The following is a 114,935-nucleotide window of genomic DNA, read 5'->3' as shown; positions in this document are numbered from 1 at the left end:
TCGTGCAGTTTGCGGCGGATCTCCACCGAGAACACGACGTGTTGGCCGTCGGCAAAGCCGAACGACACCATGGCGTGGGCGATGGCCGGCCGGCCCCAATACGACAGCGCCAGGTCCACCGCGTCCAGGCGCGACAGGTCGTAGGAGCGGGTTTCCCAGCGTACGTCGTAGTCGCTGCGGGTGCGCCAGTCGAAGTTGCGCACGTTGCGCAGGGTGACGATGTCGCCCTCGACCGACCCCTCGGTCTGGCGCGCCACCTCCGGCATCCACTGGCGCTCGTTCGACGCGCGCACGCCCAGGCGCCACCACGCCAGCAGGGCCAGCAGCAGCGCGGCGTACAGCCAGGCGGGCAGGGACTTTCCCATTATCAGTCCGGTCAGCGCCGCGGCCGCGAGCGCCAGCCAGGCTGCCGGCAGGATGGCGCGCGCGCGGCCGGCGAACGGCGACTGGAACCAGAGGGCGGCCGCGCCCCAGGCGGCGCTGACCAGTATGCCCAGCCCGATCGCTATCTGCAGGATCATGGCGTCTTCATGCGCAAGGCGGGGTGTGGACGCCCGTCATTGCGCTCCTTGCGAGGATTCGGCCTGCTCCGCGTTGCGGGCATGCGCGTTGCGGTCCTGCTTGCGCCAGCCAGCGCGCATGCGGGCGATCTGGCTCAGGGCGTGCTGCGACATCTTCCACCAGCCGAACGGACGCGGGTCGGCCAGCATGCTCAGCGCGCGGGCATAGTCCAGCGTCAGGCCCGGGGTCCAGGCCATGGTCAACGCGCGCTTGCGGATCTGCGCCGCCACCCACAACTCCGGCGTCAGCAGCAGGCGCAGCAGCACGCGCCATCCGGCGCCGGGGCCGTGCAGGCGGCCGACTACGCCGTCCAGCGCCGCCTCCAGGGCGTTGGACACGGAGCTGGAGCAGTTGCGGTACGTCAGGTTGTAGGTCGTGGTCTTGCGGTATTCGTCCCAGAACGTCTGCAGCTTGGCCGCGTCGTAATTGCGGATGCGCACCCGCATCGTCGACGGCGTCCAGGCCTTGGATTCGGTGGCGTAGTCAGGCTGGAACACGCCGGGAACGTTGTTTTCCGCCGTGGCGCGCAGCAGCGTGCCGAATTGTTCGGGGGAGTGGTCGATCTCCTGGGCCGGATACAGGCTGATGTACACGCCTTCCGGCGATTCCAGCGCCGCGTGGCCGGTGGACACGACGCCATTGATGTCGACGGCGGCGATGTAGCGGTTCACCACGGGATAGTTGCGCGTTTCGTTCTTGGCCGAGCCCGACGGCGTCCAGACGTGGACGGTCAAGGCGCGCTCGGATTCCAGAGGCGGGCCGTCGAATACCGTTTGCGCCGGGCTCTCGGCACGTGTGGGCATGAAGTCCGGATGAGGGTTGACGTCCAGTGCCGGGTTGGAGTCCAGGTTGCGGACCCGGCGCGCCAGGGACAGGAGCCGCAGGCCGGAGAACGCCAGGAACAGCCCGAGGCAGTACGGCACCGTGCCGACGTAGTGGGTGGGGTAGGGCTGGAAAAAGAAAATGGCCAGCAGTATTTCCACCACGCCCGAGGCGAACACGTAGCGCCAGCGTTCGTAGCGCACCACATAGGCGGCCATGCACTGGATCAGCCCGTCCACCAGGAACATCAGTCCGAACAGCATGGACAGCACGAAGTGCCCGTGATGGTCGCCGACCAGGACCAGCATGCCGGCGGTCAGCACGATGGCGCCCTTGGCATAGCGCAGCACCCGCTGGCCACCCACCCCCGACTTGGCGATCATCAGCGTGGCCAGGCCCTCGATGACCAACAGGGCGGCGAAGAAATTCAGCGGGAAATACACCGCGTTGTCGAGCGCATCGATGAAAAGCGTAACGCCTATGAGCAGGAGCAGGCCGCCGATGACGTACAAGGCGCGGGCACGTTTGCGCAGGTACTCTACGCCCAGCAGCAATAAGACAAGATTACCCATTGTTCCGAGCGCTCCTTTTTCATAATGGGGGGGCTGCTGAACACATTAACAAATTTTTCCCGCGTGGCGGGATTTCAGCAGGCGTCGCGAGGGCCAGGCCATGGGCCTGACCCTGGCCCTTCAGAATCGATATCGCACGTCCAGTGTGCCTGAGCTCTGGCGGTTGCCGCCGCCGTACTGCCCGCCGTAGCTGACTGCCACCGTGGTGCGTTTGCTGACCTCGATGCCCACGCCCAACTCGATCACAGCCGCATCGCGCGCGATCGGCGCGCCGGTGACGGTGAACGCGTCGCTGCCTTGGACAAAGGACAGGGTGCTGGCGGGATTGCGTTCGCCAAAGGCATGGCGCCAGCCCAGCGTGCCATGCACCTGGCCGCGGGCGCCGGCGCTTTCAAAAGTGCTTAGCGCATGCAGGCCCAGTGTCGTGGTCGTTACAGTGTTGCGGCCGCTCTCGCCGCGCAGCGCTGCGTCGCCGCCGGATTCCGAGAAGCCGCGCGTGCGCAGGTCGCTGTAGTTCGCGCCGACGAAGGGCTCTAGGGTGATGCGGTCGTTCAGCGGCACGGCGTAGCCGAGCTCGCCGAAGAATTGCCCGGTGCTGGCGCCGTAGCTGGCCTTGAGCGTCTGGTCCAGGCCGGCCCCGGCCGTATTGCGCTGGGTATCCAGGTCGTGCCAGGTGTAGGCCGCGCCCAGGCTCAGGTTGATCTTGCCAGCGCCCGCCTCGAAGGCCTTGCCGCCGTAGACGGTGAGGCTGTAGCTGTCGGCTTGCGTGTTGGAAGCACGGTCGCTGGTCCGACTGCGGCCGCTGTTGTAGCCCAGGGCGCCGCCCAGGCGCCAGCCGCCGCCGACGGCCTGGTCGCCGCCGATGGTGATGCCGGTGTCGGACTGGGTGGTCTTGGCCGCGTTGCCGTCGCCGTCCAGTGTGGTCCAGGTGCCGTAGACCTGCGTCCACAGGGGTTGCGCCGCAGGGCGGGGCAGGGAGGCTGCATCGCCGAGGCCCAACTGCGCCGTCGGCGCGCCTGGCATCCAGCCAGCGTTGAGATTGCTGCGCAGGCGCGTCAGCGGCGCCTGGATGAAGGCGCTGGCCGTGCTTTGCAGGCCTGACATTGCGCTGGCGTGGGACTCGCCAGACAGGGCATTGAAGGCTGCGGGGGGCGCGCCGTTGGGCAGGTTCAGCACATGCAGGCGCAGCGCGCTGCCGCCAGGCAGGCTTTGCAGCGCCCGGGCGACGGCGCGCTGGTTGCCGGTGACCGCGGCGTCGGCGAACTCGATGGGGCGCGTGCCGCCGTCCACGGGAGGCGTGCCACCATCCACAGGAGGCGTGCCGCCGTTCACGGGAGGCGTGCCGCCGTCCACGGGAGGCGTGCCGCCGTCCACGGGAGGCGTGCCGCCATCCACGGGAGGCGTGCCGCCATCCACGGGAGGCGTGCCACCGTCCACGGGAGGCGTCCCACCGTCCACAGGAGGCGTGCCGCCGTTATCCGGAACCTGCTTCAGGCTCACCACCAGATTGACCTTGTTCGCGTCGTAGTTCAGCGACGGGGAGAGGAATGCGAAGTTGCTGGAGACGGCATCAAAACGGCCTTGCACGCCATGGTCCGCAGTCAGGATGGCGTACGTGGTCGAAGGCGCGTAATTGCCGTTCTCGGCAAGCTGCACGACGGAGCCGGCCAGTCTGGCGGTGCCGGCCACATGCACGCTGCTGTGCAGGCCGCCGGCGGTGGTGGCGACGCGGTAGGCGGCGCCCGGCTTGAAATTCAGGTCGCCCAGCAGATTCAGCCGGCCATGGGGGGAGGCGGCATTGCCCGGCGCCAGCGTGGCGCCAGCGCCGATGGTCACCTCATTCAGCGTGCCGCTGCCGGCCAGCGTCGTGCCGGCGCCGGCGTGGAGCTGGCCGCCCAGCTTGCCGTCCACCTGCAGCGTGCCGGCAGACAGTTGCGCGGCGCCAGCGTAGGCGCTGCTGTCGCCCGTCAGGACCAGTGAACCCGCGCCCGCCTTGGCCATCGCGCCGCTGCCGGAAAGCGCGCCGGCATAGCGGATATCGTCCGCGCGGTTGAAGACCAGGCTGCCATTGTTGACGATGTTGCCCGCCACGGCGCCCGAGGTTCCGCCATCGCCCACTTGCAGCGTGCCGGACTCGATGGTCGTGGCGCCCGTGAGCGTGTTCTGGCCAGTCAACACCAGCGTGCCCGTGCCGGCGTGGCGCAGTTCGCCCGCGCCGCTCAGATCGCCGGCAAAAACCAAGCGGTCGCTGCGCTTGAACGCGAGGGTGGCGCCGGCCTCGACGGACCCGTTGCCGGCGATGCTGCCCGAGACGGCGCCATCGCCGATCTGCAGCGTGCCCGCCTGGACCGTCGTGCCGCCCAGATAGGAGTTGTTTCCGGTGAGAACAAGCGTGCCGGCGCCGAGCTTGGCCAGCTTGCCGTTGCCAGACAACGCTTGCGCGACGGTGTAGGTGTTGGCGGCGTCGGCGATGTCAAAGCCGCCGCCTGCCGCGCCCAGGTTGATATTGCGGGCGGTGCCTTGGAAGCCCGTGCCGGTGACACGCAGCGTGCCGCCCTGGAAGTCCAGTCCGGCCGTCGCCGCGCCGAGGTTGGCGTCGCTGGACACCGACAGGGAGCCCCTGCTGATGCGGGTGGTCTGGGTATGGGTATTGGCGCCGTTCAGCACCAGCGTGCCCAGCCCGGTCTTGTCGATGCCGGCGCCCGTGAGGACGTTGTCGATGGTGGCGGTCCAGGCCCGGGACGCCAGGCTGCCATCGCCCACGCGCAATTCGCCCGCCGCGCCTGGCGTGGTTCCGGTCAATGCCAGGGAGTCGCCGTTCAGACGGTAGCCGTCGCTGGCGAACTGGATGCCTTTGGCCTCGACCGGTCCGGTTGCCGTGTCCACGGTCACCGTGCCTGCGGCGCCACCGAAGATGGCGAATGCATCAGCGGGCTGGCGAGCTGACGTCATCGTGCCGACGGCATCGGTCCAATTGGCATCGGTGCGCGACCAGACTCCGGAGCCGCCGCCCAGCTGGGTGGCGCCAGCCTGCCGGTTGGCGTTCCAGAAGTTGAGTTCGAGGTTGGCGCTATTGATCAGATTGATCTGCTTGGCTCCGGCCAGGTATTGGATCCCCAGGCCCGTGGCGGGCAGGATGCCGCCATTTCCCAGGGCCAGATTCCCGGTGTAGTCGAACAGCCGGTACAGGCCGACGCCGAATCCGCCGGCATCGCTGGCCTCGAGTTGCACGCGGTTCAACGTCAGGTCGCCGTTGACCGTCACGCTATGGCCCGCGCCGGGAGCGGAACCCGTGCCTGGCGCGCCGAAACTGAAGGCAGCCACGCTGCCCTGCTGCATGACGAGGTTGCCGTTGATGGTGAATGTGCCGCCGGGGTTGCCGGGAGCCAGGCGGCCGTTTGCCGCGATCGATACATTGCCGTTGACGCTGCCGAAGCCGCCCACCGAGGCGCCGCCTGCCACGTTGACATTGCTGGCGAGGCTGGCCGTCGACTTCGAGGCGTCCCCGCCGATACGCAGCGCCCCGTTTTGCACCAGCGTGGGGCCGCGGTAGGTATTGACGCCGTTCAGCGTCAGCGTGCCGGTTCCGGCCTTGTTGATTCCTCCCGTGCCGCCAGCCACGCCCGCATAGGTGCCGCCGCCGACGGTCAGCGTACTGGCGCCGAGTTCCATCCTGCCGCCGTTGCCGCCAAGGGTGCCAATACTCAGGGAGCCGGCGGCAGACAGATCGAACGTGCCGCCGGTATAGATCCAGATGGCCGAGTTCGTCGGCAGGGCGCCCGCCCCGACGGCCAGCGTGCCGCCGTTGATGATGACTTCGCCCGTGAAAGTGTTGCTGCCGGTCAGCGTCTGCGTCCCGGTGCCCAACTTGATGAGTGCGCCCGAGCCCGATATGACGCCGCCGAATATATTGTTGGTGCTGCCGTTCAGGGACAGCGCATTCGTGCCCAGCATGACGCTGCCGTCGAGTCCGCTCAACGCGGCGATGGTCTGACCGGAGGCCGTCCTCAGGTCCAGCGTTGCGCCGGATTGCAGCGATACCTGGCTGGCAGGCAGGCGGCCAGACATGGCCAGCGCGAGCGTGCCGGCGGAAATGGCGGTGGCGCCGGCGTAGGTGTGGGCGCCGGTCAGCGTCAAGGTGCCTGCGCCTTCCTTGGTGAGGGAGCCGCCGCCAGAAAGGTTGCCCGCATAGGTGGCGCTGGTGGCCTGGGTGAATACCAGCGCGCCATCGACGGCGATGTCGCCTTGCAGGCTCTGGGCATTGCCTCGCAGCTCCGCTTCCTGGCCCACGGTGGTGCCGCCGGCGTAGTTGTTGGTCCCGCTCAGGATGACGGGGGCGGTACCGTTCAGCGTCAGGTGTCCCCCGCCGGACAGTCCGCCTGCAAGTGTGATCGCGTTGGCGCCCTGCATCGTCAGGCCCTGGGGCCCGAGCACAAAGTCGTTGCCCAGGGTCATGCCGATGCCGGCGGCCAGGGAGCCTCCGTTTGCGTTTACCTGGCCCGGGCCAAGCACGTTGCTATTGGCGAGTGTGACCAGGCCGCCGTTCAGCTCGACGTTTCCGCCATGGGCCAGCGCCGTCCCCGTCAACGTCCAGGTGCCGCTGTTGACGCGCAGGTTCTGGAAGTTGATGTATGTGTCGCCGGAAATCGTGGTGCTCGGTCCGCCCGTGCCGGTGCCCGTACCGTTCGTCGGCAGGACATTCTGCAGCACCAGCGTATTGCCGGCGCCCAGGCCGCCGTTGACCGTGCCAGGCGGCGCGAATTTCAGGCTGGGCATGCCGAGGACGGTCAGATCCGCCGTGGCGTAGCCTTGGCCCCGACTCACCGAGGATCCCGACACCGCGGTAAAGGTATTGTTGCCGCCCTGGCCCAACCATACGCTGCCGTCGATGGTCCCGGCATTGACGAAGCTGTGGCCCGTGCCGGGCGTACCCGAGGCCTCGAAAGCCACGCGGCCGGTGATCGTGCCCGTGCTTTCATTGACGAAGTCCACGTTGCCGCCGCCGTAAACGGCGACCACGGGGATATCCTCGGCCTGGATCGATATGCCCGGGATCGTTTGGCTGCGGATCGTGCCCGCATTGCTCAGATGGCTGGTTCCTCCGGTTCCATTCTGCACGGCTATCGCCATGGCGCTGAGATTTGGCAGGACGTTGTCAGCCCCCGTGGTTCCGCCTATCCATCCCCTATTGGTGAGCCTGAAGGTGTGGGCGGTAGCATTGCCCGCCGCAACCCCGCCCGACAGGGTCTGGGGCCTGCCGAGCAGATTGGCGTCGATCCTGCCGTCGTTGATCAAGGTCGCGTTGCTGCCGGTCAGGCTTAGCGCCGCGCCTCCACCAGCGGGCAGGACGCCGAGCGTCGCGGAGCTGTCCAAAATGACCTGGAGGTTGTTTGTAGCGTTGGCATAGCCAGGTTGCGCGGGATCGGCATTCCCCGAGCACGTCACAACCATACCCGCCTGTGTGCACGCGGCCTGGAGGGCGGTGCTCAGCGACGACAGGGCAATCCCCAGCGCCATGCACAGCACCGGGCGGAACGCGCGTGCCGCTACGGCTCTGCCGGCCTGCGAACCGCCGCCGCGCGACTGCGACGCCAATTCCGATGCCGCCTGCCAGACGCGCAATTTACGGTTCCACACCAGCCGGTAAACGTGGTTCAAGCCTTGCTCCTGTACGGGACGGACGCGCGCGTTTCAGCTGCGAATCCGCCGCGTCATCGCAAATGCATCAAAACGAAAGCCGTCGCACAAATCGTTACGGCGAAAAGATAGGCCGAAGTTTAGGCGTCCAGCCTGCGGGCTGGTATCCCTGAATCTTGGTATTTGGGGGGTAAAAGCGCAGGGTCCGAAGCACGACGAGCTGCTGTGAAGGCGCGGGTTCGCGCTGCGACAGCCTCGAACGCGGCAGGGACATCCGGCGTCTGCCAGACCGTCCCCGCCGCGCGTTCCCGTCAGGGCGTCGCCGGCCTGATGTTCTGGTTATGCCGGAACAGATTGTGCGGGTCGTAGCGGGTCTTCACCTGGACCAGCCGGTCGAAGTTCGGCCCGTAGGCGGCGCCCAGACGTTCGGGCTCATCCTGCGTCAGGAAGTTCACGTACACCCCCTCCTGCGCATAGGGCTCGGTGGTGCGGAACAGCGTCCGGGCCCACGCGACGCAGCGCTCGTCCTCTTCCGGGAAGTCCCAGCGTCCGTGCACGTTCATGGCGAATTGCGCCGAGCGGTGCGGATAGGCCGTGGCGGACACCGGCACCCCACCGGCCACGCCGCCGATGTAGCCCAGGAAGATCTCGCATTGCGGCGACGGCAGGTTTTCCACCGCCGCGACGATGGCGTCGATCAGCCCGTCCTCCAGGCCGCCCAGATTGTGCGACTTCCAGTAGTTGCGGGCTCCGGGCGTCAGCAAGGGATCGAAGGCCTTTTGCCAGGCGGTATACGGCATGGGTCCCAGATGTTCGCCATAAGGCTTGCCCAGCTTGCGCACGACCTCGACGGCAGCAGGTCCCTTGGCCGGATCGCCCGAATAGCACACGGCGAAGGCGACCATGGGCTTGCCATGCACCGCTTGCGGCAGGAAGGGCAGCGGGGGCGCCAGCCGCAGCACGGCCCAAACCGTCAGTTCCATGGGCATGGCAGCCAGCGCGTCGCGGTACTTCGACAGCGCTTCCTTGCCCTGTTCCAGCGGCAGCACCACCAGGCCGCCATAAACCTCGGGGCCAACGGGATGCAGCTGGAATTCGAACATGGTGACCACGCCGAAATTGCCGCCGCCGCCCCGGATCGCCCAGAACAGGTCCGGGTTGTCCTGTTCGCTGGCGTGCAGCAGTTTGCCGTCCGCGGTGACGACGTCGGCCGAGAGCAGGTTGTCGATGCTCATGCCGAACCTGCGGGTCAGCCAGCCGAAGCCGCCGCCCAGCGTCAGCCCGGCCACGCCAGTGGTGGAATTGACGCCCAGCGGCGTCGCCAGGCCAAAAGCCTGGGCCTCATGGTCGAAATCGGCCAGGGTGGCGCCGGGCTCGACATAGGCCCGGGCGCGCAGGGGATCGACGCGCACCGACTTCATCAGCGACAAGTCGATCATCATGCCGTCGTCGCACACGGCGGTGCCTGCGATGTTGTGGCCGCCGCCGCGCACGGACAGGACCAGACCGTTGTCGCGCGCGAAATCCACGGCGCGTCGCACGTCGGCCGCGCCCGCGCAGCGGAAGATCACCGCCGGCCGGCGGTCGATCATCGCATTCCATATTTTTCGGGCGTCTTCGTAGCCGGCGTCTCCCGGGCTCAAGACCTGGCCTCGGGCAGAGGCTTTCAGATCGTCCAGGGCGCTATCGGAAAGTTTGCTCATCACACACCTCCTTGAAGGTGCAGCTTCGTGAACAACCTCTGAAACAGGGGCCTGCGGAGCAGGCCCTGGCCGCCTATGGATTCGGGCGCGGCATGGGATACGCCTCCTGCGTGAGGGGGCCATGACCCGGGGAGGGGCGGCGCGCCGCGCCGGGAGCCGGTCGGCCTGCTCCCATTTTGCGCGCCGTGGCGTGCGTATCTGGAGAGCTTACTCCTCGCTGGTCCATTCCACCTGCACGCCGAGGCTGCGCAGGTTCTCGACGAAGCGCGGATGGGCGCGGCGGATCGGCGTGGCGTTGCGGATCTCCGAACGACCGTCGATGCTGCTGGCGATCATGAAGAGCGCGATGGCGACGCGGATGATGTAGGGGCTTTCAACCACCGCGGGCGTCAACGGCCGGCCGCCGAAGGTGATCAATCGGTGCGGATCCGACGAGAACACGTGCGCGCCGAACTTGGACAGTTCGCCGGTCCAGCCCAGCGCGCCGTCGTAGACCTTGTTCCAGAACATGGCGTTGCCCTCGGCGCACACGCCCAGCGCGATGAAGATGGGCAGCAGGTCCACCGGGAAATAGGGCCACGGCGCCGCCTCGACCTTGGTCAGCACATTGCTGGTGAAAGGCGTCTGCACTTTCAGCGGCCCGGAACGCAGCGCGCGCGACCAGCCGTTCTCGTGCACGATCTGCACCCCGAACTTGGCGAAGGTGCGGTCGATCAGGGGGAAGTTTTCCGGCGTGCTGTTGCGCACCACCACGTCGCCGCCCGTGATCGCGCCCAGCGCGAGAAAGGTGGTGATTTCGTGGAAGTCTTCCTCGAAGGTGAATTCGCCGCCGCCCAGGCGGGCGCCGCCGCGCACCGTCAGGCGCGACGTGCCGATGCCGTCGATGTCCGCGCCCATCATCGCCATGAAGCGGCAGAACTCCTGCACGTGCGGCTCGGAGGCTGCATTCGTCAGGGTCGATTCGCCTTGAGCGGCGGCCGCGCACAGCACGAAGTTCTCGGTGGTCGTCACCGAGGCGTAGTCCAGCCAATGATGGGTCGGCTTCAAGGGGCCGCTGCTGCGCACCAGCAGCGAGCCGCTGGCGCGTTCCACCTCGCCGCCGAAGGAGCGGAAGATGTCCACGTGCGGATCGATCTCGCGCACGCCCAAGGTGCAGCCCTTGACGTTGTCTTCCAGCCGCGCCACGCCAAAGCGCGCCAGCAGCGGCGGCACCAGCATGATGGACGAGCGCATTTCCTCGGGCAGCCGGTGGCTGGCGGCATCGAAGGCAGTGTCGCGGTGGTGCAGGTCCAGGGTGCGGGTGGACTCGTCCAGCCGCACGTCGCTGCCCAGGGTGCGGAAGATGTCCAGGATCTTGCGCACGTCCGTGATGTCGGGCACGCCGTGCAGCCGCAGCGGCTGGTCGGTCAGCAAGGTGGCGCACAGCACCGGCAGCACCGCGTTCTTGTTGGCCGAAGGGATGACGCGGCCGCGCAAAGGGGTGCCGCCGTGGACGATGAGGTTGGACATGGAGCGAATAGGGCGAGAAGAAAGAGGAAGTGCGGAGCCAGTTGGGCTCCCGGTAATTTCACACTGTAAGGGGGCGCGGCGCCGGTGTCATGCCGGCCTGGCGGCGCCGGGGCCGGGATTCCTGCGGATCAGGACCCAGCCGCCTATGGTCAGCGCCAGGCCAGTCACCAGATAAGGCAGGCCGAAAATCAGTGCCCAGAAAAACAGCGCCGTATAGGCGTCGTTGGCGGCCTGCTTGCCGCCGGTGGCCGGATTGAAGATGCCGGGTTCCATGCCGAGCAGGCCGGCCAGCAGGGTCAGCAGGAGGATCAGGCCAAGCACCGCGCAGCCCCAGCCGAGCAGGCGGCGGAAATTGGGAATGCGCACGAGCGCCGCGACGAGCGCCACACCGGTCAGCAGCGACACGACGCTGGTCGCGATCAGCATCCGGTCCAGCGCTGCCGCATAGGCAAGCCCCGTCGCGTCCGCCAGTCCGAACATGCGCAGCATGACCGGACCGAGGACGCCATGACTGGCCCAGGCGACGAGCGCGCCGAATGCGATGCTGGCGAGCCACTTGGTCAGGGCAGAGGGCATGCGGGAGTCCTGTTCATAATGCGGTGCAGCGAGAATACTGCGGATTGCGACTGACGATTGAGACGGGCGGTAACCGCCGTCCGGGCGGAGCTACCGCGCCTGGGCCCGGCGTCGCATTCTTTCCTGATGCAGCAGCCTGACCTGCTCGGCGAATTCCGGCACCGGCCCCTCCACCGCAAGGCCATCGACGACCTCGGCGATGGCCAGCGGGCGCACCTTCGATGTCGGGGCGACGCCCCATTCCTGCAGCCATTGCCGGTACTGGGTGGACGAGCAGGCATAGACGATCCTGCCCAGACCCACCCATCCATGCGCCGAGGCGCACATGGAACAGTGTTCGCCGGAGGTATAGACGGTGCAGGCGGCGCGCTCGGCGGCAGGCACATTATTGGCGGCCCAGCGGGCAATCGCGAATTCCGGATGGCGCGTGCGGTCGCCGCTGGACGCATGGTTATGGTCTTCGAACAGGACCTCGCCGCTGGGCGACACGAGTACCGAGCCGAAGGGCTCGTCGCCCGCATCCAGCGCCTGTTTCGCCAGCTCGACGCATCGCGCCAAGTGTTGCTTGTCCGTTTCGGTGATCATGCGAGCCTCCTCGTATATGCCGCGTGGCGGGGGCCGGCGGGTTGTGGATGGGGAGGCCGCCGGCATGCAGCCGCAAGCATAGCCTTCTTGCCGCTCGGCTTAGTAATACACGTCCACGTAGTCGGTCAGCCCGCCGCAGGCTTCCATCTGCTGCAGGCGCCAGTACTTGCGCTTGCCGGTGGCGCGGAACTCGAATTCGCCGTTGCGTTCGCAGCGCCGGCCCTTGTCCGGCGCGTCCAGGATCAGGATCGTGCCGCGGAAGACGAAGCGGTCGCTGGCGATCGAGACGATATCGCCCTTGATCTTCAGCGTGCCCTCGTGGTTGGCCTGCGTGCCCTCGATGCGGACCAGGTCGTTTTCATCCGTCGCGGTCAACTTGCCGCGCTGCGCGGACCAGAGCCACTGCAGCGTGATGCCGCTGTTGTTCATCAGGCGCTCGTAGGCGGCCTGGTTCTGGATGTCGGTCTTCTGCGCCGAACCCGAGGGGGCGCCCGCGGCAGGGGCCGCGGCGGGCGCCGCAGCGGGAGCGCCTTGATGCGCCTTGATCGGAGGCACCGCCATGACCGGCGTGGCTGCCGCAAAGGCCAGGCCTGCCGCCAGCAGCAGGCTGGACATCCGCTTTTTTCCCTGGGCGATGGGGCTGTCGCTCTCGAGGTTCTTGTGCATGGTTCTCGTCAAATAGGGGTAGGAGGGCGCGGCTGCCCGGCTTGGCCAGCCTGACGGGGACACCGCCGCGGGTGGGCCTGGGCCGAGGGTCGGCGGGCGCATAAATTAGCACGGCCATCGGACCCCGATAATTGCTGTTGTTTGAGCTTGTGTATCCATTCGTTATTTAAATTGCCAATGGATACGGCGCACCGCCGTGCCAGTCCATGCCGTCCCGCCGCCCGCCCGCTCACCGCTTGGCGTCGGCTGCGCTCTGCGCCCGGAACGCGGCTTCGCCCGCATCCGAGATCTCGACCCATTTCTTGTCAGGCGGCGCGTCTGCCACATAGCTGTCGTGCCAGTTCCACCACTTGTAGGTCGGCGTCTGCGGATAGCCCTCGGGCGAATCCTCCCAGACTTCCTGCCGGCCCAGCGGCGTGATGTCCAGATAGTTCCAGGTGCCGCCCATCTGCTCGTCGCCGCGGTTGTTGAGAAAGTAGGTGCGGAAGATGCGGTCGCCGTCGCGGTAGAACACATTGGTGCCATGCCACTCGTCCACGCCGAAGTCGCCATCGAAGCTGTCGGTCAGCGTGTACCAGGGCATCTTCCAGTCCATCTGCGCCTTCAGCCGCGCGATGTCTGCCTGCGGCGCCCGGGACGCGAAGACCAGCGTGGTGTCGCGGGCGTTCAGATGCGCCAGATGGGCGACCTGGTCGGCCACCATGGAGCAGCCGCGGCAGGCATGTTCAGGCCAGCCGTACACGCCCGGCTCGAAGAAGGCGCGGTAGACGATCAATTGGCGGCGGCCATCGAACAGGTCGGACAGAGTGAGAGTGCCGGATGGCCCCTCGAACGCATAGGTCTTGGCCACTGCGGTCCAGGGCATGCGCCGGCGTTCGGCGGCCAGGGCGTCGCGGGCGCGGGTCTGCGCCTTTTCCTTTACCAGCAGTTGCTGGCGGGCGGCTTCCCATTCCTGGGGCGAGACGACCGGGGGCATGCGCATGCGGGTGTCTTTGGTGGTTGCGGTCATGGTGTCGATACCTCCTTATCGCGGGCCGGCGCCCTGGCGCAAAGGTTTGCGCGCAGCCTGGCTGCTCGGCGGCCTGGAAACAGTCTGGCATCGCCGGGCGGGAAGGGGGGAGTAACAAATCCGGCGCAATTCCGCCGGCGGCCCGGCTCAGAAGCTCACCGCCAGGCCCACCGAGAAGCCGGACACATTGGTGCCGAACACATAACGGCCCACCAGCCGGGTGCGGGTGATGATCACGTCATAAGCGCTGGAATCCAGCTCCAGGCCAGCGCCCACGGAGGTCAGCCGGTCGAATCCCAGGATGCCGCGTTGGTCGCCCAGGAACTCCGAGTGCGTCAGCTCCAGCACATAGCGCAGCGGCCGCTGCAGCATCACGAATCCCGTGGGGGCGCGGTAGCGCGCCCACAGATTGGCCGATTGCGCCGTGGCATGCCCCTCGACGGCCGCCGAGCTGCTGAAGCTTTGCAGGCGCATGTCGGAATAGCGCAGCTCCACATCGACTTCATAGCCGGGGCGGTAATGCTCGTAGTCCAGCATCAGCGAACCGCCCAGGCCATAGGCGTTGAGCGAACCCCGGTCCAGGAAGCTGATGTCCTTGCCTGTTTGACGCCCCACGTACCAACTGGCCGCTCGCAGGTCGCTGGTGACGTTGCCCAGCGCGAAATTGAAGATGGGCCGCAGCTTCAGTTCGTCGGTCAGCTTGAAGTCCCAGCCTATGCCGCCGGTGGCGGAAAAACTGTTCCATTTGGTGGGGATGGATCGAGATTCCGCTCCCTGCGTGGCGATGAAAGTTGGGTCGTAGCGGCTCGCGGCGAGCACGCCTTCCAGATAGATGGGTACCGATTTGGATATGGTGTCGCCGCCGCCCAGCTGCGTCATGGCGAATTCGGTGGACCCCGAGACCGATCCGCTGCCCCCGCCTATGTTCAGGGAACTGGTCGTGATGTCGGGCACGATGGAGAACGACATGATGGCGAGTACCCCGTTGGCGCGTTTCTGCAGGTCGTCCTGGCTCAGGCGCAAGCCCTGTTGGGCCATGGCCGGCGGCGTGGCCCCGCAGGCCAGCAGGGCAAGCAGCCAACCTGTGCGTCGTTTGGCCATCTTCACGGGCATGGGCATGTCATCTCCGGAGTGAACGCGAGCCAGTCTTGCGGCGCCGGGAAATCTATTGGGCGGCGGGCGGGTCGACCATGGCTTGGCGCTGCGCAGCCAGGAGCGCGTCGCTCTGGTCGATCCGGATGGTTCCTATCCGCGGGAACTCGAAATCCACGATGATGTAGATCGCTGCTGTCATGACCACGGCATAAACCAGCTGGTGCAGCATGCTGTCGCGTTGCGTGACAGCCAGCTTTGATCCGATCAGGCAGGCGCACACCAGGGCCAGAAAGACCAGGAAGGCGTAGGTCGCTATGGGCGGATGGACCTTCTGCGCCACGGTCTGCGCGCTGGATACGTCGAACATGTCGTTGACAGCGCCTATGTACGACGTCGCAAACGGCGGCACGGCATTGCGCGCGGCGCTCATGGACGTGGTCCAGATTTCCTTTTGCAGCGTCCCGACCCGCGCCGCGATGGCATCGCGTTGGTCCAGGTCGGGAACGTGGCGGTAGTAGTCGATGCGCGCATCTACGTAGCGCCGGAACTGGTCGCGCAGCTTCGGCTGGTCCTGGGCATTGAGCATATCGATGCGCAGCCAGGCCGTGCCGATGGAGTTGACCTCCAGGACAAGCAGATTGCGGCGCTCGGCCATGCGCTGGGCCGCCCCCGAAAACGTGAAGGCCACCAACAGGCCCAGCAGCGCGAACACGGAGGCCTCGATGGCCGCGGCGCCGGCGCTCTTGTCGTCGGCGCCATGGCCCAGGCGCTTGCCGATGCGCATCGCGACCAACAGCAGTACGAAGAACAGGACCGCAAGACCCGCCAGCAGTAGGGAGTAGTTCATATGGTCACCAGGTGTTCAGTTACGGTTGGTCGGGTAGGGCGGCGCAGCCGGGGCCTTGTCGTGCCACAGCGTGACGCGATTGCGCCCCGTCTGCTTGGACTCGTACAGGGCCTCGTCCGCCCGCTGTATCACTTCGGAAGCAGAATCGCCGTCTTGCGGCCAGAGCGCGATGCCGATGGACACCGTGACGCGGCCCACGCCATCAGGCATGAGGCGCCGGGCCACGGCCGCGCGCAGACGCTCGGCAACCTCGCCCGCCAGGGAGGCCGCGCCGGTGGGCAAGAGCGCAATGAATTCTTCCCCGCCCACCCTGAAAGCCCGATCCTGGTCGCGCAGGCCGGCGCGGATCACCTCGGCCAGCGCGATCAGCACCTTGTCGCCCGTCATGTGGCCGAAGGCGTCGTTGATACGCTTGAAGTGGTCCAGGTCCATGGCGATGACCGCGACGGGCGTGCCGTTCGCGGCGTAAGCGTCCAGCACTTCGGTCATGGCCCGGCGGTTCAGCAGTCCGGTCATCGGATCCGTCAGCGCCTGGGTGTTCAGACGGCCCACTTCGTCCTGATGCTGGTCCAGCGTCAGTTGGACCGCGTCGCGCAAGGTGTCGGCCTCGGCGTACCAGGCATTGAGCCGCCCGAGGTCCACGCCTGCGGATTTCCCCGCAGTCATGGCGCGGGTCAAACGCGATAGCGGCGATGCAATGGCATAGGCCAGCCCGCATACCAGCAGCAGTGTCAACACAATGGCGGGAATCGCGGCGCGCAAAGCGTCGCCGAGCAATTCGCGCAGCGGCGACAGCACCTGATCCAGCGAGCGTTGCGCCACCACCGCCCAATTGCCTTTGGCCAAGGGTGCGTAGCCGGTCAATACCGCGCCGCCTTTCGCATTCGAGAGCAGGGCGGCGCCGTCCCGTCGGGCGGGTTCCATGCTGGCCAGATCGAATACCCCGGCGCCTGCTTGCTTGCGGTACAACACCGCGCCGGTGCCGCTGACCAGGAACACGGACATGCCGGCGATATCGTCGCGTTCGCCGATGATCCGGTCCATGCCGCTGCCGGCGTCCAGCTTGATGACGATGGCCAGATGGGCCAGCGGCGCGCCAGCGGGGCCTGCCACGGGTTCGGCCACGGTAAGCACTGCAGCCTGCGTACTGGATAGCGTCGTCACCCAGGCGCTCGGGCCGGAGGGACCCACGCCCAGATCGGCAAGGCTCAGGATCTTCGCATCGGCGAGCTGGCCGCTGGGCGAGCGGGCAACGATGCGGCCGGCGGTGTCGGCCAGCATGACCGCGTGCAGCGAGTCGATCTGGCCGGCCAGGCGCCGCAGTTCATTCTGCAGCGCTTGCGGCTTGTCCATCGAAGCGGGGAGTTGGCTTGCGGCATTGCGCGCCTGGCGGTGCAGCGCGGCAATGTAGACGTCGATGACCTCGGCCAGCTTTTGGGCGCGCGCGTGGTTGGCGGCCAAGGCATTCCCGATGATCTGCGCCTTTTGTACCTGGTAGCTGGAGTACATGGCGGTGGAAAAACCGACGGCAACGCTCAGCACGGCCAGTGCGACCAGAACCGCGTGCAATCCAAGCTTGCGCCTGCCTGTGGGGTTTGCCCTGGGGCTCATCGAGACTCCATGCAGTATTCCATGCGTAGGGGGGTATCGACCGCGTCTAGTTTGACAAAGATAAATGGCGCGGGCGCTGCCCGCAATGCGAAACGTGATTAATTGCAATCCGCGATTGATTTAAGGGAAAAAATGTGTAGGCTTTGTTCGTTAAAGCCAACACAGCGCCGCGTGATGCCGTTCACGCCTGTAATTCCTGTTACTGCCGCCGCTTCGGCCGTCACGCCCTGCCGCTTTTTTGCACGTGTGATCTTGCCTTTTGCATTCGCCTGACTTCGTTGTTTGCCGGACCGCCATTTCGGGCGGTTTGTCCTCTACCCGTCTGGAGAAAGTGACTATGCAGCTGCTTCACCGCGCGACGCTCTTCCATATCCAACAGGACCGGGCACCCAGGCGCCGCGTTGCGGCGCCCTCTGTATTGACCGCGCTGGCTATCGCGCTGGCGGCGCCGGCCTGGTCGGCCGAAGGACCCAAACCCGCCGAAGCGTCCACCAAGGCCGCCAACGCCGCCTTGTTGAAGGAACTGCCGTTCGCCGACAAGACAGCCTTCGAATTGGCGCACAAAGGCTTCATCGCCCCGCTGCCGGCCGGCATGATCAAAGGCGCCGAGGGCAACCCGGTATGGGACTCGGACAAATACGGCTTCATCAAGGAAGGGTCGGATGCACCCGACACCGTCAATCCCAGTCTTTGGCGGCAAGCCCAGCTGATCAATATTTCAGGCCTGTTTCAAGTCGCCGACGGGATCTACCAGGTGCGCAATCTGGACCTGTCGAACATGACCATCGTCGAGGGCAAGGAAGGCCTGACGATCATGGATCCGTTGATCTCCACCGAAACGGCCAAGGCCGCACTGGACCTCTACTATCAGCATCGCCCCAAGAAGCCCGTCGTGGCCGTGATCTACACCCACAGCCACGTGGACCACTATGGCGGCGTGCGCGGCGTGGTGGACGAGGCCGACGTGAAGGCGGGCAAGGTCAAGATCTATGCCCCGCTAGGATTCCTGGAGCATGCCGTGGCCGAAAACGTGATGGCCGGCACCGCCATGAGCCGCCGCGCCAGCTACATGTACGGCAACCTGCTGCCGCCCAGCGCGACCGGCCAGGTGGGCGCGGGCCTGGGCACGACGACCTCGGCGGGCACGGTCACCCTGATTCCGCCCACCGACATTATCGAGAAGACCGGCGAAAAGCGCACCATCGACGGTCTGACTTACGAGTTCCTGTACGCGCCCGGCAGCGAAGCGCCGGCCGAGATGCTGTACTACATCCGGGAAAAGAAGGCGCTCAACACCGCGGAGGACTCCACCCACACGCTGCACAATACCTACTCCCTGCGCGGCGCCAAGATCCGCGATCCGCTGGCCTGGTCGAAGTATTTGAACGAAGCCCTGAACTTGTGGGGCGACGACGTCGAAGTGATGTACGCCATGCATCACTGGCCGGTCTGGAACAACAAGGACGTGCGCGAACAGCTGAGCCTGCAGCGCGACATGTACCGCTACATCAACGACGAGACCTTGCGCCTGGCCAACATGGGCTACAACAAGGAAGAGATCGCCGAACAGGTCAAGCTGCCCAAGTCCATCGCCACCAAGTTCTCGAACCGGGGCTATTACGGTTCGGTCAATCACAACGTCCGCGCGACCTACGTGCTTTACCTGGGCTGGTTCAATGGCAATCCCGCCACCTTGCACACCCTGCCCATCGAAGAGGGCGCCAAGCGCTACGTCGACATGATGGGTGGCGTGGACGCGGTGGTGAAGAAGGCGCGTGAGTACTATGCCAAGGGCGACTACCGTTGGGTGGCCGAGGTCGTCAACTATGCAGTGTTCGCGGATCCGAAGAACCAGGAGGCGCGCAGCCTGCAGGCCGACGCGCTGGAACAGCTGGGCTATCAGGCCGAAAGCGGCCCGTGGCGCAACTTCTACCTGACCGGCGCCAAGGAGCTGCGCGAAGGCGTGCAAAAGCTGCCAGTGCCGGACACGGCCAGCCCGGATACCGTGCGCGCCATGACGCTGGACATGCTGTTCGACTACTTCGCGGTGCGCCTGAACCGGGAAAAGACCGAGGGCAAGCATGTGGTGCTGAACGTGGATTTCACCGACACCAAGCAGCAGTACATGCTGGAAATGGCCAACAGCGTGCTGAACCATTCCGAAGGCAAGCAGGCCAAGGAGCCCAGCGCCAGCGTGTCGCTGACCCGCGATACGCTCAACAACATCATGCTGAAGCAGACCACGCTGAAGGATGCGATGGCCAAGGGGGATGTGAAAGTCACGGGCGATCAGGCCAAGCTGGCGGAAGTCTTCGGCGCGCTGGATGACTTCCCGTTCTGGTTCAATATCGTGACGCCGTAGGGCTGAAAGCGAGAGGCCGATCCTGGCCTCTCGCCGCATGCGTCGAAGCTCCACGCAGCCGCTGCGTGCGCGGGACTATCGGCAGGAGGATAAATATGGCTAGCAAAAACACCATTTGTCTGTGGTACGACCGGGACGCGCTCGAAGCCGCGCAGTTCTATGCCCGGACCTTTCCAGACAGTGCCGTAGGCAAAGTCTTGCGCGCCCCGGGAGACTATCCCTCCGGCAAACAAGGCGATGTGCTGACGGTGGAGTTCACCGTGGCGGGGATTCCTTGCGTGGGCCTGAACGGCGGCCCGGCCTTCAAGCACAGCGAGGCCTTTTCCTTCCAGATTGCGACCGAAGACCAGGCTGAAACCGACCGTCTCTGGAACGCCATCATCGGCAACGGCGGTCAGGCCAGCGATTGCGGCTGGTGCAGGGACAAGTGGGGCCTGTCCTGGCAGATCACGCCGCGCATGCTGATAGAAGCGATCTCGGACCCCGATGCCGCCGTCGCCAAGCGCGCCTTCGACGCGATGATGACGATGGGCAAGATCGACATCGCGACCATCGAGGCAGCGCAGCGGGGCTAGGAGGGCGGACTCATCCCTTTGGCTGATTCCGGCGGGAACGGCGCGATCTATCATGAAGGCGCCGCGCGCGGACCGGCCATCAGCAAGGCCTGTTCCCAGGTTTGGCGGCGTTTGCCGTATCTTCCTCGGGGAGCTTTCCTATGGCCACGCTCGCGGTTCGCCTTGTGGCGGCCATCGTGCTTGCGGGCATCGGCGTCTCGGCGCAGGCAGGGCCTGGGCAGGCCATGGAAGCTACCGGCTCGTCCCGTTCCTCGTCTTCCTCGCGCAACAACACCGGCGCTGCCATCGACGCGGCGCAACGGGCGTTGAGCGACTATCTGCGCGATTCCAGCCAGCAGGACGACGCGCTGCTCGACCAGGGCGCGCAGGACCGGTTGCGGCAACAGTATGAGGACGCGCAGCGTGCGGCCTCCCAGGCCCTCGCGAAGCAGCGGGAGGCCGACTACCTGCGCAACCGCGACCGGATCAAGGAGCGTTACAGCACCGATCCCGCCCTGAATCCCTGGGGCAACACTCCCGCCAGCCGCGACAAGCCGCGCAATGCGCCCGCCGGCGCGCCAGATCCATCGGTGTCAGCCAAGGCCGCGGCCAAGGATCCCGGGCTTGATTATGCCGGCCAGGCCTGCGAGTACTTCACCCGGCCCTCGGACGCCGCGCATCTGAACTATTACAGCGAAGGCTCGACCGTCGTCTACGGCGGGCGGGTCTATCAGTGCCGGGACGGGCGCTGGGCGTACCGCTATCCCGACTCGGTATTGAACGCGCGTGACCGCACCCGGCTGTCGGCCACCCAACAGGAGAAGTGACATGCCATTGTTCGCGTCGGTCATGACGGCCGTGCTGGCGTCTTCGACCCTGGGGGCGCCGCTGGGTTTGGGAACGGCAAGCAGCGAGGCCTTGTACAAAGCGTATTCCAGCGCCCTGGATGAGGGCTTTCAGGCCATGGGGCCCAGCATGAAGCGCGCGCTGGCGACGTATTGCCAAGATGGGCAGTCTGTCGATGGCTACTGTTTTTGGGTGGCGCAAGGGGCCATCATAGGTAGCCATCTCAGCGGCAATTACGAGGATGTGCTGCGCTACGGCGATCGTTACGCCGCCGCGAGGCTGGCCGACCTGCGGTCCAGGCGTGAACCCGCTGGCGCCTGCCTGCCTACATACGTGAGCACGGTGAAACCGGGCACGACGAGCACCTTGATCTCGTGGAGTTCCCCTGTGCCGTCGCTGATCTACCTTGCGCAAGCCCGCCTCAAGCGGCCCGCGACGGGCTCGTATTATCAGGCGTTCTATTGCGCGCGCCGCGCGAAGAATGAGCTGCTGGACGCCTATGACCCCGAGCATTCCAGCGTGCCGGCGAGCGAAGCGGAAGCGCGCGTGGCCCGCAAGTTCGAGGCGGAAATCCTGCGGCCGATGCGCGCGGAGAGCGAGCGGCTGCAAGCTGAACTCACCCGGACGATCCAGTCCGACAGCACGGCGCTCAGCCGCAATTTTCTACAGAATGCGGTGCTGTACGGAAACGCCTATGCCGCGTGCAGCCGGGCCCGCTTCCCGGCCAATCTCTGCGGCTACCTGAGCGCGGACCGCATCGAGGTGGAGTTTTACGAATCCAAGATTTGAGCTTGCGGGTCGACCCGGCCCTCAGCCCCCGGCCGGCAGCACCCGGATCCCCGTGCGCTTGACGAATTCCTCGTAGCTGATGGGCGGCCCGGCCTTGGTGCTGGCGGCGTTCGCCTGCCAGTGCACCCACGAGCGTCCCGAAGTCGCGTCGTACACGACTTTGTAGATGTAAGCGGGCACGGCGACTCCCGAACCGATGGTCTTGGGCTTGTCGGCATAGACCGGCCCCGTGAAGACGTACACGTCGCCCGCGGCGCGCATCACGTATTTGCGCGTGTCCTGCTCGATGCTGCTCCAGGCGCCGCCATTGTGCGTCTGGTCCTGCGGCACCATATTGGCCAGCGAGAAACTCTGCGCCATGGCTTCGGGGCTGGACATGTCGCCGGCCGGCGCCATGTGGCCGCGCGAATAGCCGGAACCGCGGTAGTCGTCCAGTTCGGCCCGTTCGGCGCGCGGCAAGCGCGCCTCGGCATAGAACTTGTCGGTCCGGCGCTGCCCTTGGGCCTGGGTCAGCATCTGGCGGTTCAGGCGTTCGGCCACGAACACCGGCGTCTTGGTCTGCCCGTCATGCAGGATGGCGAAGGCGGAAAAGCACACCTCGCGCAGCTTCTGGCCGCCCGGCACTTCGGGCGGGCGTGAATGCGGAAAGAACTGCCGGCATTCCGCAAACATTGTTTGAACTGGCGCCCCGGTCCGCGCCGCGGTCGGTACTGCCGCAGGCGTCGCGTGTTCGCGCTGCTGCGGCCAGCCCAGGCGCGTGATGACGTCCTGCACGGGCGCCGGAATCCGCCACTGCGGATTCAGCATATAAGTGGCGGCGCCGAAACTCGCCAGGGACGAGAACAGCAGGGCCTTCAGGAACCGGGGGAAACGGCCGCTGGACCGGGAACCGGCGCGGGCCTTGGATCTGCTGGGGGAACTTCTCTTCTTGGAAGCGGGTGTCTTCGCGCGCGTCATTACTACCTGTGAGCTACTGCCCGATTGCGGTTGGCAACCGGCACCGCCACGGATTGTAGATGAGTGGCAAATTTGCCACTGAGCGCGATTGTTTCTTCATGCGAGGCAGTGGTGTCGCGCTACCGCTACATATAAAGAAACCGCTCCGTGCAAGGGGTTACGCTATGTTTCAACGACATATTTCCCACGTAGAATTTCTGCTGGCCCCGCGATGCGGCGGCGCGATATCCAAGCATTCAAGATGTACGTTGATCTCCTCACCCTTTACTTCATCATCATCGGAACGCTGCTCGCCAGTGCAGGCCTGACGTTCTGGGAGCATCGGACCCATCCCAACCGCAGCGGATCATTGCGTATCCTGGCCGCGGGCTTCGCCACGCTTGCCCTGGGCTGTACCGTTGTGCTGTTTCGCGCGAAACTGCCCAGCCCGCTGGGCTCGGCGGTCGCCAATCTCATCGTCCTCAGCGGCTATCTGCTGATCATGAACGGCGCGGCTTCGCTCAGCGGCCGGCGCTATCGCGCCGCTTCCATCGGGCTGCTGATTGTCATGGCCCTGATCTGGCTGGCGGCCGGCGCCCAGCGGGAAGATCTGGTCTGGAAGTACGTCAGCGCATTCCCGATCGCGCTGGTCAGCGGCATGACGGCTTGGGAGCTGCTGCGCTGCCAGTCGCTCAGGTCGTTGACGCCGCTGCGCATCGCGACGGCGGCGGTTAGCATCCACGCGCTGGTCTACGCCGCTCGGGCTTTCATCTTGCCCTGGTGGGTGGCCGAGCATGGTCCCGGCATACACCTGACCGCCAGCACGCTCACCATGTACGAAGGCGTGCTGTATTCGATCGTGCTGCCGATGACGCTACTCAAGCTGATCCGCGAAGAAACCCATGGCCAGCTGCTGCGCGAATCGCAGACCGACTACCTGACCCGCCTGGGCAACCGCCGGTGGTTCTTCGAACAGGGCGCGCGCATCATCGAGGGCGGGGCAGGGCGTGGGCCTGTTGCGGTCCTGGCGTTCGACCTGGACCAATTCAAGGCGATCAACGACAGGCATGGCCACCAGGCCGGTGACCAGGTACTGAAGTTTTTCGCGGAATCGGCCCGTTGCGTGCTCGGCCCCGACGTGCTGCTCGCCCGCATCGGCGGCGAAGAATTCGCCGCGCTGCTGTCCGGTCAGGACGCCCGGCGCGCCACCGTGCTGGGCGCGGCCGTGGCGCAGCACTTTGCCGGCACGGTGTCGAGGCGGGAGGACGGCGCCGGCATCCCGGCCACGGTCAGCGTCGGGCTGGCGCAGTTCGATGACAAGGTTCCGCCCCTGGCCGATGCGCTGGCTGCGGCGGACCGGGCCTTGTATCAGGCCAAGGCGCTGGGCGGCAATCGGGTGGAATTGGCGTTTGCGGCGGCGGGTTCGGTGAACTGCTGAGGACGCCCGGCCGCGGCGCGAGTCAGCCTTTTTTGCGCCTGGCCCGCGGCCTGGGCGCCACGCCCATGCGCGGATCGCGCGCCAGCGCCAGCCGCGCCATTGCCGCGGCAATCGTCTCGAAGTCCTCGTCGGTCTGGGGCAGGTATAGCCATTTTCCCAGCACCGGGTGCGGCCGCAGGGCCGGAAATTCCGTCAACAGCGCCTCCTGGCGTTCCTGCGAGGTGCACACCAGCAGCCCGCTCCAGGGATCGTCGCGGTCGGCGGCCACCAGGTACAGCAGGCCATCCAGGTACGCGGCGTCGCAGCCGAACATCTTGCGGCGCATATAACCGGCGTCGCGTTCCAGAGGCTCGAGGATCCAGAGCAGGGAATTGAGGCGGACGGTCCGTTGCTTCGGGGGCGGGGCGAATGGGTCTGATCGGTTGCGCATGGAATGACGCCAGGCGGGATGCGGTTGCGGCGGGTGCCTAAGAATAATGGTAATAATGGCGCCAGATCAAAGTTTCCACTGCGAGGGGATAGCGTGCATTGCTCTAGATGCGGAGCCGCCCATAAGGGCAAGAACAGCGTGTGCGGCGAATGCGCAAGAGTGCTGGGCAATATGCGCAGCAAGGACATCTTCGCATCGGACGCGGGCAGTTTTACGGCGGCCGAGACGCCGTCAGCTACGGCGAGTCCGCAGCCCGCCGCCAATCTGCCAGCCGCTGCGGCTTCTCGCGGCAGCTGGGCTGAAGCATTCCAGCGCTACAGCATCGTGCCCCTGCGGCTGCGCGGCAAACCCGTCAAGGCGGCCTGGCTGTTGACAGGCGGCGCGGCAGGCTTGGCGATCACCGCCCTGGGCGTCTACGCCTGGGGGATGTCGGCGTGGTGGTTCATCCTGATTTTCCTGAGTTTCATTAGCCTGGACACTGGCGGTGATCTGAAGCGTAGGCGCTATTCGCGGTTTTTCATGATGTGCAACCTGGAGGCGAATCGCGCTGGCGAGGTTTTCTATACGGAAATCGGCGGGCAGTGTCCCGTATGCGACGGGGAATTGAAGCTCAGGGAGATCGGCCCGAAGCGCCACAAGAAGACGACGGCGGTGTGCAGCGTCAATGGCGATCACCGCTGGCGGTTCGATCCCAGCGTGCTCGGCGATCTTTGACGCTTGCGGCAGGCGCAACCCGTCGGCCGTTGTCCGGGCGGCGGGGCCGGTTCCGCCGCGCTGCCTATAATGGCTCCGATCCCCGCTTCGACGGCAGTCTTGCCGTGCTTCATGTCCTCTTTGCCTTTACGCGTGCTGTCGGTCATCCCGCCGATGACGCAGCTCAATACCCCGTATCCGTCCACCGCCTACCTGACCGGCTTTCTGCGGTCGCGCGGCGTGACCTCGTTCCAGGAAGACCTGGCGCTGGCCCTGGTGCTGCGCCTGCTGTCGGCCGACGGCCTGCGCGCCGTGGCGGAACGCGTCGCCGCCTTGCCGGCGAACAAGCGCAGCCCCGCGGTCCAGGCCTTCGTGGAACAGGAGGCGCGTTACCTGGCGACCATCGCGCCCGTGATCGCCTTCCTGCAGGGCCGCGATTCGACGCTGGCGCACCGCATCGTCGGCCGCAATTTCCTGCCCGAGGGGCCGCGCTTCAGTTCGCTGGACGTGTACCTGGACGAAGAGGGCGGCGATCCGCTGGGCTGGGCTTTCGGCGCGCTGGGCCTGCATGACCGCGCCAAGCACCTGGCGACCCTGTATCTGAACGACCTGGCCGACGTGCTGCGGGACGCGGTGGACTCGCGCTTCGAGTTCGTGCGCTACGCCGAATCGCTGGCGGGCAGCCAGCCCACGTTCGACCCCTTGGCCCAGGCGCTGGCGGCCGCGCCGACGCTGGTGGACGACATGCTGCGCAGCCTGACCGCGGAGGCGCTGGCCCGCCACACGCCCACGATGGTGCTGCTGTCCGTGCCGTTCCCGGGCGCCGTTTACGCCGCCTTCCGCATCGCCCAGACCATCAAGGCGCATGATCCTTCCATCATCACCGTGCTGGGCGGCGGCTTCGTCAACACCGAATTGCGCGAGCTGAAGGATCCGCGGGTCTTCGACTATTTCGACTATGTGACCCTGGACGCGGGCGAACGCCCCTTGCTGTCGCTGCTGGAGCACGTGCAGGGCAAGCGTTCGCGCCAGCGCTTGGTGCGCACCTTCCTGCGGGAGGCCGACACGGGCGCGGTGCGCTATGTGAACATGGTCGAGCCCGACATCGCCTTCGCCGAAGTGGGCACGCCGACCTGGGACGGCCTGCCGCTGGACCGCTACCTGTCGCTGCTGGACATGCTGAATCCCATGAACCGGCTATGGAGCGACGGGCGCTGGAACAAGCTGACGGTGGCGCATGGCTGTTATTGGAAGAAATGCAGCTTCTGCGACGTCAGCCTGGACTATATCGGCCGCTACGAAGGCGCGTCCGCCGAGGTGCTGGCGGACCGCATCGAGGCTATCGTGCGCGAAACCGGGCAGACCGGTTTCCATTTCGTCGACGAGGCCGCGCCGCCCAAGTCGCTCAAGGCGCTGGCGACCGAACTGATTGCCCGCAACACCGGCATCTCGTGGTGGGGCAACATCCGCTTCGAAAAGACCTTCAGCCCCGAACTCTGCGAACTGCTGGCGGATAGCGGCTGCATCGCCGTATCGGGCGGCCTGGAGGTCGCCTCGGACCGCCTGCTGAACCTGATGAAGAAAGGCGTCTCGGTGGAGCAAGTGGCGCGGGTCACGCGCGCCTTCACCGACGCCGGCATCCTGGTGCACGCCTACCTGATGTACGGCTTTCCCACGCAGACCGTGCAGGACACCGTGGACGCGCTGGAATACGTGCGGCAGCTGTTCGACAACGGCTGCATCCAGAGCGGTTTTTTCCACCGCTTTGCCTGTACGGTGCATTCGCCGGTGGGCAAGAACCCCGAGGAATACGGCGTCACTCTGAAGCCCTTGCCGCCGGTCACTTTCGCCAAGAACGACGTCGGCTTCCATGACCCCACGGGCGTGGACCACGACGCTCTCGGCAAGGCATTGAAAAAGGCCATCTACAACTACATGCACGGCATCGGACTGGACGAGGACGTGCGCAGCTGGTTCCCGTTCAACGTGCCGAAGACCACGGTGGCTAAGCACCGGATCAGCCGGGCGTTGAGCCAGCGGGGCTAGGGCCGGCGCGGCGGGCGGACAGTCGCACCCGCGCGCGGGGCAGCCGCCGCGCTAGCGCAGCAGTACGTCCTCGTAGAACGCGCCGATGGGTCGCTGCGCATCGCGCACCTGAATCTCCAGCACCCAGATGCCGTCGGCGGGCACGAAGTCCGCCTGCGCCAGCAGGTGCTTGCCGTACAGCGCATGCGGGAAGTCGGATACCCGGTGTCCGGGAATTTCCCGCACCAGCTCGCAGCCCAGCTCGCGCGCATATTCTGAGGCCCGGTCGTAGAGGGCAGCGCCCGTCAGGCCTTCCAGCCACGCCAGGCGGGCGCGCCTGAACACCTCGCGCGCGGCCTCGGCGCAGCGCTGGCGGTCGGCGTCCGCGCCCAGCACGAAGGTGTCGCCGTAGTCGCCTTCATGACCGTCCCACACGGGCCCGATGTCCAGCACAAAGATGTCGTGCTCCTGCAGCTTGCGGTCGTAGTCGGTGGGCTGGACGGGCGGCGATTGCGTGTCCGGGCCGAAGCGCACATAGGTCGGATGCCAGTTGTTGGACGCGCCCATCTGGCGCAGGTGGCCGTCCGCCACGGCGATGGCCTCGCGCGTGGTCATGCCGGGCTGCATCAGCGCGGCGATTTCTTCCACCGCCTGCATGGAACGCCGGCGCGCGTCCAGGATGCCGGCCAGCGTGTAGCGCGGGCTGATGCGCTCCCAGGGATGCGCTTCAGGCTGTGGCGCGATGCCGGCCGCGCCGCCGGCCGCCGGGTGGAAGGCTTCGGCGCGATACCGGTCTGCGGGCAGGCCGGCCGCCAGCAGCCGTTCACGGGCCGCGCTCACCATCGCCGGATTGCCACAGGCGTAAACCAGGCTGCGGGACCAGTCATGGCCGGCCGCCACGGCTGCGTCCTGCACGTGCCGGCCGGCATGGCGATGCTGCGCGTCATCGGCCGCATCGGCATCCTGGCCGTCCTGGGCCTTGGACAGCACCGCATGCCACTGGAACCCGTTGCCTTTGCCCTGCAAGGCGTTCAGCATCTGGCCGGCATAGCAATCGTCCGGCGTCCGCCCGCCCCAGTAGAGCGTCACCGTCTTCAGCGCGCGGCTTTGCAGCGCGGCCATGAGGATGGGCGCCACGCCCGCGTAGCCCGTGCCGGTGGCCAGCAGCACCAGGTGATCCATGCCTTCAGGTTCATCGGCGGGCCAGGTGCAGTCACCTTGGGCTGCCTCCAGGATCAGCGTGTCGCCGGGCTGGAGCCCGGGCAGGACGCCGTTGGTGAAGGCGCCGCCAGGCATGCGGCGGATGTGGAATTCCAGCCGGGCTGGCCCGGCCGCGCCGGGCGCGTTCGCGATCGAGAAGTTGCGGCGGGCGCCGCCCTCCAGGACTATCCGGGCATGCTGGCCGGGCAGGTAGCCGTAGTCCTCCCCGTCCTGCAGTTCGACGATCAGTTGAGTCACGTCCGGGGCCAGCGGCAGGCGCGACACCACGCTGGCGCGGCGCGGCGGCAGGGGCTGCTCGGGGGCGCTCCAGTGGGGGAACCGCAGCGTCAGGTCGCTGGCCGCGCGGCACTGGCACATCAGCAGTTCGTCGCTGGCGGTCTGGTAGCTGCCGTCCGTGGGTGGGGCGATGCGTTCGTAGCTGCCGTCCACGATTACGGCGCGGCACGAGCCGCAGGCCCCGCGCTGACAGGAGAAGGGTACGGGTATGTCCTGGGCCAGCGCCGCTTCCAGAATCGAGGTCTTGCCGTCCGTGACGAAGGGGCCGGTCTCCAGGCTGATGGTGTGGCAGGGCGCAGAGGTGGTCATGGCTGGTTCCAGGAAAATTGCCCCATATGAGGCTCAGGCAGCCAATCTACCGATAGAATGGCTACATGAAATAGAGCCATTTCCTTCAATATGAGCAAGCCACTTTCCGCCAGGCCTGGTGCGAAGCGCCAGGAAGCCAGCCTGGACCTGCCGATGGATGCCGCGCGCCCAGGGGAATCCAAGCAGACCTGGGTCTACCGCGAGATCCGCGAACGCATCTTGAAGGGCGCGTTGCCCTCCGGCGCGCGTCTGCCGTCCACGCGCAGCCTGGCCGGACGCTGGCATATTGCGCGCTCCACGGTCGAGGCCGCCTACGACCAACTGCGCAGCGAAGGCTATACCGCGGGCACGGTCGGCTCGGGCACCTATGTGGCGGCGGTGATTCCGGACAATTTCTTTCGCGAGGGGCTGCCGGGCGAGCAGGCCGCGACGCGCAAGGCGCGCGCGCCGCTGACCGCAGCGCAAGCGAGGGCGGCGCCACCCGCGCCAGTACCCAACGCGACTCAATCCGCGCCAGCACCCAACGCGGCGCCACCCGAGCCAGCCGCCGACGCGGCCCGGCCCGCGTCGCACATGGCCACGCTCTTCGCGCCGCCGCAGCCCAATTCCATGTTCTTTTCCCGCAGCGCCGACGCCGCGCTCTTTCCCATGGAACGCTGGCGCAAGGGGCTGATGGCTAGCGCCCGGCGCGTCACGCCGGCCCAGCTTGCCAATGACGAGCCGCAAGGCTGGCGCCCGTTGCGCGAGCAGATCGCCCGCTACCTGGGCGCGGCCCGCGGCATCAGTTGCGACCCGGATCAGGTCATCGTCCTGAGCGGCATCCGGGACGGCCTGGATCTCTGTGGCCATCTGCTGCTACGGCCGCAGGACCGGGTGCTGATCGAGGATCCCGGCTACCTCAACGCCGAGCCCATCTTCGGCCAGTACACGCGGCACATCGTGCCGCTGGCGATCGACGCGGAAGGCTTTCCCGTGGAGCAAGCCAAGCTTCAGCGCGGCGTGAAGCTCGTTCACGTCACCCCGGCGCACCAGTCTCCCACCGGTTCGACCATGTCCGTGTCGCGCCGCCTGGAACTGTTGGACTGGGCCGCGCAGAGCGACTGCTGGATCGTCGAAGACGACTACGACAGCGAATTCAGCTATGACGGCGCGCCGCTGGCCGCCTTGAAAAGTCTGGACACGGCCGACCGCGTCATTCATTGCGGCAGTTTCAACAAGACCCTGTTCAATGCGCTGCGCATCGGCTACGCCGTGGTGCCCAGGGAACTGGCGCCCGCTTTCGTGCAGGCGCGGCGCCGGGCAGGGCGCTCGCCCAGCATCATCGAACAGATGACGCTGGCGGCGTTCCTGCAGGACGGCAGTTTCGCGCGCCACGTGCGCAAGGCGCGCGGCGTGTACGCGCGCAGGCGCGACGCCGCGTTGCGCGCATTGCGGCAGGCGGTGGGCAGCGACGAACTGCGCATCAGCGGCGAGCACGCCGGCTTTCATCTGCTGTGGTGGCTGCCGCCCGGCTGGGACATGGCGCAGGCCGTGGCGGCGGCGCGGACGGCGGGCGTGGGCATGCAGCCGGTCGCGGATTTCTGCCGCAAGGTGGACTTGCCGCCGGGCGTGGTGGTGGGCTATAGCGCCGTGGAAGAAGAGGCCCTGCTGAAGCTGGGTACGCTGCTGCGGCAAGCGGCGGCGAGTCAGGGGCCATTGCAGGATCCGGCCCTGCTGCGGCGCCTGTTGCGGGTCAAGGACCGCATGGACGCCGCCTCGCACGAGGCCTGGCCGGTGGAACGCCTGGCCGAGGTCAGCGGCATTTCCAAGGCGCACTTCGCGCATTCCTTCAAACGCGCCTTCGGCCTGCCGCCGCATCGCTACCTGCTGACGCGACGCATCGAGCAAAGCGTGGCCCTGCTGCGGGACACGGAGCAGAGCGTCACGGAAATCGCCTACGCCACGGGCTGGGAAAGCCTCGGCACCTACAGCCGCATCTTCCGCGACGTCACGGGGCTGAGTCCCAGCGCCATGCGCGCGCAGGCGCGGACCGACATGCAGCCGCTGGACCGGATGCCCGCCTGCGTCGTGAAGGCCGCGCAGCGCCCCGATCTCAATATCGCTGTTTTGGAGAAGCGGCGCCGCGAGGCCGACGGTAAATTTCCGCCATCAACCCAGGAGGTCTTATGAACTTAGGCATCAATGTGGCGGGCGTGTACGTGGACGATCAGGACGCGGCGCTGGCGTTCTACGTCGACAAGCTCGGATTCCGCGTCCATACGGACGTGCGCAACGGACCGTACCGGTGGCTGACGGTGCAGCATCCGGATCAGCCCTCGTTTCAGCTGGGCTTGTTCGCGCCCGGTCCGCCCATCCACGACGAGGCCACCGCGCAGACCTTGCGCGCCATGGTCGCCAAAGGCGCGATGCCGCCTCTGGTGCTGCATGTGGCCGACTGCCGGGAAAGCTATGCCCGGCTGCAGGCGCAGGGCGTCGAATTCACGCAGGAACCCATCGAACGCTACGGCAGCGTGGACGCGGGCTTCCGCGATCCGGCAGGCAATGGCTGGAAGATGATCCAGGCGCCACGGGGCGCGGCATGACATCCGGCCCCGGGCGATAAAGGCATGATCAGTAGGTGATCCGCACCGAGGCAGCGCTGCGCTCGGCCCGCGTGCGGGAGACGGCTTCGATGTTGTTGCCGTCCGGATCCAGCACGAATGCCGCGTAGTAGCCGGGATGGTAGGCAAGACGCTCGCCCGGCGGGCCGTTATCCCGGCCGCCGTGCGCCATCGCCGCCCGGTAGAAGGCATCCACCATGGCCTGGTCTTCCGCCTGGAAGGCCAGGTGTATGCGGCCGGTCAGTTCGCCCTGTACCTCGGCGCTGCCGGGCGCGGAGATGAACAGCTCGTCCGCCCAGAAGTTCTTGTCGTCGGAGCCGCCGATGGGAATCTTCAGCGCATTGCAGACCGCGGTATAGAACGCCTTGCTGGCGGACAGGTCGCGCACGACCAGCCCGATGTGATCGATCAAGCGGCCCTTATGTCGTTCTTTCTGCGCCATGAATCGCTCCTGGCTATCGAGTGGGGGGAGAATCAGCGGTGTCAGACTACGCTTGCCGGGTTCCTGTTTCAAGCTGCCGCGCAGCCGTCTTGGATGCCGCGCTCACTCCTTGCCGGCCATGGCCCGCATGGGTTGGCAGGTCAGCTCCTTCTCTTCCTCTCCGAATTCCGCCATGTCCTTGCGCGCCTTGGTGTAGGCGCGCAGATACTCCGCGTCGAACACCAGGGACGACACGCCGGACTCGCGGGCGGAGGACTGCTGCCGTTTCTTCAGTATCTCCAGCAGTTCGGGGGTCAGCACCTTGCAATACTCCATGATGGCGTGGATCTGGGCCAGCGAGGTGGCCCGCTCCAGGTTCTGCTGCGCCGAGGCGGTTGCGGCGGGCAGCGCCAGGACGGCAGCCGCGGCCCAGGCGGCCGGATTGAGGAGGGGATGGGGCATTGCGGGGCAGTTCCGTTCGTATTGCGAAAGACCGCATTTAACACGATCTGCGACCGGGCTTCCGCCGACGCCTTGGTAAATGCAGCTGTCGGTCTACAATTCCCCCCGCTCCATCCGGGGGCTCAGGCTGTCCGTACGTGTAGTGTCGATAAGGGTCTACCCATGCGTCTGAACCAGTGCCAGAACTTCCACGACTTTCGCCGCATGGCCCGCCAGCGGCTGCCGGGCCCCATCTTCAATTACATCGACGGCGCCGCCGACGATGAAACCACCTACCGACGCAACACCGCGGCCTTCGAATCCTGCGACCTGCTGCCTGACGTGCTGCGCGGCGTGTCCGACGTGGACATGTCGGTGACCGTCATGGGCCAGAAATTGGCGCTGCCGGTCTATTGCTCGCCGACAGCCTTGCAGCGCCTGTTCCATCACGATGGCGAACGCGCCGTGGCCGCCGCCGCGGGCAAGTTCGGCACCATGTTCGGCGTGTCCTCGCTGGGCACCGTCAGCCTGGAAGAAGCCCGCAAGATCAGCGGCGGCCCCCAGGTCTACCAGTTCTACTTCCACAAGGACCGCGGCCTGAACCGCGAGATGATGGCCCGCGCCAAGGAGGCCGGCGTGCAGGTCATGATGCTGACCGTGGACAGCATCACCGGCGGCAACCGCGAACGCGACAAGCGCACGGGCTTCGCCATTCCGTTCAGGCTGAACCTTGCCGGCATCGCGCAGTTCGCGGCCAAGCCGGCGTGGGCGCTCAACTACCTTACCCATGAACGCTTCCGGCTGCCGCAACTGGACACCCACGTCGACATGGGCGGGGGCGCCATGTCCATCAGCCGCTATTTCACCGACATGCTGGACCCGGCCATGACCTGGGACGACGTCGCCGCCATGGTGCAGGAATGGGGCGGACAGTTCTGCCTGAAAGGCGTGATGTCGGTGGAAGACGCCAGGCGCGCGGCCGACATCGGCTGCACCGGCATCGTGCTGTCCAACCACGGCGGCCGCCAATTGGACGGCTCGCGCAGCGCCTTCGACCAGCTCGCCGAGATCGTCGATGCGGTCGGCGACCGCATCGACGTGATGATGGACGGCGGCGTGCAGCGTGGCACCCACGTGCTCAAGGCGCTGGCGCTGGGCGCCAAGGCAGTGGGCCTGGGCCGCTACTATTTGTTCCCGCTGGCGGCTGCGGGTCGGCCGGGGGTGGAGCGCGCGCTGGAACTGATGCGGGTCGAGATCGAGCGCGCGATGAAGCTGATGGGATGCCGGACCGTCGCGGAATTGCAGCGGCGGCATTTGCGGTTCCGCTGATCGATAGCGCCAGACGGATCGGGCCGGGCGGCCCGATCCGCGGGCTTGCGCGTCAGAAGGCGATCTTCACGCCGAGCTTGCCGTTGAAGCTCTGCCCGTCGCCCCGCAGGCTGATCTCCGAGCCCACGCTGCCGTACACCGAGACGTTGCGCTTGACGCCCACGTCCGCGCCCAGATTCAGTTGCACCGACGTGCCCTTCATGTCTGCACGGAACGGCACATAGCCATTCTGAGAAGAGAATTCCGTGGTCGGGTTGGTCAGGAACTCATTGACCAGGCTGGCGCGCAGCCAGGTGGTAGCGACCCGCTTGCCGTCCGGTCCCGGATCCAGCTCCACGGTGCGCGCCAGGCGCACGCCCAGGCGGCCCCTCAGGCTGTCGACGTCGTTGAAGCGGATCTTGGCGGCGCCGTCGTTGGCGTCGTTGAGATTGACGTTCTGGAAAACCAGTTGCGCCTGGGGTTCAATGACCCACTCGTCGTTCAGGCGGAACGGATAGCCGCTTTCCAAAGAGGTCGCGAAGCCGAAGCCGCGCGTGTCCAGGTTATAGCCGGCCGGGGAACGGCCGTTGTCGACGTCGTAGCGCGTGCCTTGGATCACGGCATCGACGTACCAGCCTTCCTTGCCGATATGCGTCCAGTAGCCGCCCAGCGTCACGCCATTCATGGCCGCCTGGCCGGCGGAGCGGCCGTCGAGGTGGTCGACGTCGGCCGTGGCGCGTCCGAAGGCGACGTAGGCGCCTGCGTGGTCCATGCTGCCGTTGGCGTTGGCGCGGCGGTAGAGATCCACGCCGGATTGCAGGCCATAGATCTTGTAGTCGTAGTCCGGGCCTCTGGAGCCCAGGATGCCCGAGTTGCTGCCGTTGCGTTCGCCGGTCACGCCGATGACGCGGCCCCAGGCCAGGGAATTGCCGCCGGCCGGGGTGGAGGGCAGGGCGTAGCGCGCCTCGCCGATGCGCTCATGCAGCGAGTCCAGGAAGGTCGCGCCGTAGCGCAAGGCCAGCTCCGGCGTCGCCACGGCGGTGGAGACTTCAGGCCGGTAGTTGGGCGGCGCGGGCGGAACGGGCGCGGGCGGATTGGGCGGAATCGGCGGCACGGGCGGATTCGGCGGCACGGGCGGATTCGGCGGCACCGGGGGCTCCGGGTCCTTGCAGGCGGGATTGCTGGGCGCGGCGGCGCAGTCCACCGTCGAACGCAGGTACCAGTTCTGTAGCCCGCTGCCATCCACGCTGGAGCGTTGCAGCGTATAGGCGTAGGGGCCCGCGGCAACATAGCCGCCGGCATTGCCCAGCGTGAACGCGCTGGCGGCAGTCGTGCCGCCATTGACGGCATCGACCAGCAGGATGCCATTGCCGGTGGTCACTGCGCCCGCGCCGCCGGCATTGGCGACGATCAGCGACGACGAGCCGGAAGCGGTCCCGCCATTGATCACGAGCCGGTCCGACGGCGAACCGTCGCCGCCCAACAAGGTGTTCATGGCGATCCTGCCGCCCTGGCCGACGTAGTTCGGAGTCGTCAGCGTGGTGCCGGGCGCAGTGCCGCTGCCCATGTTGATGAGTCCGGCGTTGGTCACGCCGGCCGTGGTCTGGCTGTAGCCATTGAGATCGAGCGTGCCAGCCGCCGTCACGTTCACGGCCGAGTTCGGGCTGAGCGTGGAGACCGCGCCGGCGCGCAGCACGCCGTTATTGATGTTGGTCGGGCCGCCATAGGTGTTCTGGGCCGTCAGGATCGTGGTGCCGCTGCCGTTCTGATTGACCGTGCCGCTGCCGGAGATCAGGCCCGCGAACGTCACACTGTCGGAACGGTTGAAGCTCAGTGCGCCGTTGTTGGCGACATTGCCCAGGATGCCGCCGGAGGTGCCGCCATTGCCTAGCTGCAGCGTGCCTGCCGAAATCGTGGTGCCGCCCGTGTAGGTGTTGTCGGCCGTCAGAATCGTGGTGCCGGCGCCGATCTGGTTGACCGTGCCGCTCCCGGAGATCAGGCCCGGGAATGTCTGGACGTCGGAGCGCTTGAACGTCAGCGCGCCATTGTTCGCCACATCGCCCAGGATGGCTCCAGAGGTGCCGCCGTCGCCCAACTGCAGCGTGCCTGCTGAAATCGTGGTGCCGCCCGTGTAGGTGTTGTCTGCTGTCAGTATCGTGGTGCCCGAGCCGATCTGGTTGACCACGCCGCTGCCAGAAATCAGGCCAGGGAAGGTCTGGACATCGGACCGGTTGAAATTCAACGCGCCATGGTTCGTCACGTCGCCCAGGATGGCGCCCGTAGTACCGCCATTGCCCAGCTGCAGCGTGCCCGCAGAAATCGTGGTACCGCCGGTGTAGGTGTTGTTGGCCGTTAGGATCGTGGTGCCGGCGCCGATCTGGTTGACCGTGCCGCTACCGGAGATCAGGCCCGGGAATGTCTGGACGTCGGAACGATTGAACGCAAGCGTCCCGTTGTTCGCCACATCGCCCACAATGGCGCCAGAGGTGCCGCCGTCGCCCAGTTGCAGGGTGCCTGCGGCGATTGTCGTCCCGCCCGTGTAGCTGTTGTTGCCCGTCAACACGGTGGTGCCGGTGCCGATCTGGTTGACCGCGCCGCTGCCGGAGATCTGGCCGGCAAGCGTCATGGTGTCGGAGCGGTTGAAGGCCAGCAAGCCGTCGTTCGCCACATTGCCCAGGATGGACCCCGAAGTGCCGCCATTGCCTAGCTGCAACGCGCCCGCCGAAATCGTGGTGCCGCCGGCATAGGTGTTGTCTGCGGTCAGGATCGTGGTCCCGGCGCCGATCTGGTTGACCACGCCGCTGCCGGAGATCTGGCCCGCGAAGGTTTGGACATCGGAGCGGTTGAAGGTCAGCGCGCCGTTGTCGATCACATTGCCCAGGATGGCACCCGACGTGCCGCCACTGCCCAACTGCAGCGTGCCCACCGAAATCGTGGTGCCGCCGGTATAGGTGTTGTCTGCGGTCAGGATCGTGGTGCCGGCGCCGATCTGGTTGACCACGCCGCTGCCGGATACCTGGCCGGCGAAGGTCACTACATCGGATCGATTGAAGGTCAGCGCGCCGTTGTCGAGCACGTTGCCCACGATGGCGCCCGTGGCGCCGCCATTGCCCAGCTGCAGCGTGCCCGCGGAAATCGTGGTGCCGCCGGTGTAGGTATTGTTCGCCGTCAGGATCGTGGTGCCTGTACCGATCTGGTTGACTGCGCCGCCGCCCGATACCAGGCCCGTGAACGTGACGCTATCGGAGCGGTTGAAGGCCAGCATGCCGTTGTTGGCTACGTCGCCGACGATTGCCCCCGAGGTGCCGCCATTGCCCAGTTGCAGCGTGCCCGCCGAAATCGTGGTGCCGCCCGTGTACGTGTTGTTGCCCGTCAGCACCGTGGTGCCGGCGCCGATCTGGCTGACCGAGCCGCTGCCGGAAATCTGGCCGCCGAGCGCAAGGGTATTGGAGCGGTTGAATACCAGCGCCCCGTTGTTGACCACGTTGCCGACGATGGCGCCGGTGGCGCCGCCATTGCCCAATTGCAAAGTGCCCGCCGAGATGGCGGTGCCGCCGGTATAGGTATTGTTGGCCGTCAGTATCGTGGCGCCCGTGCCGTTCTGATTGACCACGCCGCTGCCCGAGACCAGGCCCGCGAAGGTGACGCTATCGCTGCGGTTGAAGGTCAAGGCCCCGTTGTTGCTCACGTTGCCCACGATGGCGCCGCTGGTGCCGCCATTGCCCAACTGCAGCGTGCCGCCGGCTATCGTGGTGCCGCCCGTGTAGTTGTTGTTGGCGGTCAGGATCGTGGTGCCGCTGTAGGTGCTGAGCTTGCCCGCGCCCGTGATGCCGGGGACAAACAGATAGCCACTGGTATTGGTGTGGTTGAACACCAGCCCGCCGGTGGCACCCAGCGTCAGATTGGGGCTGGGACCCGTCAACGTCAGCGTCCCGGGGGCCGCTGCGGCGGATAGCGCGGCCGCGCCGATATTGATGACGCCCTGCGAGCCGGCCGCCACGCCTGCGCGCGCACTGGCTGCGCTGACGGTGGCGTTGTTCGAAATGGTCAACGCGCCGGAGCCGGAATTGCCCACGGTGAGGACGCCGGAGTTGGTCCAAGAGGAGCCGGTGCCGTCGACCGTGACCGCGCCCGTCGAATTCGCGCCGGCGCCGATGGTGCCATTCGTGCTGGCAACCGCGCCGCCATTGGTGACGTTGACCCGGCCGTTGCCGGAAAAGCCCACAGTAAGTTCGGCGCTGCTGTTCCACTGCGTTCCCGCGCCGCTGATCGTCACCAGACCCACGCTGCCCGAGTCATAGCCGACGTAGGCCAGCCCATTGCTCACGACCGCGCTGTCGCTGATCTGCAACGTGCCGTTGCCGGTCTGGCCGACGCGCATGAAACCGGTGCTGTTCAGCTGCGATCCCAAGCCGCTGACCGTCACGGTGCCGGTGCCGCCAGCCGCCACGCCCACATAGGTGTTGGTGGTGCTTCTTACAATGCCGCCATTCGAAACGCCCAGCGTGCCCGTGCCCGAGAATCCCACGGACAGGCCCGAACTGTTGGTCCATTGCGCCCCGGCGCCGCTCACGGTTACATGGCCGGTGCTGCCGACCTGCCGGCCAACAAAGCCGGAGCCGTTGGACACCACGCCGGTCGCGCCGATCTGCAATGTCCCGGTACTGGTGTTGCCTACCGTCAGGGAGCTGGCGCCCAGGTTCCAGGGCGAGCTCTGCGACCCCGGAACGGTGACCACCGAACCGCCATCGATGGTCTGGGAATAGGCGGGGAAAGCGCCCAACGCGATCAGGAATGCGCTGGAAAGCTTGAATGACAAGCGGACGTCAATTGGTGACAAGGGCTGCATCTTCTCTACTCACTTAATCAAAAGAAATTCAGTGAAGTGATCGTCTGCGCGTAATGCCTGCCAATTGAAGTTGCCGGCGGGTCTAATCCCGGGCAAGGGCAGGCATTTAGCATAAGCCTGTTTATTGCTGTGGTTACAACAATAAAAAGGGGCGGATGCTGGAGGCGCAGCGATGTCTAGGCTCCCGCTTTTTCAAACGGGAGCCTTGGGTGTGCGTGGAAGAGCCGGGCGATCAGGGAACCGAAGCGGTTCCGATCAGAGGCTGAATAGGGACGGTGTCCAGGCCAAGGCGCGCGCGCAAGGCGGAGCGATGGCAGGTCTGGCCGGGGAGGAGGGGGGACGTACAGGCAACGCGCATGACAGATAGAACCGACAAAAAATGCCTAGCCTCAGTAGTTCTGTTCCATGGCAGAGCTGCTTGGACCTCCGGATTCAGCACATGGTCTGGAAATGCACGAACGAGGGTTTTGCAAAGGAGGTCAGGTTCAGATTAGTGCTGGAAAATCCGGGCGCGATTGATGTAAATCAATGGCAGTGCGCGGCGCGTGCTTAATCGGCTGTCCATGCGCAGAACATTGTCGTGTTGCCGCAACCGGCAGCAATAGTGTTGCGGACGCGACGCGGATAAGCAGCGTCGCGTCCGGTATCAAGTCCCGCTCAGGCTCCGGCTCTGCGCAGGAGGCAGGCTTGCGTGCACTGGTTCAGCAAGGGATCGCCGGCTTCCATCAGTATTGGTTCGACAGGCTGACGCACGCGCGGCAGCAGCCGCGCCAACAGCATTTCGCAATCGCGCCGCAGATAGCTTTGCTCGCCCGTCAGCTTGCCGATGGCGCGCGCCAATGCAGAGTCCCGCGCCAGTACCAGCAGCGCCAGACGGTTGCTGGCGGTGTCGCGCAGCAGCCAGACGCCGGTGGCAGTGCGCAGCAGCGGGTCCAGCGTGTCGGCCAGTTTGCGCAGATCGGACTCGTTCAAGCCGTGCGCCTGAAAGCGCGGCGCGGCGTCGCCGGCCTGGGTCTGGCGTTCCAGCAGGTCCGCTTCCAAGCGCCAGGCTCGCGCCTGCTCCAGGTCGCCGCGCCGCAGCGCCGCCGCCGTCAGTTGGCGCAGGCAGGGCAGGCGCTGCGGGCCGGGCTCGTTGGCGGCCTGCGTCCACAACACTTCCGCCGCTGCTTCCAGGCGCGAGGCCTCGGTAGGGGCCATGCGGGCCCTGCGCAGCTGCAGCGCAGCCAGTTGGCAAAGCGTAGGCACGTGGCCGGGGTGTGCGTGCAGGTTCTGTTCCAGCAGGACGGCGGCGCTGTCCGCATCGCCTGTGAGCATGTCGGCGTACCAGGCCATGCTGGCCCGTTCGTCGGCCGACAGCGCGCGCAAGCGTTGCTTGCGCATCAGGTCATGATGGCCGGCGATGGCTTCGTCGCGTTCGTTCCGCAGCTCGCGGGCAGTCTGCTCGATGGCGTCGCGTTGCGATGCGTCCAGGGTCTGGGCCAGCGGCAGGCGTTGGTCGCCGAGCCATTCTTCAGCTGCGGTGGGTGAGGCGCGGCGCCAGGGCAGTGGGTTGGTACTTGCTGGCGCCGCTCGCGTGGCTGGGGTTTGTATTGCGTTTTGGCGCGAAGGTCCGGTATCTCGCTGTTCCGGCGATGCCGTGGTGTGCAGCGGGTCCAGGGCATGCAGCGCGGCCAGACGGTCAGATAGGGAAGGGTGAGTGTCGTCGCCAGTGGTCGGACGGCACAGCGCCTGATCGAGCCAGGCCTGCGCCTCGGCTTCGTCTCGCGGAAAGGCCAGTTCGGCATGTCCGGCCAGCCGCGCATGGGGAGAGGGCGGCTGAGCGTCGACGGCTTGCGCGTAGGCGGCCGGCCAATACTCGCGCAACGCCCGGGCTTGCAGGGACACCGCTACCAGCGCATTTGCAGCCGCAGCCGCGCCGCAGGCTTGTGCCGATTGCGCATCGGCCTCGTACTCGCATTCCCGGGCAAAACCCAGGCTGGCCGCCAGAAAGCGCGGCACATGCCAATTCATGAAGAGCCGCAGCGGCCCCGTCGACAGTCCCTTGCGCCGCTCCAGCTGCCGCGCCGCCTCTTGCCATTGCAGCCGCGCGAAATATACCCGGCTGGCGTAGCGCCCATGGCTACCGGCGATGTGCGCGCACTCATGCGCCAGGATGGCGCGGCAAGCATCGGCCGACAGCATCTCCAGCAGCGGCTGCCCCAGCCACAGCACGTTGCGCGTGCGGCCCAGCAGCTGCCGGTGCTGCCGGATGCTGGCGTTGAACTCGCTGTTCAGATAGACCGCGTCCAGCGCCGGCGCGCCCAGGCGCGCGCGCACCTGCTCGATCTCGCGGAACAGCGCGGGGGCGTCTTCGGCCCGCAGGCGGATCCCATCCTCCGCGGCTGGCGGCCGCGCCGCGAATGGCAGCCGCAGCATTGCCCAGCCCGCGAAAGGCAGCGGCAGGGCGAGAGCTCCTGCTGCAACGCCCAGCACACCCGGCAGCGCCGCATACAGCCATGCGGGCGCGGTGCATAGCGCCACGCCCGCACTTACCAGCGCAGCATCGCCCAGCAGCAGCCGGGCCGACAGCTTCAATCCCGACAGCCCGCGGCGCGCCATGTGCTTACTGTGCGGCCGGCGTGGGCGGCAGGTCTTCGGCCGAAACGCCGCCGCGGCCCAGATAGGCGCCGAACACCGTGCCTATGGTCTTGACCAAGCTGTGCGAGTTCAACACCTGCGCCTGGATTTCTTCAATGTCCTCGTCGTCCGGCTGCAGGCGGCAGGCGTGCTGGGCCCATTCGATCGCGGCAAAGCGGTTCTTCTTGGCGCCGCGGCCATGCGTGTAGGCCAGCGCGATCTCGGCGCTGGCGCGGCCGGCGCGCCAGTCGTCGTCTTCCTCGACCAACGGACGCAGATAAGCGCGCACGCCTTCCTGCTGTTCCTGTCCGGTGCCATGGTCGCGCAGCAGCACGCCGATGCGCAGGCGCGCCAGCGCTTCCGCGCGCGGCTCCTCGCGGGCGCCTTGCAGCAGCCCCAGCACCTTGTCCAGGTTCTCGCGGCGCGAGAGGTCCATCCCGCCGTCGAAGATATTGCGATGGGCCATGTTGTACATGGCCAGCGGCGAGCCGTCGTCCACTGCGCGCTGCAGCCACTGGTCGCGCACGGCGTCGTCCAGGTAGCTGTCGGGCGTGTTGTCGCGGAAGCCGCGGTGGATGTCATACATGCTGCTGGCCGCGTCCGGCACGCGCCGGTCCGCCAATTGGCGCGTCAGGAAATAGCCTTGCTCATGGTCGCCGCCGTCCCACAACATCGCGGCCGCCGCCAGCACGTTGAAATCGTCGTCCATCTGGTCTGCCGCCAGCTCCGCCGCGCGGTCCAGCAACTGCTGCGCCCGCACCGGATCCTGCGCAAAGCCCCAGCGGCCGAACTGATGCGCCACCGCCGTCAGCGCCTGCGCCGTGGCCACCTGGTCCCAGCCGCACATGCGTTCCAGCACGCGCTTGAACGCGCCATCCTCGTCCGGCTGATGATGGATGATGCTTACGTGCGCGAAGCTGCGGAACGGCCCGTCCACCTGCGCAAAGTACTCGTTCGGCCCAAACGCCGCCACGCTTTGGCCATGGAGCGCGCGGGCGCGCGCCTGGTCCTGTAGAGAATAGCTGGCGAATTGCGCGTAATAGCCCAGCGCCATGCCACGCTCCGTCGGCCGCAGCTCGCGCGCCAGGAACGACTCGAAAATGCGGCGGTACTCTTCCACGGCCTCGACGTCGTCCGGCTCCGGATAGCTGTCCAGCGAGTCATGAATGCCGATCCAGCGGATCGCATTGCGCTGCGATTCCGTCAGCGCCGCGCACAGCGGGCCGCCCGCCATGCCGTCGATGTCCTCATAGCTGCCGCCCCAACGCGGCTGCAGGTATTGCGCGTAAGCCGTCAGCGCGCCCAGATGCCCGGGCCGCAGCTCCAGGGCGCGCAGCAGCCAATAATCCTTGGCCTGCTCCATTTCATGCTCGGCGCGCGGCGCCAGCCAAGCCGGCAAGGCTTGCGGCGCCTGCGCGAGACGCGGCACGCCCACTGACGCCAGATGCGCCAGCGCAGCATCCATCAGGCCTTCTTCCTCGATATCGTCATGCGTCAAGGTCTCGGGCGGATTGCCCGCGTACAGCGCGCGCAGCCAGTATGGTTCCTTGAAATGCGCGGCCAGCTGCATCATCGTCACGCAGGCCGCAATCGGGCGCGTGGAAAGCGCCATCGCCCGCAGCAAGGCAGCGGCGGAGCTTTCGCAAGCTAGCGCCGCGCCCAGCCAGCGGTCCTGGGTCACGCTGTCCGCCCAGCCATAACCGCGTATGTCCGCCGCGCGGCCGTAGCAGAAATTACCCATCACCAACTGCGCGTGATACGAATCCGGGCAGGCGGCGATCCAGGCTTGCAGAAAATCCGAGGCGTCCTGGTACGGCACCGTCGAATAGTCGAACAGGGTGCCGGAATTGGCCGCCTCGAAATAGGGCGCGCCAGGGTCTTCCGTATTTGCCCAGTCTTGCTGTTCCAGGTCGGCGTAATAGGCGTCGAGCTGCGCGTAGGCGCGGGATTGAACCAGGGCGCGGACGTCGCGGCGGATGGCGGTGAGGGATCGCAAGGAGGCACCTGAGGGGGATGAACGGGAATCTGCCCGCGGGCGGGGCGGGGCAAATGATGCCTTACTTGGAAGTCAGGCCAAGGAATAAAAGCGATAAAAAATAAATAAATATGTCTAAATGTGTTTTTTTGCGATGTCTCCGCCGCACTATTGCCCTTGGTCGGCCGGAGCATGGCCAGATTCGATGATCTTGGCCATGCCGTATTCCCCCGTGCGATCAGCGTCGCCGCACGGGGAGCGGCGGTCAATGAGGCTTGATAGCGACTTTCAGCACGCCATCGCGCTGGTTGGCGAACAGCTCGTATGCCGCGACGATGTCATCCAGCTTGTACTGGTGGGTGACGAGCAGACCCAGATCCACACGGCCCGATTCGATCACATTCATCAGGCGGCGCATGCGTTCCTTGCCGCCCGGGCACAGCGCGGTGTTGATCTGGTGATCGCCCAGGCCCGCGGCAAACGCATCCATGGGAATGCGCAGGTCGGAGGAATACACCCCCAGGCTGGACAGCGTGCCGCCCGGTTTGAGGATGCGCAGGGCTGATTCGAACGTGCCCTGGGTGCCCAGCGCCTCGATCGACGAATCCACGCCGCGCCCGCCCGTGAGCTTCAATATCTCGGCCACGACGTCGCAGTTCTTGAAGTTCAGCGTCACGTCCGCGCCCATCTTGCGGGCGATGTCCAGGCGGTGGTCGTTGCCGTCGATGGCAATGATGGTGGTGGCGCCGCGCAACTTGGCGCCCGCCGTGGCGCATAAGCCGATAGGTCCTTGCGCGAACACGGCCACCGTGTCGCCGATCTTGATGTTGGCGTTCTCCGCGCCCTTGAATCCCGTGGACATGATGTCCGGGCACATCAGCACCTGTTCGTCCGTCAGCCCGTCCGGAATGGGCGCCAGGTTGGCCTGCGCGTCCGGAACCAGCACGTACTCGGCCTGCGTGCCGTCGATCATATTGCCGAAGCGCCAGCCCGCCGTGGCCTTGTAGCCGTGGCAGCCGCAGCGCCCGCTGGGAATCAGATAAGCGCCATCCTGGCTCGGGAATCCATCCTGGCTGGGATACGAGGTGAAGCTCGGGCAGATGGCGCCGGCGATGACGCGCTGGCCCTCCTGGTACCCGATCACGGCGCTACCCAGCTTCTCGATCACGCCCACCGGTTCGTGCCCCACGGTGAGACCCTGGGCGACGGGGTACTCACCTTTTAAGATGTGCACGTCAGTGCCGCAGATGGTGGTGGTGGTGATGCGGATCAGCGCGTCGTTGGGACCGACGTCCGGGATGGGCTTGTCGGTCAGCTCGATCCGGCCAGGCGCGACGAAGATTGCAGCTTTCATGAGAGCGGGCATCAGAGTCTCCTTGGGGCGGTAGGTGATTCCTCAGGCTAAACCGGAGCGGTCCGCAGGCCAACTGTAGTGCCGCAATCAATTGATGTGGGTCAAGACAAGTCGGCAGGCGGAAAGCGCGGCGATGGCGCGCTCTTCGCAAATGCTGGCAATCCTCAATGACACAAGCGTCGCAAGGTATCATGCCCAGGTTTTCACGGATCGACCTCCTACATGGTCAGAAGGCTTTTCAATGAAAAAAGGCATTCCGCTGGTATTGCTGTCGTCCATGCTGCTGACGGCTTGCGGCCCCGACAAAATCATCGCCGATCTGCCTTCGCCTGACGGGAAGTATCACGTTGAGGTCCGCAAATGCCCGCAGCGCGGGTCGCTGACCTGGGACGAGCAGACCCAGGTTTCCGTGGTTGAAGCGGGCGTGTCGGAAAAGTGCAATGCGTTCATCGTGGCCCTAACGCAGTTTCGATCGTATACGCCTGACGAACAACTGCAACTTGAATGGATTTCCGATACGGAACTCAGGGCCTGGCATCCTGCGTTCGAGCCGAAGAATGGCCCCTGGGCCCGGACGTTCAAACAGAACTCGCCCGTTCAGGTGACATTCGCGCCCAAGCAGTAATAGGCCGCCAGTTATCCACGCGTTGCCAGGGCGATGTCGTAAACGTGATAATTTGTTGCGCCGTCGGCGCAGTTGTTACCGCTTGAATCGACGGCTTCGAGGGCATGCGGAAAATCCGCGGCTTATGGCCGGGGATAGCTGATTTTTTTGCCATCCGCGCAATGGCATCTATGGTTGAATACGCTCCGTTTGCGCGCGGCTGCGCCAGCCGCGCGACTCATACTCCACGGAGCTTTGTCCAGTATGCGTTTCAGAGTTTTGACCATGGGGTTGCTGATGGCGGGCGCCAGCGTTGCGCAGGCCGCCACGGTGCCGGAAGTCTTCAACGGAAAAATGCTGGGCAAGAGCCAGGCGCATTTCGAAACGATAGCCGGCTCGCCGCAGGAATCCTACGGCGACGATCGCGTGTTCGACGTGCAGGGTTGCCTGATCACAGCAACGATCAAGTCGGACAAGGTATCGGCGCTGAGCATGGAGCCTTCCGAAACCTGCCAGCCCGACCTCGCCAGTTTCATTGGCGAGTATGCGCCCAAGCCTGGGCAGAAAATCATCCCCGCCGCCTTCGACTCGGGCCTGACGTACACGGCCGATTGCCTGACGGACTGCGGCAATGCCGCCGACCCTTGGGTCTACGCAAGCTGGACCGCGCCGCGTGCGGCGGGCGGCATGGAAGTCATGCTGGGCTTCGTGCAGGCCGGAGGCGACGCGCTGGACGCAGCCGATAAATGGGCCACGCAGATGGAAAAGGCGGAAGGCAAGGATTACCTGCTCAACAACAAATTCAATTGCGATGCCCGCTACAACAATGTGGCGGCGGCCGCTTTCAAGAACGTGACCGCGACCAGCGTCAAGATCGGGTTTGATCTGCCGAAGGAACCTTGCCGCTAGGTCGCGCTGCGAACTGCTGTCTTTGTAATCCACGGCCATGCCAGGCCGATCCCAGGGGAAAACAATAAATGAAGAAGCTAGTCTTGACGGTTCTTGCGACTCAACTGCTTGCCGGGTGCGCGGGTTCCCCGATAAGCAACATGATCAACAATGAACGCCAGGAAACCCGGGCTGACATGATGCAATCGTGGGTCGGCGAGAGCGAAGAAAAACTGGTTTCCAAATGGGGGCCGCCCACCAACAGCTATACCTTGTCCAGCGGCGGCAAGATCATTTCGTACGAATACGTCCGTGGCATCATCAACAACACCATCTACCGATGCACGGAGAAATTCAGGATTGACGATGGCAGTGTCACCAAGTGGGGCCTGAGCTCCGGCTGCGACACGAGGATCAATGGCGGGGACCTGATATCGAAGGATATCCCCATTCCGCAGCCGACTTTGTGATGACGGGCGCGGCTTATGGCCGGGCTGCAATGGGCTGAGACTGAGCGTGAATATCGAGAACATCAAAGGCCGGCTGGCCTTTCTGCAGGAAGCCGAAAAACTCAAAAGCGTGCTGCGTAGCGGATTCACGTCCACCGGCCGTCCCGAAAGTACGGCCGAACACAGCTGGCGCCTGTGCCTGATGGCCATGGCATTCGAGGACGAACTGGCCGGCCTGGACATGCTCAAAGTCCTGAAGCTGTGCGTGCTGCACGATCTGGGCGAGGCCATCCATGGCGACGTTCCGGCCATCGAGAAACACCAGCATCCGGACAAGAGCGAGCAGGAGAAAGCCGACCTTTTGCTTCTGACCCGATCCCTGGACGAGAAACAGCGAGCCGGCATCATGGCGCTTTGGCAGGAATACGAGGATGGCGCCACGCCGGAGGCCAAGGCTGTCAAGGCCCTGGATAAGCTGGAAACCATCCTCCAGCACACGCAGGGCCAGAATCCGCCGGATTTTGATTATGGGTTCAACCTGACCTATGGCCAGAAGCACACCGACGCGGATCCCTTGTTTGCATTGGTGCGCAGCGTCCTGGATGAGAAAACGCGCGAGCGCATGGATCCGGAAACCTGAGAAGTCAGCGACCCGGCGGCTAACTACGTCGCGGTCTCGCGTGAAGCCGCAGGCCGTTCATGCGTGCCAAACCAGACGCCGGAAAGCACCAGGATAAATGCTCCCGTCAGGCGCCAGGTCAGCGGATACGAGGCACTCAGCAACTCGATCAATACCGCCGTGATCGGCGCCAGCGCCTGAAACGACATCACCCGGCTCGCCTCCAATCGGCTCAACGCCCACAGCAGGCAGAAATAGCCCACCGCACTGGAAAGCCCGATGAAGACCACATTCGCCCATTGAAAGCCCGACAGGCTGGGCAATAGCGGTGCGCCTCGCATCAGGCAGACGCCCGCCAGGAACAAAACGGAGACAAACATCGCCACCACGCTGATATACATCGACGGATAACGCTGCAGGTAGGGACGATATAAAAGACTGCAAGCCGCGCCGATGAACGTCGCGCCCAGCAAGGCGGCCCAAGCCCAGCCATTGGAAGCGCCGCCAACCGCAGCAGCAGTGGGCTGCAGCAACAGCGCAATCCCCGAGACCGCCACGACCGCACCTGTCAAGCGGGCCCAACTGAAGCGTTCGCGTCCCGTGGCGATCGCGAGGCACAGGGTCACCAGCGGCAGCGTGGAAAACACCAGGGCGCAAGTGGCAGCGGGTAGTCGGGCCAACGCATAGTTCAACAGCAGTATGAGCATCGCGAATTGCAGAATGCCCAGGCCCGCGACGGCACAGAAATCCTTGGCCGTAAACCGCACCGACCATCGCCGCAGCATGGGCGCGGCAAGCACGACCGCTCCTATGGCATAACGCAGGAAGGCCAGCGTCTCCGGCGAGACGTCGTTCGACACCGCGCGAGTGGACACCATCGCGGCCCCCACCAATGCGCCTGTGACGGCGGCAGCGGCAACAGCGTGGGCGCGTTCACTCATCTGAGCCGCGCCTGTCCGCAAACACGGATTTCATCTGACGGCAGGGATGCATGGCGTTGCCTACAGATCCCGCGCCCAATACTGCCCCACCAGATCCTTGCCGAAGCTGTGGTGCTGTTCTTCCTCGACCAGCTCGAAGCCTGCCTTCTCATAGATCCGGCGCGCGTCCGTCAGCACGCTATTGGTCCACAGCACCATGCGCTTGTAGCCCGCCTGCCGCGCAAACCGCAGGCATTCGTCCACCAGCCTGTGGCCTATGCCCAGCCCGCGCGCGGAACCGTCCACGTACAACAGGCGCAGCTTTGCTGTCGTCTCGTCCTGCCGCACCACGAAGACCGAGCCCACCATCTTCCCGTCCTTCTCCGCGATCCAGCAGCGCTCGCTATCGCGGTCGAACTCCCGAATGAACTTCGCCACGATCTCGGCCACTAGCGCCTCGTACTCCGAGTTCCAGCCGAACTCCTGCGCATAGACCATGGCCTGGTTCGCCACCACCAGCCCCATGTCGCCCGGCCGCGGATCGCGCAGCACATAGGGCAGGGGGGCTTTATCGCCGAGCAGGTTCTGGATCTCGTTCATGGCATTAACCAGCTGCACTTGCGCCGGCTCCGATAGCTGTTTGAGGATGGCGATGATCTCGTTGCGCGACGCTTCATTGAGCGGCGCGAACGCCGCCCGGCCGGCTTCTGTCAGTTCCAGCAGACCCACGCGGGCGTCCGCGGCCGAGCGCGTTTTGGCGATCAAGCCCTTCTTCTCGAAGCCCGAGATCACCCGGCTGACATATCCCGCGTCCAGATTCAGTTCCCGGCACAGGTCCGAGGTGCTGAGTGCGGGGCGGTGGGCCAGCTCGTAGAGAATGCGGACTTCGGTCAGCGAGAACTCGCTGGCCAGCAGGTGTTCGTGCAGGACGCCGATCTGGCGGGTGTAGAAACGGTTGAAATAGCGGACCGCTTCGGCGCGGTCGTGGAGCGATTGCTCTGTCATGGGGAGAATCCAAATACTTGCCTGAAGCATATTATTGTTTGCTTTAGGCAAGTATTGGAAGATCTTTTTCTGATCCGCGGCGAACGGTCCGATAGGCCGGCGCTATCTGGCGCGCGGCTTGGCGCCTGCCTGGATCAGCGCTGCCGGAACTGCTTCCGATAGGCGGCAGGCGACACCGAGAACGCCGCCGTGAAATGCTGTCGCAGCGACACCGTCGACCCGAACCCCGTCGCCTCGGCCACCCGGTCCACCGACAATCCGCCCGTTTCCAGCAGCCGCTGCGCTGCGGCCAGCCTGTGGTTCAGCACCCATTGCGTCACCGTCGTGCCCGTCTTCAGCTTGAAGCGCCGCGTGAAATTGCGGCGGCTCAGGCCGGCGTGCTCGGCCAGGCGGTCCAGCCCCAGCGGCTCCTGCAAGTGCTCGATGGCCCATTCCATGGCCACGCTTATCGGGTCGCCGCCGTCCTCGCGCGTGAGCGGCCGTTCGATGTACTGCGCCTGCCCGCCATCGCGATGCGGCGCCATCACCATGCGGCGGGCCACCCGGTTCGCCAGCTCCGCGCCATGGTCGCAGCGCAGCAGGTGCAGGCAGCAATCGATGGCAGCGGCAGTGCCGGCCGAGGTCAGGATATCGCCGTCGTCCACGTACAAAGCCTTGCGGTCGAGCCGGATCTGCGGATACTTGCGGGCGAAGTCGTCGCTCCATACCCAGTGCGTCGAAGCCGGTCGGCCGTCCAGCAGACCGGCCTCGGCCAACACAAAGGCGCCCAGGCACAGGCCGATGACCCGCGCGCCGCGCGCATGCGCGTCGCGCAAGGCTTGCAGCATGGTCTCGGGCGGGCGCTCGTCCGGATCGCGCCAGGCTGGCACGATCACCGTGTCGGCCTCGGCCAGAGCCGAATAGTCGTGCGGCACGTGGATATCGAAACCCGACATGGTCGCGACCGGCCCGATTGCTTCGCCGCAGACCAGCAGGCGATAGCGCGGCGCGCCCAGCCGGGCCAGGTCGTCGCCGAACACCATGCAGGGCACGGACAGGTGGAAGGAACTGATGCCCGCGAAGGCGACGACGGCGATGGTGTGCATGGCGCTTGAGGTAAAAAATGCGGATTTGGCCCGATCCTATCATTTATTGGTATTCGGGCCACTTTCCGGTGCTGGGCCGATGGCGGATCCTTGATGCTGTTCGCCCTCATGCGTGAACTGCACACTAAACGCCTACAGATCAAGGACCTACGATGAACCACCCGACTATCCGCGCCATCGCCGGCGCCACCGCCCCGCAGTCCATCGACCCGGCCAGCACCGCCTTGCTGGTGATCGACTTTCAGAACGAATACTTCAGTGGCCGGCTGCCCATTCCTGAAGGCGCTGCGGCCCTGCGCAATGCTGCCCAGCTCGTCGCCCATGCCGATCGGCACGGCATCCCCGTCTTCCACATCCAGCACGCCACCCCGGCTGGCAGTTCCGTCTTCGCTGACGGTAGCGCCGGCGTTGAATTCCATCCCGATCTGAGCCCCGCGCCGGGCCATACGGTACTGCGCAAGTCCACCGTCAGCGTGTTTCCCAGCACCGACATCGACCAGCGCCTCAAGGCAGCAGGCGTGCACACGCTGCTGATCACGGGGCTGATGACCCACGCATGCGTTGCAGGCGCGGCCCGCGACGCGGTGCCGCTGGGCTACCAGGTGATCGTGGCGGCTGATGCCTGCGCCACGCGCGACCTGGATACTGGCGCGGGGCAACAGTCCGCGCTGCCGCATGCAATGCTCCATCGCGCCGCGCTGGCGAGCATCGATGACACCTTCGGGGACATCATGACGACGAAGCAGGTGCTGGAACTGCCGCTGGCTTGATAACGGGAAGGGGTTGGGCGTGAGCCGACCTGATGCGCGCTCGTGGGCGTTTTGCTTTTGAGCGCGCCTACGGTCGCGTGGCGTCGGTCTGCTTCATCTCGGCTGAAATTGCAGGCCGGTTCCGCTTTTGATCAGCGCCGCCTGCGCACCCCGGTCCCGGCCGCTTTGACCACGCGCACCAACGCCGCATCCACCTCATCGGAACTCATGATCCGGGTGAATTCGAAATGCATGCCATCCAAACGGCCTCTATAAAAGCCGCCCCAATAAGCGCCGAACTCCTGCGCCACCGGAACCAGCCGGTAGACACAGCCGATCTCGTCCGGTGTCGCCGGGAAGGCATTCAACTTGTTCGCGCTGTAATTGATATCGAACGCGGTTGCCCAGCAATGGTTGCTCAACTCATGCGTGCTGCCGCGCTTGTAGCGCCGGCTGAAAGTGCCTTCGAAGGATTTCACATCCGGCAACAGGCCGGCTTTTTCCCAGGCGCTCCATAGCGCAGTCAGCTGATACGTCAGCTCCTTATGAAACGGCACCTTGGGCTGCCCGCCAGCAATGCCCTTCAATTGCGGCAGGGCCACCGACTGCAAGTGCTTCGCCTCCCACCCGTTGGTAATGATCAGGCGTTCCTTATTGCCTGGTTCGCCCGCCGGCTTGGCTTCGATGCGGCCGAACACGTCGTGCATCTGTTCCTGGCTGAGCGGGCTTTTGGTTTGCGCGGCGATTTCGGGATAGGAATAGCCCCAAAGCTTGGCCGCCAGGCGAGCATCGAAATCGTCCGTGGTGTCGAAGGCCAGGCCGCAACCCAAGGTCATGTTCCCCACGATCCCATCGACAGTGAGGATGCTCGCGTTCGCCTTCTTGTTGAACGCGACCTGGAAACTGCGGGTTCCCTTTTCGCTTTCCCCATCGAACTGCTTTGCCCCATGCGCGAAGTTGTGGTCCTTCAGGAACTGATTCCAGCGCTCGACCAGCAGTCCTGAATCACCCGGGTTGAATCTAGGCATGATTGTCTCCAGTGTTTTTGGTGCGTCGTCTATGCGCAGGGGCGGAGTGTCATTGCGTTGCAGGGGCGTTCAACAACCAACCGAAGACTGGATCGGCTTGCGTCAAGGGCGTCGCAGTATCGGCCGAAGACGGGGCAGCTGCCGGTGTGGATGGGGCGACCGGAGCCCCCGTCTTTACACACGACTCGATATCCAGGAGGGCCAGCTTTACCTCCTTGGCGAGTAGTTCAGCCGCCTGATAATTTTGAATGGCGACGCCTGCGACCTTCTTGCCTGAACCCTGTAGGGGTGTGCTCTGCATCTTGTAGTAACTGTTGTACGCCGCCAGTACCGCCGCAGCATCGATGGGGGCCGGCGTCAGCGTATTGAGATTTTGGCGCAGCTGCGATTGAATCTCCATCGACGCAAAATTCATGGAACGTACCAGCATGGGCAGCTTGTCGAGCGCGTCGACCAACGACGGTGGGGCGCTGTTCTGCAAGACGTACGTCACCGTGACCACACAGCCCGCCTTCTTCGCCGCCGCATCGAAAAAGCCGCGCTGAGCCTCCAGGTGATACCGAGCGCCTAATTGACTTGCACCCGCGGCAATGCCGGCGCCAGCGGCCGTGGTGGCCACGTTTCCAATCAAGCCGCCCGTGACGCCGACGACCACGCCTGCCAGCGTCCAATCGCTTTGTTCATATAGTCCACGTTGCGCCTGATCCGCGCGGGCTTGGTATTTCTTCCGTTCTTCTATAAGGCGTCTGCCGCCGTCGGTGACGGTGGCGAAGGGCTCACGGGCCTCAGGAGTGAATATCGGATAGGCGCCTGGGGGGCGGGCGGCGCAGGCGGTCAATAGAACCAGTACCAGGGCAGATGGCATTCCTCGGCGCACGAACGCCATTCCGTGCAATCGCGGAGCAAGAGGGGTATTGCGCGTCCGGTGCCTGAGCATATAAATGGGTGTCGATAACTGGACCGAGCGTTTCTGACGAATGCTGGTAGCCAGCGTAGCAACGAGGCGTCGACGCGCCTAGCCAGCCAAAAGCATGATGCCCAAGGCACAGTGAACCCATTCAGGCGCGTTGCAGAGACGGGTTTCAACGCCGGTCAAGTGGTGTCAGTTTGAGGCTGCTCTTGCCTCGGAAATGTGGAAGCCGCCCACGCTTCCCCTGCCGCCATCACCACTGCCGAAACTGCTTCCGATAGGCGGCAGGGCAGCGCCGGCATCGAATTCCATCCCGACCTGCGTCCCGCGCCGCCAAACGCTCCCTGACGCGCCGTCCGCTACGCGCCGGCCTGACTCTCCGCTTCGCCGATCCGGAATACCTGCGACAGATCCCAGTCCCCCATCCCACGCTGCGCGGCATCCTGCAGCAGCCGGCGAACTTCCGGCAGCACGCGTTGGATTGTGGCGCTCGCTTCGGCGAGTTCGGCAATCGCGTCGAGATCCTTGAGCAAGACGCGCACCGTGCCGGTGGCATGCTCGGGCGGGGTCACCATGCGCGGCCACAACGTTTGCAGCAGCACGGAATCGGCCCAACCGCCTTGCAGGGCCGACGGCAGGGCGGCGGTATCGATGCCGCTGCGCTTGGCTAGCACGAAGGCTTCGGCCAGGCCGGCGAGCGTGGTCGCGACGATGGCTTGATTGGCGAGCTTGGTGGTCTGGCCTGCGCCGACGTCGCCCATGCGCGTGACGCGTGAGGCGTACGCGCGCAGCAAGGGCGTCACGGCTTCGATCGTGTCCGCCGGTCCGCCCGCCATGATGGCCAGTTTGCCGTTCGCCGCGCCCTCCGTGCCGCCCGAGACTGGAGCGTCAATCCACACGCCGCCGGTTGCTGCCGTCCAGCGCTGGGCCAGGGCGCGGGTGAGTGCGGGCGACAAGGTCGAATGGTCAATGAGAGAAGAGGGCGGCGTGGCGGCGTGCGCCAGGCCGTGTTCGCCGAACACCACGTCCTCCACGGCTTTGCCGTCGCCCAGGCAAAGCAGGGCGATGTCCACGCTTGCTCCCAGCGCCTGGGGTGTGGCTTTTGCCACGGCTCCGGCAGCCGCAAGGGAGCTGAGCTTCGCGTTGGAGCGGTTCCAGACGGCGACCTCGTGCCCGGCGGCCAATAGGCGCCGGGTCATGGGTTCACCCATGCGGCCGATGCCGCAAAAGCCGACGCGCGGCGTTCTCGTCATTTTTGGCCTCCGTGGGCAGGCGCTTCCCCGATATGAGCTTCGTACGGCCACGTCACGGCCCCGGAATGGGTCACGGCGCCCAGCTTGGCCGGACGCACCAGCGCTTCATACTTCTCAAGCACGCCGCCCAGCCGGCCGCGCGCGAACGGCTGGCTGGCCTTCGCCCGCTCCGCGAGTTCCTCGTCAGAGAGTTCGACGTTCAGGCTCCCCTTGACCGCGTCGATGTGTATGCGGTCGCCGTCGCGCAGCAGGCGTATCGGACCGCCCGCCGCCGCTTCGGGGCCGACATAGCCGATGCACATGCCGCGCGTGGCGCCCGAGAATCGGCCATCGGTCAGCAGCGCGACCTTTTCACCCATGCCTTGCCCATAGATCGCCGCCGTGACGCTCAGCATTTCGCGCATGCCCGGGCCGCCCTTGGGTCCTTCGTTGCGTATCACGAGGACGTCGCCTTCCCGATAGGCGCTGGCCGCGACCACCGCCATGCAGTCCTCTTCCGTCTCGAACACCCGCGCCGTGCCCGAGAACACCAGCTGCTTGAGGCCGGCGGTCTTCAGCGCGGCGCCGTCCGGGGCCAGATTGCCGCGCAGGACCACCAGCCCCGCGTTGGGCGAGAGCGGTTCGTCATGCGGCTTGACCACGCGGCCGTCGGGACCGGGGAAGGCGCGCAGCGCCGTTTCCAGCGTTTCGCCGCTTTGCGTGAGCGTGTCGCCGTGTATATGTCCGCCCGCGAGCAGGGCGTTGAGTACCGCCGGCACGCCGCCGACATGATGCAGGTCCACGGCCAGATAGCGTCCGCCTGGCTGCATGTCGCCGATGAGCGGCGTGCGCGCCAGCACTTCCGACACGTCATCGAGCGTGAACGTAATGCCTGCCTCGTGGGCGATGGCCGGGATGTGCAGCATGGCGTTGGTCGACCCCCCGGTGGCGGCGACGGCCGCGCAGGCGTTCTCCAAGCTCTTGCGGGTAACCAGGTCGCGCGGCAGCGGCCCGCCATTGCGCAGTGCGCGCATGACGTTTTCACCGGCGCGGCGGGCAATCGCGATGCGTTCGCTGTAGACGGCCGGCACCATCGCCGAGCCCAGCGGGGCCAGCCCCAGCACTTCGGCAACCATCGCCATGGTGTTTGCCGTGAATTGCCCTGGGCAGGAACCGGCGGTCGGCGTGCAACGTTTTTCTATGCCGCGCAGCGTTTCGGCCGACATATCGCCGCGCTGCGCCGCGCCCACGGCCTCGATGGCCGTCAGGATCGTGGCCTGCGAGCCGTCCGGGGCCACGCCCGGCAACATCGCGCCGCCGAACAGGAACACGCCGGGGACGTTCACGCGCACCATGCCCATCAGGATGCCGGGCAGGGTCTTGTCGCAACCGGCCACGCCGACCAGCGCGTCGTAGCAGTGGGCGCGCACGAACAGTTCGACGCTGTCGGCAATGGTCTCGCGCGACACCAGCGAGAAGCGCATGCCCGAGTGATTCATCGATGTTCCATCGGAGACCGAGATCGCCGAGCCGCGTATCGGCACGCCACCGCCCGCCGCGATCCCGAGCCGGACGTTGTCCGAGATCTGATTCAGCGACATGGAACAGGGCGTGTTCTCACCAAAGGTGTCGACGATGGCGACGAACGGCTTGTCGATGGCCTCGTCGTCCAGGCCCGTGGCGCGCAGGAAGGCACGGTGCGGCGCGCGCGTCACGCCCTCGGTGACCGTGCGGGAGCGGTGTTTGTGCAGATCTTTCATGGATGGAATTCCTAGTATCAGTATTGGAGGAGGCTCAGGTGTTGAGCATCAAGCCGTTTTCCAGGGCCAGCACCTGGCCGGTCATCGCCGGCGCGCGGGCGGCGATGAACCAGGCCAGCTCCGCGACTTCCGACGGCTGCGACACCCGCTTGAGCGGCGCGTTCTCGCGCATGCCGTCGACCACGCGGGCGTAGGCCTCGTCGCCGAGCACGCGCCGCAGCAGACCGTCGTCGACCATGCCCGGGGCGATGGCATTCACGCGGACCTGCGGGGCGAGATTGCGCGCGAGCGACAGCGTCAGCGAATTGACCGCGCCCTTCGAGGCCGCATAGGCGATGGACGATCCCGTGCCATTCAGGGACGCCAGCGAAGAAATATTGATGACGCAGCCCGACGCCGCGCCTGCCGGACGCTCGCGCAACAGGGGAGCCGCGGCGCGCGTCACCTGGAACATGCCGATGAGGTTGACGCGATAGACGCGTTCGAACTCGCTGGCGTCGACCGCTTCCAGATCGCCGTGCGGAATCACACGGGTCGTGCCCGCGCTGTTCACGACCGCGTCCAGCCGTCCCCACCGTGCCGCGACGGCATCGACCATGCGGCGGCAAGCGGCGTCGTCGCCCACGTCGGCATCCACGATAAGGGTCTGGGCGCCAGCGTCGCTGCACTGCGCGGCCACCGCCTCGGCCGCCGCGCGGGTGCCTTGGTCGAAATTGTTGATGGCCACCGCCCAGCCTTCACGCGCGAAATGCAGGGCCGTGGCGGCCCCGATGCCGCTGGCCGCGCCGGTCACCAGACAGACGGGCACGCTCATGCCTGACCCCGCTTCGTGCGCAGCGACATGGCGATGAAGGCCCCGCCGACCAGCGCGCAGGCCAACAGAATCATGCCGGGCAGCAGCTGTCCCGTGGTGTCCTTGAGAAAGCCGATGACATAGGGACTCACGAAGCCGGCCAGGTTGCCGACGGAATTGATCAGCGCGATGGCCGCCGCGGCGCCCGCGCCGCTCAACATCGCCGTGGGGATGCCCCAGAAGACCGGCGCGATCGAGTTGATGCCGATGGCGGCGACGATGAGGGCGGCCATCGACCACCACAGATGTTCGGCAAGCAGCACCGAAACCAGCATGCCGACGGCGCCCAGCACACAGCACACGGCAACGTGGATACGGCGTTCGTTCGTGCGGTCCGCATGGCGCGCGATGAGTATCATCGCCACCGCGCTGACCAGCGAAGGCACCGCCGACAGCAGGCCGATACTGCCCAGGTTGGCCACGCCCGCGGCCCGTATCATCGTCGGCAGCCAGAACACCAGGCCATAGTTGCCCATGGCGATACAGAAATAGAGCAGGCCGAGCAGCCACACTTTGCGGTCGCCGAACACCTGCCGCACGCTATGGCGGGCCCGGGTGCTGTCGTCGGCGGCAAGATCCTGCGCCAGCAGGCGCTTCTCGTCCGCGTTCAGCCACTTCACCGTCTCGATCCGGTCCTGCAGCATGAAGAAGGCGGCAATCCCGACCAGCAGCGACCCGATACCTTCGACCAGGAACAGCCACTGCCAACCGGCCAGGTCATGCAGGCCGCCGAACCGCTCCATGATCCAGCCGGACAGCGGGCCGCCGATGGCGCCCGACACCGGGATGGCCACCATGAACAAGGCGATGATCTGCGAGCGGCGGCTAGACGGGAACCAGGTCGACAGGTACAGCACGATGCCCGGGAAGAAGCCGGCTTCCGCCACCCCCAGCAGGAAACGCAGCAGATAGAACGACAGCGGTCCTTGCGCGAACATCGTCAGCGACGAAATGATCGACCACGTGACCATGATGCGCGCGATCCAGATGCGCGCGCCCACGCGATGCAGGATCAGATTGCTGGGCACCTCGAAGATGAAGTAGCCCAGAAAGAAAATGCCGGCCCCCAAGCCGTAGACCGTTTCCGACATCGACAGATCGGCCAGCATTTGCAGCTTGGCGAAGCTCACGTTCACGCGGTCGATGTACGCGACGATGAACGACAGGAACAGGAACGGCATGATGCGCCAGGCCAGCTTGCGGTACAGCGCGTCTAGCTGCGCAGGATTCCGCGCGGCCTGCGAGCCGGCATAGGCCGGCGCGCCGCCGGAAAGGGACGTGCTCATGGGTGTTGTCTCCGTGGGTGTGTGCCATGGGGCACATCGAGTTATTCGGCAGTCTGCGAGTTCGGTTATGCGATGTGGCATCGACGTGGAATCAATCATTGTTCCCGGTTGATCGTCGATGCTTCACGAAAGGCCTGCGCTACAGTGCTGTCCGTTCGAAGGGTACGGGCTGCTCGCATTCGGCGGCAAATCACACTTTCCGCATTCGGCATTACCATTTAGTTATGATTGGCGGCTTACGCCATTACCCGATGGCGACCGATACCCCCGTCTTTCCATTCACGACATGTCCGCCAGCACGCCGTCCGACAACTCGATAGAACGTTTCTTCCGCAGCGGCCTGAAGCTTGGGCATCTGCGCATCCTGGTGGCGCTGGGCGAGCTTCGTCAGGTGACGCGGGTGGCCGCGGCGTTCCACGTCACGCAGCCCGCCATTTCCAAGCAGATCGCGGAGATCGAGGAGGCGCTGGCCACGCCGGTCGTGCGCCGCGTGGGCAACGCCATTGAATTGACGCGCATAGGCCGCGTGCTGGTCGAACGCGGGCGCGAGATCCTGCGCCAGATCGAACTGGCGCGGCGCGACGTCAAGGCGCTGGCCTCTGGCACGGCGGGCCACGTCAGATTCGGCGCCGTGGTGACGATCCCCCAACCCCTGATCGCGCATGCCGTCGAACTGTTCACGCGGCGCGCGCCAAACGCCTCGTTCTCGTTCGTCGAAGCCACGCTCGATCGCCTGCTCAAGATGATGGACGAAGGCAACCTCGACCTGGCCCTGGGCCGCAACCGCGTGACCGGATATCTGCCGGTGATGCGCCACGAGTCACTGCATCACGAGCCGTTCGTGTTCGTGGTGGGTACGCGCCACCCATTGGGCGGCCCCGACACCCCCGTGGCCTGGGGCGACCTGCAGGACGTGCGCTGGATCACGCCGATGCAGGGTTCGCCCGCTTTTGCGACCATGGTTGAGATCCTGGCCGAACATGGCGTGACCCTGTTGCGCCCGACCATCGAATCCAGTTCCTTGGCGCTGAACCTGTCCTTGCTGCGCGACGGGGGCTACGTCTCGATCCTGCCGCTGTCGCTCGCGCGCCGCTACGTGCAGCGCGGAACGATGCGGATGCTGCCGCTGCCGCCGCTGGGCCCCTTGGGCGAGGCCATCCTGTACTGGCGCGAAGACACTACGACATCCACCACGCAGCTATTCGCCGAGTGTTTGCGGGAGTCGTCGGCGGAATTGATCGATCCCGCCGGCGCCTAGCGGACAGTCATCTTATTTCGGCCCGGACCCGGCCCGCTCCACATAGATCGGGCTGGAGTAGATGAAGAAGCCGTCCTCGGTCGTGATGCGCAGGTACACCGCATTGTCGGAGCCTGTGTGCAGCGGCACGCGCACCCGGGCCTGCATCCGTTGCACCGGGTTCTCGTCTGGCAGGCGATAGACCTGAAGCCGGCGCCGGATGCCGCCGTTTTCGACGACGACCGGCTCCAGTCCGATCTGGTCGACGGGGATCTCGGTACGCACGACCGGCGTGTCGATTTTCAGCACGCCGGCGCGCGGATTGCTCAGCCGCACGTCGATGCCGCTGTAGCCGCCGGTGGTCAGCGAGCGCCAGCTCAGCATGTCGGGGCGGGGTTGTGCCAGGGTCTTGTCCAGGTTCCAGAAATTGATCGGTAGCGGATCCACGAAGGTGTTGCCCTCGAGGGTCGCGCTACCGTCCCAGACCGTCTGGCGGCCGCGCCCGCGGTACTCGGACCCTTCCCAGACAACGCGTATCCGGCTGCCTAGCGCGGCCTCGTCGTAGGGGTACAGCGTCTGCACCACGTCCATGCGGTTGCGGACTTCCACGCGCTCGATGGCGCCATGGGTCAGCACCTCGAAGGACAGCTCCAGCGAGTCGCCGTCGTACGACAGGATGGCGCCCATATCGGCCTGCGTGACGGGCTCGCGCGTGACCGGGGCGCCCAGCTTGGGATCATCGGAATAGCGCTGCGCCGGCCTGTCGAAATGCGCCTGCACGTCCAGGTAGGCGCGGCATCCGGTGGTGGCGTAGTGGCGGCGCTGGCGCAGGCACTCGGCGATCGACTGGCGGGTCAGCTGGTCGGCAATCAGACAGCTCAGGCCGCCATACGCGCCAAACATCGATGCGCCAGGATGGCTTGCCCCATGTCGGCCTTTGTGTCCATCGCTGTTGGCCAGGATGCCCACGCGGTAGCCCAGCCGGAAGGCATCCTCCAGCAGCCATTCGAAGGTACCCCAGTCGGAGTGGATCTCGATGGACCGCTCCAGCCGCGCGTCATGGGACCGCGTAATGTCGGCGTAGCGTCCGCCTATGTGCGCGAACACCACCACATCCTCATCCTTCAGCGCGTCAAACAGCGCATCGGCATCGTTGGCGTCCAGCGCCAGGTCCGACAGGTCGTCGATCAGCGCGTGCGAGGACCGATGGATGGGGCGGCCTTCCTTCAGGTACAGCACGTTGCGGTCGCCGCCCAGGCCGGTGTTGCCCGACCATTCATAGCCGGGAAAGATGATGAACGATCCATCCTGGTTGTATTGCGCGGTCAGCTTATTCAACTGTTCCCAGAACGGCGTGGTGATCTGGAAGTCATTGCCCTGGTGGCTCATGACGTCCAGAAAGGCGCGGTCGCGCGCGAACAGGATCAGGTCCTCGGCGGAATTGGTGCCTATGGTTTCCTCAGACTGCCCGTGCAGGTCGGCCCAATAGTGCCCGCGTGTGCCGCCGCCAGCCGCGACGATGCGGCAGGGCGTGCTTTGCGCCATGGGCACGCCATCGCGCAGCACCTCGATGCGCAGCTCGCCGGGCGCTTCGGCCACCAATCCTTCAAGCTTCGACGAGAGCTCGCCCTCGCGCATAGTGAACGTGGCAGGCAGGCCGCGCAGCGGCAGGCTGCTGCGCAGGGTGAACTCGCCGGCTACCTGATCGCTGGGGTTGCCCCATTTGTCTTCGCCCTTGAAACCCAGGCCGAAGGGCACGCCCGCCACCGCCTGGCTGGGCAGGATGGCCTTGTAGGCCACCGGCGGCCCGGCCACCACGGCGATGGTGGGCGAGTGCTGGAGCTCGGTGTAGTTATAGGTGGCAAAGGCGTCCACCAGCACCTTGAATTCGAACGTAGGCTCGCTGAACGTCTGCACCCGCATGCCGGGCGAGCCCTGCCGCGTATCGCCGAAGCGCACCACGATGCGATCGCCTTCCTCCAGGTAGCCGCGCACCACCCGGATGAATAGCGTCTTGTCCCAGGGCCGGATATTGCGCTTGCCGTCGTACTCGACCTGCAGCACCGCGCCGTTGGAAGCCTCTACCGTGGTGTAGTTCCAGCCGTCCGGCTGATCGAACTGCGGCTTGCCCATGTCGCTGGCGAAGCGGTGCACGATCTTGATCGATCCGGTGTCGTCGATGCCGAAATAGCCCGCGGTGTACGTCAGCGTGAACGACGCGAAGCTGCCCGCTTCGAAGCGGCCGGTAGGTTCGACGATGGCCGATCCCATGCGGTCGGCGGCGTAGGAAGAGTGGGGCATTGCGGTTCCTGGCGGGTTAGGGAAATCCCATCTTAGGGACCGCACATCCATATAGCTATAGTATGCAAACTATTCCATCATGACGTCGCTACATGACCGAGCCGATCGAATCCGTCTCCCTGCGCCAACTGCGCGCGCTGGTCGCTATCGGTGAAACGGCCAGCTTCACGGCCGCCGGCGAACGCCTGGGCCTGTCGCAACCTTCCGTCAGCCACTTGATCCGCCGACTGGAGACCGAAGTCGGTCAGCCGCTGGTGGTGCGTGGCCGCGAGGTCTCCTTGACGCGCGACGGCCAGGCCATGGTCGACGCAGCGCGGCGCGCCATCCTGGCCATCGACAGCTCCATCCAGGAATGCCGCGAACACTCCGACCTGAAGCGCGGCAAAGTCATGGTCGCCGTGGGCCACGTCAGCGCGGCCACCTTGTTGCCGCACATCCTGATGGAGTTCCGCCAGCGCCACCCCCAACTGGACCTGATCGTGGTCGATTGCATGGTGCAGCAGATCCGCACGCGCCTGCTCTCGCACGAGGCCGATGTCGGCCTGGGCGCGGTCATGCAGGACGACGACTCCCGCATCATGGTGGAACAGCTTTCGGACAGCGGCGTCGCGCTCTTCGCGCGCATGGATCATCCCCTGGCCAGACTGGACGAGGTCGACGCCAAGGTGCTGGCCGAATTGCCCTGCATCCAGCTGAATCCCGAAGCGCCCGCCTGGCTCAACATCAGCCGCCGCTTGATCGCCGCGAACATCTATCCGCGCGTCGAACAGCGCGTCGTCCTGCTGTCCACGGCCATCGGCCTGATACAGGCCGGCATGGGCGTGGCCATGCTGCCGCAGATCGCGCGCGGGCAGATGCCCGCCGGCATCAAGGGCATCGCCTTGCGCAACCCGGCGCTGGAATGGCCGATCTCCATCGCGCGCCTGGCCAACTACCCCTTGTCTCCCGCGGCCCAGGCCTTCGTCGCCGTAGTCCGCTCGGTCTCCCAACGCCTGCGCCGCGACGCCGCCATGCCGTGATGGCATGACGCTATAGCACCCCGCCTATTTTTCGGGGTTGCCTGCTCCGATACGCTGCTTGGCATCATGCAAGCCCGCATGGTTTCCATTGCTCGCGCCAGCGCGGAGGCATCATGAAAACACTACAAGGGGTTCTACTGGGGGCTGTACTGGCCTGTGCGTCGCTTGCCGTGACGCCCGCCGAGGCGGCGCCGTTTCCGGATCGTCCCATCACGCTGGTCGTGCCGCTGGCGGCGGGCAGCACGGCCGATATCCTGGCGCGGTCCATCCAGCCCGGCCTGAGCCAGCAACTGGGGCAAACGGTCGTCGTCGAAAACAAGCCCGGCGGCGGCGGCCAGATCGCCATGAGCTACGTGGCCAAGGCCTCGCCCGACGGCTATACGCTGGTGCTGGGCTCCAACAATACCTGGGCCATCAACCTGGGACTGTTCTCGAAGCTGTCGTACGACCCGACCAAGGACTTCGTGCCGGTAGCCTATCTGGCGGGCGGCTCCAACGTGCTGGTCGTGCCGTCCGACAGCCCGTACCGCTCCGTGCCCGAACTGGTCTCGGCCTTGAAAGCCCAACCGGGAAAACTGATGTACTCGTCTGGCGGCAACGGCACCACGCACCACCTCTCGGCCGAACTGCTGCTGTCGATCACCGGCACCCAGGCCGCGCACATTCCCTACCGTGGCGCCCCGCAAGGCGTGGCCGCCGTCATGGCGCATGAGGTCGCCTTCGCGTTCTACAACACGCCCAGCGTGTCCGGCCTGGTCAAGGAAGGCAAGCTGCGCGCGCTGGCGGTCACCGGCGAGGCCCGATCCCCCTTGCTGCCAGACGTGCCGACCATGATGGAAGAGGGCGTGCAGGGCTACGTGATCACCGTCGACCTCGGCCTGATGGCCCCCGCCGGCACGCCGCCGGACGTCGTGGCGAAACTCAACGCTGCGGCGCGCAAAGTCATGGACAGCGCCGAACAGCGCCAGCGGTTGCAGGCCTTGGGGTATGAAATCTTCCACGACGGGCCGCCCAGCGGATTGGCGGCATTTATCCAGGCCGATATCGCCAGATGGGTGCCGCTGGTGCAGAGGTCGGGGGCGAAAGTGGATTAAGTGTTCGCGTTGCCTGATTCCTCTGCCTGGGGAAATGCGCGGGGCGCCAGCTTACAATTCGCCGGCCCCAACCACCTCAGCAGAGCGAGTCCCGCCCATGTCCGAACACCACCAGTTTCTGTGCCCCCGCGACATGCATTTGCCGCCGCCTGATTGGCGGGCGCTGGAAACCAAACTGCTGGAAGGCGGATACGTGATGGAACCGCGTGGCGACGGCGTTCCGTATCGCGCGCTGTTGAACCTGAGCTTCGATCTGGCCAGCCTGAACGAAGGGTCGTACCAATATCAGGAAGGCCTGCGCACCACGGGTGACGTGATCGCCATGTACGTGGGGGCGGGGTATCTGCCGGCGGATATGCCGATACGCCACAACGACACTGTGGAAGAGGCTCTGGCGCTGCTGGCTGAGCACGGCATTACGCCGGGCGATCGGTATGCGGATAACGAGAGCAGCGACTGGAATAGTCCGCAGTACTGCCTGGGGCCGGCGGCTCGTGCCTATCTGACTGACGATACGCGGGCTTCCTATGATGCCGACCCCAAGAATTTTCCGTTGATGCTGCTGGCCTATGACTGCCCTGAGCCGCATGTGGCGGTGGGGGAGAATCTGTCCGAGCCTAGTTTGCCGGGGTCAGATGAATTGCTGGAATCCATGCCGCCGTTTGACTCGCATGTCGATTTTATTGGGGCGGCTTACGAGGATCCGGCTGCGCAATGGCATTGTGCGGAGAATGGGCTCGATTACCGGATACTGGAGCTGGATTGGCAGTACAGCATGGCGATGGGGTTTCGGATGGTTCGGACGGAATGGCTGGATGAGGGTAGCGCCGGGGGGCTGGCCAGGCTGATCAAGGGGCTGACCGGGCAGGTTATGGTTTGCAGCCATCGGCATTTGTGAATGGGGGGTAGGGGATAGGCGCGGGGTTGTTATTCCCTTGTTCTTGCGAGATGTAAACCTACGGTGCCGATGAGGTGTCGCTACGGCTGTTCCAGCGGCCACACCTCAATGACCCCGTACGCGACGGCACAGGGCGTTTGCGACACCATCGCTATAGCTTCGGCCAAGTGGGCGGCTTCGATGATGGCGAAGCCGGCCACTGGCAAGGGTGATTTCATGAATGGGCCGTTTGTCGTTTCAACCCGTGCGGCTTCGTGGTTGCGAACTTGTACTGGTGTGCCTGCAATGCCCATCAAAACGCCGTCTGCCTGCAAGTTTGCATCGTGCGCATGCGCTGCGTTTCGGATGGCCGCGGGCGTACGATCGTAGCCCTCTTGATCGCCATATCCGATGGTCACGAATTTTGGCATGGGGTGTCTCCTTTAAAAAAGGTGTGTGACTACCGTTTGATGTGTTGAAATTCTAGTTTGGCACAATTCCTAATAGAAACTCCTTTCATGCTGACCCGTATACCTACTAAAAATCGCGTACGCAGACTCAACGCTCGCCAGCGAAAAAAACGTCGTCTAGGCGAGTTCCGGGAGCTTTGCTTCGACGTAAAAATCACATTCAAGGAACCGCTTGCTGCGCCCAGCTACGATGCATGGTGGGAAGCAGTCATTGACCTAGTTGAATCACGTCAACTATTGATCTGTGGTCTTGGTGGTAGGCTGCCCCTACGCGAAACGGACGGTATTGTGGTTGCGGCGGGGCGTGGTTCCCCGTCTGAAGAGGATCGAAAGGCTCTCCTTGTCGGATTGCAAGCGCTGCCAGAGGTTGCTGGCATTGAGTTGGGCGACTTTTCCGATGCTTGGTATGTCGAATAAAAGGGGCTCATAGGGAACCAGACAGAAATCTTGAGAGGAAAACCGGAAAAAGTGTCGGACTAGGATTTCGAAATAGGAATTGCAGTCTGACACCATTTCTACGCACGTATGCCGCAAGCTACACGGATACGAATACCCAAAATTAGGTATTTCGGCCCCACACTTTTTTTTGGAAGATGAGCGAACCCTAAGTATGCGTCGGAATGCTTGTGCCAACCTGCCGGTTGCGCCAATTCAGAATTCGAGCTGTTAGTCCAGAGGTCGACATTGACGGCCTCCTACTCCACGCGACCGTACGAGGTTACGGAGGCAATCTTCTGAAGACGGCGCGCGGCCCACCGAAGGCGCCGGCGACTGTTCGATTTCATGTTCCCGCTGGTCCAGCGCTGTCATGCATCGTCAGCCCGCAACTTCTCGCTCGAGCAGGCATCGCGAAGATTCTGGGAAGGTATCTCGCTACTCGGACGCAATCCCGCTGATATCGCCGAGCCGGTTGTTGACGGCAAGGCTATATCTCGAGTGATAGCACTCACGAAACACTCCCGCGTCGCGGGCTTGGAGAAAATCCTCATGGACGATCCTAGGCGCAATAAGTTCGATTATTCTCAGTGCAGTTGTCCGTTAGACGTGGCCCTTAATGGCGAGTGGTATCTCGATGTTCAGTTGAACTGGGCTCGATGTACTAGTAGACCTCGCGTGAACCTGATCTGTGGAATCCGGGCCGTCGTAGCCAATCCTACCGCTGGTATAGCATCGTTGCGTGCGATCTTTGCGCGCATCATGGCTCGGGCCGCCCCAAGTCGCTCATGTTCGAGGGCCGTAGTGATGCACTACGCGCCGCAGTGGCATAGGCAGTACCCTTTTCACACCTGCGGTCGCCCCGTGTTTCCCGGCTGCGATGTAAATCTCGTCAGCGATTGATCCTCGTCACTTTTCCGCCTGCAAGATGGCGACAAACAAAGTTGTGATGTGACCACGCGGAGGAAGAGATGACCTACAGGCCTGCTGTTTGGGAGCGAATCTGCGTTGCGGCTGCCGCTTTCATCATCATTGCGCTGGTTGCTCTGCTTGCGTTTAGAAATCAGCACATTAACGACCCCAACATGGTAGTGATGCTGCGAACTCTGTTGAGTTTGGCAGTGGCAACGCTGGGCGCAACAGTGCCAGGCTTTCTAAATATAAGTTTCAACGCAGCCGGCTTGGCCGTGAGGGCGGGCGGTGCGCTCGCGCTGTTCGTCCTTACGTACGTCTATACACCAAAGGTTGTTGATCGGCCACCAGTGCCGTCTGCTCGTGTGAACTTTTACGGTGAGAATCTCCCTTCTGAGCTCGACGTTTCGAAAAAAGAAGGATTCACAGACGTGTCGATGCGAGAAGGTCATGTCATGACGTACCGATCATCGGCAGAACACGGTGCGCTCAACGTCAAGCCATACCTGAGATACCTCACTGATCAAAGCAACGGAGGACCAATCCTCCCTCTATGGATTCAAGGATTTTTCTTTCCTGTGCCAATACTTGGTGTGGTCGTCAACAATCCCACCAGCGCCCCTATCGCGGTGTCGAGCATTGAGCTGGCAATAGAGCACCGAGCTTCACGAGCGGACTCTTGGTTGCTAGTGTCCCAACCAAGGTGGAATAGGAAAGCACCAGGGCTCGTAACGATCGATTTCCACGACTTCGGTTGGAACAACTTCGCAAACGCCGTTGTCTCTTATGATGTTGTGCCGATCCCCGAGTCACATCCTGGGTTAGATCCTAAATTCACATCGGTTCATTCCGCGGATGCGTTGCTCAGCGTGCCGGGCATCTACTGGGATCGCCCTTATCCTTATACAGGCTCAGCGAACAGCTACGAAAACAACGATGTTGTCGGTGCGTCAGTCAAATTTCCCCTTGCGGAAAAGGCAATCGAAGATGTGAGAGGGGGGCAAAGTACGGCGGTTATCTTTGGGCAGTTGGTGACAACTGACTCAGCTGGGCAACGAAAGTCGTACCGCTTCGCGACACGATTGTTTCTGTCCTGGCCTGCAGGACCAGGCAGGATAAATCCGAGTTACAAGTACACGGTAGAAATCGAACCAGATGGCCCTCCCATCGTTGTGCCTATAGGAGTCGCGCATGAAGTTGATTCGGGAAAACAAGACTATTTCTTGATAGGAGTCTTTACTGTGAAGCCCGCTGACGTACGAATGAGAGTCCGCGTTGCGTTGTCCAGCGGTGAAGTCGTGGACGCCGGAATGGTGAACTTGCAAACGTTCTTCCCTAAGCACTACGGCCTAGGTGGAGAACCGGAAAGGTACGGCAAGTCGTTTATTCGAGTACCGAAGGAGGATGCTCCTTCCACGACAGGGCATTGAATTTTCAGTAGTCGTGACAACTAAAGGTGGCAGACTAAAATTTCGGTCCTTATGTTGTAGTCTCGCACCCTATTTTGTTTTGGGGCTGGAAAAAAGATACCGTCTTGCCCGTCAAGAGATTAGGCGTAATTCAGCGTTGGCCATAAGGGAGGGGCTTCGCATGTACGAGCCGAAAGGGCAATCGCTGCTATCCACAAGACGTTTCGTGTTCCGGATGCTGTGGCATCTTTTCTGGGCGATGGCGATGGCGATGGCGGTCGCGGGCCTGGTTGCCTGCGTGGGCATCGTCGCGCACCTGTGGTTTGAGGATATCAGTTGGCATGACGCCATGCTCAACCCCGCGCTCATCACCGGCGGTATCTGGCCATTCATCGCGCCTGCCTCAATGGGCGGGAAGATATTCTTCTCGTTGTATAGCCTGTTGGTCGGGCTATTGTTTGTGGGCACCCTAAGCCTGATTCTCGCTCCCGTGGCGTATCGCTTGATTCATAAGTTTCATTTGGATGGGGATTGAGGGGGGGAATCGTCTCGGACTGAGATTACGTCAGCTGATACATCCTTGGGGGAATCGCGGAACACTGTAGTTGAAAACTCTAACTCTAATTGCAAATACGGTTGAATTGCGTTTCGTGGATACTGGATCAAAGCCCCTGTTTACCTTTAGCCCCTTTTTTTTGAACGTTGGCTTGTTGCCTCGACTTGATGATGAGGACTCTTCATTCTAAAGTTCCTATCGATGTAGTCTGGAGCAAATGCTCTGGTATGTGGTGAATGGTACAAATAACTGATGGGCATATCTGCGAGGTAATCTCCTCGGTCTCGTGATCTAGGCCGGAAAGTTAATGTTCGGATTCCGATGGTCTGTTAAATTTTAATCATGCCGAATGTATTCTAATATCTCTGTTGGGCGAGATCGTCGGTGACTAGTTTATCGAATGTTGAAATTTGGTATGCGATGCCGTTTTTTCGATGCTGCAAAGGTATTGATTTATTGGATTTCGATTGCTGGCGCATGGGTTGTATAGTTGGGGCGGTTTGGTTTTTTTGCGATTTTTCATAATTAAATATTAAAATTTTTGTACTGACTCCAAAAGTCGCTCGCTATCAAAAGGGGGGTAGGCGGCGGCGCAACGCCGCTACAGCGCGGATGTCATTGAACTATCGTCCTGACTGAGTTCACGGCTCAGGTTAGATATTCAATCGATTGGATTTCCAAGAAAGGCTTATCCATGTGCGTCAATAGTAGATTCTTCTACCGGACTATAGCCGTCTTCGTGATTGCTCTCTCGACGGCGTGCTCACTTATTGGCGGCTATAGCGCAAAGTCGCATGAGCAGGTAACTTCGCTCAAAGCGTCGCACTTGAAATTCATCGATACTTTTACCGAGGGCAATGATAGGACGTGGGAGGTAAAGAAGTTTGTAGAGGAATCAGATCGGGTTGACCTGAAATTTCGGGAGGCGTTGGAGTTCTCCAAGAGTCTGGACGATGATATGCGCACGGCGAATCTGCAAGTATTGAGGGTGATCTTCGAAGAGGACGAAACTTACCTTAGAGGTAAGGGAAGATTGCTTACCCAAATTGAGGCTAGTACCCTTGCCACGACTTCAGCCTACGGCTACGACCGTGCGATTAAAGGGGAGTGCGTACGCCCAGGCAATGCCTGTAAATAGCAATTTATTGACAGGAGAGGGTCGTGGATATTCAGGAACTGCTGGACAGCGTCAAGAACAAGTCGCTTGAGGCAATAATAGAAGAGTTCAAGGACCTGCTGGAAACGGCGAAGAAGGAGAAGTCGGAATTCATCAAAACCTCCGCTGAGCAGGTGGTGCAAGCGCTTATCTATCGCGCCGAAGGAAAGTTGGCGGCCAACGATGTGCTGACGTTATTGAAGAAGCAAAAACAGATCGCACAGATCGAGGCCAACAATGCACGGATACAACTACTGTCGCGTATTCAAAAGGTTTCCTATCGAATCCTAGACATCGCAATTGACGTGCTGGTTAAGGTGATTGTGCCAGTCCCGTAATTGGATTGTAAGAAAAGGCGATGCTGGGGTGTCTTGAGCATTTTTTAAGGACTAATGCAAAATGACGATTCAATCTCCGGCCATCTTGCAGCCTAGCCATGACGCGGATCTAAGTGGGATAGCCTTGTGCCTATCAGGAGGCGGCCTGCGTGCAACGTTGTTTCATCTGGGACTTATTAAGACGCTGCGTCAGGTCCGCCTCGACGGGAAGATGGCGCTCGCATCGGTGCGGGAGATCTATGCCGTCTCTGGTGGCAGCATCCTCGCCGGACATTTTCTTGCGAATTACGCGCGCTATATTGATGAGGATCCTGACGTCTTCGTGGAAGTGGAAAAGGAACTGCTTGCCTTTGCCAATCGCGATCTGAGAAATCGCATCCTGCGACGATGGCCCTTCCGGATATTTGGAGAGAATCCGCGCGGGCGCTTGCTGCAAGCGGAGTATCACCGTTTCCTTAACAAGAAAACGATTGGGCAAAGCTATGCCGAATCGGAAGGATTGCCGACTTTCCATTTCTTGGCGACCAGCTTCACAAACGGTGCTCTTTGCTCCTTTTCCCGCACCTTATTTGAGCAAGTGGACCGTAACGCCGGTAACAGCACAATTTCAACGGCGGCGGATGGCCTTCCGCTGGCATTTGCCGTGGCGGCTTCAAGTGCTTTTCCCCCGATGTTCCCCCCTATGTGTTTAACACCTAAAGCGCTGGGAACTGACGGCTCTCCACCTTTTAATACGCCAATCGCTTTATCTGATGGCGGCGTATTCGATAACTTTGGGATCGACAAGTTCTTTCTAGCGCAGCGCGAGGGCGCCAGACCAGGCATTCTGATCGTCAGTAATGCTGGGGGCTCGTTCGCGACTGATCCTACGCAAAACTACGAAGGCATGATGGCACGAAATATTCGAGCCAGTGATATCCTCATGAGGCGAGTTGGAGATGCCACTCTTGAAGTTGGCGAAAGGGGTGTTGGAAAAGGACTGGTTGTTGTCCGAATCGGAAAGACTGTACGAGACCCGTTTATTGCAGAAACTACACAGTTGCGTTTCCGTATGGTGCGTACGGACCTTGATCGATTTAATAATTCAATCGCGGGGCTTATCTCGGATCATGGTGAACGCGTGGCGCGCGAGGCGCTCACAAATCACCGACTGACGGATGAAGCGCCAGCGACCTTCCACGTGCAGCCGTCCATCGCGAAGCACGGCGAGCAATCGGCCTCGCCCGCGGAAAGAAACCAGACACTCGATCGGCAGCTTTCATCCGCCTCACGCCGTAGTTGGTACAACCTCTTTCTTGACTTGCGGGATCCCGCATACACCATTTTATGGTGGACGATTGGGCTGTTGCTTTTCGCTGGTCTCCTCTATCTGGTATACAGCGGTGTTGTTTATACCAAGGCATTGGACGAGGCGAAGCAAGCTACAGCTGAGGCGAAGCGAGCCACTGCCGAGGCGATCAATGCCAATGATGAGATCAAGGCCGAATATACGAGAAATCTCACTAAACTTGAAAAGATTCGAAGGGCCGCATTCGATGAGGATATGGGAGCGATCCAAACCGAGCTTGCAAAGGCGATAGAGAGTAATAAGAATTTTTCAAAATCGGGAGCTGATGTGGGTGTAAGTGATTCTACGGCGATAACGCCTGAACGTGTCAGGAAAATTATCGACACAGAAGCTATACCTATACTTCCGTCGGTAAACTATCCGCAGAAAGTCTACATCCAGTTTGCAGGGGATCTCAAGCGCGAGCAAATTACGGCTTTGAATCAGATGCTAAAGCAGGCAGGATGGGCTGCCCAAGGGGCAAGTGGCGAACGGACGCCTAAGGCCGCAGGCAAGGCCGAGGTTCGTTATGCTGGTGATAATGCTGCGGTAGCTCAGGCACTCGCCGATGCTCTCAATCATTCGGGATTGCCAATTCAAAAGGTCTCGCCCCGTTTCGATAAAACGATTGGCGATAATCTGGCGGTTTGGATTTCGAACTAACCAGACGTTCATGAGTCACGATAGAAAGGTGTCAGATACTGAGATTTTTCCACGAATTTCCAAGGGAGCCTATTTGAAATCAGAGGCTTGAGATGCTGGGGCGGGGTCAAGTGATCTGCTGTTGAAATCCCGGAAGAATTAAATGTTAGTGTTTCAGGGCGAGTTTCCGAGCGCGAACGGGAGGTTGGCCATGAAACGCAAGAAATATTCGGTCGAGCAGATCGTGAAATAAAGGTGTCAGACTACAATTTAACTGGCCAAATTGTAGTCTGACACCTTTTTTAAGATTTTAGTCTGACAGCATTAACTCGCATCGCCTCTGGAATCGCCGCGCCTCGCGCGCTGCGCCGCCGGCGGTGACCCTGTTCACTTCATCGGCGGTTGGACTCCGCGGCACGGTCGAAGCAGCCGAACAAAAACACGGCAATTGTGAATCCCAGTGTGACGACGCACACGCCATTCCATCCCGCCCATGCCCATGCCGCGCCTGACAGCGCAGCACCAATTGCGCCGCCGACGAAAAAGATGCCGACAAAGAGCGCGTTCAATCGGCCACGAGCCGCCGGATTAATCAGGTTGATCGCGCGTCGGCCGAGCGTTTGATCGGCGATCACACCGGCGTCGAGCGCCGCCGCCCCGACTACCAGCAATGCGAGCGCAAGGACGGGATGCGTGGTCGCGGAGAACCCGCCCCAGCCCGCCCCGGCAGCCGCGAGCACGAGTACCGCCGCGATCATCACCAGATGCGCGGCGATTTGTGTCGCACGCCCGGCGCCGCAATCGCCGAGGTAGCCCGCGAGCGGCGTCACCATCGCACCGGTTGCACCCGCCAGCGCGAAGGCGGCAATGCCTTGCATACCCAGCGAAAACGGCGGCTGGGCGAGAAGCAGTGCGATGGCTGTCCAGAACGCGCTGAACGCACCGAGCGCGAGCGCGGCAAGCGTCGCGCGACGCTGTAAGACGGGTTCGGTGCGCAGCAAGGTCCACAGCGAGCGCAGCAAGTCCAGGTAGCGAGCGGCCGTGTGCGGCGTGTGACTCGGCAACCGCGTCAGCAGCACGACTGCAAGCAGCAAATCGGCCAACGCCGCGATGCCATAGAACGCACGCCAGCCAAACGTTCCGCCGATCAGGCTCGCGAGCGGTCGTGACAACAGGATGCCAAGCATCAGGCCGCTCATCACGTTGCCGACTGCGCGTCCGCGCCGGCTTTCAGGCGCCATCGACGCCGCCATCGGCACGAGCATCTGGATCACGCTCGATGTCGCCCCCGCCATGAACACCGATGCCAGGAACAGCCAGCCCGATCGCGCGAGCGACGCGAGTCCGAGGAACATCGCGCAGCAGGCGAGCGTCCAGACGATCAGGCGGCGATTTTCGAGGAGGTCGCATAGCGGTACGAGCAATAGCAGACCTGCGGCGTAGCCGAGTTGCGGGAGCATCGCGATCACGCCGGCAAGCTCGGGCGGCAGAGTCAGTGCTCGGCTGACAGGCCCCGTCAGAGGTTGCGCGGCCGTCAGGTTCACGACGATCACGCCGACGGCGGCGGCAAAAAAGATCGTCAATGACGTGGTCAGGCCACCGCCTGGGGACGCATCCGCTTGCAGTGAGGGCAGCGAAGCGGAGGGCAGTTTGCGCGCGCAGGCGTCAGCGGGTTGACTCATGGGTTTGGGCTTCCGGGTGTACGAGTGTGGCCCATCCTAAGGACAAGAGCGTTATGCGACAATTGAATTATCTTGATAATGTTTATGCGAGATTGTTTTATGAACACGCGTGACTTGCAGGCTTTCGTGGCAGTGGTCGAAAACGGCTCAATGGTGCGGGCCGCAGAGAGGCTGTTTCTGACTCAGCCGGGACTCACGCGCCGTGTCCAGAATCTGGAAACGATGCTCGGCATCGAGTTGCTCGACCGGCAGAGCAAGCCGCTCAAGCCGACGGCGGCAGGAAGCGATGTCTATGGCCTTGCGCGCGCGGTGCTACGCGCGGTCGACGACCTGCTGGCCGTCGCGTCGCCTGATAGCGAGCCGACAGGCGAGTTTAGGATCGGGGTACCGCCGTTTTTGTCTGAGCTGGCGTTGGAGCAACCCATCGACCGTCTGCGTGCCGCCTTTCCGAATCTGACGCTGCGCGTGACAGCGGGCTGGTCGCCAGGACTGCTGGAGGGCATCGAAATGGCGAAGGCGGACGCGGTCGTCGTGCTTTTACCTGAAGGCGTGCCGTTGCCGGAAGGCCTGACGTCGACGCTTCTCGCCTATAAGCCCACGGTCGTCGTCGCGCCGCGCTCGTTCAGTCTGCCCGACAAACCCGTCTCGCTCGCCGATCTAGCGGCTTATCCCTGGGTGCTGAACCAGGACGGCTGCGGAATGCGTTCAGCACTGAGCCGCGCTATGTCTGCGGCGGGTTTGCCGTTCAATGTCGCTGTCGAAGCGTTCGGTTCGGAACTGCAGTTGTCGCTGGTCGCGCGCGCCTTGGGCGTCGGGCTCGCTGCGCCTGAAGTGCTGGCGCGCAGCCCGCATCGCAATGCGCTGCAGATCGTCGATGTGCCGGAGTTCAATAGCGGGCTGAGCGTGTGGCTCGTGCATGGCGTGCTGCCAGGCCGTCTTGTGCGACCCGTCGCGGTGATGCGCGACGCACTGATCGAAACGCTGGAAAGGGATGCGGTACGTTTGCCCCTCGCCGATTCCGTCGCATAAGCCCGAGCAGAAGCTGCGTTGCAGGAGATTTCCCACTACCGGCCGCGGCTCAAAAGCCGCGTAGATCGGCACGTCGAAGCTGCCGTTGTCGAACTTGCCCTGGAGTTTGCAGCGGCTCGATGGGCCGACCTTGATGATGCTCCGCGCGCTGGTGTTGGTGGAGTTGCCCGGCGCGAAAAATAGGTGTCAGACTACAATTTTTCAACCCTTAGGTCGCGAAATCGTAGTCTGACACTTTTTTTGCGCGGCCAACGGTGGATGCTCAACTTTTCCCGAAAAATGGACATCCAACTCACATGGAGTGGTATACGCCGTGTAAATCGACAGTTACTATGACGCGGTGTTAATGGTGAGTTTTAGATGAGTGAACTATTGGACTGGAGAATGCATGTCGCCCGTTTCAAATCCGCTCTATCTCGACTGGCAATTTTGGTCTACTGTGTTGGCATTGTCGGCCCTTGTCTTATCCCAAGTTCCGCCAGTGCACCTTTGGTTTCGTCCGCGGCGCCTTGATGTGGAAGTACACAGTCGGCTTCAAGTTACACACAGAGTTGGCAATCCGAACGTTGGCATGTACGTAAGCGTTCGAAATACGGGAGGTCGTGAATTGGACGTCCGTGCAATGCGCTTATCCGTTTCACGCGATGACAATCATTTGTGCAAATTGCCAGCGCAAAACTACTTTGAAACTCCATCGTCTCAGTCGTCGGTATTGTTCGTTCCTTTCTCACTGAAACCCGGAGAGAACTGGTCTCACGGAACAAATTTTTTGCAGTTGTTCGACCGAGCAACTGAGAAGCTCTATAGAGAGAGCGAATCCGCCTTAGGTTTGGACATTCGTCGAAAGCTTGATTCTCGTCCGGAGTTTGACAAGAATCCAGTCGTAGCAGAGCCGCCGTTGGTTAAACCATTCATTGAACTATTTGAACGATTGTTCGTCTGGCTTCCGGGCGAGTATGTTGTTGAACTCGTCGTAGACACCGAGCCTGGATCGGCATCGTTTACCAAGAAGTACAGATTCACGCTCTATGAATCAGACTCAGCCGAGCTTCGATCTCATATCGATGACTACCCGATTGGAGGGGGGCTATCTTTTAACGTTGAACGTCATGTTGGCGTTTTTGTTCCTCTATCTCAGCATAATGCTTGAATTGTCAATCTAAATATCTGATAAGGTAGACTTATTAAAGTGATCATTCAATGTTTGATGTAGCGGAACCGCTTGTCTAGCCGTCGATAGTCCGCCATGAGTCGGGAGTGGCCGGTTATCGAGGACGTCTCCCGGCCGGTAGCAGACTTTCGATAGTAGAAGATTACAGGGAGATATCAGCTTTCGGGGCATTTTCTCCACACAACGAACTCCCAAAAGACTCCGCTGCCTCAGGTGGGTCCAAGTCCACGCGCAACCCGGCCTGTGATCGGCAAACCTTCAGCGGGAATTTCTTTTTCGCTCTCCAGAGCTGAAGAATCTACCTCACTAAAGATCATGCTCCCATCAAGGATGATGGCCTCAAACTTGCCATTTCAAAAAATTTGGGCGAGGCCGTCAAGAAATAAAGGTGTCAGACTACCATTTAAATGGCCAAATTGTAGTCTGACACCTTTTCTCATCATCACCCAATGAACGAATTCATAACTTGGGGGAGCTTGTTCAAGCTCGCCATCACCGGCGTACTGATCTACGCGGTTCAACCTTTGCTGCTTGTTGGACGAGATGCGGTTCTCTGGTGGGCGATCGACAAGTACATTCTCAACGACGAACTCCGAACCGCTGTTTTTGAACTCGTAAGCCATGAAAAAATGCTGGCTAATCAGCCAAAAAACATCGATATTTCAGCCGGCCGAGACGGCGAGGCGTATATTCATGATGGCATTGCCGTGTCATCAGAGCAGCACACCGCTTTGATGAAGCAAATGCAAGTTTGTGATCAGACTCTGGCTCGGATCAGACCTCTCGTAGAGGCGAGAAAACGTCGCCTAGAATGGCTCTTGCATCACTACAAGCAGCCAGGGAAGGACAATCTTATAGAGGACATGATTTCGCAGCGCAGAGCAGCGCAAGAGGCAGGAAGGACGATAACGCTGCAAGTCGGCCCTTAATAAAGCAAAGGTGTCAGACTACAATTTCGGAAGCGAAATTGTAGTCTGACACTTTTATTTGAATGGGAAACACAACGAACCGCTTCGTGGCTGAGTCGTTGGGGTTCGTTGGGGCGCAGGTCTAAAGTCAGCGGCACGCACGGAAAATCGAGGTGTCAGACTATAATTTCGCCTCCGAAATTGTAGTCTGACACCTTTGTTGGTGTTGCGCTGCTTCGTTTTACAATGATGGGAGTGAAATTTGCCTAAATACTATAAGTCTATAATCGAGAGTACGACCATCTCCCGACGAACGGGAACTGGCGCCGTCATTCCCATAGGCTTCAGGGACCTGAGTGCGTCCATAGTCTCATCATGCACATTTCTGCAGAGTCTTCTCCAACAGATAATCTACGTCACGCACGGAGCTGAACTCATTGCGGCGAAGCGCGCCTTGAAGGAATTTCCGAATCCCAAGGCGAGAATAGATTTCCTATGCTCGTTTCCATACAGCGAGGCTGATCCGGTCGTTTTGTCCGTATTTGACTATGCGAGGCTTCTATTTCGAGATCTATACGAACTCAGGAACATCCTGTCGCACGAGGTGTGGGCATCTAGCGATGATTATGACGATGCCGTCATCTTCTCCAGCTTGGACGAAGAAGCCAGGTTGTTGATGGTTTCCGGTCGGATGTGGCATATGGAGAACGTGACCTCCCAAGAGGTTTTCGACGCCACAGTTCGGTATATTCGGAGCGTGAAAATCGTAGCCAGCGCTGACCTCAACGCTGCGATGGGTGATGCTAATTGGTGTTCATGGATTCTCGTGCACATTAGCAATGTTCTCAATGAGCAGGATGCTGCGAAAAAAGCAGAAGCGCGACAGCTTTTCCTTAAAGCCAAGGGAACATCACACCTCTTTGCAGGCACGCCACCGATCACTGAACCCCTAAATTTTAACGTCTCCATGAGAAAAACCATTAAGGGCTGAATCGGGGAAGACATGCACTCCGCGAAAACCTGGGCCGTTCAGAGCCTTGTCTTCGCCAATTGATAGCGTACTCGACATCGATTTTTACGTCGAACTTCCGCTTAGGGTCGGATAGCGACCTCCCGTAGGAGCAGACTGAGTCTCCCTCTACTCGAAAGGAGAATGTCACCGTTGACCGTCGTGTGCCATGGGACACGGGCAAACTCATCGCGCAGAAGCCGCCGCTGAAGCTTCGGAAATTAATGTGTCCGTAGAAAAAAATGGGTGCAAGACTACAATTTCATCGATGAAAATTCTAGTTTGATAATTTAATTTTTTTCGTTCCCGTTCAGCCATTTTTTAGACAGGTACGTTCATGGCTTACGCCTTTGATCTTCGACAGGTTTGTGGGGGCTATGCTTACTTCAGTACATTCACTCATGGGAATTTATCCCCTGATGATAGATACGAAATCAGAGTGCCATTCAAAGTGAACGTGGATCGCTTCTCAACAGCGCTAGAGGAGCTTGGGCAGTCATTTCAATTCATCGACTCTGAAGATTCCTACAGAATTTGGATCTACTCGCAGGGGTGGGCAGTGGTAGCACCTGCCTTTGCAAGATCTCGCATGCAGAATTGGTTAAAACAACATAAGTGCATCAGTACTGCTTTGGGAGCTTTTACGGATATCGAAATTGCTGCGCCAAGTGTCTTGAAAAGGAGCTTTCGAGGTGTTGCAAAGAAAAAAATATTAGATAGAGATGGCGGTCGTTGCCTGGAATGCGGAAGCCAAAATGCACTGACTCTTCAGCATGTAATTCCTTTTTCGGCCGGAGGAGAGACGAGCAGCCGGAACATGGTAACTCTATGCGAAGAATGCAATCAAAGCTATCGTGACGAAATTAGTCCTGAGCTATATCGCCTAGCAGGATTGCATTACGGATATGAACCGTCATTAATCAAGTTAGCACCTGACCGGCAGGCAGCGCTACGTCGTGCCGTATATTTCTCGAACAATCTCATGCATACCAGATGTGATTTATGGTGAACAACATGACTAAATTGGTGCTTGCGAAGATGATGCTGTAGTTCACTTGTCTCGGCGTCGATCGATTGCTTCGGGTCGATAGCGCGCTTTCATCAGCGCCGGCTTCCGGTCAGGAACAGTCATTCATTCCATCATTGATCTTTGATTACTCACAACAAGCTGCAATCTCGAAATTTTTAGGTTTTCCAAAAACGATTGCGCACGCTGATAAATGCGCATAGAGTTGTTTTATAAGAGCGACGAGCATTGTTGCTTGTTGTAAAAATCTAGTTAATCCTCAGTTACATGTCAAAAGAGCGTCTGAATCGAACCTTTGCTTTGGCATTCGAATGCCTTCGACACAAGATCAACAGCGGGAGGATCACTGTCGACAACGAGGCGTCTCTGCAGCTTCAGTTTGCCGCCATTCTGAAGTCGGTCGGCGAACTGTTCGAGATCCATCGTGATGAGTTTTTTTCCATCGAACTAGAGAAGCCGGTTGAGCTTCCTGATTCAACTTTTGGAAAGAGCGGGAGCAGAAGAGCAAAGATCGACATCTTCTGCTCGTTCACGAAGGCGTCGACAAAGGAAGTCCACTCCTGTGCCATAGAGATGAAGTACTTCAAGAAGAAGAATCATCGCGAACCAAACAATCGCTACGACGTCTTCGCCGACATTCACAACCTCGAGAACTACGGCGCTTTCGCTAATTGCTGCTTTATGGTCGTGGCAACCGACCACGACCATTACGTCAGCCAGAGTTACTACTCTCCGGACACCTGCGACTTCGACTTCCGTCACGGAAGGACTTACACCGCTAGAACGGTCGCCACATATCGCACGCCCGATCCATATGGAAAGCCAATTGAACTTACAGGAAACTACACATTTGAATGGAATGCAGAGGCTGGTGGAATCCACTTCATGCAGTTGGCGGTGGAACCACTCCGATGAGGTCTAATCATCCATCGATGGGATGCCCAACCGGCGGCTTCGGCCGGGCACCCCTCATGTCAAACGCTAGGAATTAAATTGCATACATACAGAATTCATTACCTAGCGGATATGGATGATGGAGACGATAGGAGGTACTCATCGCAGTAAGAATTGAAAGCTGGCGACTTAATTCAGCTTAGCCCCGGTTTCTTTCGTGCCGTATGCAAAATAACTCAACAAAAAACTGGCATTCGTATAGATATTTCTAAGTCTTCGCAAAGCAAAGAAGAGGATTTTTTGCTGGCTGAGCAGTATGGCCATTTCACACCCTAACCCGGCGCTCAAGCCGACGCCTGACGGGGCGGTTGAACTCGATCGTTCTCAACTGACTGCTTCGGGTCGTAAGCTGACCCTCCCCTTGCATCTGACGCGCTGGCTGTGCTATCGCGAGTCAGCATCATGTCAATGCTGACTCCGTCAGACAAATCTCTTAATGAATCGGTTTTGCTCCGTCGGTGAGTCTGAATTCATCAAGAGCAGATTCAACAAGATCTGTGATGTGATCGCAGAGACTTTCAATGCCGCCTAGCAAGTTGGATACGACCCAAGGATCGAGCTGCTGGTTACCGGCCCTCTCCGAGTCATTTGCACCATTGCCAACGATCCTGCTAATTGCCCAAATTCCCTGGCAAGCCCGCTCCATCTTCCGAAGGTCTGAAAACCGAACAACGCCATGCTCCGGATCATCCGGCGTTGCCCAACGGTCAAGGGTATAGGGGTGGTCATTCATTACGGCCTCCTGTTGAGTAAGGAGCCCGCGCCTCGCTGTCAATCGGGGTGGGCGGGCACAAGGCCGGGTTGACAGACCGGTAACAGGAGCAACCGGCGCACGCGAACGTGCCCCAGCCAAGGCCCGCCCATAGCAGGGACGTGCGTCGGCCGACGGACGTAAAAATGCCGCTATTGCGGCGGCTGTCCGCTCCTGTTAACTCCGGCTGTCAATCCGGGCGATCGTTGGTGCGATCGCAGGGCAAGTATAGGCGGAACGGATCATGGCAGTAATGCGGCGAGTGGCATTTTCGTCCCTTTCGGAGACTGATGCGTAAACGGACAAGGGATCGCAAGTGGTCCATTGCTTATTCTCACGTAACTTTAGGCAGAAAAACCGGTCCTTCAGTTTCTGCAATCCGATTCTCGCCAACCCTATCCGACGTGATCGAACAGGCCACGAACGGGTTCACGAGGGGTATCCCGGATAGCCGCAGCCGCTTGGCCCGTTCGTCCGATGACTTCGTCAGGTCTTCGAGGGTTTCGATGCGTGTAGATATGGGAACCGTCCGTGAGCGCCTCGGGCTGCTCGTTGCGGAACAGGTCGTACAAGATGAAGTCCTGGTGCGGCTTGCCCCTTAGTCGTCATCCCCATCCCGTACACTACCCCAATCACCAGGGAGCGATATGTCGATTCAAAGATTAGGCCGTTGCAGCATTCTCTTGTTCCTTGCCGCCCTCAGCTCCGGTTGCTCATTAGGCGGCGAGTGCGGATGGAACCGCAGCAGCTGCATGTATGAAGGCAAGTATGAAGAGGGCGAGGAAGACTACGCGGAAGACGAAGCGAAGCGCTTGAACAAGAACTCGTCCGATCGGTTGCGCCGCAGTTCTGGCAATTGATACGCGGATCGAGCTTTTCAAAATCTTGAGGTCTTAGCCTGAGACTTGCCAGTCGCGAAACCGCTTGAACAAGCGAAACCCCACATAGGTTTCGCTTCTGAGCCAGCGCCGCCGGTAGTAGCAATCCCAGTAGCTGATCATGCGTTGCTGCGCCAGATCCAGAAAGGCCGGATTGCCTCGAAGAACCGTTCCATAGGCGCGCTTGTCCAGCAAGGGCAAGCACGCTTCGATGTCCTGCAGGATTTCGACAACGTATTCGCTGCAGAGCTGCACCACGAACGGCACAACCCAAGGCTCGGATGCCCCGACCAGTCGCTCAATTTGGCGCTGGCGCACGTGGCCGTCATGATGGCGTGACTGTATGCACGCGTAGATCAGTGCCTGGGGTTCGTCCAGCTTGGAAGACAAGGCGTCGTTGCCCCCATGCTGAACGCGATAGGGCAGGGTCAATGACTCGTCCTGCACGATGACGGACAGGCCGCGGCCGCTCATGACCGAGGGGCAGATTTCCTCGGCGATATGTGCCGCTTCGGCTCGCAGTCGCGCTGGGAAGGCCGCTGTTAGCAGCGCCATCTGCTCTGGGGCGGCTTTGCGCGGGCGAGAGGGCATGTGGGGAGGGCTGCTTGAATCGCGTTTACCGCGTCATGCGGTGCATCCGGCAGCAGACGGCGGCACGCACCACGGATGCTGACGCTGCGGTATGACGCACGACAGACGCTTACGCCGCCGCCTCTGCAGGTTTCGGCACAAAGAACCGATCCTTCAGTTCCTGCAACCCAATCCTATCCAGCATCTCCGTCAGCCGGTCAGCCGCCTTCTTGCGCGGCAAATCCTTGTACTGCGCAATGATGAGTTCATTCTTCATCGAATGCTCCCAACCGACCAGCTCGGTCACGCTGACTTGGTAGCCGTGCGCTTCCAGTTGCAGACAGCGCAGCACATTCGTGATCTGGCTCCCAAACTCCCGCGTATGCAGCGGATGCCGCCAGATCTCCGCCAGCGGATCAGCCAGCGCCTTTGCCTTGTTCTTGCGCAGCACCGAAGCCACTTCCGCCTGGCAGCAGGGCACGACGACGATGTACTTGGCCTTCTTCTCCAAGGCGAAGTGGATCGCGTCGTCGGTGGCGGTGTTGCAGGCGTGCAGGGCGGTGACGACGTCGATCGTGGCGGGCAGCTTGTCCGACGTGATCGAATCGGCCACAGACAGGTTTAGGAACGACATGCCGCCAAACCCCAGCCGCTTGGCCAGTTCTTCCGACGACTTCACCAGTTCTTCGCGGGTTTCGATGCCGTAGATGTGGGAGCCGTTCGCGAGCGCCTCGGGCTGTTCCTTGAAGAACAGGTCATACAGGATGAAGCCCAAATACGACTTGCCCGCGCCGTGGTCGGCGAGGGTGACGGCGCCGCGTTGTTGTTGGACGTCTTTGAGCAGCGGTTCGATGAACTGGAACAGGTGGTAGACCTGTTTCAGCTTGCGGCGGCTGTCCTGGTTCATCTTGCCGTCGCGGGTCAGGATGTGCAGGGCCTTGAGCAGTTCGATCGACTGGCCGGGGCGGATGTCGTGGGTTTTGTCGGACATGGGGTAAGGCAATGCGCCCCGCGATGGGCGGGGCGCACGAGTAGGCGGAAAGCGTCAGTTTAACGAAAACGCCGCCGACGCTGGCGAACAGGGAAAACCGGCCCTGGACTGTGCAGTATTTTGCGATCCAGGTTATCTGGCATGCGAGTAACATGCCCGATGCGATTGAGGCATGTCATGCATTTCTGAAAGCGCCTGACCATCAGGGCGGGCGCAGGGAGAGTCGTCAAATGTTCAGCCATATCACTGTCGGGACGCGTGATCTTGAACGCGCGGGCCGTTTTTATGACGCGGTGCTGCTTCCGCTTGGATTGAAGCGTCGCGTTGTCACGCCGGATGGCGGCCCGGCGGCGCTCTGCTGGGTGACCGGCCAGGCGCTGCTGCCGCGCTTCTACGTCTACATGCCCTACGATGGCGAACCGGCGACGGTGGGTAATGGCAGCATGGTGGCTTTTCTGGCTCCTACGCAGGAAGCCGTGAGCGTGGCCCATGCGGGCGGGCTGGCACAGGGCGGGACGGATGAAGGGGCGCCGGGAGTGCGTCCTCATTACGGCGACGGCTACTTCGGCGCGTATCTGCGCGATCCTGATGGCAACAAGGTCCATATCGTTCATCGCGGAGACCTCCCGCTGTAAGGCGGAGAGGCCCGACGTCCCTGGAGAAACGCAAATGCTCGTGAGTCAGCTTGCTCTTGTGTACGGCACTTATCTGATTGCCACGGCCAGTCCCGGACCCAGCAATATGGCGATCATGGCAACGGCGATGCGTCATGGCCGTGTGCCGGCGCTCGCGCTGGCGGCGGGCGTCATTACGGGTTCGTTGTTTTGGGCGACGCTGGCGGCGACTGGGATTTCCGCCGTGCTGGCGGCTTCCGCCCAGGCGCTATTCATCATCAAGGTGGTGGGGGGAGTCTATCTGCTTTACCTGGCGTTCCGCAGCGCCAGGTCGGCGTTGAGGCGGGGCGGGGCCTTTGCGAAGGTGGAAACGGGCTGTGCGACACCGCGCTATCGGGTGCTCTACCGCCAGGGCGTGCTGATGCACATTGGCAATCCGAAGGCGGTGCTGGCCTGGATGGCGATCATGTCGCTGGGGCTGGGGGAGAGCGCGTCGGACGGCACCTTGCCCGCCATCATCGGCGGTTGTGCGTTGCTCGGCGTGATGGTGTTCGGCGGCTATGCCATCGCGTTCTCGACCGCGCCAATGATTGCGCTGTACGCCAGGCTGCGGCGCTGGATCGAAGGGACGGTGGCCGTGGTGTTTGGCGTTGCGGGCGTAAAGCTGTTGACCTGGCAACGTTGATGAAGCGGCTTGTCATCGCCGACCTGTGCCGGCGATGACAAGCCTCAAGCTATAAGCCTCAGGCCAAGCCTCAGGCCAAGCCTCAGGCCAAGCCTCAGGCCAAGCCTCAGGCCAAGCCTCAGGCCAAGCCTCAGGCCAAGCCGCAAGCAAAGCGTCCGGCACGCAAGCGGCCGGACGCCACAGGGTCAGGCCTTCGGGAAAACCGGCTCGCCCAGGTTCAGCATCAGGCGATTCGCCCAGGCGAAGATCGCATCCGAATGCAGCAGATCCAGGATCTCGCCTTCATTCAAGCCAGCATCCTTCAGGGCCTGGATGCTGTCCGCATTCACCGCGGCAGGCGCTTCGGTGATCTGGATCGAGAACTTGCCGATGGCGAGTTCACGCGCCGTGGTGCCGGCGGTGGCAGGATCCTCGAACACCTGCGCAATAACTTCATTCCGCTTGGCCAGCTGCTCAAAGCGCTGGGCATGCACGGACGCGCAGTACACGCAGCCGTTGATACGCGACACGTAGGTCGAACCCAGTTCACGCTCCGCACGCGACAGTCCACCCGGCGCGTACATGATGGCGTTGAACGCCGTGGACCGCTGGCGCAAAATTTCCGGCTGATGCACCAGGAACAGGTAGTAGTCCGAGACCTTGGCCTTTGGGTGGCTTTCTTCCAGGACGGCGACTTGCTCGGGCGTGGCGGTTTCGACGTTGACGACGTCGAGCCAGGCCTTCCATTCCAGCGATTCGTTGGTGAAGCCGTGGGCCTTGATCACCGCGCCGGGCGCGGTGGCGGCGGTGTTGGCGGGGAAGGGCGCGGGCGGCTCGCTGGCGGCGCGCGCAGGGCCGGCTTCCAGGGCCTTCATGGCTTCCAGGCCGGCGACGAGGCGGACCTGGTAGGACAGGAAGGCGACGAGCTGGGATAGCGTGACCACGGCGGGCGTGGAGACGCCCGCGGCGGGCAGGGTCTTCAGCGCGGCTTCGTCGCCTTCGACGGGCTTCTCGATCAGCTTGCGCGTGAATTCCAGGATGGCGGCCAGGCGCGGGGTGGCGGCGTCGGACGGCTTGCCGGATTCGGCGACGGCGATGTCGGCCGGGGTTGCGCCGGCGTCGTTCAGGCGGGCGCGGTAGTGCGCGGCCAGCAGCGGCGACGGGGTGATGCGGGTGGCGTACAGCGCGACCAGCAGGCGCTCGGCCAGGGACAGGCCGGGCAGCGCGGGGTCGAAGAGGGCGTCGTAGCTGCCTTGGGTGGCGGCGGCGACCTTCTCGCGGAAGTGGCGCACTTCGTAGGCCTTGGCGCCCGGGGCCAGGCCGATCAGGCGGTCGACGAGGTCGTCCGTGACGTTGTAGACGATGGGTTCAGCCATGCGGATCTCCTTGATGCTTTACTTGGCGGCGCGCGCTTGGACCGCGGCGTCCAGGAACTGCTTCACGCCTTCCCAGGATTCCTGGTCAGCGCGGGCGTTGTCCTTGGGGTTGCCGCCGCTGGTGCTGATCTTGCCCGACACGGGGTGGGCGTAGACGAGCTGGGTGGTGGGCACGTAGGGGAACAGGATGGAGTGCCCGCCGTTCTCGTAGTCCAGCCATTCAACCGGGTAGGGGTGGTTCACCTGGGCCAGCTTGTCCTGCACCATCTTGGAATAGATGCTGGACGGCCAGGAGCCGTCGTCGGTGCCGGACAGCAGCATGACGGGGCCCTGGATGTCCTCGACCTTGATGCGGGCGCGGGCCACGGCATCGGGGTCTTGCAGGGCGGTGAGGATGGCTTTCTCGTGGCGGTGCGGCGAGGGGCCTTCGTCGAAGGGCGCCCAGGTGGCGGTGCGGTTGTTTTCCCAGACGTGGGGGATGGGTTTGCCGCCCAGCAGCCACGTGGGGCCTTCGCGGCCGATCTTGGGGTCGCAGGCGTTTTGGCCGCTGTGGACCACGGCGCCGGGCACGTAGGCAACCACGGCCGAGACTTCCTCGGGGAAGGTGGCGCCCAAGAGCAGCACCAGTTCGCCGCCGCGCGACTGGCCGCTGATGGCGACGAAGTCGTGCTTAGGCTGGACCTTCTTGCGCAGCCAGCGCAGGCCGGTCTGGAAGTATTCCAGCGGGGTGTTGGAGATGTAGTCCGACAGGCCCGGCGCCTTGAAGTAGGCCAGGGCGAAGGCGGCGTAGCCGCGGGACGCATACAGCGCCGCGCGCGGTTCGTTGATGCCGCCGCCGGAGCCGTTCAGGATCATGACGGCAGGGAACGGGCCAGGGCCGGGCGGCAGGTACAGCGTGCCGACCAGGCCTTCCTCGCGCACGTCCTGGCGGGTGACGCCGTCAGCCGCCAGGCGTTGGGTGAAGCTGGCCTGGGCCTGCGCGCCGGCGGCGCGCGCCACCACGTCGGTGACCAGGGCGTCGGTCACCGGGTGGTTGAAGTGTTCGCGGCTGGGGGAGTCCACGGGGGACTGCGACCAGACCAGGCCCATGGGTGCAACGCCTTCGTAGTCGCCGGACACGGGCGCGTCGCGGCCCAGGTCGACCGTGCCGTCCGCGCCCGCCACGAAGGCGGCCTGGCTTTGCCAGAGCACGCCGTTGCGGCGGGTCAGGGCGGTGATCTCCACCGTCTGGCCGGGCGCGACGTGCTCGACCCGGATCTGGCGCGGCACGTCGATCAGGTCGACGGCCGGGGTGATGGTTAGGGTGGGCGTCATGGCTTACTTGCCCGACTCTTTCGTCACCATCATGGCGGCCGTGCGGTCGCTGGTCATGGGGGTGACCTTCAAGCCCTTCTTGGTGGCCCAGATGTTCTTGTAGTGGAACAGCGGGATGATGCCGACGTCGTCGTACACGATCTTGACGGAGTCGCGCAGGATGGCTTCACGCTTGGCTACGTCGAATTCCGAGGTGGATTGTTCCAGCGCGGCGTCGACCTTGGGGTTGCTGTAGCGGCCCCAGTTGGACGCGCCCAGGCCCTTCTTGGCGTCGGCGGTGGCCAGGATGTTGACCAGCGCGTAGCTGCCTTCGCCGGTGCCGTTGCCCCAGGCCAGCATGCTGACCGCGAATTCGTTCTTGTTGGCGCGGCCCGAGTACACGGCCCATGGCACCACTTCCACCTGGGTCTTGACGCCGGCGCGGGTCCAGAACTGCGCCACGGCCTGGGCGGTTTCCGGGCCTTGCGGGTAGCGGTCGTTGGGCACGTGCATGGTCAGCTTGAAGCCGTCCGGGTAGCCGGCTTCGGCCAGCAGCTTCTTGGCCTGGGCGACGTCGTTGGGAATGTCCTTGACGTCGGGGTTGTAGCCGATGGTGCCCTTGGGCATCCACTGGTTGGCTTCGGTGGCGGCGCCTTGCAGGATGCGGTCGGCGATGGCCTTGCGGTTGATGGCCAGGTTCAGGGCCTGGCGCACGCGCACGTCCAAGAGCGGGTTCTTGTCCAGCGGCTTGCCGTTGTTGTCGGTGATGTACTGGTTGGGCGCGGGGTTGAAGCTGGGCTGCAGCAGCATGACGCGCAGGCCGTCGTAGGGGTAGACGGACACGTTGGCGGCCTTTTGCAGCTTGGCCAGGTCGGACACCGAGACCTTGTCGATCACGTCCACGTCGCCGGCCAGCAGCGCGGCGGTGCGGGCGGCGGCGTTGTTGATGTAGCGGTAGTTGACCTTGTCCCAGATCTGCTTGTCGCCCCAGTAGCCGTCGTTGCGTTCCATGATGACGCGGTCGCCGGGGGTGTAGGACACGAACTTGTAGGGGCCGGTGCCGACCATGGCCTTGCCCGAGTTGTAGTCTTCGGTGGTGGACTTTTCACCGACGTGCTTGCTGACCACGTGCACCGAGGCCAGGTTCAGCGGCAGGTCGGGGTTGGGGGCCTTGGTCTTGACGATGAGCGTCAGCGGATCCTTGGCGGTCATGGTGTCGATGGTGCGCAGGTAGCCGGCATAGGTGGCCACGCTGCCGGGCACGGCGCGCGCGCGGGTGTAGGAGTAGATCAGATCGTCGGCGGTGAAGGGCGTGCCGTCCTGCCACTTGACGCCTTCGCGCAGCTTGAATTCCCAGGTCTTGTCGTCCAGCGGCTTCCAGCTCACGGCCAGGCCGGGCTGCAGCTTGTTCCACTTGTTCTCGATCAGCAGGTCCCAGAAGTGCAGGGCCACCGAGCGGTCGCCGGCGTGGTTGTTCAGCTGCGGGTCCAGGGACGACAGCGGGTCGGCGAAGCCGATGGACAGGTCGTCGGCGGAAGCGGCAGCGGAAGCGCCAAGAATGGCGGCGGTCAGGGTGGTGAGAATCAGGCGTTTCATGTTCGGAGTCCTTGGTATAGGGGGAACTGGCGGTTGGTTCGGGCGCCGCGGCGCGGCGGCGGTGGTTACGCCATGTCGTTCAGGTGACAGGCGCTCAGGTGGTTGATGGCGATTCCCTTCAAGGTGGGAACCTCGGTCTTGCAGCGCGGCATCGCATGCGGGCAGCGCGGATGGAAATGGCAGCCGCCGGGTGGATTCAGCGGGCTGGGGATCTCGCCCTTGATCGCGGTAAAGGTCTTGTGGCGCGACTTCAGGCTGGGGATCTCGGCCAGCAGGGCTTGCGTGTACGGGTGGTTGGGGTGGCGGAAGACTTCTTCCACCGTGGCCGTTTCCACCACGCGGCCCAGGTACATGATCACGACGCGGTCGGACAGGTGCTCGACCACGCCCAGGTCATGGCTGATGAAGAGATAGGTCAGCCCCAGGTCTTCGCGCAGGTCCATGAACAGGTTCAGGATCTGCGCCTGGATCGACACGTCCAGCGCGGCCACGGCCTCGTCGCATACCAGCATGGTGGGCTGCACGGCCAGGGCGCGGGCGATGCCGATGCGCTGGCGCTGGCCGCCGCTGAACTGGTGCGGATAGCGCTGGCGCAGCGCGGGGTCCAGGCCGGCGCGTTCCAGCTGGGCGCTGACGTAGTCGTCGAAGTCGCCGTTGCCGACCAGGCCGTGGATGCGGGCCGCTTCGCCCACGATCTCGTCCACGCGCAGGCGCGGGTTGAGGCTGGCGTAGGGGTCCTGGAAGATCATCTGCACTTGCAGGCGCGCGGCGTGGGCCTGGGCCGAGTTCATGTCGGCCGGGCGCACGCCATTGATGCGGATTTCGCCGCCGGACGGCGTCAAGAGGCCCGCGGCGATGCGGCCCAGCGTGGACTTGCCGCAGCCGGACTCGCCGACCAGGCCGACCACTTCGCCGGGGTTGACGATCAGGTCGACGTTGTCGACCGCGCGGGTCACGGCGGGCGGCTTGGACAGGCCCAGGCGCTGCATGGCGCGCGTCGCGGGGCCGGTGGGGCGTTCGCCGAAACGCTTGCTGACTTGGTTCAGGGCGATCAACGGGGTAGGGGCGGTCGTGCTCATGCCATTACCTCGCTGGTCTGGATCGTGGGGTGGAAGCAGCGCACTTTGTGTTCGGGCAGGGCCTGGGTGATGCCGGGCTGCTGGCCGCAGGCGGCGGTGGCGCGCGAGCAGCGCGCCGCGAAGGCACAGCCCGCGGGCAGGTTGAGCAGGTTGGGCGTCATGCCGGGAATCTGGCGCAGGCGCTGGCCGCGCTTGTTGTTGCTGGGCAGGCTGTCGATCAGGCCCACGGTATAGGGGTGCTGCGGACGGTCCAGCACGTCGTCGACGGTGCCATGCTCCACGATGCGGCCGGCGTACATCACCGCCACGTCGTCGGCCAGGCCGGCCACCACCGACAGGTCATGGGTGATCCAGATCAGGCTGGTGCCGTGCTGCTGAGCGAGCTTCTGCACTTCGGACAGGATCTGCGCCTGGATGGTGACGTCCAGCGCGGTGGTGGGTTCGTCGGCGATGATCAGGTCGGGCCGGTGCAGCATCGCGATCGCGATGGCCACGCGCTGGCGCATGCCGCCGGACAGTTGATGCGGATAGGCCAGCAGCCGCTCTTCGGGGCTGGGAATGCCCATCATGCCCAGGGTGTCGCGCGACAGGGCGCGCGCCTGGGCCGCGCTCATCTTGTTGTGCGCGCGCACGGTCTCGATCATTTGCGCGTCCACCCGTAGCACCGGGTTCAGCGTCATCATCGGATCCTGGAAGATCATGGCGATGCGGTTGCCCTGCAGCTTGCGCAGTTCACGCGGCGCCAGCTTGGTCAGGTCGCGGCCCTGGAACAGCACTTCGCCGCCGACGATGCGGCCCGGCGAGTCGACCAGGCCCATGATGGAGAAGCCCGTGACGGACTTGCCCGAGCCGGACTCGCCGACCAGGCCCAGGATCTTGCCGCGTTCCAGCGTGAAGGACACGTCGTCCACGGCGGGCAGCACGCCCGCGCGGGTGTGGAAATGGGTGCGCAGGTTGCGCACATCCAGCGTCGGCGCGCCGGCAGTATGGCGGTCGGCGCTCATTTGTGGGTCCTCGGGTTCAGCACGTCGCGCAGGCGGTCGCCCACCAGGTTGATCGCCACGATGGTGACCAACAGCGCGATGCCAGGATAGAAGCTGATCCAGTATTCGCCGGACAGCATGGTCTGGAAGCCGTTGGAGATCAGCAGCCCCAGCGACGGTTCGGTCACGGGCACGCCCAGGCCCAGAAAGCTGAGCGTGGCTTCCAGCGTGATGGCGCGCGCGATCTGCAAGGTGCCGATGACGATCAGCGGCGGCAGGCAGTTGGGCAGGATGTGCTTCAACATGATGCGCCAGTTGGGGATGTCCAGGCAGCGGGCGGCTTCCACGTATTCGCGGCGGCGCTCGACCAGGGCCTGGCCACGCGCGGTGCGGGCGTAGTAGGCCCATTCCAGGATCACCAGCGTCAGTACCACGTTGCCCACGCCCTTGCCCAGATAGGCCAGGATCATCATGGCCACCAGGATGGACGGGAACGACAGGATCAGGTCGACCAGGCGCATGATGATTGCGTCGGTCTTGCCGCCGGCGTAGGCGGCCAAGAGGCCCAGCAGCGTGCCGATGATGCCGGCGATGAGGGCCGAGCCCACGCCCACGATCAGGCTGATGCGCAGGCCGTACAGGATGCCGGACAGCAGGTCGCGGCCCTGGCCGTCGGTGCCCAGCCAGTAGTGGAAGGTGTCCAGGCCGTTCATGGTGCCCGGCGGCAGACGCGCGTCCAGCACGTCGATCTGCAGCAGGTCATAGGGGTTCTGCGGCGCGATCCAGGGCGCCAGGACGGCGGCCAGGATCAGCAGGGTAGCGACAGCCAGGCCCAGCACTGCCGTCTTGGACGACATGAACTCGGCCAGGTTGCGCCGCCACGGCGATTCGCGGCGCAGCGCGGGGGTGGGGTTTGTCGATACGGCGCTCATGCCGAGGCCTCCAGCCGCACCCGCGGGTCCAGCACTTTATAAAGAATGTCCACGATCAGGTTCAGCGTCACGAACAGGCACACCACCACGATCAGGTAGGCGACGATGACGGGGCGGTCCAGCGCGTTCAGGCTGTCCAGGATCAGCTTGCCGGCGCCGGGCCAGGCGAAGATGCTTTCCGTGACCACGGCGAAGGCGATGGTGGAGCCCAGCTCCAGGCCCAGCACCGTGACCAGCGGAATCATGGTGTTGCGCAACACGTGCACACAGACCACGCGCATGGGCGACAGGCCCTTGGCGCGGGCGAACTTCACGAAGTCCAGTGGCAGCACGTCGCGCACGCCGGCGCGGGTCAGGCGGATCACCAGCGAGATCTTGAACAGCGACAGGTTGAACGCCGGCAGGATCAGGTGGCGCCAGCCGTCGGCCGTCAGCCAGGACCATTGGAAGCCCAGGAACTCCACGGTTTCGCCGCGGCCGCTGGCCGGCAGCCAGCCCAGCGACACGCTGAAGGTCATGATCAGCATCAGCGCGATCCAGAACGTCGGCAGCGAGAAGCCGACGATGCTGCCCGCCATGATCATCTTGGCGAAGCGGCTATCGGGATACAGGCCGGCGTACAGGCCCAGCGGCAGGCCCACCACCACGGCCAGCATCATCGCGGCGATGGCCAGCTCGAACGTCGCCGGCAGGCGCTGGATCACCAGTTCCACGGCCGGGATGTTGTAGACGAAGCTATTGCCCAGATTGCCGTGCAGGGCGCCGTTCAGGAACGCCAGGTACTGTTCCCACAGCGGCTTGTCCAGGCCGAGTTCGGCGATGATGCGGGCGCGGTCCACCTGGTCCACGTCCTGGCCGATCAGGATGTCCACCGGATTGCCGATGGCGTGCAGGCCCACGAAGACGATCAGCGTCATCAGGAAGACCACCACCGCGGCTTGCGCGATGCGGCGCAGCAACCAACCCGTCATTGCGCGGTCTCCGCTTGCGGAGCCGGGGCCGGCGTCCATTCGTCGCCGAACACTTCGGGCTCGGAGAACGCTTCCATATTGGCGTAGTGCACCTCCACGTCCTCGCGGTAGAACAGGCCGGCGATGCCTTGCGCCAGGCGCTTGGCGCCTTCGCTGATGGCCGGGATGTCGCCCGAGATCGTGCCCTGCGTCAGCGCCGCGGGGTAGGAGAAGCAATGCACGCGGTCCAGCCCGGGACAGGCGCCTGGGGTCTTTTCCTGCAATTCGAACACCGCGCCCAGGTCGGGCGAGTCATGCAGTTCCTGGTCCTCTTCGCCAGCCGGCGGTACGTAGCGGTCGCCCCAGGCGCGCACGTGCGGCGCCAGCGCGGCGAACTCCGGACGCACGGTCCAGTCGATGCGAAAACCCGTGGAGAAGATCAGGAAGTCCAGCACGAACACGCCCTTGGGCGTGGTCACGCGGATTTCGTCGCCCACCAGCGCCAGATCCTGCACGCCCGCGCCCAGGTTGAAGCGGGCGTTGGGGTGGCGCGAGACGCGCAGCGTGCTGCCGCGGGGCGGCGGCACCTGGGCGGCGTTGATGTAGTGGCGGATCTTCCACTTCCATTCGTCGGGCAGGGTCAGGTGGCCGTGAGTCAGGCCGGGGTTGCCCGCGCCTTTGCCCTTGTTGATGCGGGGGATGTCGTTGCGGCGGATCAGCAGGTCGACGCTGGCGGCGCCGGCTTCCAGCGCGGTGCCCGCGCTGTCCATGGCCGATGCGCCCGCGCCCACCACGCCGACGCGCTTGCCGGCCAAGGTGCCGTAGTCCATCACGTCGGACGAATGCGCCCAGCGGTTGCGCGGCAGCTTCTTCGAAAATTCAGGCACATAGGCACCGCCCAGACCGTCGCGGCCGGTGGCCAGCACCACGCGGCGCGCCAGCACCGTGCTGCGTCCGGCGGGAGATTCGATGTCCAGTTGCACCAACTGGTCGGCGCGCGGCAGCACGGCCAGGATGCGGTGCTCGTTACGCACGTCCAGGTCCAGCGCGCGGCGGTACCAGCGCAGGTAATCCATCCATTGCAGGCGCGGGATCTTGTCCAGTGCTTCCCATTCTTCGGAGCCGAACTGCGCTTCGAACCAGGCGCGGAAGGTCAGCGCCGGCAGGCCCAGAGCGGGACCGGTCAGCTGCTTGGGCGAACGCAGGGTTTCCATGCGGGCGGTGGTGGCCCAGGGGCCTTCATAGCCTTCGGGCGCCTGGTCGAAGATCGGGGCGTTGATGCCCAGGTGCTTGAGCGAGGCGGCCGCGGCCAGGCCGGCCATGCCGCCGCCGATCACGGCCACGTCCAGCACCGGCTGGCCGTCGACGAGGCGGGGCGTGACCCAGTTCTTGGAGGGGATTTCCAGCCAGGACAGGTCTTGCCGCAGGCGCGCTTCCAGCGCGGCCAAACCTTGCGGCGGGGTGGCTAGGGGCTGATTCATATAGCAGGGGATTCCGTAAGAGGGGCGTCGTCGCCATAGATCGACTGCAGCAGCGCCGAATGCTCGGCGGCGTCGTGCTGGGCGAAGCCGGGCAGCAGGGCCGCGGCGGCTTGGGCGAGCGCGTCGACCATGGCCTGGCAGGCTGGCGTCGGCGTTTGCGACTGCGGGGTGATGACCCCGAAGAAAAAGGGGATGTCCAGGTCGACGGGCCGGATCGCCACGCCCGGCATGGGGGCGCCGTAGGCGGTGATCGGTTCCAGCACCGACACGCCCAGTCCGGCGCGCACGGCGGCCAGGGCGTTGACGGACGAATTGGTTTCCATGGTGCCCAGCGTCTGGGCGTTCTGCGCCAGCGCGGCGTCCAGGCGGCGGCGCAGGCGGTAGGGATTGGCCATCGTGATCATGCGGCGTCCGGCCAGCGCGGCCACTGGCACCACGGCTTGATGCGCCAGCGGATCGTCTTCCGGCAATGCGACCACACAGGGCGCTTGCCCGATCCAGTGCACCGTCAGGCCGCGATGTTCCAACGGCAGGCTGGTCGCGCCCAGTTGCGCGGCGCCCGACAGCACGGCGTGCACCACGCGTTCGGGCGAGGCGCTACGCAGCTGGATGCGCGCGGCGCCGATGCGGTCTTCGATGCGCTTGAGTGCGTCGGGCACCAGGCCCGCCGCCAGAGCGGACGTGGCGGCCATCAGCAGCGGCTGGGCCTGGCCGCGGGCGATTTCATCGGCGCGGCTGCGGATCTGCTGCATGCCCGCCAGCGCGCGCTCGACGTCGTCATACAGCAGGAAGCCCTGCTCGGTGGGCGTCACGCGCGGGCCGCTGCGCGCAAACAAGGGATAGCCGATCTCGGCTTCCAGTTCCTGCAACAACCGGCTGATCGCCGGCTGAGAGCGTCCCAACAGCCGGCCGGCAGCAGTGACACTGCCCGTGGACATGACGGCCGCGAAGGCCTCGAGTTGACGAAGTTCCATCTGTATTGATTTATGCCAAGGACGAATTCTTGCCCGGCAAGTATGCGCTTTGCAAATAATTAAAGAGCATAAGTAAATTCCCTGATGGGGTTTTCCTCAGGGAATTTCATAACTGCTAGTTATTTCAATGGCTTGCGACCGGAAGATCTCGGCGTCGGCGGCTGGAGGGCGGGGCAGGGAAGGAGGCCGGCCGGGGCTCAGGCTCGGCAGTGGCAGGCGTGCAGCAGTCTATGCGGTCTAAATTCGCATGACTCCAAGGGAGTTCCATCAACAACGTAGCGTGGAGAGGTGCACTAATGAACAGTCTTACCCCCGGCAATACGAATTCCGATCAGGGATTGGCCCTGGCCGCTGGCGCGGGCCTGGTGGTCCAGACCGTTGCGGAACTGCGTGAGCAGCTTGGTTCTGTGAATCCGTATGTCGTCGCCGTTGGATACTATTCGCGCCGTGACAAGCCGGAATCGTTCTACCAGTACGACCAGACAGACACGGCCAGCGCGGATAACGGCGGTACGGTGATTGTGGGCAATAACGGCGACCGCTGGAAGTTGGTGCCCAACATCTCGATCAGCGTATGCGACTTTGGCGTGATCGGCGATGGCGCGCGTGACAATGCAGCAGCATTGACCAAGCTGCGAGCTTGGGTAGCAGCCAAAACCGCATCCGGAAACGTGGTGCAAGTGACCTGGCCCGCGGGTAGGTATGTTTACTCGCAGGGTCCCAACTGGGCGATTCCGGGCCTGCGCATGATTGCCGAGGGAGAGGTCTGGCTGATCAACACCGGCACGGACACGTCGTTCCTTTGCGATGGCTCCTACATTGCGGGCGGGGTTCGTGGAATGTCGATTGAGGGGGATTTCCGTGTTTTCCCAAATGCAAACAGCGCTATTGGCGTCTTGATCAAGTCGGTCCACGTCTCTGAAATTCAAATCGTCTCCCGCGGCGCCGGCAACGGATATTCGGCAATCTATATCTCAGGCTGCGTCTGCACCCTGTTCAAACTCCGGGCGTCAGGCAACGACGGCGGCTGGTACAACCCTCCCACCCACTGCCTATACATAACGCAACATGAGCCAGGGGGCCAGACGAGCTACTGCACATTCCTGAATCCTGTTCTGGAGGGAGCCCCCATCGGCGTGCTGCTCGACGGAGCCATGGGAAACACCTTTATCGGCGGAACCATGGAAGCCTGCCCAAACATTGGCGCCCAACTGACGCTCAATGCCATCCAGAACAAGTTCTTTTCCATCGATTTCGAAGAGAACGGGAACCACGACATCCTCTGCGAGGGTTCCAACAACGAGTTCATCAGTTGCGATACGCTGAAAAAGATATCGATTGCGGCGGGTAGCGACAATCAAGTGGTTGCTGGCCTGCATCAAACGATAGAGGTGTTGGCGCCGGCGAGCCGGACGCTTCTGTCTGGTTTCAAGTACAACAGAACAGGAGGAAGCGCGTTTCCCGCCGACGCAGGCACGAAAACGCGATTCCGCGACTTGACCAACGTGGGGACTGGGCTTCAGCACAACGCGCCACCGACTCTGCGGCAATTGACGGTAGGAGCTTCGCCCTTTACCTACACGAATACGGCCGGCAATGACCAGAGCGTCGCAATTGTTCCCGGGATCATTACCGGGGTCGCTATCGTGCGTAACGGGGCGGCGCTACCTTTACCCGCCACGAATGGCATGTATGAGCTGTCTCCAGGCGACTCGATTCGTGTCGAATACACGGCTCTTCCGGCGTTGTTTGTGCTGAGCCGTTAGGCTTCAAGACGGGACCCGCCACGGCGGGTTGCGTCCGCATGCGGACGCGGTGGGCGTTCTTTCTTCATGGGGACCATGGCAATTCTCCACTACTTCAAGAATGCCCTCGCCCCTCGCGCCGGTAATACAGATAGCGTTCGATCTCTGCCTGTTCCACCGCCGGTTCCAGCGAGCGCCACCTGACCACGTATCCGCGATGCGCTGGCGGCATCCAGCCCAATACGGAGTACATCGTGACTTCGGTCTGGCCAGTATTGAATTCCGTCTCGAAGAATCCCTGGCGACCCGGCGGCTCGCTGCCGCAAATCCAGCTGGAATCTGGCATGGCGCTCTCCCGTACGACTTCAATCCTACGCGCCGGTCCGGGAAATGGCATACGTTCTAGCCCCGATGCGGGTTGCGTCCACCTTGTGTTAGAAACACGGATGGGGCTCTTGCGGCATGATTGCCGCGATCTTTGCGAACCTTTGCAGTTCGATTTGGCGGATGCCGGTAGTATTCGTCCACCGAACCTCAGGAGCCCGTCATGCACAGTCAGCAACCCGCGCCCGAGCCGAACAAGCGCCGTTGGCCTTTTGGCTACGGCGAAGAGGAGTAGTCCGGCTGCCCTAGCCGATACGCTCAATCCGGTCGCCCGGACCGGACAGCTCGTGATAGATGTCATCCAGATATTCGGCCAGCCCGTCCGCGGGCACATCGGCAGGAATGGCAAGGTCCGCAGCCCGCACGCGCTTGCCGGCTTCCGAACGGTACGCCGTCCACTGCGCGCCCTCGCGCTGGATGTCGAGCTGAAACCTGCCGTAGATGTCGAATTTCATCGATGTCCTGAAAAAATCATGACCAGGCCAGTGCCAGCTCGGCAGCCATGCCGCGCGTGAGTCCCAATAGCGCTTGAGCGGCCGGGCTGAGCGTCTCGCCGCCGCGGGTCAGCACTTCCAGGCTGCGGACGGCGCTTTGGTCGGCCAGAGGCACGATCGCCAATTTTGCGCTAGCCGTGACCGCCAGCGCCGGGAGTATGGTGACGCCAAAGCCCTGTTCGACAAAGGTCAGCAAGGACGTGGTGTTGCGCACCGTCAGCAGCGAAGCGTCCACCAACGCGGCGACTTCGGGGGAATCAAACCTTGCGCACAAGCCGTTTGCAATGAACTCCGCGGCGTCGATATCGCGCCAGCGCGCCTCGCGCCGCAGCCTGGTCAGGCGGTGCCCAGCCGGGCATACCAGCACGAAACGGTCTTCGAACAAGGGCTCGGTCACGATGCCGGGCAGGGGCGCAGGCAGCGTGGCAATGCCGAAATCGACCTCGCCATCGGCCACCGCCTTGCCCACCGCAGCCGAGTCTATGTCTCGCAAATCCACCCGCACCTGCGGATACTGGCGGCGCATCGAGCCGATGACTTGCGGCAGCAGTCGGATGGCTGCGCTCGGCACGGCCGCCACCTTGGCTGTTCCGAGCGCGCCGCTGGCATAGCGGACCATGTGGGCCACGGCCGAGTCGAATTCGGCAATGGCCCGCTGCGCTTGCGCGCGGACATAAAGCCCCAGCGGAGACAGGCGGATCTTGCGTTCGCCTTCGAACAACGGGCCGCCCAGCTCCGATTCCAGCTGCTTCAAGGTCATGGATAGCGCCGCCGGCGTGCGGCCGACCCGGTCGCCAGCCTGGGCCAGTTCGCCGGCGTCGACCACGGCCATGAACATGCGCAAATGCTCTAGTTTCATATTTAAGAAAAAATGAAATAAAACTAAGTTATTTTAGTTTGACTGAATTATGGCCGGAAATCTACAGTACCGCTCACTGCCAATCCAGGAAGCAAGCAATGAGCGCAAGCGCCTTACGCATCGACGGGCTGCAATACAGCAACTGGTCCGAAAAGATATTCCGCCAACTGCGTGAAGGCGGCGTGGACGCGGTCCACGTCACCATCGCCTATCACGAGAACCTGCGCGAGATGATCCACAACATCGAACGCTGGAACCGGTGGTTCGAGCGCTTTCCGGAACTGATCGTGCAGGCGCGCAGCGGCGACGACGTCAGGCGAGCCCGCGAGTCCGGCCGCACCGCGATCATTTTTGGGTTGCAGAACCCATCGCCCATCGAAGACGACATCGGCCTGGTCGAAGTGGTGCACACGCTGGGCGTGCGCTTCATGCAGCTGACCTACAACAATCAGTCCTTGCTGGCTTCGGGCTGTTATGAGGCGGTCGACAGTGGCGTCACCCGCATGGGCCGCGAAGTGATCAAGGAAATGAACCGGGTCGGGCTGGTCATCGACATGAGCCATTCGGGCGAGCGCTCCACGCTGGAAGCGATAGAACTGTCCGAGCGGCCCATCACCATCAGCCACGCCAATCCGCATGCCTGGGCGCAGGCGCTGCGCAACAAGTCGGACACGGTGCTGAAAGCGCTGGCCGGCGCGGGCGGCATGTTCGGTTTCTCGCTTTATCCGCATCATCTCAAGAACAAGTCGGATTGTTCGCTCGACGATTTCTGTGCCATGGTGGCGCGCACCGCGGACTTGGTGGGAGTGGAGCATCTGGGCCTGGGCTCGGATCTGTGCCAGGACCAGCCGGACTCGGTGGTGCAGTGGATGCGCACGGGCCGCTATACCAAGAACATCGATTACGGCGAAGGCTCGGCCGCGCAGCCGGGGTTTCCGCCGCAGCCGGACTGGTTCCAGGACAGCCGCGGTTTCCAGAACATCGAGCAGGGCTTACGCGCGACCGGGTTTTCATCGGACGACGTGGCGCTGCTGATGGGCGGGAACTGGATGCGCTTCTTCGACCAGAGCTTCGGCCCGCAAATCCCTTCCATCCGCAATCCCTGACCGGACGCAACCTCGGAGCACTTATATGAAGAACGCCATTCGCATCCTTGCGTGCGCCACGCTGGCGCTGGGCGCCGTCTGGAACGCCAGCGCGCAGGACTTTCCCAATAAAAGCATACAGATCGTCGTGCCGTTCCCGCCGGGCGGCGTGGCCGACCTGGTCGTGCGCACCGTCGCACAAAAGCTGGGCCAGGACGTCAAGCAGCCCGTGCTGGTGGTGAACAAGCCCGGCGCCAGCGGCATCATCGGGGCCGAGTTCGTGGCCCGCGCACCAGCGGACGGCTACACGCTGCTGTTGGCCAACCTGCCCATCATGTCGATCAACGAATTGCAGTACAGCAGCCTGCCGTATTCCGCCGCACGCGACTTCGCGCCGGTGATCCTGCTGGCCGACCAGCCCTACATCATTGCTACCGGCAACGCCGTGCCTGCCAAGACGATGAAAGAGTTCATCGCCTATGCCAAGAGCAAACCGGATACGCTGACCTTCGGCTCGGCCTCCAGTTCCACCTTTCTGGCAGGCGAACTGTTCAAGCAGCGCGCCGGCATCCGCATGGCCCACATTCCCTACAAGGGCAGCGCGCCCGCCATCAACGATTTGCTGGGCGGACATATCAGCCTGATCCTGGATCCGGTGATTACCTTGCTGCCCCACGTCCAGGCCGGCAAGCTGCGCGCCCTGGCTGTCACGTCTTCCGAGCGGATAGATTCCGCGCCGGACATACCCAGCTACAAGGAAGTCGGCCTGGCGGACATGGACATCACGTCCTGGCAGGGCATCGTCGCCCCGGCTGGCACGCCCGAGGCGGTCGTCAAAAAGCTCAACCAGGATTTCAACCGGGCGCTGCAATCGCCCGAAGTGGCCTCGCGCCTGAAAGAGCAGGGCGTCAGCACAAAGGGCGGTTCGGCCCAGGCTTTCACCGATTTCGTCGCGGCGGAGAACAAGCGTTGGGCGACGCTGGCCAAGCAGGTCAACTTCCTGCCCGGCAGTCTCTGAGGAACGTCATGAGCGGAGCCGATGCGCGTTTGCAGGCCTTGGGACTCGTCCTGCCGGAGCCCACGCCCACGCACTATGCCTATTTGCCGGCGTTTCGGCACGGCAGCACGGTGTATGTCGCCGGGCAGATTCCCAAGCTCAGCGCGGACCAGTTGCTGGTTCAAGGCGCCATAGGCGAGCAGGTCGGCGAAGCGCAGGCGCGCGAGGCGGTGCGCCTGTGTGTGTTGCATGCGCTGTCATGGGTCGCCCATCACGCGCAGGGCAGCCTGGATGCGGTGGAGCAGATACTGCGCGTCAACTACTTCTTCCAGGTGGGCGAGCGCGCCAGCACCAGGCTGTCCGCCATCGCCGATACCGGATCGGAGCTGCTGGTGGCGATTTTCGGGCGCCAGGGCGAGCATCCGCGTTCGGTCATCGGCGTGCGCGAGTTGCCGCGCAACGCGCCGGTGCTGGTCAGTATGGATGTGGCCCTGGCGGTTGCGGACGAGTCGCGAGGCCCGGCCCGCTGAAAAGGACCCGGTCCCGCGCCGCGCTGTTCAGTGCTTGGGCAGCACGAACTCTACCCGCCGGTTCTGCGCCCGTCCTTGCGGATTGTCCGCGCCATTTGCCAGCCGGTTCGACTGGATCGGCTGGGTATCGCCCAGTCCCTTGACAGTCAGACGAGCCTTGTCCACGCCGTGGCTTGCCAGCCATTGCGCCACCGCCTGCGCGCGGCGCAAGGACAGGTCCTTGTTGTAGGACGCCGATCCCTTGGAATCGGTGTGGCCTTCGATGGCTACAGTCCCCGCCGAGCTGGCCTTGATCAGGCTGGCGATGTCCCGCAGCGTAGGCTCGGCGGCGGGACGGATGGCGGTCTTGTCGAAGTCGAACAGCACGTCGCCCAGCATGGCGACGGTCACGGCATTCTTGTCCTGCCGCACCGACAGGCCGTCGTGGCGCGCGGCCAGTCCGTCTATCTGCGCGTTCAGGTCCGAGATGCCGCCGCTGGCGTCGGAGGGCAGACCCTTCAAGTCCAGGATGGTGGCCTGCAGATCCAGGATCTCGGCCTTGTAGGGTGGCTCCTGCGCCATGGAGCCGCCGGTGGCGGCGAGCAACGCCGCGGCCAGCAGAGTTGACGAGCCCGGGTAGCCGGCCATGGCTAGCGGTCGGTGATCTTGATGGCGTCGAAGGTCTCGACGCTCGGTATCGTCAGCGAGACCTCTTTGATCTCCTTGGGCGGGGCGGGGAATTTCCCCTGCCAGGAGCCGGCGATCGGGGCGTCCTTCTCGGTCCTGATCATCAGTTTGGGATTGGTCAGCGGCTTGTCGTTGCTGTCTCTCAGCAGCAGGTGCTTCTTGTTGCCAGCCACGACGTAGAAGCTGTTTTCATAGTCGCTCTTGCTGATCTGCGGATAGAGCATCTCCGTCTTGCCCATGACGATGGGCTTGAACCGCACCTTGATCGACAGGATGTCGCCGCTGCGCACCGCTTCGACCACCTGGCCTTCGGCGACGCCGGAATCGGTCAGGCCGGTAGCCAGGGGCGCGGGGGCGTTCGCCTGGGCCTGGGCAAAGGCGGCCTGGCCAGCCGCCGCCAGGGTCACGAAGGCGCCCAGCGCACAGGCGGCGGCGGTCTTTCTGATAGGAATCACGATAAGCATCCTCTGTCGTTGAAAACCATTCAGGGCAGGGCATCCGGACCGGGACTCATACTTTTGGTCCCATCCAAAGTCCAACATGTGATGGTCCGACTTTCAGGCGCTTATTGCAGTTTGATGTTTTTCCAAGAAGTTACGGAATCTAGCCGGCAGGAACGTCATCCGCCGCGGTGCCCGTGATAGCGCGGAGCTGCGACGCTGCGCGTGTTTTCCTTGTGCTGGGATCCGACCAGGGCCTTGCGCCGGGCTTCCTCGTGCTGGTGATCGGCACGGGCCCGGTCCTTTTCCGCATGCGGCGGCGAGTGCGCGTCGGGCGAACCGGAATCGGGCGTGGTGTGGGCCGGTTTGGGGTGGGGAGTGTTGGGCGTCATGGTGCGTACCTATGCAGGTGACGCGGCTTATGCCGCTATTCCACGTTACGCCTGGGGTGCCTGTATCTCAAGCGGCAATTGCGACAGACTCTTTCAGGGCCCTCCATCCTTATTTTTGAGGCGCGGGCGCCACGCTAGCGGCAAAATAGTCCTGCGCTGGTTTCCTAGACGTTCGTCTTTCAGGAGAGCCTCATGTGCGACTGTTCCTCTTGCGCAAATCCCCTGCATTTCAATCGCCGCCGCTTGCTGTTCGGTGCTGCTGCAATGGCAGCGGCCGGCGCCTCGGGCTGGCTGGGCGCTGCCCAGGCCGCTGTACCCACAAACGATATCGGTCCTGACGCGGCATTGAAACGCCTGATGGCTGGCAACGCCCGCTACGCCGCCAACAAGCCGAACATGCGGGATTTCTCCGCCGGACGCGCCGCCCGCGCCGTAAAGCAGAAGCCCATCGCCGCCATCCTGGGCTGTTCGGACTCGCGCGTGGCGCCCGAACTGGCTTTCGACCAAGGCCCGGGCGACCTGTTCATCGTGCGCGTGGCTGGCAACTTCGTGAACGAAGACGGGCTGGCCAGCCTGGAGTACGGCACGCTGGTGCTGCGCGCGCCGCTCATCCTGGTGCTGGGCCACGACAATTGCGGCGCGGTGGACGCGACCATCAAGGCGTGGAAGGACAAGACCGAGTTCCCCGGCCATCTGCCGGCCCTGGTGAACGCGATCAAGCCCGCCGTCGAACTCGCGAGCAAGTCGGGCGCCAAGGATCTGATGGCCGCGGCCGTGCAGGAAAATGTGCGCATGGCGGTCGATCGCCTGAAGAACGCGCAGCCGCTCTTGCAAGAGATGGTGCAGCAGAAAAAGCTGGGAGTGGTCGGCGGCGTGTATAGCCTGGCCACGGGCAAGGTGACGCTGGTCTGACGTAGCCGACGGGGTTGGCTGAACTACAGCGCCGGCCGGCCCCGGAACGGTGAGAATTGCTGAGCTTTAAACGTTTTTCCCTTCGTAATATCCGCTGAAAGGATATTGAAAGGGGAAAGGGCATGGGGGCGTGCAAAAAATGCGAGGCTATCGTAGCGGACCGGCGCGATGCGCCCGGACATGAAGACCTGATCAGTCTGGGCGTAGTGCGGTCAGCTGGGGAGACGCAGCGGGGCGTGCAGCAACTAGCGTTCACCTGCGCGGTATGCGGCACGGACTGGGATTATTTCGACGACAAGCGCGACCCAGGATCGGGGTGGCGTCGCTGCGAAGCCAATGCGGATGCGCAAATGGCCGAAGAGCCTCTGGCAAGAGCGGTGGGCGCGGTCTAGCGCGTACGGTCTTCAACCGGGTGCCATTCCCGCGCGCCGCGTCGGTGACGGGCCAGCGCGCCTACATCTGCATCTTCTTCTTGCCCAGCAGCGTCAGCGCCAGGCTGCGGCCGGTGCGCATGAACGGGTAGAGCGCCGTTGACAGGCAGGGATTGCGGAACACGGCCGCGTTGACGCTGTTGAACAGATCGTTGCCGGTGCTGATCAGCGCCAGCCGGTTGATGCAGTCGGCGCCCCAATAGTCCTGGCCGTCCAAGTGCAGCAGCATGCCCTGGTTCAGGTCGTAGCCCTGCGCCTTGTAGGCCACCGCCAGATCGGGATGGTCGCGCATGTTCAGCAGATCGATGGGGCCGACGGCCTTCTGCAATTGCAGCATCCGCACGTAGTTCGAGCAGAAAGGGCAGTCTCCGTCGTAGAGCAGGAAGTTCTTTGCGATGGCCATGACGCACCGTGTGGAAATGCGCAGGCGCGAAAAGCGCGCCCGCCGCTTATCTCCGATTAAAACCCATATCGCTGAACGCGCCCACCGCCCGCATCGCGCACGCGGGCCGGGTGCGGGGCATCAGCGCATCTGGCGCACGCCATGGCCCAGGCGCCGGCGCAGCAGGTTGCGCAGCGTGACGCCGTCGGCATAGCCGACCTGGGCCGCGATCTGCTCCAGCGACAGGCTGCTGGTCTTCAGCAAATGGGCGGCGCGCTCCACGCGCAAATCCTGGAAGAACGACAGCGGGCTCTTGCCCAGCACCTCCTGCGTGCGGCGCGCCAGCGTGCGCTTGCTGGCGCCCAGCGCCTGCGCCGCGGCATCCAGCGAGAATCCTTGCGCAAGGTGCGCGCGCGCCCAGCGCTCGAAGCCCTGCACCAGCGGCTCGGCATGCGTCAGGTGATCCGTGATGACATAGGCGGATTGCGCCGGCCGTTGGTCCACGATCAGATAGCGCGCCACCAATGCCGCCAGTTCGGGACTGGCCTGGCGCACCAGCCACAGCGCCATGTCCATGTGGCTCAAGGCCGCGCCCGCGGTCAGCAGCGACGACGAACGCACCAGCATGTGCTTGTCCTCCAGGTCGACCGCCGGATAGCGCTGCCGGAACAGCGGCGCCAGCCACCAGGTGGTGGTGGCCTTGTGGCCGTCCAGCAGGCCCGATTCGGCCAGCACGAAGGTGCCGATGCAGGCCGCGGCGGTATTCGCGCTGGGGGTGCGTTCGCGCAGCATCTGGCCAGCGTCGCGCACGTCGGCGCGGCCCAGCGCGGGTACCAACGTTTCGGGCATCTTGCAGCCGATGGCCGGGATGACGAGCCAGCCCGGGTCCGACGGGTCCGGACTGCCTGAAACGGGCACGCCAAATCCCTGCGAGGTGCGCACCTTGCGGCGCAAGCCGACCACCCGTGCCTCGAACGGCTGCACGGGGTCAGGCAGCAGTGGCGACAGCTCGTTGGCTGTCGCGAATACGTCCAGGATGGCGGACAGGCCGGTATCGAACACGCCCTCCAGGGCCAGGATCTGGATCTTCATGGCAAGAACGCTATCAAAGATGTCAAAACCGCCAATATTAATAAAGCTGGCCCGGACCCACAATGCCGCTGTCTGATCGTCGGCGCGCAAACCTGCGCCGCGCGCCACCGGAGCCTTGTCTTGTCCTTTGAAAATCTGCTTGCCCTGACAGTGTTCGCCTTTGTGACCTCTGTTTCGCCGGGCCCCAGCAACGTCATGCTGATGACCTCGGGCGCCAACTTCGGCTTCGGCCGGACCTTACCCCAGGTGCTGGGGATCACCGTCGGCTTTACCTCGCTGCTGTTGGGGGTAGGGCTGGGCCTGGGGGCGCTGTTCCAGGCCTGGCCGCCGTTGTCCACGGCACTGAAGATAGGCGGCGCGGCCTACCTGCTGTACCTGGCGTGGCGCATCGCGCTATCGCGTTCGATCAGCACGGGCCAGGCATCGACCAGGCCGCTGACCTTCATGGAATCGGCCTTGTTCCAGTGGATCAACCCCAAGGCGTGGATCGTGGCGCTGGCATCGGTGGCAGTCTATGTTGACGCCGCGGCGCCCTGGGCGTCGCTGGCCTGGATGTGCCTGGTGTTCGCGCTGGTGAACCTGCCCAGTGTTTCGCTGTGGGCCGGCTTCGGCGTGGCGCTGCGCGGATTCCTCGCGCAGCCCGGACGCCTGAAATGGTTCAACATCGTCATGGGAGGGCTACTGGCGCTGACGTTGTGGCCGATGTTGCGTTGATGGCGCGGGGTTCTGGCGGGAAGCGCGCGGCGGGTCCGCGCCGCGCCCAATTCGCGGTTGGGATCACTCCGCGCTACTGTCGCCGGAGCCGTCCCATGCCAGCCCCATGGCATAGCCGCGCACATCCTCGGGCCACGTGGCGATCTGCTGCGCAAAGCGCTCGCGGTCGCCGGCATATAGCGCCCGCGTCGCTTCCTCGAAACCAGATAGATTGCCGCCCATGCTGGACATGAAGCGGTAAGCGGCCTCCTGGCGCTCGCGCCGACGGTCCTGTGCTTCATTATCGCGGCGGGCCTGTTCCACCAGTTTGCGCAAGGCGACGGACGCGCCGCCGGGCTGCGCGCCCAGCCAGTCCCAATGGCGCGGCAGCAGCGTGACTTCACGCGGCACCACGCCCAACTTGGGGCGGCCCCGGCCGCGCGGTTGCGTCTGGTCGGCTGCCACGTCGGCGGGCATTCCGGCGGCCAGGGGCGCCGGCTCGATGCGGGCGCGGTGACGTTCCGCGATGGCGGCGTCGTCGCCTCTCAGATCCAGGTCGACCTGCTTGCCGGACTGGTCGTCGAACACCAGGATGGCGGCGTCGCTGCCCGAGTCCATGGCCCGTTTAACGGCGAGCGCCACCTCGGCCAGAGGGCCAGTGGCAAGCATGCGGTGGCCGGTGAAGGCGGTGTGCGGATCGGTGTGGCTGGGCATGGATAGTTGATTCATTATTTTATCCGGATAAAAATCTAAAACGAATTATGATCCGGGTAAAAATATAAGTCAATATATCCGGGTAAAAACTTTGTGAGATGGCAATCCGCCACTGCCAGGTATAGAAATATCCCCGCCAACCTAGGGACAACACCTAGGCAAAACACCCAAGCGGCGTATAATCTTGCTTTGCGCCCGGAGTTACCCATGCGTCTCGTACAAAAAGCGCTCACCTTCGACGATGTGTTGCTGGTGCCTGCGTATTCCGAGGTCCTGCCTCGCGACACTTCCCTGGCTACGCGCCTCACTCGCAATATCAGCCTGAACATCCCGCTAGTGTCCGCCGCCATGGACACCGTCACCGAATCGCGTCTGGCCATCGCCATGGCGCAAGAGGGCGGCATCGGGATCATCCACAAGAATTTGTCCGCCGACGCCCAGGCGCGTGAAGTCGCCCGCGTCAAGCGCCACGAATTCGGCATCGTGATCGATCCGGTCACCGTCACCCCCCAGATGAAAGTGCGCGACGCCATCGCGTTGCAGCGCCAGCATGGCATCTCGGGCCTGCCGGTGGTCGAAGGGCGCAAGCTGGTCGGCATCGTCACCAACCGCGACCTGCGCTTCGAAGAGAACCTGGACCAGCCCCTGCGCAACATCATGACGCCGCAGGAACGCCTGGTGACCATGAAGGAAGGCGCCACGCTGGAAGAGGCACAGTCCCTGATGCACAAGCACCGCCTGGAGCGCGTGCTGATCGTCAACGACGGCTTTGAACTGCGTGGTCTGGCCACCGTCAAGGACATCGTCAAGAACACCGAACACCCCATGGCCAGCAAGGACGCCCAAGGCCAGCTGCGCGTGGGCGCTGCGGTCGGCGTGGGCGCCGGCACCGAAGAACGCGTGGAAAAACTGGTTGCGGCCGGCGTCGACGTCCTGATCGTCGACACCGCCCACGGCCATTCCAAGGGCGTGCTGGAAGGCGTGCGCTGGGTCAAGCAGAACTACCCCAAGGTTGAAGTCATCGGCGGCAACATCGCCACCGCCGCCGCCGCGCGCGCGCTGGTCGAGTATGGCGCCGACGGCGTCAAGGTCGGCATTGGCCCCGGCTCCATCTGCACCACCCGCATCGTCGCGGGCGTGGGCGTGCCGCAGATCCATGCCATCTCCGAAGTCGCCAAGGCACTGGAAGGCACGGGCGTGCCCCTGATCGCCGACGGCGGCATCCGCTACTCGGGCGACGTCGCCAAGGCCCTGGCCGCCGGCGCTTTCGCCTGCATGATGGGCGGCATGTTCGCCGGCACCGAAGAAGCGCCGGGCGAAGTCGTGCTGTTCCAGGGCCGTTCGTACAAGTCCTACCGCGGCATGGGCAGCCTGGGCGCCATGACGGACGGCTCCGCCGACCGTTACTTCCAGGATCCGTCCAACAACGCCGACAAGCTGGTTCCCGAAGGCATCGAAGGCCGCGTCCCCTACAAGGGCAGCGTGCTGGCCATCATTTACCAACTGGTCGGCGGCATCCGCGCCTCGATGGGCTACTGCGGCTGCGCCACCATCGACGACATGCGCACCAAGACCGAATTCGTGGAGATCACCTCCGCGGGCGTGCGCGAGTCCCACGTGCACGACGTACAGATCACCAAGGAAGCGCCCAACTACCGCGCCGACTGATCCGTACAGTCAACTACAATGTCATGCATCGCGCACCGGCAGAACCGCAAATGAATCAGCGGTTCTGCCGGTGCGGTTTTATTTACTGCGGTTTTATTCTTTACCGGTAGAGTCTCCATGCACCAGCGCATCCTCATTCTCGACTACGGTTCGCAAGTCACCCAGCTGATCGCCCGCCGCGTCCGCGAAGCCGGCGTCTACTCCGAAGTGCACCCCGGCGACGTCGACGACGCCTTCGTGCGCGACCAGATGGCGCAAGGCTTGAAGGGCGTCATCCTGTCCGGCAGCCACGCTTCCGCCTACGAAGAAGGCTCCATGCGCGTGCCGCACGCGGTGTTCGAGCTGGGCGTGCCCGTCCTCGGCATCTGTTACGGCATGCAGTCCATGGCGCAGCAACTGGGCGGCGTGGTCAGCTTTTCCGACCACCGCGAATTCGGCTACGCCGAAGTCCGCGCCCATGGCCACACCAAGCTGCTGGAAGGCCTGGAAGACTTTGCCACGGCAGAAGGCCACGGCATGTTGAAGGTCTGGATGAGCCACGGCGACAAGGTCACCGAGCTGCCCCCGGGCTTCAAGTTGATGGCGTCCACGCCGTCCTGCCCCATCGCCGGCATGGCCGACGAAGACCGCAAGTTCTACGCCGTCCAGTTCCACCCCGAAGTCACGCACACCGTTCAAGGCAAGGCCATGCTGGCCCGCTTCGTCAACGAGATCTGCGGCTGCGAAGGCGACTGGAACATGCCCGACTACGTGGCCGAAGCCGTCGCCCGCATCCGCGAGCAGGTCGGCACGGACGAAGTCATCCTGGGCCTGTCGGGCGGCGTGGATTCCTCGGTAGCCGCGGCGCTGATCCACAAGGCCATCGGCGACCAGCTCACCTGCGTGTTCGTCGACCACGGCCTCTTGCGCCTGGACGAAGGCAAGCAGGTCATGCAGACCTTCGCGGAAAACATGGGCGTGAAGATCATCCACGTCGACGCCACCGCCCAGTTCATGGGCAAATTGGCAGGCGTGGCGGATCCGGAAGCCAAGCGCAAGATCATCGGCCGCGAATTCGTCGAAGTGTTCCAGGAACAAGCCGGCAAACAGCAGAGCGCCAAGTGGCTGGCCCAGGGCACGATCTACCCCGACGTCATCGAATCCGCGGGCGCCAAGACCGGCAAGGCCACCTCCATCAAGTCGCACCACAACGTGGGCGGCCTGCCGGACACGCTGAACCTGCAACTGCTGGAGCCGCTGCGCGAACTGTTCAAGGACGAAGTCCGCGAACTCGGCGTGGCCCTGGGCCTGCCGCCGCAGATGGTCTACCGCCACCCGTTCCCCGGCCCCGGCCTGGGCGTGCGCATCCTGGGTGAAGTGAAGCATGAATATGCCGAACTGCTGCGCCGCGCCGACGCGATCTTCATCGAGGAACTGCGCAACACCAAGGACGAGGCCAGCGGCCTGACCTGGTACGAGCTGACCTCGCAAGCGTTCGCCGTGTTCCTGCCGGTCAAGTCGGTGGGGGTGATGGGCGATGGTCGTACTTATGAGTACGTGGTCGCGCTGCGTGCAGTGCAGACCTTCGACTTCATGACCGCCGATTGGGCGCCGCTGCCGCATCCGCTGCTGGCGCGGGTTTCGTCGCGCATCATCAACGAAGTGCGCGGGATCAATCGCGTCGTGTATGACGTGTCGAGCAAGCCGCCTGCGACGATTGAGTGGGAGTGATCCTGCAGTAGTCTTGCGGTGAATGAAAAAGGCGCTTCGGCGCCTTTTTCTTTTTTGGTCGGGAGCGGGTTGGGGAAATGTAGTCTGACACCAACAGGATTCCCGGCCAGCCTGAGCTGTTTTGCGGGGTTGCCGAATGCGGCCCGCATTCAGAAGGCAGCCGCCCGATAAACCTCCTGGCCGCCCACATAGGTCGCCAGCGCCGTCAGGTCTTTTACTTCGGCGGCCGGGATGTTCAGGTAGTCGGCGGAAAGCACCACGAAATCAGCTAGCTTGCCAGCCTCGATGGATCCCTTGATGGCTGCTTCGTCGGTCAGCGTGGCGTTGTTGATCGTCATCAGCCTGAGCACGGCGTCGCGTGACGATACCGCCTCATCCGCGCCATAGACGCCGTCCGAGATCGTGTCGCGCGTCAGGAAATGGTACACGGCCCAAAACGGATTGACCGGAATGACCGGGGAATCGGTGCCGCCCGCCAGCATGAAACCTTGCTCCAGGTAGGTCTTGAGCGGTGTCACGCGCGCGGCGCGTTCGGCGCCCCAGTAGCGCTTGAGCACGGGCGCGGCAAGATAGAGGTGATCCTGAACGGACAAGCGCAGATTCATGGCGCGGATGCGCGGGTACTGGTCCGGGCGGGTGATGAACGCATGTTCGATGGTCCAGCCGGCGTGGGTGAGATCATGCTCCGCGTTGGCTTTCTCGAACCCCTGGAGCGTCTGGTCGACGCCGGCATCGCCCACCGCATGGACGGCGGTACGCCAACCGGCGCTATTGATTCCCGCGACGTACTCGTCGAAGACCGCTTGCGGAATGGTCTGCAGGCCGTAGTAGGTGCCGCCTTTGCCCATGGCGCCTTCATACGGGCGCGTCATGCGTCCGCCCTCGAACCCGCCGTCCACGCTGATCTTGATGCCCCACACCTTGACCCATTCGTCACCTTCGCCCTGCTTGATGCCCGCATCGACAATGCTGGAGCGGAAGTCGGCAAGGCCGGCGGGGCGGAACAGGATGCTGTAGCGCACTGTCGCCTTGCCGCTGTCGCGTAACTGCTGGAACTGCCGGTAGGCAGCGACAGTCGTGCCAGGGATGCGGATACTGGTGAGGCCGTACTCATTGAGCTTTCGTTGCTGTGCTTCTAGAGTGGCGAGGCTGATGGGTGGCGCCGGCGGCAGCGCGGCCAGCCGCTTGGCGTTGCCGGTGAGTTCGCCGGTCAGGCGGCCGGATGCGGCGCGGGGGATCGATCCCCCCGGCGGCACCGGCGTTGCCGTCGTAATGCCATATTTGGCCAGGGCGGTGTTGTTGAGGAAATAGCTGTGGCCCCCGCGCACGAGAATGATGGGAACGCCGGGGGCCGCGGTTTCCAGTTCGTCGGCGGTGGGCAGCCGCTGTTCCTTGAGTTGGGCTTCGTGCCAATCGCTATTGGAGACCAGCACCTCGCCCGGTGTCGCGGCCTTGGCGGCTTCGGAGACCTTGCCGAGCAACTGCGCCAAGGACCGCGTTGCAGACAGGTCGATTCCCGGGCCCCCTCCGACCGCATGCAGATGCGAGTCGGCCAGGCCGGGAATCACCGTGCGTCCTTTGAGGTCGACGACACGGGTGGTGGGGCCCGCGTGGGACATGACGCTGCCCGTCGTACCCACGGCGATAAACTTGCCGTCCTTGACGGCCAGGGCCTGGGCCACGGAAGAGCGCGCGTCGACCGTGACCACCTTGCCATTGATGAAGACCGAGTCGGCAGTCACCGCGGGCGTGGGCGGGGAGCCTGTGCAGCCGGCAACCGATGCGGCCAGAATGGCTGCTCCCGTGATTCTCCTTGCACAGACTGCATGGGCCATCTTGCTCACGGGCTTCTCCATTCCTGTAGGCATCGATGGCGCAAGTTTCTTACGTCAAATATTTAAGTGTCAAATAAAAAAGTGTGTCTGCGGTTGCGTCATGGCTGCCGGCGGCGCAGTTGACTGGGCGTGGCGCCGTATTTACGCAGGAAGCGGCGGCCGAAGTAGCTGGCGTCCTTGAAGCCGCAGCTGAACGCGATTTCCTGGATCGAGCGGTGACGCTGGTTCAGGTTCAGCAACTGGCATCGGGCGCGTTCCAGGCGTTCGTCTTCTATCCATTTGTGCAGCGTCGTCCCCGTGGCGGCGAATACGCGATGCAGGTAGCGGATGGAGATGCCCACCAACTCGGCGATGCGGCTCGCCGATAGATCCGGATCGGAGAGATGGGCGAGGGCCATCGTCCTGATGCGCCTGATCAGGTGGTCGTGCGAGCGGCCCAACGGGACCGCGGATCCATCCTGGGTTTCCGATTCGGCGACCAGGTCGAGCAACGCGGAGGTGAGCGAATGGCCGATAGGCGGGATCTGGTCGGGCGTCTCCGCTGCCAGGGCCTGCAGCAGGCGGGAGGCCAGCCCGCTGGTGCCGCGTGCGCCGCTGAATACGCGCCCGCACATCGCATCGATGCCGAGGCCGCGCAGCATGAACTCATGCCGGGGAACACGCATGATCAGGCGCCTGGCCGCACTGTTGGCTTCTATCCGGTATGGCAGGGTGCTGTCCACTATCGTGAAATCGCCCCGCAGCAGCGGCATCTCGCGGTCCAGGTGCTTCATGTGCACCCGTCCGTCGAGATGAACGGCAAGCAGAAAATCACTCTGCCGGTCGCGTGCGATGTCTGCCGGGCCGCGCTCGATGCTCACGGAGTCATAGTCGACGAGCGAGTATTCGAGGAAACCGACCTTTCCTTGTTTGATCTTGGCATTGAAACCGTCCGTGGCGGTCCGGCGCACCGAAATTTCCGCGACGCGGCATACGGCGCGTTGGAACACTTCGAAGCGCCTGCCCGGCGTGAGAAGTTCGGTGTCGAGTATGGTCTGCATCTTGTTCGATCCATGGGGCCGCAGGCAGCAAGTCCCGCTCGGGTGTCGCCGCAGCGCGGGCGCGTCAGTTGCAGCAGCGGCAATGGGCACGAGCCAGATTAGCGTTTCCACATCTTGCGGTCCAGCGCGTGCAAGCACGCGCCCCTATCCGACCTTGTGCGTACGTATTGGTTCGGCAGCGCGAAATTCGGCTCCACGTATCCAGTCGCGACGGCGAGTGCACGAAAGTCCGCGAGATCATGCACTTTCTCCAACTCTGTTCCATCCCGGCTTTGCTACCTTGTCCTGATGGGCGCATGAGCCGGTTTGATGCCGGCGCGCGGCCGCGAACCAGGGAGGAAACGGACATGAAATTGATACAGAACATCGACGAAGTCGAAACATCGATGCAAGGCATCGCCCATCGGACGATCGCGTCGCATCGAGACGGCTTGACCGGCCTTTCGGTCTGGCATCAGAAGATTGCGGTGGGCATGGCGACGCCGGACCACTGGCATGAATGCTCGGAAGTGATCGTGTGCGAACAGGGCTGGGGCCGGGTCGAGTCGGATGAGGGCACGCTGCGCTTCTCGGCGGGGATGAGCGTCGCCATTCCTGGCTGTGTGGTTCACCAGATATTCAACGATGGCCAGGACACGCTGGTGATCAGAGGCATACTCGCGGCCTCGCCGGTGGAGGTGTTCCATCCCGACGGGAAACCCTTGCCCTTGCCCTGGATCAGCTGAAGAAGAAATCCTTGGCGGCGTTCCATTGATGCAGCATCCCGCGGCGGCGAAAGCGCGGGCTGATACCGAAACAGGAGAGCAGGGTGAGGATGACATTTGGCGATCGGCTGGTCGACCTTCTACTCGAGGAAAAAGTCGAGATGATTTTTTCCCAGGGGGATCTGAGTATGGTGGAGATCCAGAAATGCGCGCAGCAGAAGGGTATCCGGCTCGTTGGCCCGCGCCATGAGCAGGTGGCGGCCTTCATGGCGTCGGGCTATTACTGCATGACAGGTCGCATGCAGGTGGCCATGGGCGCCATGGGGCCGGGCGTTTCCAACATGCTCTCGTCCGCTGTCTGTGCGGCGCAGGAGAACATTCCTCTCCTGCTGATCGGTTCGCGCAGGCAATCCGCCACCAATCTTGCCGTGCGCCGCAACAGGTGGCTGTATGCGCCGATGCTCGAAATGTTCCGCGTGCCGTGCAAATTCGTGGCGTCCATCGATACGCCCGGCCATCTGGACGACATTGTCAGGGAAGCATTCCGGCAGGCGTGGGCAGGCACTCCGGGGCCCGTGTATCTGGAATTCGACTATTCCATCCAGGACATGGAATGGGATTTTCCGCCCCCGGAAAGTCCGGCGCGTTATCGCGCGCAGCCTCGCGCCGCTGACGCCGCCAGCATGGATAAGGCTTGCGACTTGATACTGAGCGCTCGCAAACCCATCCTGATGGCCGGACCCGCAGTTGTCAGGAACCGCTTGCATGCCAAATTCCGCAAACTGGCCGATCTGGTCGCCGCGCCGGTGCTGACTTCGCTGGGGGGTACCGGAGCGGTTCCCGAGAGCGATGACAGGTACTTGTTCCAGTTCAGCCAGGCGGGCAGAGAGGCGATAGAGAAGTCCGACCTCTTGATCGGGATTGGAACCAATTTCCCTGAAATGGACGGCTACGGGCGTCACGGGCCATTCGCCGCAGGTGCAGGGGCGGACCGCAAGATTCTGGTGCTGGAGACCGATCCCGGAATGGTGGGCGTGAACCGCTGCGCAGATCATGCGGTGGTGGGAGACCTGTCGCTGACTCTGGGGCAGCTTATCGCCGGACTGGAACGGGCAAGGCCGACGCCGGCATGGGCAGAACTATCGCGCTTGCGGGTCGAGTACGTAGCGGAGCGCGAGCGCCTGGCCGCGGCCATTCCCGAATCCGAGCAGATCCATCCGTCCCGGCTCATGCTAGAGGCTCGCAAGGCTGTTCCCGACGACGCCGTCATCGTGTTGGACGGCGGCCTTACCATCCTGCACAAGATGGCGTTCTTCGAGCAGCGCAGCAGCGAATTTCTCTACACTTCCACTTTTTCGCACCTCGGCTCCGGCCTGGGTTATGCGATCGGCGCACAGCTTGCCGCTGGCTCGCGGCGCGTCTGCCTGCTGACGGGCGACGGAGCACTGGGCTT

At 63.6% G+C, this 114,935-nt stretch carries 99 protein-coding genes (2 of these 99 cut by a window edge); 43 read left to right on the top strand and 56 right to left on the bottom strand.

Annotation, left to right across the window (positions count from 1 at the left end; all coding sequences use genetic code 11):
• From IPU70_RS00960 to IPU70_RS00905, 12 genes are all read right to left on the bottom strand, one after another.
• On the bottom strand, positions 1-521 hold the 5' portion of the coding sequence (locus IPU70_RS00960) for a DUF4105 domain-containing protein (protein WP_207464244.1). Its footprint begins 529 nt before the window's first position; only the first 521 of its 1,050 coding nucleotides appear in the window; the start codon lies at positions 519-521; the stop codon falls past the left edge of the window.
• 36 nt (positions 522-557) lie between these two features.
• Positions 558-1,955 carry an HdeD family acid-resistance protein gene (locus IPU70_RS00955; RefSeq protein WP_207464243.1) on the bottom strand — a complete coding sequence of 466 codons (1,398 nt, stop codon included), beginning with the start codon at positions 1,953-1,955 and terminating at the stop codon, positions 558-560.
• Between the two features lie 120 nt (positions 1,956-2,075).
• A complete protein-coding gene (locus IPU70_RS00950; protein WP_207464242.1) occupies positions 2,076-7,613 on the bottom strand; it encodes an autotransporter domain-containing protein in 5,538 nt (1,845 codons plus the stop codon).
• Positions 7,614-7,903: 290 nt separating this feature from the next.
• Positions 7,904-9,295 carry an FAD-binding oxidoreductase gene (locus tag IPU70_RS00945; protein WP_207464241.1) on the bottom strand — a complete coding sequence of 464 codons (1,392 nt, stop codon included), beginning with the start codon at positions 9,293-9,295 and terminating at the stop codon, positions 7,904-7,906.
• 207 nt (positions 9,296-9,502) lie between these two features.
• Entirely contained in the window at positions 9,503-10,804 is a 1,302-nt protein-coding gene (locus IPU70_RS00940) for a UDP-N-acetylglucosamine 1-carboxyvinyltransferase (RefSeq protein WP_013394461.1), read from the bottom strand.
• A gap of 87 nt (positions 10,805-10,891) precedes the next feature.
• Positions 10,892-11,380, bottom strand: a complete 489-nt coding sequence (locus IPU70_RS00935; RefSeq protein WP_207464240.1) for a hypothetical protein — start codon at positions 11,378-11,380, stop codon at positions 10,892-10,894.
• Positions 11,381-11,470: 90 nt separating this feature from the next.
• Positions 11,471-11,965 carry a nucleoside deaminase gene (locus tag IPU70_RS00930; protein WP_207464239.1) on the bottom strand — a complete coding sequence of 165 codons (495 nt, stop codon included), beginning with the start codon at positions 11,963-11,965 and terminating at the stop codon, positions 11,471-11,473.
• A gap of 99 nt (positions 11,966-12,064) precedes the next feature.
• Positions 12,065-12,631 (bottom strand): hypothetical protein, encoded by a 567-nt coding sequence (locus IPU70_RS00925; protein ID WP_207464238.1) that lies wholly within the window; start codon positions 12,629-12,631, stop codon positions 12,065-12,067.
• A 229-nt stretch (positions 12,632-12,860) separates the two neighbouring features.
• Positions 12,861-13,640 (bottom strand): DUF899 domain-containing protein, encoded by a 780-nt coding sequence (locus IPU70_RS00920; RefSeq protein ID WP_207464237.1) that lies wholly within the window; start codon positions 13,638-13,640, stop codon positions 12,861-12,863.
• A 147-nt stretch (positions 13,641-13,787) separates the two neighbouring features.
• Positions 13,788-14,759, bottom strand: a complete 972-nt coding sequence (locus IPU70_RS00915; RefSeq protein WP_242702245.1) for a hypothetical protein — start codon at positions 14,757-14,759, stop codon at positions 13,788-13,790.
• 46 nt (positions 14,760-14,805) lie between these two features.
• Positions 14,806-15,582, bottom strand: a complete 777-nt coding sequence (locus IPU70_RS00910) for a hypothetical protein (protein WP_207464236.1) — start codon at positions 15,580-15,582, stop codon at positions 14,806-14,808.
• Between the two features lie 15 nt (positions 15,583-15,597).
• Positions 15,598-17,193, bottom strand: coding sequence for a diguanylate cyclase (locus IPU70_RS00905; RefSeq protein WP_207464235.1), 1,596 nt, complete (start codon positions 17,191-17,193; stop codon positions 15,598-15,600).
• A gap of 337 nt (positions 17,194-17,530) precedes the next feature.
• Between IPU70_RS00905 and IPU70_RS00900 the strand changes: the two genes are divergently transcribed.
• From IPU70_RS00900 to IPU70_RS00885, 4 genes are all read left to right on the top strand, one after another.
• A complete protein-coding gene (locus IPU70_RS00900; RefSeq protein WP_242702244.1) occupies positions 17,531-19,555 on the top strand; it encodes an alkyl/aryl-sulfatase in 2,025 nt (674 codons plus the stop codon).
• Between the two features lie 95 nt (positions 19,556-19,650).
• The gene (locus IPU70_RS00895) at positions 19,651-20,130 is read left to right on the top strand and encodes a VOC family protein (RefSeq protein WP_013394452.1); all 480 of its coding nucleotides are present in this window, start codon (positions 19,651-19,653) and stop codon (positions 20,128-20,130) included.
• Between the two features lie 140 nt (positions 20,131-20,270).
• Positions 20,271-20,936 (top strand): hypothetical protein, encoded by a 666-nt coding sequence (locus IPU70_RS00890; protein WP_207464234.1) that lies wholly within the window; start codon positions 20,271-20,273, stop codon positions 20,934-20,936.
• A 1-nt stretch (position 20,937) separates the two neighbouring features.
• Positions 20,938-21,744 (top strand): hypothetical protein, encoded by an 807-nt coding sequence (locus IPU70_RS00885; protein ID WP_207464233.1) that lies wholly within the window; start codon positions 20,938-20,940, stop codon positions 21,742-21,744.
• Positions 21,745-21,765: 21 nt separating this feature from the next.
• Here the strand turns inward: IPU70_RS00885 and IPU70_RS00880 are convergent, their stop codons facing one another.
• On the bottom strand, positions 21,766-22,701 hold the full coding sequence (locus IPU70_RS00880) for a DNA/RNA non-specific endonuclease (protein ID WP_207464232.1): 936 nt from the start codon (positions 22,699-22,701) through the stop codon (positions 21,766-21,768).
• A gap of 241 nt (positions 22,702-22,942) precedes the next feature.
• Here IPU70_RS00880 and IPU70_RS00875 point away from each other — a divergent pair, with 241 nt between their 5' ends.
• Positions 22,943-24,118 carry a diguanylate cyclase gene (locus IPU70_RS00875; protein ID WP_207464231.1) on the top strand — a complete coding sequence of 392 codons (1,176 nt, stop codon included), beginning with the start codon at positions 22,943-22,945 and terminating at the stop codon, positions 24,116-24,118.
• 22 nt (positions 24,119-24,140) lie between these two features.
• Here the strand turns inward: IPU70_RS00875 and IPU70_RS00870 are convergent, their stop codons facing one another.
• The gene (locus IPU70_RS00870; RefSeq protein ID WP_207464230.1) at positions 24,141-24,548 is read right to left on the bottom strand and encodes a hypothetical protein; all 408 of its coding nucleotides are present in this window, start codon (positions 24,546-24,548) and stop codon (positions 24,141-24,143) included.
• A 171-nt stretch (positions 24,549-24,719) separates the two neighbouring features.
• Between IPU70_RS00870 and IPU70_RS00865 the strand changes: the two genes are divergently transcribed.
• Positions 24,720-25,262, top strand: a complete 543-nt coding sequence (locus IPU70_RS00865; RefSeq protein WP_207464229.1) for a hypothetical protein — start codon at positions 24,720-24,722, stop codon at positions 25,260-25,262.
• A gap of 111 nt (positions 25,263-25,373) precedes the next feature.
• Positions 25,374-27,287, top strand: coding sequence for a radical SAM protein (locus IPU70_RS00860; RefSeq protein ID WP_207464228.1), 1,914 nt, complete (start codon positions 25,374-25,376; stop codon positions 27,285-27,287).
• A gap of 51 nt (positions 27,288-27,338) precedes the next feature.
• Here IPU70_RS00860 and IPU70_RS00855 read toward each other — a convergent pair whose 3' ends face one another.
• Positions 27,339-29,072, bottom strand: a complete 1,734-nt coding sequence (locus IPU70_RS00855; protein ID WP_207464227.1) for an NAD(P)H dependent flavin oxidoreductase family protein — start codon at positions 29,070-29,072, stop codon at positions 27,339-27,341.
• Positions 29,073-29,162: 90 nt separating this feature from the next.
• Here IPU70_RS00855 and IPU70_RS00850 point away from each other — a divergent pair, with 90 nt between their 5' ends.
• Together IPU70_RS00850 and IPU70_RS00845 are read left to right on the top strand one after the other, a co-directional pair.
• Complete coding sequence (locus tag IPU70_RS00850) at positions 29,163-31,241, top strand: aminotransferase class I/II-fold pyridoxal phosphate-dependent enzyme (protein ID WP_207464226.1); 2,079 nt, start codon at positions 29,163-29,165, stop codon at positions 31,239-31,241.
• Complete coding sequence (locus tag IPU70_RS00845) at positions 31,238-31,654, top strand: VOC family protein (protein ID WP_013394442.1); 417 nt, start codon at positions 31,238-31,240, stop codon at positions 31,652-31,654. Before IPU70_RS00850 ends, IPU70_RS00845 begins: the two co-directional genes overlap by 4 nt.
• Positions 31,655-31,682: 28 nt before the next feature.
• Here the strand turns inward: IPU70_RS00845 and IPU70_RS00840 are convergent, their stop codons facing one another.
• Together IPU70_RS00840 and IPU70_RS00835 are read right to left on the bottom strand one after the other, a co-directional pair.
• Positions 31,683-32,114 (bottom strand): VOC family protein, encoded by a 432-nt coding sequence (locus IPU70_RS00840; protein ID WP_207464225.1) that lies wholly within the window; start codon positions 32,112-32,114, stop codon positions 31,683-31,685.
• A gap of 102 nt (positions 32,115-32,216) precedes the next feature.
• A complete protein-coding gene (locus IPU70_RS00835; RefSeq protein WP_207464224.1) occupies positions 32,217-32,555 on the bottom strand; it encodes a hypothetical protein in 339 nt (112 codons plus the stop codon).
• Between the two features lie 162 nt (positions 32,556-32,717).
• Here IPU70_RS00835 and IPU70_RS00830 point away from each other — a divergent pair, with 162 nt between their 5' ends.
• Complete coding sequence (locus tag IPU70_RS00830) at positions 32,718-33,863, top strand: alpha-hydroxy acid oxidase (RefSeq protein ID WP_207464223.1); 1,146 nt, start codon at positions 32,718-32,720, stop codon at positions 33,861-33,863.
• Between the two features lie 52 nt (positions 33,864-33,915).
• On the opposite strand, the gene IPU70_RS00825 is transcribed toward IPU70_RS00830, so the two are convergent.
• The 4 genes from IPU70_RS00825 to IPU70_RS00810 form a co-directional block, all read right to left on the bottom strand.
• The gene (locus IPU70_RS00825; RefSeq protein WP_207464222.1) at positions 33,916-38,661 is read right to left on the bottom strand and encodes an autotransporter-associated beta strand repeat-containing protein; all 4,746 of its coding nucleotides are present in this window, start codon (positions 38,659-38,661) and stop codon (positions 33,916-33,918) included.
• Positions 38,662-39,348: 687 nt separating this feature from the next.
• Positions 39,349-41,289 carry a M48 family metallopeptidase gene (locus IPU70_RS00820; protein WP_207464221.1) on the bottom strand — a complete coding sequence of 647 codons (1,941 nt, stop codon included), beginning with the start codon at positions 41,287-41,289 and terminating at the stop codon, positions 39,349-39,351.
• Positions 41,290-41,293: 4 nt separating this feature from the next.
• On the bottom strand, positions 41,294-43,303 hold the full coding sequence (locus IPU70_RS00815; protein ID WP_207464220.1) for a DUF4034 domain-containing protein: 2,010 nt from the start codon (positions 43,301-43,303) through the stop codon (positions 41,294-41,296).
• 244 nt (positions 43,304-43,547) lie between these two features.
• Positions 43,548-44,648 carry an NAD(P)-dependent alcohol dehydrogenase gene (locus tag IPU70_RS00810; RefSeq protein WP_207464219.1) on the bottom strand — a complete coding sequence of 367 codons (1,101 nt, stop codon included), beginning with the start codon at positions 44,646-44,648 and terminating at the stop codon, positions 43,548-43,550.
• Positions 44,649-44,730: 82 nt separating this feature from the next.
• On the opposite strand from IPU70_RS00810, the gene IPU70_RS00805 reads away from it, so the two are divergent.
• The 4 genes from IPU70_RS00805 to IPU70_RS00790 all read left to right on the top strand — a co-directional run bounded on the left by IPU70_RS00805 (position 44,731) and on the right by IPU70_RS00790 (position 47,217).
• A complete protein-coding gene (locus IPU70_RS00805) occupies positions 44,731-45,261 on the top strand; it encodes a hypothetical protein (protein ID WP_242702243.1) in 531 nt (176 codons plus the stop codon).
• Between the two features lie 243 nt (positions 45,262-45,504).
• Positions 45,505-46,149, top strand: a complete 645-nt coding sequence (locus tag IPU70_RS00800) for a hypothetical protein (RefSeq protein ID WP_207464218.1) — start codon at positions 45,505-45,507, stop codon at positions 46,147-46,149.
• Between the two features lie 68 nt (positions 46,150-46,217).
• On the top strand, positions 46,218-46,598 hold the full coding sequence (locus IPU70_RS00795) for a hypothetical protein (RefSeq protein ID WP_242702242.1): 381 nt from the start codon (positions 46,218-46,220) through the stop codon (positions 46,596-46,598).
• A 46-nt stretch (positions 46,599-46,644) separates the two neighbouring features.
• Complete coding sequence (locus IPU70_RS00790; RefSeq protein ID WP_207464217.1) at positions 46,645-47,217, top strand: HD domain-containing protein; 573 nt, start codon at positions 46,645-46,647, stop codon at positions 47,215-47,217.
• A 23-nt stretch (positions 47,218-47,240) separates the two neighbouring features.
• Here IPU70_RS00790 and IPU70_RS00785 read toward each other — a convergent pair whose 3' ends face one another.
• The 3 genes from IPU70_RS00785 to IPU70_RS00775 all read right to left on the bottom strand — a co-directional run bounded on the left by IPU70_RS00785 (position 47,241) and on the right by IPU70_RS00775 (position 50,206).
• A complete protein-coding gene (locus IPU70_RS00785; RefSeq protein ID WP_207464216.1) occupies positions 47,241-48,137 on the bottom strand; it encodes a DMT family transporter in 897 nt (298 codons plus the stop codon).
• Positions 48,138-48,197: 60 nt separating this feature from the next.
• Positions 48,198-49,121, bottom strand: coding sequence for a bifunctional helix-turn-helix transcriptional regulator/GNAT family N-acetyltransferase (locus tag IPU70_RS00780; protein ID WP_207464215.1), 924 nt, complete (start codon positions 49,119-49,121; stop codon positions 48,198-48,200).
• Positions 49,122-49,255: 134 nt separating this feature from the next.
• Positions 49,256-50,206: a GlxA family transcriptional regulator gene (locus tag IPU70_RS00775; protein WP_207464214.1), complete on the bottom strand. Its 951-nt coding sequence runs from the start codon at positions 50,204-50,206 to the stop codon at positions 49,256-49,258.
• Between the two features lie 152 nt (positions 50,207-50,358).
• On the opposite strand from IPU70_RS00775, the gene IPU70_RS00770 reads away from it, so the two are divergent.
• Positions 50,359-50,976 (top strand): cysteine hydrolase family protein, encoded by a 618-nt coding sequence (locus IPU70_RS00770; RefSeq protein ID WP_207464213.1) that lies wholly within the window; start codon positions 50,359-50,361, stop codon positions 50,974-50,976.
• Positions 50,977-51,107: 131 nt separating this feature from the next.
• On the opposite strand, the gene IPU70_RS00765 is transcribed toward IPU70_RS00770, so the two are convergent.
• The 6 genes from IPU70_RS00765 to IPU70_RS00740 form a co-directional block, all read right to left on the bottom strand.
• On the bottom strand, positions 51,108-51,983 hold the full coding sequence (locus IPU70_RS00765) for a M15 family metallopeptidase (protein WP_207464212.1): 876 nt from the start codon (positions 51,981-51,983) through the stop codon (positions 51,108-51,110).
• Between the two features lie 49 nt (positions 51,984-52,032).
• A complete protein-coding gene (locus IPU70_RS00760; protein WP_207464211.1) occupies positions 52,033-52,869 on the bottom strand; it encodes a hypothetical protein in 837 nt (278 codons plus the stop codon).
• 383 nt (positions 52,870-53,252) lie between these two features.
• Positions 53,253-54,146, bottom strand: coding sequence for an NAD(P)-dependent oxidoreductase (locus IPU70_RS00755; RefSeq protein ID WP_207464210.1), 894 nt, complete (start codon positions 54,144-54,146; stop codon positions 53,253-53,255).
• Positions 54,143-55,885, bottom strand: coding sequence for a dihydroxy-acid dehydratase (ilvD, locus tag IPU70_RS00750; protein WP_207464209.1), 1,743 nt, complete (start codon positions 55,883-55,885; stop codon positions 54,143-54,145). Before ilvD ends, IPU70_RS00755 begins: the two co-directional genes overlap by 4 nt.
• A 34-nt stretch (positions 55,886-55,919) precedes the next feature.
• Entirely contained in the window at positions 55,920-56,699 is a 780-nt protein-coding gene (locus IPU70_RS00745) for an SDR family NAD(P)-dependent oxidoreductase (protein ID WP_207464208.1), read from the bottom strand.
• A complete protein-coding gene (locus tag IPU70_RS00740) occupies positions 56,696-58,024 on the bottom strand; it encodes an MFS transporter (protein WP_207464207.1) in 1,329 nt (442 codons plus the stop codon). Before IPU70_RS00740 ends, IPU70_RS00745 begins: the two co-directional genes overlap by 4 nt.
• Before the next feature lie 286 nt (positions 58,025-58,310).
• Between IPU70_RS00740 and IPU70_RS00735 the strand changes: the two genes are divergently transcribed.
• A complete protein-coding gene (locus tag IPU70_RS00735) occupies positions 58,311-59,282 on the top strand; it encodes a LysR family transcriptional regulator (protein WP_207464206.1) in 972 nt (323 codons plus the stop codon).
• Positions 59,283-59,294: 12 nt separating this feature from the next.
• Here IPU70_RS00735 and IPU70_RS00730 read toward each other — a convergent pair whose 3' ends face one another.
• Positions 59,295-61,562 (bottom strand): DUF3604 domain-containing protein, encoded by a 2,268-nt coding sequence (locus IPU70_RS00730; RefSeq protein WP_207464205.1) that lies wholly within the window; start codon positions 61,560-61,562, stop codon positions 59,295-59,297.
• Between the two features lie 92 nt (positions 61,563-61,654).
• On the opposite strand from IPU70_RS00730, the gene IPU70_RS00725 reads away from it, so the two are divergent.
• The 3 genes from IPU70_RS00725 (at position 61,655) to IPU70_RS00715 (ending at position 64,573) form a co-directional block, all read left to right on the top strand.
• Complete coding sequence (locus IPU70_RS00725; protein ID WP_013394414.1) at positions 61,655-62,581, top strand: LysR family transcriptional regulator; 927 nt, start codon at positions 61,655-61,657, stop codon at positions 62,579-62,581.
• 113 nt (positions 62,582-62,694) lie between these two features.
• Complete coding sequence (locus tag IPU70_RS00720) at positions 62,695-63,675, top strand: tripartite tricarboxylate transporter substrate binding protein (RefSeq protein WP_207464204.1); 981 nt, start codon at positions 62,695-62,697, stop codon at positions 63,673-63,675.
• A gap of 97 nt (positions 63,676-63,772) precedes the next feature.
• Positions 63,773-64,573: a hypothetical protein gene (locus IPU70_RS00715; RefSeq protein WP_207464203.1), complete on the top strand. Its 801-nt coding sequence runs from the start codon at positions 63,773-63,775 to the stop codon at positions 64,571-64,573.
• Between the two features lie 80 nt (positions 64,574-64,653).
• On the opposite strand, the gene IPU70_RS00710 is transcribed toward IPU70_RS00715, so the two are convergent.
• A complete protein-coding gene (locus IPU70_RS00710) occupies positions 64,654-64,983 on the bottom strand; it encodes a YciI family protein (protein WP_207464202.1) in 330 nt (109 codons plus the stop codon).
• An 87-nt stretch (positions 64,984-65,070) separates the two neighbouring features.
• Between IPU70_RS00710 and IPU70_RS00705 the strand changes: the two genes are divergently transcribed.
• The 6 genes from IPU70_RS00705 (at position 65,071) to IPU70_RS00680 (ending at position 71,818) form a co-directional block, all read left to right on the top strand.
• On the top strand, positions 65,071-65,439 hold the full coding sequence (locus IPU70_RS00705) for a 50S ribosome-binding protein YggL (protein WP_207464201.1): 369 nt from the start codon (positions 65,071-65,073) through the stop codon (positions 65,437-65,439).
• A 989-nt stretch (positions 65,440-66,428) separates the two neighbouring features.
• A complete protein-coding gene (locus IPU70_RS00700) occupies positions 66,429-67,799 on the top strand; it encodes a hypothetical protein (RefSeq protein WP_207464200.1) in 1,371 nt (456 codons plus the stop codon).
• 160 nt (positions 67,800-67,959) lie between these two features.
• Entirely contained in the window at positions 67,960-68,313 is a 354-nt protein-coding gene (locus tag IPU70_RS00695) for a two pore domain potassium channel family protein (protein ID WP_207464199.1), read from the top strand.
• An 847-nt stretch (positions 68,314-69,160) separates the two neighbouring features.
• On the top strand, positions 69,161-69,472 hold the full coding sequence (locus IPU70_RS00690) for a hypothetical protein (RefSeq protein WP_207464198.1): 312 nt from the start codon (positions 69,161-69,163) through the stop codon (positions 69,470-69,472).
• Positions 69,473-69,495: 23 nt separating this feature from the next.
• Positions 69,496-69,828: a hypothetical protein gene (locus IPU70_RS00685; protein ID WP_207464197.1), complete on the top strand. Its 333-nt coding sequence runs from the start codon at positions 69,496-69,498 to the stop codon at positions 69,826-69,828.
• A 61-nt stretch (positions 69,829-69,889) separates the two neighbouring features.
• Positions 69,890-71,818, top strand: coding sequence for a patatin-like phospholipase family protein (locus IPU70_RS00680; RefSeq protein WP_207464196.1), 1,929 nt, complete (start codon positions 69,890-69,892; stop codon positions 71,816-71,818).
• A gap of 371 nt (positions 71,819-72,189) precedes the next feature.
• Here IPU70_RS00680 and IPU70_RS00675 read toward each other — a convergent pair whose 3' ends face one another.
• Positions 72,190-73,479 (bottom strand): MFS transporter, encoded by a 1,290-nt coding sequence (locus IPU70_RS00675; RefSeq protein ID WP_207464195.1) that lies wholly within the window; start codon positions 73,477-73,479, stop codon positions 72,190-72,192.
• Between the two features lie 99 nt (positions 73,480-73,578).
• Here IPU70_RS00675 and IPU70_RS00670 point away from each other — a divergent pair, with 99 nt between their 5' ends.
• From IPU70_RS00670 to IPU70_RS00645, 6 genes are all read left to right on the top strand, one after another.
• Entirely contained in the window at positions 73,579-74,508 is a 930-nt protein-coding gene (locus IPU70_RS00670) for a LysR family transcriptional regulator (protein WP_207464194.1), read from the top strand.
• A gap of 388 nt (positions 74,509-74,896) precedes the next feature.
• The gene (locus IPU70_RS00665; RefSeq protein ID WP_242702241.1) at positions 74,897-75,658 is read left to right on the top strand and encodes a hypothetical protein; all 762 of its coding nucleotides are present in this window, start codon (positions 74,897-74,899) and stop codon (positions 75,656-75,658) included.
• A gap of 470 nt (positions 75,659-76,128) precedes the next feature.
• Positions 76,129-76,608 (top strand): hypothetical protein, encoded by a 480-nt coding sequence (locus IPU70_RS00660; RefSeq protein ID WP_207464193.1) that lies wholly within the window; start codon positions 76,129-76,131, stop codon positions 76,606-76,608.
• 241 nt (positions 76,609-76,849) lie between these two features.
• Complete coding sequence (locus tag IPU70_RS00655; protein ID WP_207464192.1) at positions 76,850-77,578, top strand: hypothetical protein; 729 nt, start codon at positions 76,850-76,852, stop codon at positions 77,576-77,578.
• Between the two features lie 355 nt (positions 77,579-77,933).
• The gene (locus IPU70_RS00650) at positions 77,934-78,605 is read left to right on the top strand and encodes an HNH endonuclease (RefSeq protein ID WP_207464191.1); all 672 of its coding nucleotides are present in this window, start codon (positions 77,934-77,936) and stop codon (positions 78,603-78,605) included.
• A 285-nt stretch (positions 78,606-78,890) separates the two neighbouring features.
• Entirely contained in the window at positions 78,891-79,538 is a 648-nt protein-coding gene (locus IPU70_RS00645; protein WP_207464190.1) for a hypothetical protein, read from the top strand.
• 472 nt (positions 79,539-80,010) lie between these two features.
• Here the strand turns inward: IPU70_RS00645 and IPU70_RS00640 are convergent, their stop codons facing one another.
• From IPU70_RS00640 to IPU70_RS00625, 3 genes are all read right to left on the bottom strand, one after another.
• The gene (locus tag IPU70_RS00640) at positions 80,011-80,310 is read right to left on the bottom strand and encodes a hypothetical protein (RefSeq protein ID WP_207464189.1); all 300 of its coding nucleotides are present in this window, start codon (positions 80,308-80,310) and stop codon (positions 80,011-80,013) included.
• A gap of 911 nt (positions 80,311-81,221) precedes the next feature.
• On the bottom strand, positions 81,222-81,797 hold the full coding sequence (locus IPU70_RS00630; protein ID WP_207464188.1) for a hypothetical protein: 576 nt from the start codon (positions 81,795-81,797) through the stop codon (positions 81,222-81,224).
• A 109-nt stretch (positions 81,798-81,906) separates the two neighbouring features.
• A complete protein-coding gene (locus IPU70_RS00625; protein ID WP_207464187.1) occupies positions 81,907-82,767 on the bottom strand; it encodes an SAM-dependent methyltransferase in 861 nt (286 codons plus the stop codon).
• Positions 82,768-82,997: 230 nt separating this feature from the next.
• Here IPU70_RS00625 and IPU70_RS00620 point away from each other — a divergent pair, with 230 nt between their 5' ends.
• Together IPU70_RS00620 and IPU70_RS00615 are read left to right on the top strand one after the other, a co-directional pair.
• Positions 82,998-83,402, top strand: coding sequence for a VOC family protein (locus tag IPU70_RS00620; RefSeq protein ID WP_207464186.1), 405 nt, complete (start codon positions 82,998-83,000; stop codon positions 83,400-83,402).
• Positions 83,403-83,436: 34 nt separating this feature from the next.
• A complete protein-coding gene (locus IPU70_RS00615) occupies positions 83,437-84,066 on the top strand; it encodes a LysE family translocator (RefSeq protein WP_207464185.1) in 630 nt (209 codons plus the stop codon).
• 185 nt (positions 84,067-84,251) lie between these two features.
• On the opposite strand, the gene IPU70_RS00610 is transcribed toward IPU70_RS00615, so the two are convergent.
• The 9 genes from IPU70_RS00610 to IPU70_RS00570 all read right to left on the bottom strand — a co-directional run bounded on the left by IPU70_RS00610 (position 84,252) and on the right by IPU70_RS00570 (position 94,709).
• Positions 84,252-85,421 carry a CMD domain protein gene (locus tag IPU70_RS00610; protein ID WP_207464184.1) on the bottom strand — a complete coding sequence of 390 codons (1,170 nt, stop codon included), beginning with the start codon at positions 85,419-85,421 and terminating at the stop codon, positions 84,252-84,254.
• Positions 85,422-85,439: 18 nt separating this feature from the next.
• Complete coding sequence (locus IPU70_RS00605; RefSeq protein WP_207464183.1) at positions 85,440-86,735, bottom strand: acyl-CoA thioesterase/bile acid-CoA:amino acid N-acyltransferase family protein; 1,296 nt, start codon at positions 86,733-86,735, stop codon at positions 85,440-85,442.
• A gap of 3 nt (positions 86,736-86,738) precedes the next feature.
• A complete protein-coding gene (locus IPU70_RS00600) occupies positions 86,739-88,310 on the bottom strand; it encodes an ABC transporter substrate-binding protein (protein ID WP_054456311.1) in 1,572 nt (523 codons plus the stop codon).
• A gap of 65 nt (positions 88,311-88,375) precedes the next feature.
• On the bottom strand, positions 88,376-89,389 hold the full coding sequence (locus IPU70_RS00595; RefSeq protein WP_207464182.1) for an ABC transporter ATP-binding protein: 1,014 nt from the start codon (positions 89,387-89,389) through the stop codon (positions 88,376-88,378).
• Positions 89,386-90,393, bottom strand: a complete 1,008-nt coding sequence (locus IPU70_RS00590) for an ABC transporter ATP-binding protein (protein ID WP_207464181.1) — start codon at positions 90,391-90,393, stop codon at positions 89,386-89,388. The genes IPU70_RS00595 and IPU70_RS00590 overlap by 4 nt, the downstream gene beginning before the upstream one ends.
• Positions 90,390-91,304 (bottom strand): ABC transporter permease, encoded by a 915-nt coding sequence (locus tag IPU70_RS00585; RefSeq protein ID WP_207464180.1) that lies wholly within the window; start codon positions 91,302-91,304, stop codon positions 90,390-90,392. Before IPU70_RS00585 ends, IPU70_RS00590 begins: the two co-directional genes overlap by 4 nt.
• Entirely contained in the window at positions 91,301-92,275 is a 975-nt protein-coding gene (locus IPU70_RS00580; protein WP_054456315.1) for an ABC transporter permease, read from the bottom strand. The genes IPU70_RS00585 and IPU70_RS00580 overlap by 4 nt, the downstream gene beginning before the upstream one ends.
• Positions 92,272-93,735 (bottom strand): NAD(P)/FAD-dependent oxidoreductase, encoded by a 1,464-nt coding sequence (locus tag IPU70_RS00575; protein WP_207464179.1) that lies wholly within the window; start codon positions 93,733-93,735, stop codon positions 92,272-92,274. The genes IPU70_RS00580 and IPU70_RS00575 overlap by 4 nt, the downstream gene beginning before the upstream one ends.
• A complete protein-coding gene (locus tag IPU70_RS00570) occupies positions 93,732-94,709 on the bottom strand; it encodes a LysR family transcriptional regulator (protein WP_207464178.1) in 978 nt (325 codons plus the stop codon). Before IPU70_RS00570 ends, IPU70_RS00575 begins: the two co-directional genes overlap by 4 nt.
• Positions 94,710-95,005: 296 nt before the next feature.
• Between IPU70_RS00570 and IPU70_RS00565 the strand changes: the two genes are divergently transcribed.
• Positions 95,006-96,475 carry a hypothetical protein gene (locus IPU70_RS00565; protein ID WP_207464177.1) on the top strand — a complete coding sequence of 490 codons (1,470 nt, stop codon included), beginning with the start codon at positions 95,006-95,008 and terminating at the stop codon, positions 96,473-96,475.
• A gap of 94 nt (positions 96,476-96,569) precedes the next feature.
• On the opposite strand, the gene IPU70_RS00560 is transcribed toward IPU70_RS00565, so the two are convergent.
• The 3 genes from IPU70_RS00560 to IPU70_RS00550 form a co-directional block, all read right to left on the bottom strand.
• Positions 96,570-96,800, bottom strand: a complete 231-nt coding sequence (locus IPU70_RS00560; protein ID WP_054456318.1) for a hypothetical protein — start codon at positions 96,798-96,800, stop codon at positions 96,570-96,572.
• A 283-nt stretch (positions 96,801-97,083) separates the two neighbouring features.
• Positions 97,084-97,293, bottom strand: a complete 210-nt coding sequence (locus IPU70_RS00555; protein ID WP_088159405.1) for a hypothetical protein — start codon at positions 97,291-97,293, stop codon at positions 97,084-97,086.
• Positions 97,294-97,309: 16 nt separating this feature from the next.
• Positions 97,310-98,191 (bottom strand): LysR family transcriptional regulator, encoded by an 882-nt coding sequence (locus tag IPU70_RS00550; RefSeq protein WP_256439218.1) that lies wholly within the window; start codon positions 98,189-98,191, stop codon positions 97,310-97,312.
• A 98-nt stretch (positions 98,192-98,289) separates the two neighbouring features.
• Between IPU70_RS00550 and IPU70_RS00545 the strand changes: the two genes are divergently transcribed.
• From IPU70_RS00545 to IPU70_RS00535, 3 genes are read left to right on the top strand one after another with little or no spacing between them, the layout of a single operon-like run.
• Complete coding sequence (locus tag IPU70_RS00545; protein WP_207464175.1) at positions 98,290-99,297, top strand: membrane dipeptidase; 1,008 nt, start codon at positions 98,290-98,292, stop codon at positions 99,295-99,297.
• A 25-nt stretch (positions 99,298-99,322) separates the two neighbouring features.
• Complete coding sequence (locus IPU70_RS00540; protein WP_207464174.1) at positions 99,323-100,294, top strand: tripartite tricarboxylate transporter substrate binding protein; 972 nt, start codon at positions 99,323-99,325, stop codon at positions 100,292-100,294.
• An 8-nt stretch (positions 100,295-100,302) separates the two neighbouring features.
• The gene (locus IPU70_RS00535) at positions 100,303-100,803 is read left to right on the top strand and encodes a RidA family protein (RefSeq protein ID WP_207464173.1); all 501 of its coding nucleotides are present in this window, start codon (positions 100,303-100,305) and stop codon (positions 100,801-100,803) included.
• 27 nt (positions 100,804-100,830) lie between these two features.
• On the opposite strand, the gene IPU70_RS00530 is transcribed toward IPU70_RS00535, so the two are convergent.
• The 3 genes from IPU70_RS00530 to IPU70_RS00520 form a co-directional block, all read right to left on the bottom strand.
• The gene (locus IPU70_RS00530) at positions 100,831-101,430 is read right to left on the bottom strand and encodes an OmpA family protein (protein WP_207464172.1); all 600 of its coding nucleotides are present in this window, start codon (positions 101,428-101,430) and stop codon (positions 100,831-100,833) included.
• A gap of 2 nt (positions 101,431-101,432) precedes the next feature.
• Positions 101,433-101,933 carry a hypothetical protein gene (locus tag IPU70_RS00525; protein WP_242702240.1) on the bottom strand — a complete coding sequence of 167 codons (501 nt, stop codon included), beginning with the start codon at positions 101,931-101,933 and terminating at the stop codon, positions 101,433-101,435.
• Positions 101,934-102,088: 155 nt separating this feature from the next.
• Complete coding sequence (locus IPU70_RS00520; protein WP_207464171.1) at positions 102,089-102,301, bottom strand: hypothetical protein; 213 nt, start codon at positions 102,299-102,301, stop codon at positions 102,089-102,091.
• A gap of 192 nt (positions 102,302-102,493) precedes the next feature.
• Here IPU70_RS00520 and IPU70_RS00515 point away from each other — a divergent pair, with 192 nt between their 5' ends.
• Positions 102,494-103,213 carry a carbonic anhydrase gene (locus IPU70_RS00515; protein ID WP_207464170.1) on the top strand — a complete coding sequence of 240 codons (720 nt, stop codon included), beginning with the start codon at positions 102,494-102,496 and terminating at the stop codon, positions 103,211-103,213.
• Positions 103,214-103,666: 453 nt separating this feature from the next.
• Here IPU70_RS00515 and IPU70_RS00510 read toward each other — a convergent pair whose 3' ends face one another.
• Complete coding sequence (locus IPU70_RS00510; RefSeq protein WP_013394373.1) at positions 103,667-104,047, bottom strand: DCC1-like thiol-disulfide oxidoreductase family protein; 381 nt, start codon at positions 104,045-104,047, stop codon at positions 103,667-103,669.
• A 120-nt stretch (positions 104,048-104,167) separates the two neighbouring features.
• The gene (locus tag IPU70_RS00505; RefSeq protein WP_207464169.1) at positions 104,168-105,118 is read right to left on the bottom strand and encodes a GlxA family transcriptional regulator; all 951 of its coding nucleotides are present in this window, start codon (positions 105,116-105,118) and stop codon (positions 104,168-104,170) included.
• Between the two features lie 120 nt (positions 105,119-105,238).
• Between IPU70_RS00505 and IPU70_RS00500 the strand changes: the two genes are divergently transcribed.
• Positions 105,239-105,832, top strand: a complete 594-nt coding sequence (locus IPU70_RS00500; protein ID WP_207464168.1) for a LysE family translocator — start codon at positions 105,239-105,241, stop codon at positions 105,830-105,832.
• Positions 105,833-105,895: 63 nt separating this feature from the next.
• Here IPU70_RS00500 and IPU70_RS00495 read toward each other — a convergent pair whose 3' ends face one another.
• Positions 105,896-106,540 (bottom strand): DUF2239 family protein, encoded by a 645-nt coding sequence (locus IPU70_RS00495; RefSeq protein WP_207464167.1) that lies wholly within the window; start codon positions 106,538-106,540, stop codon positions 105,896-105,898.
• A gap of 192 nt (positions 106,541-106,732) precedes the next feature.
• Here IPU70_RS00495 and guaB point away from each other — a divergent pair, with 192 nt between their 5' ends.
• Positions 106,733-108,193: an IMP dehydrogenase gene (gene guaB, locus IPU70_RS00490; RefSeq protein WP_013394369.1), complete on the top strand. Its 1,461-nt coding sequence runs from the start codon at positions 106,733-106,735 to the stop codon at positions 108,191-108,193.
• Between the two features lie 117 nt (positions 108,194-108,310).
• Positions 108,311-109,903, top strand: a complete 1,593-nt coding sequence (gene guaA / locus IPU70_RS00485) for a glutamine-hydrolyzing GMP synthase (protein ID WP_013394368.1) — start codon at positions 108,311-108,313, stop codon at positions 109,901-109,903.
• Positions 109,904-110,052: 149 nt separating this feature from the next.
• Here guaA and IPU70_RS00480 read toward each other — a convergent pair whose 3' ends face one another.
• Both IPU70_RS00480 and IPU70_RS00475 read right to left on the bottom strand, forming a co-directional pair.
• Complete coding sequence (locus IPU70_RS00480; protein WP_207464595.1) at positions 110,053-111,738, bottom strand: amidohydrolase; 1,686 nt, start codon at positions 111,736-111,738, stop codon at positions 110,053-110,055.
• A gap of 98 nt (positions 111,739-111,836) precedes the next feature.
• The gene (locus IPU70_RS00475) at positions 111,837-112,778 is read right to left on the bottom strand and encodes a helix-turn-helix domain-containing protein (RefSeq protein ID WP_207464166.1); all 942 of its coding nucleotides are present in this window, start codon (positions 112,776-112,778) and stop codon (positions 111,837-111,839) included.
• A 347-nt stretch (positions 112,779-113,125) separates the two neighbouring features.
• Here IPU70_RS00475 and IPU70_RS00470 point away from each other — a divergent pair, with 347 nt between their 5' ends.
• Positions 113,126-113,503 carry a cupin domain-containing protein gene (locus IPU70_RS00470; RefSeq protein ID WP_207464165.1) on the top strand — a complete coding sequence of 126 codons (378 nt, stop codon included), beginning with the start codon at positions 113,126-113,128 and terminating at the stop codon, positions 113,501-113,503.
• An 89-nt stretch (positions 113,504-113,592) separates the two neighbouring features.
• Positions 113,593-114,935, top strand: partial view of a thiamine pyrophosphate-binding protein gene (locus IPU70_RS00465; protein ID WP_207464164.1) — the 5' portion only. It continues 364 nt past the right edge of the window; the window shows 1,343 of its 1,707 coding nt (coding positions 1-1,343); its start codon is at positions 113,593-113,595; its stop codon lies beyond the right edge, outside the window.

This window comes from Achromobacter sp. SD115, from assembly GCF_017355315.1.
Taxonomy (GTDB): domain Bacteria; phylum Pseudomonadota; class Gammaproteobacteria; order Burkholderiales; family Burkholderiaceae_B; genus Achromobacter; species Achromobacter xylosoxidans_B.
The sequence above is the reverse complement of the archived record's forward strand: the minus strand, read 5'-3'. Positions and strand labels throughout refer to the sequence as shown.

Bases quoted from the DNA above. Each gene is read 5' to 3' on its own strand.
- IPU70_RS00955 (WP_207464243.1), bottom strand. From the start codon at position 1,955: ATGGGTAATCTTGTCTTATTGCTGCTGGGCGTAGAGTACCTGCGCAAA.
- IPU70_RS00945 (WP_207464241.1), bottom strand. From the start codon at position 9,295: ATGAGCAAACTTTCCGATAGCGCCCTGGACGATCTGAAAGCCTCTGCC.
- IPU70_RS00940 (WP_013394461.1), bottom strand. From the start codon at position 10,804: ATGTCCAACCTCATCGTCCACGGCGGCACCCCTTTGCGCGGCCGCGTC.
- IPU70_RS00935 (WP_207464240.1), bottom strand. From the start codon at position 11,380: ATGCCCTCTGCCCTGACCAAGTGGCTCGCCAGCATCGCATTCGGCGCG.
- IPU70_RS00930 (WP_207464239.1), bottom strand. From the start codon at position 11,965: ATGATCACCGAAACGGACAAGCAACACTTGGCGCGATGCGTCGAGCTG.
- IPU70_RS00925 (WP_207464238.1), bottom strand. From the start codon at position 12,631: ATGCACAAGAACCTCGAGAGCGACAGCCCCATCGCCCAGGGAAAAAAG.
- IPU70_RS00920 (WP_207464237.1), bottom strand. From the start codon at position 13,640: ATGACCGCAACCACCAAAGACACCCGCATGCGCATGCCCCCGGTCGTC.
- IPU70_RS00915 (WP_242702245.1), bottom strand. From the start codon at position 14,759: ATGCCCATGCCCGTGAAGATGGCCAAACGACGCACAGGTTGGCTGCTT.
- IPU70_RS00910 (WP_207464236.1), bottom strand. From the start codon at position 15,582: ATGAACTACTCCCTACTGCTGGCGGGTCTTGCGGTCCTGTTCTTCGTA.
- IPU70_RS00905 (WP_207464235.1), bottom strand. From the start codon at position 17,193: ATGAGCCCCAGGGCAAACCCCACAGGCAGGCGCAAGCTTGGATTGCAC.
- IPU70_RS00900 (WP_242702244.1), top strand. From the start codon at position 17,531: ATGCAGCTGCTTCACCGCGCGACGCTCTTCCATATCCAACAGGACCGG.
- IPU70_RS00895 (WP_013394452.1), top strand. From the start codon at position 19,651: ATGGCTAGCAAAAACACCATTTGTCTGTGGTACGACCGGGACGCGCTC.
- IPU70_RS00890 (WP_207464234.1), top strand. From the start codon at position 20,271: ATGGCCACGCTCGCGGTTCGCCTTGTGGCGGCCATCGTGCTTGCGGGC.
- IPU70_RS00885 (WP_207464233.1), top strand. From the start codon at position 20,938: ATGCCATTGTTCGCGTCGGTCATGACGGCCGTGCTGGCGTCTTCGACC.
- IPU70_RS00880 (WP_207464232.1), bottom strand. From the start codon at position 22,701: ATGACGCGCGCGAAGACACCCGCTTCCAAGAAGAGAAGTTCCCCCAGC.
- IPU70_RS00875 (WP_207464231.1), top strand. From the start codon at position 22,943: ATGTACGTTGATCTCCTCACCCTTTACTTCATCATCATCGGAACGCTG.
- IPU70_RS00870 (WP_207464230.1), bottom strand. From the start codon at position 24,548: ATGCGCAACCGATCAGACCCATTCGCCCCGCCCCCGAAGCAACGGACC.
- IPU70_RS00865 (WP_207464229.1), top strand. From the start codon at position 24,720: ATGCGCAGCAAGGACATCTTCGCATCGGACGCGGGCAGTTTTACGGCG.
- IPU70_RS00860 (WP_207464228.1), top strand. From the start codon at position 25,374: ATGTCCTCTTTGCCTTTACGCGTGCTGTCGGTCATCCCGCCGATGACG.
- IPU70_RS00855 (WP_207464227.1), bottom strand. From the start codon at position 29,072: ATGACCACCTCTGCGCCCTGCCACACCATCAGCCTGGAGACCGGCCCC.
- IPU70_RS00850 (WP_207464226.1), top strand. From the start codon at position 29,163: ATGAGCAAGCCACTTTCCGCCAGGCCTGGTGCGAAGCGCCAGGAAGCC.
- IPU70_RS00845 (WP_013394442.1), top strand. From the start codon at position 31,238: ATGAACTTAGGCATCAATGTGGCGGGCGTGTACGTGGACGATCAGGAC.
- IPU70_RS00840 (WP_207464225.1), bottom strand. From the start codon at position 32,114: ATGGCGCAGAAAGAACGACATAAGGGCCGCTTGATCGATCACATCGGG.
- IPU70_RS00835 (WP_207464224.1), bottom strand. From the start codon at position 32,555: ATGCCCCATCCCCTCCTCAATCCGGCCGCCTGGGCCGCGGCTGCCGTC.
- IPU70_RS00830 (WP_207464223.1), top strand. From the start codon at position 32,718: ATGCGTCTGAACCAGTGCCAGAACTTCCACGACTTTCGCCGCATGGCC.
- IPU70_RS00820 (WP_207464221.1), bottom strand. From the start codon at position 41,289: ATGGCGCGCCGCGGGCTGTCGGGATTGAAGCTGTCGGCCCGGCTGCTG.
- IPU70_RS00810 (WP_207464219.1), bottom strand. From the start codon at position 44,648: ATGCCCGCTCTCATGAAAGCTGCAATCTTCGTCGCGCCTGGCCGGATC.
- IPU70_RS00805 (WP_242702243.1), top strand. From the start codon at position 44,731: ATGTGGGTCAAGACAAGTCGGCAGGCGGAAAGCGCGGCGATGGCGCGC.
- IPU70_RS00800 (WP_207464218.1), top strand. From the start codon at position 45,505: ATGCGTTTCAGAGTTTTGACCATGGGGTTGCTGATGGCGGGCGCCAGC.
- IPU70_RS00795 (WP_242702242.1), top strand. From the start codon at position 46,218: ATGAAGAAGCTAGTCTTGACGGTTCTTGCGACTCAACTGCTTGCCGGG.
- IPU70_RS00785 (WP_207464216.1), bottom strand. From the start codon at position 48,137: ATGAGTGAACGCGCCCACGCTGTTGCCGCTGCCGCCGTCACAGGCGCA.
- IPU70_RS00780 (WP_207464215.1), bottom strand. From the start codon at position 49,121: ATGACAGAGCAATCGCTCCACGACCGCGCCGAAGCGGTCCGCTATTTC.
- IPU70_RS00775 (WP_207464214.1), bottom strand. From the start codon at position 50,206: ATGCACACCATCGCCGTCGTCGCCTTCGCGGGCATCAGTTCCTTCCAC.
- IPU70_RS00770 (WP_207464213.1), top strand. From the start codon at position 50,359: ATGAACCACCCGACTATCCGCGCCATCGCCGGCGCCACCGCCCCGCAG.
- IPU70_RS00765 (WP_207464212.1), bottom strand. From the start codon at position 51,983: ATGCCTAGATTCAACCCGGGTGATTCAGGACTGCTGGTCGAGCGCTGG.
- IPU70_RS00760 (WP_207464211.1), bottom strand. From the start codon at position 52,869: ATGGCGTTCGTGCGCCGAGGAATGCCATCTGCCCTGGTACTGGTTCTA.
- IPU70_RS00755 (WP_207464210.1), bottom strand. From the start codon at position 54,146: ATGACGAGAACGCCGCGCGTCGGCTTTTGCGGCATCGGCCGCATGGGT.
- ilvD (WP_207464209.1), bottom strand. From the start codon at position 55,885: ATGAAAGATCTGCACAAACACCGCTCCCGCACGGTCACCGAGGGCGTG.
- IPU70_RS00745 (WP_207464208.1), bottom strand. From the start codon at position 56,699: ATGAGCGTGCCCGTCTGTCTGGTGACCGGCGCGGCCAGCGGCATCGGG.
- IPU70_RS00740 (WP_207464207.1), bottom strand. From the start codon at position 58,024: ATGAGCACGTCCCTTTCCGGCGGCGCGCCGGCCTATGCCGGCTCGCAG.
- IPU70_RS00735 (WP_207464206.1), top strand. From the start codon at position 58,311: ATGTCCGCCAGCACGCCGTCCGACAACTCGATAGAACGTTTCTTCCGC.
- IPU70_RS00730 (WP_207464205.1), bottom strand. From the start codon at position 61,562: ATGCCCCACTCTTCCTACGCCGCCGACCGCATGGGATCGGCCATCGTC.
- IPU70_RS00725 (WP_013394414.1), top strand. From the start codon at position 61,655: ATGACCGAGCCGATCGAATCCGTCTCCCTGCGCCAACTGCGCGCGCTG.
- IPU70_RS00720 (WP_207464204.1), top strand. From the start codon at position 62,695: ATGAAAACACTACAAGGGGTTCTACTGGGGGCTGTACTGGCCTGTGCG.
- IPU70_RS00715 (WP_207464203.1), top strand. From the start codon at position 63,773: ATGTCCGAACACCACCAGTTTCTGTGCCCCCGCGACATGCATTTGCCG.
- IPU70_RS00710 (WP_207464202.1), bottom strand. From the start codon at position 64,983: ATGCCAAAATTCGTGACCATCGGATATGGCGATCAAGAGGGCTACGAT.
- IPU70_RS00705 (WP_207464201.1), top strand. From the start codon at position 65,071: ATGCTGACCCGTATACCTACTAAAAATCGCGTACGCAGACTCAACGCT.
- IPU70_RS00700 (WP_207464200.1), top strand. From the start codon at position 66,429: ATGACCTACAGGCCTGCTGTTTGGGAGCGAATCTGCGTTGCGGCTGCC.
- IPU70_RS00695 (WP_207464199.1), top strand. From the start codon at position 67,960: ATGTACGAGCCGAAAGGGCAATCGCTGCTATCCACAAGACGTTTCGTG.
- IPU70_RS00680 (WP_207464196.1), top strand. From the start codon at position 69,890: ATGACGATTCAATCTCCGGCCATCTTGCAGCCTAGCCATGACGCGGAT.
- IPU70_RS00675 (WP_207464195.1), bottom strand. From the start codon at position 73,479: ATGAGTCAACCCGCTGACGCCTGCGCGCGCAAACTGCCCTCCGCTTCG.
- IPU70_RS00670 (WP_207464194.1), top strand. From the start codon at position 73,579: ATGAACACGCGTGACTTGCAGGCTTTCGTGGCAGTGGTCGAAAACGGC.
- IPU70_RS00665 (WP_242702241.1), top strand. From the start codon at position 74,897: ATGTCGCCCGTTTCAAATCCGCTCTATCTCGACTGGCAATTTTGGTCT.
- IPU70_RS00660 (WP_207464193.1), top strand. From the start codon at position 76,129: ATGAACGAATTCATAACTTGGGGGAGCTTGTTCAAGCTCGCCATCACC.
- IPU70_RS00650 (WP_207464191.1), top strand. From the start codon at position 77,934: ATGGCTTACGCCTTTGATCTTCGACAGGTTTGTGGGGGCTATGCTTAC.
- IPU70_RS00645 (WP_207464190.1), top strand. From the start codon at position 78,891: ATGTCAAAAGAGCGTCTGAATCGAACCTTTGCTTTGGCATTCGAATGC.
- IPU70_RS00640 (WP_207464189.1), bottom strand. From the start codon at position 80,310: ATGAATGACCACCCCTATACCCTTGACCGTTGGGCAACGCCGGATGAT.
- IPU70_RS00630 (WP_207464188.1), bottom strand. From the start codon at position 81,797: ATGCCCTCTCGCCCGCGCAAAGCCGCCCCAGAGCAGATGGCGCTGCTA.
- IPU70_RS00625 (WP_207464187.1), bottom strand. From the start codon at position 82,767: ATGTCCGACAAAACCCACGACATCCGCCCCGGCCAGTCGATCGAACTG.
- IPU70_RS00620 (WP_207464186.1), top strand. From the start codon at position 82,998: ATGTTCAGCCATATCACTGTCGGGACGCGTGATCTTGAACGCGCGGGC.
- IPU70_RS00615 (WP_207464185.1), top strand. From the start codon at position 83,437: ATGCTCGTGAGTCAGCTTGCTCTTGTGTACGGCACTTATCTGATTGCC.
- IPU70_RS00610 (WP_207464184.1), bottom strand. From the start codon at position 85,421: ATGGCTGAACCCATCGTCTACAACGTCACGGACGACCTCGTCGACCGC.
- IPU70_RS00605 (WP_207464183.1), bottom strand. From the start codon at position 86,735: ATGACGCCCACCCTAACCATCACCCCGGCCGTCGACCTGATCGACGTG.
- IPU70_RS00600 (WP_054456311.1), bottom strand. From the start codon at position 88,310: ATGAAACGCCTGATTCTCACCACCCTGACCGCCGCCATTCTTGGCGCT.
- IPU70_RS00595 (WP_207464182.1), bottom strand. From the start codon at position 89,389: ATGAGCACGACCGCCCCTACCCCGTTGATCGCCCTGAACCAAGTCAGC.
- IPU70_RS00590 (WP_207464181.1), bottom strand. From the start codon at position 90,393: ATGAGCGCCGACCGCCATACTGCCGGCGCGCCGACGCTGGATGTGCGC.
- IPU70_RS00585 (WP_207464180.1), bottom strand. From the start codon at position 91,304: ATGAGCGCCGTATCGACAAACCCCACCCCCGCGCTGCGCCGCGAATCG.
- IPU70_RS00580 (WP_054456315.1), bottom strand. From the start codon at position 92,275: ATGACGGGTTGGTTGCTGCGCCGCATCGCGCAAGCCGCGGTGGTGGTC.
- IPU70_RS00575 (WP_207464179.1), bottom strand. From the start codon at position 93,735: ATGAATCAGCCCCTAGCCACCCCGCCGCAAGGTTTGGCCGCGCTGGAA.
- IPU70_RS00570 (WP_207464178.1), bottom strand. From the start codon at position 94,709: ATGGAACTTCGTCAACTCGAGGCCTTCGCGGCCGTCATGTCCACGGGC.
- IPU70_RS00565 (WP_207464177.1), top strand. From the start codon at position 95,006: ATGAACAGTCTTACCCCCGGCAATACGAATTCCGATCAGGGATTGGCC.
- IPU70_RS00560 (WP_054456318.1), bottom strand. From the start codon at position 96,800: ATGCCAGATTCCAGCTGGATTTGCGGCAGCGAGCCGCCGGGTCGCCAG.
- IPU70_RS00555 (WP_088159405.1), bottom strand. From the start codon at position 97,293: ATGAAATTCGACATCTACGGCAGGTTTCAGCTCGACATCCAGCGCGAG.
- IPU70_RS00550 (WP_256439218.1), bottom strand. From the start codon at position 98,191: ATGAAACTAGAGCATTTGCGCATGTTCATGGCCGTGGTCGACGCCGGC.
- IPU70_RS00545 (WP_207464175.1), top strand. From the start codon at position 98,290: ATGAGCGCAAGCGCCTTACGCATCGACGGGCTGCAATACAGCAACTGG.
- IPU70_RS00540 (WP_207464174.1), top strand. From the start codon at position 99,323: ATGAAGAACGCCATTCGCATCCTTGCGTGCGCCACGCTGGCGCTGGGC.
- IPU70_RS00535 (WP_207464173.1), top strand. From the start codon at position 100,303: ATGAGCGGAGCCGATGCGCGTTTGCAGGCCTTGGGACTCGTCCTGCCG.
- IPU70_RS00530 (WP_207464172.1), bottom strand. From the start codon at position 101,430: ATGGCCGGCTACCCGGGCTCGTCAACTCTGCTGGCCGCGGCGTTGCTC.
- IPU70_RS00525 (WP_242702240.1), bottom strand. From the start codon at position 101,933: ATGCTTATCGTGATTCCTATCAGAAAGACCGCCGCCGCCTGTGCGCTG.
- IPU70_RS00520 (WP_207464171.1), bottom strand. From the start codon at position 102,301: ATGACGCCCAACACTCCCCACCCCAAACCGGCCCACACCACGCCCGAT.
- IPU70_RS00515 (WP_207464170.1), top strand. From the start codon at position 102,494: ATGTGCGACTGTTCCTCTTGCGCAAATCCCCTGCATTTCAATCGCCGC.
- IPU70_RS00510 (WP_013394373.1), bottom strand. From the start codon at position 104,047: ATGGCCATCGCAAAGAACTTCCTGCTCTACGACGGAGACTGCCCTTTC.
- IPU70_RS00505 (WP_207464169.1), bottom strand. From the start codon at position 105,118: ATGAAGATCCAGATCCTGGCCCTGGAGGGCGTGTTCGATACCGGCCTG.
- IPU70_RS00495 (WP_207464167.1), bottom strand. From the start codon at position 106,540: ATGAATCAACTATCCATGCCCAGCCACACCGATCCGCACACCGCCTTC.
- guaB (WP_013394369.1), top strand. From the start codon at position 106,733: ATGCGTCTCGTACAAAAAGCGCTCACCTTCGACGATGTGTTGCTGGTG.
- guaA (WP_013394368.1), top strand. From the start codon at position 108,311: ATGCACCAGCGCATCCTCATTCTCGACTACGGTTCGCAAGTCACCCAG.
- IPU70_RS00480 (WP_207464595.1), bottom strand. From the start codon at position 111,738: ATGGCCCATGCAGTCTGTGCAAGGAGAATCACGGGAGCAGCCATTCTG.
- IPU70_RS00475 (WP_207464166.1), bottom strand. From the start codon at position 112,778: ATGCAGACCATACTCGACACCGAACTTCTCACGCCGGGCAGGCGCTTC.
- IPU70_RS00470 (WP_207464165.1), top strand. From the start codon at position 113,126: ATGAAATTGATACAGAACATCGACGAAGTCGAAACATCGATGCAAGGC.